Origin of the sequence: Thermoanaerobacter sp. YS13 (genome assembly GCF_000806225.2) — a bacterium.
Lineage (GTDB): Bacteria > Bacillota > Thermoanaerobacteria > Thermoanaerobacterales > Thermoanaerobacteraceae > Thermoanaerobacter > Thermoanaerobacter uzonensis.
This window is the reverse complement of the sequence record NZ_JOOI01000003.1, coordinates 1-115,343: the sequence shown is the minus strand read 5'-3', so window position 1 is coordinate 115,343 and position 115,343 is coordinate 1. Positions and strand designations below refer to the sequence as shown.

Genomic DNA, 115,343 nt, shown 5'->3' with positions numbered 1-115,343 from the left:
TTTTTGACTGACTCATCTTTTAACTCTCTTTTTTGTTCTTTTTCGCAAAATAGAGGCAAAAAAGAGAATAACATATATAAAATCCCAACAAATATAATAACCAAGCTGATAAATTTTATAACAATACCTTCCATGGTCATCACCTAAATAAAAAAATATATTACCGCCCTCGCGGTAATATATTTTATTCCCTTTTGTTTAAACTTGTTACTATACAGCTACTGTCTTTTTATTTAAGAAAAATTTATCTATTACATGAGCAACTCCATCTTCATCATTTGATAAAGTTGTATAATCCGCTTTTATCTTTACAATGTCAGGAGCGTTACCCATAGCTATTCCCAATCCTGCATATTCTATCATTGACAGGTCATTTAGATTATCCCCAATTGCCACTACCTGCTCTCTTTTTATACTGTACATATTGGCAAGAGTTTTTAAAGCATTTCCCTTGCTTACTCCTTTTGCATTAATCTCTAAATGCCCTCCTCCAGAACTAGAAATGGTCAATCTTTTTGAAATTTCGTCGTAAATTTCTGCATCAATAGAAATAGGATTTTTAATATCATTCAACGCATAGATCTTAGCCGTTACACTTCCCGTCTTTTTAAGAAATTCCTCCAGATTCCCCACCGAATTTACAGTAACATTGTTAAAAGAAAGGTACCACTCTACTCTATCAGTTATTTCTTCCACGTATAACTCATCATCAATATAGAGGTTAATATGGTATCCACTTTCTTTTAACAATCTTATTGCAAATATTGCATCTTCTGTCTGTATAGGACTGTAATAGTACACCTTTTTAGTATAAATATCTTTTATTAAAGCACCATTATAAGAAATCACTGGAGCATTAATATTAAGCTCATAAGCATAAGGTAGGATAGAAGAAAACATACGTCCAGTCGCAATAGTAAAAATGACTCCCCTTGAAATCACCTCTTTTATTGCTTCTTTATTTTTATCAGAGATTTCAGAATTGCTATTTAACAAGCTCCCATCAGCATCTGTGACAAAAAGTTTATACATATTCTTCAACCCCTATTTTTTATTTATCCCTCCTCTATATTATAACAGTTTGTAAATTTACATACTATATCATAAATTGTTATAAAACGTTACCATTGAAAATTTTACATTACAAAAAGTTTTTTAACAAAGTTTTATGAGAAATATTGAAATAAATGTAAATGAATATTTTCAAAACCCTCCAACAATACTAAATATGAAGACTTAGAAAGGGTGACATTATGTTAATACTGTTTTTCCGTACCTTAATTTTATACGTTCTGGTAGTAATATTTATGAGAATTTCAGGAAAACAGCAAATAGGACAACTTCAACCCTACGAGTTAGTTGTAGCAATCATGATAGCAGACTTAGTAGCCATCCCTATGCAAAATAAAGGGATTCCTCTTTTATCAGGCATTATACCTGTCTTAACACTTCTAGTTTCACAACTTTTTTTATCTTACTTATCAATGAAGAGTTTAAGGGCAAGAGCTATAATTTGTGGTACACCTACTATTTTAATTGAAAAAGGAAAAATTCTAACATCAGAGCTCCAAAAAGAACGCTACAATATAAATGACCTTTTGGAAGAATTGAGAGTAAAAGGTTACCCTAATATAGCCGATGTGGAATATGCAATACTTGAAACAAATGGTAATTTAAGTGTGATACCAAAAAGTGACAAGAAACCTGTTACTCCTCAAGACTTAAATTTAACTCCTCAATATGAGGGATTGCCACTTCCTATAATAATAGACGGAAGAATTATGCATCAAAATATGCAGAAAGCAAGTATTGACATGGAATGGTTAAATGAACAGCTCAAAATGTGGAAAATACAAAATGTCAAAGAAGTACTTTTTGCCTCTTTAGATACCAATAAAGTTTTGACTGTTTACAGAAAGGAAGGTTAAATGTGCGATATGTAGTTCCTTTGATGATATCTATTGTTATTTTCGTCCTATTTTTAGATATTATATCTTTTAAATACCTTGATAAAACCTCTGAAAATTTAAATAAAATGCTGACAGCAGTACAGCAAAACATAGAAAAAGAACATTGGGAAGAAGCAAAAAAAAACATTGAAAAGGCAGAAAAAGAATGGAAAAAGATAGATAAAAAATGGGCAATTCTAATAGAACATAGAGAGATTGATGAGATAGAAATAAACATGGAAAAGTTAAAAAGTTATGTAGAGACGAAAAACAAAGATTTAAGCATGGCACAGCTTAAAGCTATTAAAATGTTAATAAGGCATATACCTCAAAATGAAAAACCGATTCTTGAAAATATCCTTTAATCTATAACTTTATAAAACAATGTGTTATAATATAGGCATAAAAACCCTTTTAAAAGAAAGGGGGAACAAATTGTGGATTCAAAAATCACTACAAAACGAGTAATAATAGGGCCAGATAATTTTAAAAAAGTAGTCGATCTATCCTCTCCCTCTAAAATAGGACTACCAAAAGGTCAAATTGATACATATTTTTTGTCCCAAATAAAACCTGGCAATAGCTTTGAAGTACAAGGAATAAAATATCACGTGCTTAACTGCGATACTTTTGACTACATAATGCACTCCTTAAAGCGCCAAACACAAATTGTCTATCCAAAAGAGGGAGCTTACATAGCAATGCGCCTTGACATTTTTCCAGGCAAAAGAGTAGGTGAAGCAGGAACAGGTTCTGGAGCTTTCACTGTATACCTCTCTCGCGCAGTGGGACCGTATGGAAGAGTATATACATATGAACAAAGGGAAGAATTTTATAAGCTTGCACAAAAAAATCTCAGCGAATTTTTAGAATTTGACAATGTCATTATGTACAATAAATCTATAAATGATGGAATCAAAGAAAGAGATTTGGATGCATTTTTCTTAGATGTTAGAAAACCATGGGAAGTTTTAGAAGAAGTAAGAAAAGCACTAAAACTTGCAGGACACTTAGGAATATTAGTTCCCACTATAAATCAGGTATCTGAAAGTTTGACTTCACTTGAAAAAAATGGGTTTTATGTTTCAGAAGTCAGTGAAATTATGCTTAGAAAATATAAATTAATCCCTCAGCGGTTAAGGCCAGAAGACCTGATGGTAGGTCACACAGGTTATCTCATTTTTGCAAGGAAGCTAGAATAGTAATTGTCTTTATTGACTACAAAACCCCATTGTGCTATTTTAAAAGTGGTGGTATCTCTATAGAACCACACACTTCATAAAAACTTAATAGGGCTTATATGCCCCGCCAGGATCACAAGACCGGGACGGGAAATAAAGAAGATTTACCTTCCCATCGGTGGAAGGTTTTTTGTCTTAATTAAAAGGAGGGAAAACTATTGAAAATTGGATTTGTCGGGGCTGGCGTTGTAGGAACAAGCCTCGCTTTTTTGTTATCCCAAAATGGTATTAATATTTCAGGTTTTTTAAGCAGGAATTTAGAATCAGCCAAAAAATCAGCTGAATTTACACAATCCAGCGTCTTTTCTTCTTATCAAGAGGTCATCACAAATTCTGATGTAATTATAATAAGCACAAATGACAACAGCATACCAGAAGTAGTAAATAATTTAAGTCAGTACAAGGAAATGCTTAAAGAAAAAACTTTTGCTCATTTAAGTGGAGCTTTAAATTTAGAAGTTTTAAACCCTCTTAAAAAAGATGAAAATAATTTTATCATGGTATTACATCCTATACAAACGTGCCCCTCTGTATCATCATCTTTAGAACTTCTTCCAAAATCCTATTTCACTTTAGAAGGGGATGAAAAAGCAGTTGAAATTGGAAAAGAAATTGTAAATAAAATATCAGGTAAATACATAGTTTTAAACAATATAGTAAGACCCCTTTATCATGCTGCTTGTGTTGTAGCCTCAAATTACCTTGTAGCTCTTTCAAAATTTAGTTTGCTTCTTCTAAAAGAATCAGGTTTTCCTTTTGAAAATTATCCTGATGCCTTAATCCCTTTAATGGAGGGAACTTTAAAAAATATAAAAGAAAAAGGCACAACTGATGCTTTGACAGGTCCTATAGCAAGAGGGGATGTAAACACTATAAAACTTCATCTTGAAAATATAAAAGATCCAAGTCTTGAAGAGCTTTATAAAAGTTTGGGTAAATTAACTCTTGAGATTGCTTATGAAAAAGGAAGTTTTAACGATGAAAAATATTTTGAATTGGAGGGTATATTAAAATGGTGGAAAAAGTAACAACTCTCACACTAAGGAAATTTAAGAAAGAAGGAAGAAAGATTGTAGCTTTAACTGCTTATGACTTCCCCACAGCTAAAATCCTCGACAATTGCGGAATTGACATGATTTTAGTAGGAGATTCCCTTGGAATGGTGGTTTTAGGATACCAAAGCACAATACCTGTCACAATGGAGGACATGATACATCACACAAAAGCCGTCTCAAGGGCAGTAAATCGTGCTTTTGTAGTTGCCGACATGCCTTTCATGTCATATCACATATCAAAAGAACAGGCTATGACAAATGCTGCAAAGCTTATTGCAGAAGGTGGAGCTCACGCCGTAAAGTTGGAGGGTGGAGAAGAAATAGCTTCTATAGTCAAAGCCATAGTAGATGCAGGAATACCGGTGGTAGGCCATCTCGGACTTACTCCTCAATCAGTACATCAATTGGGAGGATATAAAGTTCAAGGCAAAGAAAAAGAGAAAGCCAAAAAAATTTTTAACGATGCAAAAATATTAGAACAAGCTGGCATATGTGCCCTGGTGCTTGAAAGCATCCCAATGGAGCTTGCAAAAGACATTGCAGAAAATATTTCAGTTCCAACTATTGGAATAGGAGCAGGTCCTTACTGCGATGGCCAAATCCTCGTCATCCATGACATGTTAGGTATAACACAAGGTCATAGGCCTAAATTTGTAAAACAATACGCTGATATTGAAAAAATAATGATAGAGGGCATAAATGCCTACATTAAAGAAGTACAACAAGGTTTATTTCCAGATGAAGAACATTCTTTTACTTTAGAAAAGAGGGAGAATAAATGATAGTAACAGAAAAAATTAGTGATGTAAGAAATATAATTAAAAAACAAAAACTATCAAGCAAAAAAGTTGGACTTGTACCTACAATGGGATATTTGCACGAAGGCCACTTGTCCCTCGTAAGAATTGCAAAAAATCATTCAGATTTTGTAGCTGTAAGCATATTTGTAAATCCAATTCAATTCGGACCTAATGAAGACTTTGATAGATATCCTCGAGACTTGGAAAGGGATTTAAAACTTCTTGAAAAAGAAGGATGTGACCTTGTTTTTGCTCCTTCTGTAGAGGAAATGTATCCTTCTGAACTTCTCACGACAGTAAATGTAGATAAAATCACTGATAAACTTTGTGGAGCTTTCAGGCCCGGGCATTTTAAAGGTGTCACAACAGTTGTGGCAAAATTATTTAACATTTTTACACCTGACATCGCAGTTTTCGGACAAAAAGACGCCCAACAAGTTGCAGTAATAAAGAAAATGGTGGAAGACTTAAATTTCCCTGTAGAAATAATTAAAGCGCCTATTGTAAGAGAAGTTGATGGTCTAGCAATGAGTTCGAGAAATGTCTATTTAAATTCTGAAGAAAGAAAAGCAGCTTTAATACTTTCGAAATCTTTAAAAGAAGCTGAAAAATTACTTCTAAATGGCGAAAGAAATGCTAATACTATAATAAAAAAAGTAAATGAAGTCTTAAACTCAGAGCCTTTATGCAAAGTGCAATATGTCTCCTGCGTTCATCCTGATACATTAGAAGACTTAACTTATATAAAAGATAAAGCACTTATTGCAATAGCTTGCTTTATTGGGACAACAAGGCTTATAGATAATATATTGTGGGAGGAAAAATATAATGCAAAGGTTTATGATGAAATCTAAAATACACAGAGCAATTGTAACAGATGCCAACTTAAATTACCAGGGTTCTATAACAATTGATAAAAATTTAATGGAACTTGCTGATATACTGCCAAATGAAAAAGTACAAGTTTTAAACATCAACAGCGGTGCACGATTTGACACTTACGCAATAGAAGGCGAAAGAGGCTCAGGTACAATATGCATAAACGGCGCAGCAGCAAGACTATGTCAGGTAGGCGATATAATCATTATAATATCTTATGCAATAATGGAGGATGAGGAAGCCAAAAATTACATGCCCAAGGTAATATTTGTAGAGGAAAATAATAAACCTGTAAATAAAATTTAATGGTAAATGTATATATTTAATGTACCTTTACCATTAAATATAAGCTCCCTGTTTTAATAAAATATTTCTCAAAGTCCCTATATCAACATTCCAAACTTTTATATCTTCTTTTGCTGCTATACTTGCTGCCGTACCTGCCGCCTGTCCCGTTGCCATAGCAATTGGTGAAACTCTTATTGCTGCATTTGCTTCATGAGTAGAAGATATGCATCTACCTGACACAAGTAAATTATCTACTTTTTTACTATACAAACATCTGTATGGTATGTCGTAATCACTTCCCTCTTTAAGTTTCATATAAACAACGCCCTCACCTTCCGGTGAATGTATATCAACAGGGTAACCGCCTTTTGCAATACAGTCATCAAAACGTTTATTTGAAATAAGGTCTTCAGCTGTTAATATATATTCACCAACTATCTTTCTAGTTTCTCTCACTCCAATTTGCGGGCCTGTTGAAATTAATATACTATTTTCAAAACCAGGTATTCTTTTTTTCATAAAGTTAAACAACTCAATGGCTTGGCTTCTGCCGATTATTTCACCTTTAGTTAAATCCTTTATATCTGTACCATTTAGCCTTTGTACCCTTGTCATGTTTACTATAACTTCACCTGGTGTATTTGTTTCAAAAAATAGCACCATGTCTCTTTCAAAACTTATTTCTCCTTTTTTTCTTGCTTCTTTTAATATATAATAAAAGCCGTTTACCGATAATCTTTTTGCTTTTATGATTTTTTCTTTATCTACCATTCTAAATTCAGCTGGATTATTTAGCATATATTCTTTTATTTTTTGTATATCTACATTGCCTATTCTGACATTCATTGTCATCGGTTGTGTCAAGTTATCCTGGGGTCTTCCTAATAAATAATTGACTCCACATCTTATAGCAAGGTCTGCATCTCCTGTTGAATCTATATAAATTTTGCTTTTTATAGTCATTTCCCTTGATTTGTTCACAATTTTAATTGATTTTATCTTGCTTCCATCCATTTCAACGTCCGACAAATAGCTGTGATATAATATTTCTACACCGCTATCTATTAGCATCTTCTCTAAAATGTATTTCATGAGTTCTACATCAAAGGGTGTTACAGTGTTTACAAATCCAGTTGTATCTATTACGTGCCCAGGACTTCCCCCTATTTTTACAAGATTATCTACTATCTCTTGTGGTATTCCTCTTACAACCTGTCTATCGCCCGCATGAAAAGTCATCATAGGACCAACGCCCATATTTGTAAGTGAACCGCCAGGAAATCCATATTGTTCAATTAATAGAGTTTGAGCTCCATTCCTTGCAGATGCTATTGCTGCAACTGTTCCTGATACGCCACCACCAATAACAACTACGTCATATAATTTCACTATCATCACCTACCATATATCATAAAATTCTTTTACAAAAGCATGAGCTGCTATTTCACTTAATGCTCTTAATCTTCTTTTTAATATAAATGGACCAATTTTTATTTGTATTTTTTTTATTTCACTTGTTAATCCAATATATTTGGCCTCTAAATGGTGAAAATATTCGTGAGTCAGAAATAAATCTACGATTTTTTCATTATCTTTCCAAAATAAATATTTCTCTGGTATAGAAGGGATAAATATGTTCTGTATATTTTTTTTGTAGAGGGTAATCTTTTTTTCTCTACTGTTATAATCGCTAAAAATAGTATAGGCAGGGTTATAACTTTTTTCATCTGTTTCTATAAGTATGTTTTCTTGAAATATTAGTTGTTTTATGTCTTTGTCTTTTATTTTTTCTGCCTCTTTTATCCCTCTATTCCATGCTATTTCTAATATATCATCAAGATTAAGGTCGGATATTCTATTGTAATATATATCAAATTTTAATTCCTGGTCAATTAATTGTTGTTTATTGAGAAATACAGAGGGTACCATTTCATCACCTTTTGCTTAATAATATGAGTATTCGGTCATTATCAGATAAGCCACTTATTTCTACTTTTGCCAGTGAAATTATTTGTTCCTTGTCAATAAGTCCTGATAGGTCTACTATTCTATTTGGCAGTATGATAAAGCAATCAGGAATTTCGGCTCCGCCATCACCATAAGAAATGTTTTGCTCTAATGCTTTGTTTAAGTCCTTTTCAAAGCTTTTTATGGTTGTTCTAGATACTTTGCCGTTATTTTTGTGAAGTCTTATAACCCCTTCTTTGTTTATTACTACTACTCTTTCCTGCTTTTGTGATAATAGCCCAAAGAATCTCTTTCTGCTTTCTATGCCTTTTATGATATACATTGAACCTGTTTTATCGATTATTTGAAGGTTTTTTGTCGATTCTAGCTTCATTGCTTGAGCTGCTATTTTCTTTATTTCTTCTTCTCCTAAGTTTTTGTTTAATATATCTTTGGAACGTAATTCTGTAGCTCCTGTAGCAATTGCTCTTACTATATTCTTTTGTGAGTCTATTTCTACATATATTTCTACTGTTTCTTCTAATGCCCCTGATTTTATTACTGCTTCTTTTGCTTCATTTCTTATTGACAATATGTCTTTTTCAGTAGGATTTTGTATGGTACGCTCTACTATTTCTCTTACCATTGCAAGGGCTACTCCTATTGTAGAAATTACCTGGGCGTTTTTGGCTATTCTATGGTGCATACCCATCATTTTTGCAACATAGGGAACTATTGAAGCGCTTCCTCCTCCTCCACCTACAAGTACCGTGGTAGATTTGTCAAGTTTGTAGTCAGTAATAAGCTGTTCAACAACTTTTATTACTTTCATGCTTGCAATGTCCATTATTTTTTTCGCTACTTCTTCAACTGTTTTATTAAGTTTTTTGGCAATTGGTTCTAATGCCTTTCTTGCAGCTTCTTGATTACCATAGGCGTAATCTTCTGGTTTTACATATCCTAATACGTTTGCCGCACAGGAGACAGTTATTGCAAATATTTTCCCATTCTTGCTTTTGATTGCAACATAATTATCAGGATCGTTCTTCTTTGGTTTTATATATACTATTTCAGGTTCTATTATTTCTTCAGGATCGCTGTAAACTGCATATGGTAAATCTGCAATATGAGCACTTCTGGGCCCAACGTCTTCTATGTCTTTCTCACCAAGCCTTACCATGCTCCCTCCTGCTATTCCCACCGTTCTTACGTCAAGGGAGTTAAGATAAGTCTTGTGCCCACCGATTTCTGCATAGTTTACCATTACTTTGCCTGTCTTTATTGCAGATATGTCTGTACTTGTTCCACCAACTTCAAGAAATATGCCGTCAGATATTTTTTCATACATCAAAGCTCCTGCTACACCTGCAGCAGGTCCTGAAAGAAGTGTTAGTATCGGTCTTTTCCTCACTTCCGCTATATTCATTACTCCCCCATCGCCTCTCATTATCATGAGAGGTGCTTTTATGCCAGATTTTTTTACGCTATCTTCTGTCATGTTTGCTGTTTCTATCATTTTGGGAAGTATACATGCGTTTATTGCTGCAGTTCTTGTCCTTATTTTTAATCCATATAGTTTTGTTATTTCATGCGTTGCCGTCGCTGGAAGTCCTTTTTGCTCTACAATGTCTACTATTTTATCCTCAATTGTTGGATCATCTACTGAAAAGGCTTGTGCTGCAACAATCGCTCCTATCTCTTGCTTTTTGAAGTCCTCAATTTTCATTTCTACCTTTTTTTCAAATTCCTCATCTAATTCAATATATTGACTTGCAATTTTTAATATCTTGCCTGGTGCAAGTTCTATATCTTGTATATTTGTATCACTTTTTACTTTAATACCTTCAAGACCTTCCCCTGCAGCTATAATACCAACAGGAACAACGTCACCTTCTAATAAGGCATTCGTTGCCTGTGTTGTACCATGGGCTATAAATAGGACATCTTCTGGATCTATACTGTGCTCTTCCATAAGTTTCATAAGGGCTTCTATAATGCCTTTTGCAACACCTTCTTTCGCAGTATGTGTCGTCGGTACCTTTATTGTCCCTATTAATTCATAAGTGTCATTATCTATAGCAACCGCATCTGTAAATGTTCCTCCAACATCTATCCCGATTCTTACTTTCAATACTATCTCCTCCTATACATTTGATGGTAAGGGCTAAGTTAATTTACTTAGCCCTTTTATAATTTTAAAAGAACATTATTGACGCTGTAACTACGCCAGCTATAGCAAGTATCCATATATATGGTAGTAGTTTTAATAAAAGTTTATTAACGTCAACACCAGCATAATTACTTAACCAAACATTTTGTGTATTTGTTGGATCTCCTATTACTTGAATCCTTTCTGTTGATAAAAGTGCACCCATTACTGCAGTCGGTGGCAAAAGTTTTAAACCAATGATAAGACCCGCTATACCACTTCCCAATCCCCATAAATTTAGAGGACCTCTGTAAAGAGCTAACGGTGCAAGTAAACTAAAAAATATAATGTACGATATTCGCGATGAAGGAATAATACTCTTTAAAATGGGTTCAAGGCTTTTTGCGACCATAGGATGCATAACGGCATTTAGCAACATGCCAATTCCTATCATTAAAAGTACAGCCGGTGCAGAATCTGCTATACCATCATAAGCAGTTTTGGTAAGGGTATTTAAAGCATTTTTAATTGATTTTTGTGTTGTAATTACGCCATAAACTATTCCAATCATAAAAGATGAAATAATTGACCATTTAAATATCAATACAAAAGTAATGGGTATAAGCGGTGTTAATAATGCTAAAAAATTCACCTTTTTTTCAGCATCTTCTTCATTAACTTGGGCCCAACTAAATTTTAAACCTTGGCGTTTAAATTCTATAATTATAAAAATCAGAGCTGTTATAGCAGTTAAAACCATAAGGACTAATGCAAAATTTTTAACTTGTTCTAATGTTACACCAGTAGCTGTTATATAAAAAGCCCAGTTACCCATGTTAAGTTCAAGTCCTATCGCCATGCCAAATAGAAATACTGCAATTGCCGTTATAGGAGCTACACCCACTGACATTAATATAGGCAGTGTTATACTACCAATCATTATTACAGCCCCAAGGCCGCCTACAGTTGTAAATAGTAAAGCTATCGCTGCTGCAACTAAAATTGTTATTATAAAAGGTCGATCTCCGCCTAATTCAGCTGCTGTTTTAACGATGGATTTCGATATCCCAGTTTGGTTCATTATTTGCCCAAGCCATGCACCAAACATTACCGCAACATATGCAGCTGCAAGTTTTATAGCTCCTCCATCTATCACATAAGCTAAAAGCCCGGTGTCTACTTTAGTCTTAGGATCTACCATTTTTAGAGGAACACCAGCAATTACTGCTATTCCTATCGCAAGTATTGGAAGTGCTATTAATGTAGGCAACTTCCTAGTTATCATAAGCACTGCAATTGCTAAAAAAAGAACCAATATCAATACTGCCTGCATGATAAAAACCCCCTTACAATTTATTTATCGCTTCTCTAAACAAACTAGTTGTTCTTTCAACTCCTTCTACAGTATTTCCTGTTACAATTGCACCTATCATTATCCCTTTTACTCCTAATTCATATAAGAATCTTACTTCTTCCGGTTCTATAATCCTTTGAGTAGGAACTACAACAGGTTTGTCAACATTTTCAACAAGCCTGCCATATCTCATTAAATCAAATACATAAATTTTTTCTCTTCTATCATCAGGAAGAACATCTGCTTCTATTACATCTACCTCTATTCTATTAACTGCCCTGATATGACCTAAATCATATGTTTCATTAACAGCAATCATCTTGTCAAGATTTGAATCAATCATATAAAGCGGCATATAATGGGCAAACATCGACAAAAAACTAAAACCAATTTCTTCTACAATTTTAATTTCATCTTTGCTTGCATATAACTGTGCACCAGGAACAAGACCCACAGGCACATTGGCATATTTAATTATCTCTTCAAACACCTCCTTTTGTTCCATTATACCTTTAAAATTATTGCCACTCGCCGAATGATAAACATTGGCATGGACCTTTAACGCATCTGCACCTCCTTTCACAGCAGCCTGTGCAAATTCTAATTTGTTTTCAGGTAAACTAACTATTAACGTCATTTTGTTTGAATTAAGCAAATCAAGAAATTTCATAAAGCTACGCCTCCTATATAATATTTATTATTTTTTTTAAAGTAAGCTTTGCTGCTTCTCTCATAACATCTTCATCTTTTGTAGATGAGTTTTTAATCACCATATTCTCGCAAGATCTTGCCAGAGAATTAATAATAGCTGATAATTTCAATATTTTACCATCAAATATAAAGACTGTTATATCCAGTAAATTTTTTAAATTGGTAATAGCCACTTTTAAATAGTTACTTACTTCATTTATAAGACGATTTTTTTTCTCATCATTTAATATTTCGCACAAATTATCAATATTTATTGAAGGTATATTATCAATTTGTTCCTTTTCATGCTCTTCGATTATCATTATTAATGCTCTTTTTATTATTGATTTTATTGATACTACCTCGTCTAAGGTTGGGCCATTTTTATCTACGATCATTTGTCCAATATTTATGCTAGTTTCCAAACGCTTCCCTTTTATAATTACTGAAGACTCTATATTTTCATCTATTTTAATGTAAGCAAGATTCTGTCTCGTATTTAGGTTTTGGTATTCGGCCATAGCCTTTAAATTCAATTCATCTTCCTGAACAACAGTAAGTCCCAGCTCCAAAGATAGTGACTGCTCTATTGTTATAAACTCTGAAGAAATAGAGGTATTTAAAATTCCTCTCGGTTTTAAAATTTTAACATCATTGTTCAAACAAATACCTATGCCAAATATTTTTCTATCCTCTTTAGATATTTCTTTTTCAAAAGAAAAATAGCATTCTTTTATTTTGTCCTCTAATTTAGATATTTCAAAATAATCAAATTTAATTTCTTTTTGTGATATCTTATTCATAGAAAAATCAAACAAAGAAGCTATTATTTTATTTTCATCAACCTTAACCACTAAAATATATCCACTTTCAGGATTAAACTGTAGCATAATGGGCCTTCTACCACCCGTAGATGTACCTATCCCGTTTTCTTTTATAATATTCTCCTCTATTAATTCGTCAATCAAATCTGAAACAGCTGTTAAGCTTAAACCAGTATATTGCGAAATTTCTGTTCTCGACAATGCACCTTTATTAATAAGTGTTTTTAAAATTAATTTTTTGTTTCTGTCTTTTAATTCTTTTAAGTTGTTTTTCCTCTTCAATTTACTTTACCCTCCCTAACTTATTAAGAAGTTCGTAATAAGTTTATAAAATAAAATTTGTATTATCTAGCTAGCAAAAAACAATTATGGCCTTTCTTAAATAATGCTACATATAACTTCCTATATTCTAAAGTAAATTTATGTTATTTCTAACTTCTTATTATCTTAATTTTATATATTCGACATTATTTTTAAAATTCCTTCTTAAAATATATAAAAATTATAAAAAATTTTACCATCAACCTCTCATCTTTTTGAATTTTTATCACACTTCACATTATTTTGTCTCTCTATCCTGACTACCATCCCATTCTTATATAAATTCGAACTAGCAAACACACTTCCTTATTACCCATTCTCTTTAAGTTCGGTACGAGTCTTTACCATTGCTAATATAACAGTTACAACTTCGGTACACTCCACATTAAAAAAACCGGGTTCATATCACCCGGTTTTTTTAGTATTTTTACTTTTTACATAATTTATCATGCCACCTGCTATGAGTACTTCTCTGTTTCTATCTGAAACCTCAAGATCTACTTCAAAGGTTGTACCTTTTGTTTGGTTTTTCACTGTTATCCTGCCGCCTCTTTTTACTTGTTCTACCGCATTTTCTATCTTTAAAACATCCCCAACCTCAATGTCTTCATAATCTTTTTCATCTACAAAAGTAAGAGGAAGAATTCCACTATTTATAAGGTTTGCTTTGTGTATTCTCGCAAATGACTTTGCTATGACAGCCTTTACTCCCAGTTGAAGTGGAGCCAATGCCGCATGTTCTCGGCTAGAGCCTTGTCCATAGTTGCTTCCACCGACAATTATGCCACCGCCCCATTCAATCGCTCTTTTAGAAAAGTTTTCATCTATTATTTCGAAACAGTGTTTAGCAAGTTCAGGGATATTAGACCTTAAGGGTAACAATTTAGCATTTGAAGGCATTATATGGTCTGTAGTTATATCGTCTCCTACTTTAATTAGCACCTTCTTTTCTATATCAGAAAGAGGTGTATTGAGAGGGAATGGCTTTATATTAGGTCCTTTTATTATCTCCACCTTTTCCCTATCCTCTGGCGGTTTTATAATCATATTATCATTAATTTCAAATTTCTCCACATAAGGTACTTCAGGTGCTTCCCCTAACTCTCTCGGATCTATTAAATACCCTGTCAAAGCTGCAGCAGCAGCAACTTCAGGGCTTACGAGATAAACTGACGCTGACTTGGTACCACTTCTGCCGTAAAAGTTTCTATTAAAGGTTCTAATCGAAATTGCATCTGTTGCGGGAGCTTGACCCATGCCAATACAAGGTCCACAAGCACTTTCGAGTATTCTTGCACCTGCCGATATCAGGTCTGAAAGTGCACCATTTTTTGCAAGCATGTTAAGAACTTGTCTTGAACCAGGAGCAATTACAAGGCTTACATGTTCTGGAATAACCTTGCCTCTCAATATGGAAGCAACTTTCATTAAATCAGCATAAGAGGAATTTGTGCAGGATCCTATAGCAACTTGGTCAACTTTTGGCCTGCCTGCGTCTTTAACTTTTACAACATTATCAGGACTATGAGGGAGTGCTACTAAAGGTTCAAGTTCATCAAGGTTTATTTCAATGACATCATCGTATTCTGCATCTTCATCGGCAGCCAAAGGCACAAATGCATCTTCTCTTCCTTGAGCTTTTAAAAATTCATATGTCCTATCATCTGATGGAAAAATTGATGTAGTAGCTCCTAATTCCGCCCCCATATTGGCAATTGTACCTCTTTCGGGTACTGATAAAGTTTTTACTCCATCCCCTGAATATTCAAATATCTTGCCAACTCCACCTTTTACAGTAAGTCTTCTTAAAAGCTCCAATATCACATCCTTTGCCGATACCCAAGGTCTAAGTTTCCCAGTAAGCCTTACATTGACAATGGAAGGCATAATAATCCTGTAAGGCTCTCCCGCCATAGCCAAAGCAACATCTAAGCCTCCTGCGCCTATAGCTAACATCCCTAAGCCTCCTGCTGTTGGCGTATGGCTATCAGAACCTAAAAGAGTTTTCCCTGGCCTTCCAAATCTTTCAAGATGCACTTGATGACAGATGCCATTTCCCGGTCTTGAAAAATATATGCCGTATTTTGCTGCAACAGTCTGAATGTATCTGTGGTCATCTGCGTTTTCAGGACCTTGCTGCAATGTATTGTGGTCAATGTAAGCAACAGAAAGTTCAGTTTTTACTCTATCTATACCAAGAGCTTCTAATTGTAGGTACGCCATTGTACCAGTGGAGTCTTGAGTCAAAGTTTGGTCAATTTTAATGGCTATCTCTTGACCTTTTATCATTTCTCCTTCGACAAGGTGAGAAGATAATATTTTCTGTGTGAGATTCATTGCTTTCACTCCTGTAACATAATTTTATATAGCCCTTTCTTTGTTTTTGATAACATCCTCATAAAGGTACATGAGCTCTTTATCAAAAAGCGGCCTCTTAAGCTGTATAGCTAATTTTCTGACATGAGGCAAAAGCTGATTTGCCTCTTCTTCTGTTAAAACTCTGCCGTATTCTTTAAATTTATTTATAAGAGCTGCAGTACCAGAATGCTTACCTATCACAATCTGCCTTTCAAGGCCTACTTCATCAGGGTTAAATATTTCATATGTGTGAGGATTTTTAAGGGCACCATCTACATGAATACCTGACTCATGGGCAAATACATTTGTTCCAACTATAGCTTTCCATGCTGGCAACTGTCTTCCCGAGGCTAAAGCAACGTATTCAGAAATTTCCCTAAATCTAGTTGTATCTATTCCTAAATCTATTTTGTAGACGTGCTTTAATGCCATTACAACCTCTTCTAATGCAGCATTCCCAGCTCTTTCTCCAAGACCATTTACTGTAACTCCTATAAAGTTAGCACCGGCTCTCATACCTGCAAGAGCATTTGCAGTAGCCATTCCAAAATCATTGTGGGTATGCATTTCAATATCAATATCAACAGCTTCTTTTATTGCTTTGACCATGTCGTAAGTTTTAAAAGGATCTAAAAACCCTACGGTATCGCAAAATCTCAAACGATCTGCTCCTGCTTGTTTTGCACACTTCGCAAATTCAATGAGAAAGTCCATATCCGTTCGAGAAGCATCTTCTGCGTTGACAGAAACATATACCCCTTCTTTTTTAGCAAATTTAACCGCTTCAGTCATATTGTCCAAAACCCATTGCCTTGACTTCTTAAGTTTATGCTCAATGTGAATATCAGAAGTAGACACAGAAATTGCAACTGCATCAACACCGCATTCTAAAGATTCTTGAACGTCTTTTACAACTGCTCTATTCCACGCCATTATGCTGGCATTCAATCCAAGCTTTGCAATTTTTGCAACTGTTTCTTTTTCGTCTCCTCCCATTGTCGGAATACCTACTTCTAATTGGTCTATTCCGATTTCATCCAACATTTGTGCAATTCTGATTTTTTCGTTATTTGCAAACACAACCCCTGCAGTTTGCTCTCCATCTCTTAAAGTTGTGTCAACAATGTAAACTTTCTTGCCCTTTTTAAGAGTCATTCCACTTCCCCCTTCAAAAACTCTTTATAAGATATTTTATATGTAACCACTTATAAAGTCAATAGTATTTTGCAATTTTGTATTATAAAAATTGCAAAACCCGAACTAAAATTAATTTTAGTTCGGGTTTGTTAAATAGTATTGATTAATCGTTGAATGTGTATTGCAATATATCCAATTTCTTCTTCAGGAACTTCTTTTTCTAACGTATTTTCTATTACTTTTGACACCTGCATTGCTATATTATAAGCTCTCTTAAATTTTTTCTTTATAGAGGCCAAAAGTTCATTTGCCACAGGAGCATTTTTTTCTAATCTATCAATAGCAAAACGCAGATGAGTTACAAGTCTTAGATAATCAATCGAATCTCTATCAATATGTTTCCCTAGGTGGTTTTCAATTGTTGCTACTAATTGAGATACCAATCTAGCATTTTTTAAAGTATTTGACAAACCAGCATTTTCTAAAGCAGCATGCAAGTGAAGTGCTATAAAACCTGCTTCATCTTCGGGTAGTAAAATATTAAGCCTTTGATTTATCAATTCTAACGCTTTTAATGCAATATTGTAATCATCTTTATATAAAGCTTTTATCTCTATATTAAAAGGATTTTTTATTTCTATTCCCATATTTATTCTTTCAATCGCAAAGGCAATGTGATCAGCAAGTGCAATGTGTATATGCTCATTAAGTTTTTTGCCTGTTATTTTTTCTGCCATCGCTATTATTTCTTCTGCAATACCTATTACATCTTCTCTTATCTTTTCCATCAACTCAGAAAACTTAATTTTATTAACATCTTCTTGTACATAAAATATTTTCTCCAACTTATCTTCTTCAATAATATCACCTGGTCTTTTGCCAAATCCTATACCTTTTCCAATAACTATGCATTCCATACCTTTATCGTCTTTTGCCATACACACATTATTGTTTAGAACTTTTAACACTTGATACATAATTAATACCTCACTTTTCACTTGAGGTATACTCTCATAATCTTTGTCTTTCCTGCTTTTACTTCTTCACCATCAGGTTCTTTTACAATTTTATCCACTATATCCATATTAGTAATAATAATTGGAGATGTCAATGGGTGTTCTTTTTTAACCAATTCCATGTCAAATTTTAGCAACTTATCTCCTATTTTCACTCTTCCACCTTCTGAAACAAAACTTTCAAATCCATTTCCTTTCATTTCTACTGTGTCCATCCCAATATGAATTAGTATTTCTAATCCTTCTTCTGTTTTTATTCCCAAAGCATGTTTTGTAGGGAATAATTGTATAATAGTGCCATTAACCGGTGAATATACTATACCTTCTTTAGGTTCTAATGCCACTCCATCTCCTACCATTTTTTGAGAAAACACAGGGTCTGGGACATCTTCAATTTTTAATAATATGCCATTAATAGGAGAATATATATCTACGTATTTTTTCTTTTTAAATATGTTAAACATGCAATCAGCCCTTTCTGTATTTTCTATAATATCTTGCTATACCCATATATTTCAAACTTTTTAAAATAATTTTGATGGCGGCCAGTTTACGGCCGCCTAAAACATTTTCACCTTAAATTTTACCTCCTGCTTTTTTCATGTGTTTTTTCATTTCTTGTGCAATCAAATCAGCTTTTGTACCAACAATTACTTGCAATGCATTTTTGCCCATTCTCATTACGCCTGTTGCCCCTAACTTTTTAAGTTTATCATCGTCTATTATTGTATCGTCTTTCACAGTCAAGCGCAACCTTGTTATACAAGCCTCCAAAGACTGGATATTTTCTGCTCCACCTAATACCTCTACGTATTGTGCAGCAATATCACCAAGTTCTGATTTTGACATGTCTGCATATTGGTCAACAGCTTCTTCTTCTAATCTGCCAGGAGTTGGCAGGTTGAATTTCACTATTATATAGTAGAAAATTACATAGTATATTGCACCATAAATTATACCTATTGCAAGGAGTAAAAGAGGTTTTGTAGCTATGCCATAGTTTAAGATATAGTCAATAAGACCAGCTGAAAAGCCAAAACCATCCTTTATACCAAGAACATAAGTTATAGCAAGAGATAAACCTGTCAAAAGGGCATGAATTACATAAAGTATAGGGGCCAAGAACATAAATGAAAATTCAATAGGCTCTGTAATACCTGTCAAAAACGATGTAAGAGCTGCACTAATGAATACACCGGATACTGCTTTCCTTTGATTTGGTTTAGCAGCCGCCCACATAGCCAAAGCTGCTGCGGGAAGGCCAAACATCATAATTGGATAAAATCCAGCCATAAATGTTCCCGCTGTTGGATCACCTGCAAAAAATCTATTTAAATCGCCAGTTACAACTTTGCCAGCTGCTGTTTTAAAGGTACCAAATACAAACCAGACGAGACTGTTTATAACGTGATGAAGTCCAAAAGGAAGCAAAAGCCTATTAAGTACACCATATACAAATACTCCAAGTGCTCCCGCGCCAATGATCCACTCGCCAAGCGCATATATACCATTCTGTATTGGAGGCCATACATAACCCATCACAAGTGCTAGTACAATTGCAGCGAAAGCCGTTACAATTGGTACAAATCTTTTTCCACCAAAGAAGCCTAAGAAATCAGGAAGTTTAATATCATGATACTTGTTATACAGATAACCGGCTATGATACCCATTAAAATACCACCTAAAACTCCCATGTTGATATCTTTGTTAATAGTTGTCGCACCTTTTGTCAGTACAAAATAGCCAACTGCTGCTGCAAGAGCTGCAACTCCATCCCCTTCTGCAAAACCTATTGCAATACCTATAGCAAAGATGAGAGGTAAATTGTCAAATACCGCTGCACCTGCCTGCATAATAAAAGGAATGTTGAAAACATCAGGTGCGCCAAGCCTTAAAAGCAACGCTGCTGCAGGTAAAACTGCAACTGGAAGCATTAAGGCTTTGCCAAGTTTCTGAAGATTTGCTAACCATTTCATATAAAACCCTCCTTAATTTTTATTTTTCAGGCATTTAATATAAAAAGAGCCGGCAAGGTAATAACACCTTCACCGGCTCATGCCTGCTTTTGCAGTAACACGCCGCAATTTAGTATTCGTTTACCAATATTATATAATCTATTTTGCAGTCTGTCAATAACTAATTATTGAAAAACAATTTCACACTGTTGACAAACTTTCGCAAAGGAGATATTTTGCATACAGAGTGACTTGTTACAAAGTTTTCTGATAATGCCATTGCCAAAAGAAGATAAAGTATATACTTATTACTTATTCAAAGAATATGCCATTCTCCTATAAGTATGCCTTACTCCTCTTATGGCAATAGACAGCGCCATTATGTTTTCAGGAAGTGCTACTCCTGCATATCCTGCATCTCCTATATGCTGTATGTCTGCCCCTGCCATTTTTGATTGAACCCCAATAAATTCTATTGTGCTTTTTTGTGAACCCTCTTGTGAGGTGCCAATTGTAGTCATTGCTAATGCACCTGATTCATGGATGGCTTCTATCTGTCTTTTTGCAAGATTCAAATCAACTCCTGGAACAGTACCAGGCGCTGGTATCAAAATACAATCAGCACCTGCTTTTACAAAATCTTTTAAAATTTCGTCTTCATATATGTTTCCTGAGCCAGCACCGTGCATTTTTCCAGCAATGACCATCATATTTTCACCAAAAATTTCTTTTGCTAATTCTATTCCTTTTATTATCGTGCTGACACTTACCCCTGTATTGGGATTACCAGTTATAACAACATAATCAAAACCGTATTCTTTAGCTTTTAAAAGATTTTCTTTATTTAATTTTCGTCCCTCTACATACTTTACTCCTTCAGGAACTGGCTCTATATTTACACCTATAAACCTTCCAACAATCTTTTTGAGTCTCTTAATATAGTCAAAATCTTCTGCGTTTTTGGAGGCTATTTCAACTATTTTTTGTAATTCAGAAGGCCCAGCCGAAAAGTTTATTCCTATATCGTCTATGCCAAAAATAAATGGTTTTTGAAAGTCAAAAAAATTCAACGTAATCATGTCACTCCCAAACGCAGCTGCCAGTTCCATATTTGATACTCCATAAACCAGCGGTGGAACTGTTACAATAGTCTCTGCCATTACCGTCCTTCCTTCAGAAGTCCTTATCGTTTCAATAAGCGTATTTTTGTCCATTCCTTCAATGTCTTTCATTGTAAGTTCAAATATTCTTTTCATAAAAATCCTCCCTTTCGAAAAATTAAAAGCCGGTAAGGTAATAGTTACCTTACCAGCTCATGCCGTAACCCGTCGCACGCTGTTTGAATAAATTATAAAACATATAAGGTATCTATGTCAAGATTATAGTTGTTTTACAATATTCGTAATTTTTTGCATATTAGCCTTTTGCTCTTCAGTATATTGAACCTGTTCTTTTATGTGATCAAGATTTTTTAAATTATTTTCATCTACTACATTTATCTCTGCCAAAAGTTGCTGCGAAGAAGCCAATAATTCTTCTACTTGTGCAGATATATTTTGTGATGCTGCCATTACATTTCTCATGGCTTGTAGTGTTTGACTAGAACTTACAGCTGTCTCTTCTGCCGCAACAGAAATTTCACTAATAATATCAGAAACTTTGTCAAATCCTTCTTTTGTCTGTTCAAATATATCCAATACTTTATTCACCTCGCTGGAAGCTTTTGTAGAAGTATCAATGTTTTTGATAACATTATCAACAGTATCTCTTGTAAATTGGGTAAGAGATTCTATTATCTCTCCTATTCTTTCTACACTTTCTGTCGATTGCGCTGCAAGTTTCCTTATTTCTTCTGCCACAACTGCAAATCCTCTTCCGTTTTCTCCAGCTCTTGCTGCTTCAATTGCCGCATTAAGTGCCAAAAGATTCGTCTGCTCAGCTATATCTGATATTGAATAAAGAATATCTTTTATACCACCCATTCTTTTCTCTAGTTCATTCAATTGTTTTGAAGTATTTTTGGAGTTTTCCAAGCTTTCTTGTAAAGACTCAATTAATGATTTAACTTCTTCACCTTGCCTGTTTGCATTTTCTTCTATTTCTTTGATTTTCATCATTGCTTCATTCATGTCTCTCATAAGTTTATCGGAAACTTGTGACAAATTTTCATTAGTCTCCGAAACTTTAGTAATAGACTCAGCAACTTCATTTATATTTTCTGAAATTATGTTAATCCCATTCACTAAATCCTCTAAACCTTGTTTTGAAGAAGTTATGTTCATAGTATTTTCTTCTGATTTATCTCTTATGTTTACCGCATAATTCATAACTTTCTCTGATTGTTTTACTGCAGCGTCAATTTCGGAATTGATAAGTTTTGCAAATTTTCTTAATTTTTTCACAATCATTATTACATAAATTAAAATTAGAATAGCAATTATAATGCTAACTCCTAATGAAACATAAAAAGTCTTTTGGTTCTCCTGTATCATATTATTAAAATATGGCAAGAAACCTTGAGAATATGTAGAACTAAAATCGTTTAAAGCACTTTGCAGATGGTTTAAATAATAAGTAATGTTAACTATTTTATCGCTATCTTCTACTGGATTATATTTTTCAGGTAAACTATTTACTGCTTTTTTTAAATTTTGTATATCTTCTTGTATAGCTGTTAAGTCTTTCTTGAGAGTATCATAACTTTTTGTGCTTTTGTAGTCTTCCAGTCTGTTTTGAATATTGTATATATATGTTTCCATTGAACGTATGGGAATTCCAACAGAAAAATTCGTTGTATTCCCGCTTATATAATCATTTAAAGTTTGCTGTATGTTGCCGCTTAACACTGCAATTTGAACTTGAGCACTTGATACATTGATTACCTGATTAACTACATATTTTCTCAGGTTTTCAATATTTTTAATAGTATTAATAATACCTAAATTAACTGTTAAAGATAAAATTGCAATGAGGACTCCTATTATTACAAATGAACGTATGAGTTGAGCACGGATAGTCTTTCCCATTCAACACTTCTCCCCTTCTAAAGTAGATTTGATAAAACCTTAATATATATTTATCGGCTTTAATTAATAGAACTTTAACATAAAAAAGCGATTCTTTTTAGGAAGAATCGCTCAGTTTGTTGACAAAGTTAAAAAAATATTCAAAGGAGATATTTTTCATCGTCGCTCCGATGTTCCAAAGCGACAAAACTAAAGCTCGGCCTTCGGGTTCCGGCAGGGTACCGGGCACAATCGGCATCCATGCCTTAAGGTGCCCGCCTCCGCCATCCATGGCTTCGGCCCTGCCTCCACCCTCGGTCTTGCTAAGTTTTGTTAGCGCTTTGTAACAAGTCGCACCGATTGAAAAATATCTCCTTTACGAAAGTTTGTCTACAGTCTAAGCGATTCTTTTTAGGAAGAATCGCTCAAAATGCTATTCAAATATTAATGTTGGTCTTTCTACAGGCTCATCTGAAAGAAGAATATATTTTTTGATTTCATCAAAAGCCCAACCTAATTTGCTTTCATCATTGGCATATATCGTCGCAATAGGTTCTCCTTTCTTAATTATATCTCCAACTTTCCCACCTAACATTATACCAACAGCTAAATCAATTGTATCTTCTTTTTTCTCTCTTCCCGCTCCTAATTTCATCGCTACAAGACCTAAATCTAAAGCCATCAGGTCTTTTATATATACATCTCTGTCGGCAATCCAAGGTCTTATATACTTAGCCTGTGGTAAAAGTGATAAATCATCAACTACTCTTTCATCTCCACCTTGAGCCTTTATAAATTCTTTAAATTTTTGTAGGGCTTTTCCGCTATCAAGTGCTTCTTTTAGTTTTGCCCTCGCCTCCGTATCGTCTTTTGCAACGCCTGCAATTTGAAGCATATCAGAACCAAGTAGCATACATACTTCCAACAAATCTTTAGAACCATGACCTTTTAATACTTGGACAGCTTCTACTATTTCAAGAGCATTTCCTATTGCAAGCCCTAACGGATAATCCATATTTGTAACGTGGGCTACAGTTTTTCTGCCTACAGAATTACCAATATCCACCATTAATTTAGCAAGGGCTTTGGCATTTTCTAAGTCTTTCATGAAAGCTCCTCTACCCACTTTTACATCTAATACTATGCCATCTGCCCCTGCGGCAATCTTTTTACTCATTATAGAGCTCGCTATAAGCGGAATAGAATCTACTGTTGCAGTAACATCTCTTAAAGCATATAATTTCTTATCAGCAGGTGTGAGATTTTTTGTCTGCCCAATAATAGCAATACCATATTTATTTACGTTATCAATAAACTCCTCTTCGCTGAGTTCTACTCTCATTCCTGGTATTGACTCCAGTTTATCTATCGTCCCACCGGTATGTCCTAAACCTCTTCCCGACATTTTGGCAACAGGCGCTCCACAGGCTGCTACCATCGGAGCAAGTACTAATGTAGTAGTGTCAGCTACACCACCAGTTGAGTGTTTATCCACTTTGATTCCTTTAATGGCTGATAAATCCATCACATCGCCAGAGTAAGCCATAGCCATAGTAAGATGTGCAGTCTCCTCTGGCGTCATTCCTCTAAAATATATAGCCATTGCTAAAGCACTCATCTGATAATCAGGAAGATAATCTTTGGTATAAGAAGAAATTATAAAATCAATCTCTTCTTTTGTAAGAATTCCACCATCTCTCTTTTTCATTATAAGGTCATACATCCGCATAAATTATACCTCCTGTCATAAAGGTAATTCCCTCAAGAAGGATGTGCCATGTTTTGTAGGACCAACTTTAAATATTTCAGCTATTGTAGCTGCAACGTCTGAATAAGTACTTCTCACTCCAAGATTTACTCCGTGTGTCATTAAAGGACTATAAACTAATAGTGGCACATATTCCCTTGAATGATCTGTGCTTGGGGTAGTGGGGTCACACCCATGGTCAGCAGTTATAATTAGCAAATCTTCTTTTGTGAGTTTTCCCATAATTTCTTGAAGCCTATTATCAAAATGTTTTAAAGCTTTTGCATATCCTTCAACATCATTTCTATGACCATACAGCATGTCAAAATCAACTAAATTTGTAAAAATTAACCCCTTTTTAATATCATCCATCGCTTTTATAGTAGCTGTAATGCCCTCGTCATTGTTTGTCGTATGGTTTTTTCTAGTAATTCCCTGTCCAGCGAAAATATCCTCAATTTTTCCTATAGCAAAAACTTCATATCCCTCTTCCCTTAACATATCTAATACTGTAGGTTCAAAAGGTTTGAGAGAAAAATCTCTTCTATTTCCTGTTCTTACAAAATTTCCAGGAGTGCCGGCAAAAGGTCTTGCAATTACTCTTCCTACCGCATGGTCATCTTTAAGTATTTCCCTGGCAATTTCACAAATTCTATAAAGCTCTTCAAGAGGTATGACATCCTCATGGGCTGCTACTTGAAATACGCTATCAGCAGAAGTATAAACTATCGGGAAACCTGTTTTTACATGTTCTTCTCCCAACTCTTTTATTATTTCTGTACCTGAAGCAGGTTTATTTCCCAAAACTTTTCTTCCAATCCTCTTTTCAAACTCTTTAATAATTTCCTCAGGAAAACCATGGGGATAAGTAGGAAAAGGTTTCTCAATAAAGAGTCCTGCTATCTCCCAATGGCCTGTAGTAGTATCTTTCCCTGCTGATTTCTCAGCCATTTTGCCATATCCACCAATAGCGTTAGGGTTTTCAGGAACACTTTTTAAAGGAATTATATTCCCCAGCCCTAAGCGTCCCATATTAGGAAGTTCAACACCTGTCTTTTCTGTCACATGACCTAAGGTGTTTGAACCTTCATCCCCAAACTTATATGCGTCTGGCAATTCTCCTACTCCTACGCTATCCAAAACTATTAGTATGACTCTTTTGAGCATTTTACCACCTCTTCTATGAATTTATGTCCGTATTATTTTTCTAAATCTTTTGAGGTAAAAGCACCTGGCAATAAGTCTTTAACTGTGACAACAGCATAATCACCTTTCATATTACTCAGTATCACAATCATGTTTTCTCCACCCAATTCCAGCATTACTTGTCTACATGCACCACAGGGAGAGACAGGACCTTCAGTATCTGCAACTACTGCAATTGCTTTTAGTTTTCTATCTCCATTTGCATAAGCACTAAAAAGCGCTGTCCTTTCTGCGCAATTGGTAAGGCCATAAGAAGCATTCTCAATATTGCAGCCTTGATAAGTTTTGCCATCATCAGTAAGCACACATGCACCTACTTTAAAGTGGGAGTAAGGCACATAAGCCTTCTCCCTTGCTTCCTTCGCTAATTCGATAAGCTTATCATAATCTTTATATTCCACTTTATGCACCTACTTTCACAGCGTTCTTTTGCGTATAATATAGAAGTCGAATTTAGAAGCATTAAAATAGTTAGAAGAATAAAGAATTGGCATATTGTTTTCATCGTAATGCACTTGTTCTAAAAGAAGTATTGAATCATTTTTGTCCATCATCAGTTTTTTCTCAACAATAGGGTCATGTTTTATAACTCTTATATTAGAAACTGCGTAGGTTATTATGATAGAGTGTTCATTTTCAAGGTAAGAAAACACAGATTGTTCAAATCCAGTAAAAGATTCGCCTACAATATTTTGAGGTAACCTATCTATGCAATACACCACTGGGACCTCATCTGCTGTTCTTACTCTTTCTACTTTATATATAATATCTCCTGGTTTCAATTTTAAGTGATTTGCCTCATTTTCTGTAGCAGGAAGTTTATATACAGTAAAATCTTTTGTACCAGGAACCATTCCTTGTCTTTCAATTAAAGTTGTAACACTAAATAACTCTTCCAAGCCACTCTTTATAAGTGGTTTTCTCCTTACAAAAGTTCCTACCCCTTGCTGTTTCACTATAAGTCCTTCATCTTCTAAAATTCTCATTGCTTCCCTTAAAGTAGCTCGACTAATGCCAAATTGTTTGGCAAGCTGTGATTCAGAAGGGAGCTTGCTCCCTTCTTTCCACTGCCCTGTCTTTATCAATTCTTCCATTTTCCTTAAGGCGAGCTCATACAGCGGTTTTTTTTCAGGTAACAACATCGACATAAAAATCCCTTATTTCTTTGGTGTATAAGGTACTCCATCTGCAGCAGGTGGCACGCTCTTGCCGCCGACACCCACAAGTGCAAGGATAGTCAATATATAAGGCAACATCATGATTATATTCTTTGAAAATGCCGTATTTTGAAGCTGCATACTGAGAGCCGTTGCAAATCCAAAGAGAAGTGCAGCGCCAAAAGACCCAAAAGGTGTCCATTTACCAAAAATCATTGCTGCCAACGCAATATAACCTCTACCACTCGTCATATCAGGGTTAAAACTATTTAACGCACCTATCGACAGATAAGCGCCACCCATCGCAGAAAGAATACCACTCAAAGCTACTCCAAGATATCTTAATTTTATAACATCTATACCCGCTGTTTCAGCCGCCTCAGGATTTTCACCAACTGCTCGAAGTCTTAGTCCCAAATTTGTGTGAAACAGAAAATAATCTGATATGAATAAAATTATTATCATCAAATATACTACAACACTGTGACCACTTAAAACTTGGCCTAAAAATGGTATATTCTTAATGCCTGGAATATCTATAGTGGGAAGCATAGGAGTATCAGTAGGAGTACCTGTAAAACCATACATCGTGTTTAAAAGGTATGCTGTAATACCCGATGCAAAAATATTAATAGCCATACCTAAAATTATTTGATTAGCTGTTAAGCTTACAGCCGCCCACGCAAAAATCAAAGCTACTATAAGCCCAACTATCATAGCACCTAAAAGTCCTAACCAAGCACTACCAGTAGCATGAGCAAACACAACTGCAAAAAATGCTGCAATAAGCATAATGCCTTCCATTGCTATATTTACAACACCAGACCTTTCAGAGAAGGTACCCCCTAGCGCAGGCAATGCCAATGGTGTGGCCATTGCCAAAGTAGCTGCCCAAAGTTGAGGGTTCAAAAATACTTCTTTCATGCTTCTGCCTCCTTCTTTTGCTTTTTAGCAAACATGTCTTTTATAACTTCTGCTACTCTATGAGCTGCAACAAAGAATACTATAAGCCCTGTAATAACGTCTGCCATTTGACCCGGTACCTGCGCATTAAGCTGCATATATTGAGAACCTGTACCTAAAGCAGCAAACAAAATTGCTGCAAATATAACTCCTATTGGATTATTGTTTGCAAGTAAGGCTACAACTATTGCTGTATAGCCATATCCAGAAGTAAAACTATCATAAAGTCTATGCTGTACTCCTAACATCTGGACAGCACCAGCAAGCCCTGCAAATACACCGCTTAATCCTAATGAAAGCACCATATTCAAAGGTACATTCATTCCTGCGTACCTTGCTGCTCTTTGATTATATCCTACTGCTCTCATTTCAAATCCCCAGGTTGTTTTAAACATAAGCCAATATACAAAAACTGCGGCAACAAGAGCAATAAAAATTCCGTAAGAAAGCTGAGTGTTTTGAATCAAAAATGGTATTACTGCACTTTCCTTAATTATAGGAGATTGAGGAATTGTTCCCTTTTCCATCATAGGACCAAACTCAAGTAAAAAGTGACTAAAATATATCGCGATATAGCTCATCATCATGGTAGTAATAACCTCATTCGCACCGGTATATGCTTTTGCAAGTCCTGGAATGAGTCCTGCCCAAAGTCCTCCTGCTATCATCGCAGCTATAAGTGCAAAAGGTATATGAATATACCAAGGAAGCCCACTGAAACTGTAACCAATCCAAACACCTACAATTGCTCCTATCCAATATTGACCTTCTGCACCTATATTGAAAAGTCCAGCTTTAAAGGAAATGGCTACGCCTAGTCCTGTTAAAATAAGTGGTACAGCATTTGCAAGAGTATTTGCAATATTATTGACTGAACCAAAAGCTCCAATAAATAATGAAGCATACGCATTAATAGGATTAAAACCAGTAATAATCATTATGATAGAACCTATTACAATGGCTATAAGCACCGCTACCACTGGTATATAAAGTTCTTTTAAAATATTCTTCATTATCTCGCCTCCAATGTCGTCTTATCAAATCGTGAACCAGCCATAAGCATTCCTATTTGCTCTTTTGTTGCAGTCTTGCCATCCAAAATATCCATAAGCTGGCCATTGTATATGACTCCAATTCTATCTGATAATGACATTATCTCTTCTAATTCTAATGAAACGAGAAATACAGCAGCACCTCTGTCTCTTAATTCAAGTATTCTCTTGTGAATATATTCTATAGCACCAACATCCATTCCCCTTGTAGGCTGAACCGCAATTAAAAGCTTAGGATTGTATCCTACCTCTCTTGCCAAAATAACTTTTTGCTGATTTCCTCCTGATAAACCCCGAGCCTTAAGCATGTACTCAGGAGGCCTTACGTCAAACTCTTTGACTTTCCTCTCGGCGTTTTCATAAACTTTTTTATATTGAATTACACCATAACGAGAATAGGTAGGATCTCTATATTCTCTCAAAATCAAATTTTCTGCAATTGTAAAATCCAAAACAAGTCCATCTGCTTGCCTATCTTGTGGAATATATGATATTCCCTCTCTATAAAGTTGTTTTGTAGAGAAATTTGTAACATCTTTTCCATAAAATAAAATATTGCCTGATTTCTTAGGCCTTAATCCCATTATAGCTTCCACCAATTCTAATTGCCCATTTCCATCTATACCTGCCAGTCCGAAAATTTCTCCTTCGTGTATATCAAAGCTTACATCTTTAACCTTAGGAACATTCTGCTGGTCAACTACGCTTAAATTCTTAACACTTAAAGCGACATTACCTGGTTTGTACTCAGTCTTTTCTATTCGGAGCACTACTTCTCTACCTACCATCAAATTAGCAAGTTCTTGCTCATTTGTTTCTTTTGTGTTCAAAGTACCAACAGTTTTACCTCGCCTCATAACAGTAACTCTATCAGAAATTTCCAAGACTTCTTCTAACTTGTGGCTTATAAATATTATAGACATACCTTGTTTTACAAGACCCCTCATTATTTCAAATAATTTTTCTGTTTCCTGAGGAGTAAGCATAGCTGTCGGCTCATCTAAAATTAAAAGTTTCGCTTTTCTATAGAAAGCTTTTAAAATCTCAACTCTCTGCTGAAGGCCAACAGATAAATCTTTTACTTTCGCTTCAGGGTCTATTTCAAGATGATATTTTTGTGAAATTTCTTTTATCAGTTCATTTGCTTTTTTTCTATCATAAGTTATACCTTTAGGCTCTGCTCCTAATACAATATTTTCTGCAACTGTTAAAACAGGAATAAGCATAAAATGCTGGTGCACCATTCCTATACCTTTTTCAATTGCTTCATGAGGACCACTTAGATTGAGTTCTTCCCCATCAAAAATAAGTTTACCTGAATCTGGTTTATACAACCCATATATAATATTCATTAAAGTAGATTTACCAGCGCCATTTTCTCCAAGTATAGCGTGAATTTCCCCTTTTTCAACTGTGAGATTGACATTGTCATTTGCTACAACTTTAGGAAATACTTTCGTAATATTTTTTACTTCCAATATAGCACTCATACTCCTACCTCCAAAAAGGGGCTCAAAGCATGAGCCCCGTTTTTTTTGATTTTAGTTTATTTTGAAACTTTATCGGATATTGTTATTTTGCCGTCTTTTATATCTTGAGCTAATTGATTAACTTTATCTACGATAGATTGCGGAACATCTTTGTTCACTTTTCCTATTCCAACACCATCATTTTTCAAATCAAAGTATACAATACCACTCTTGAAGTTACCATTTAAAGTATCCTTTATAATGTCGAAGGTGGCAACATCAACCCTCTTCATAGCAGAAGTTAAAACATTATCAGGTGCTAGATAACTCTGGTCTGCATCAACACCAATAGCATATACGTTTTTCTCTTGTGCCGCTTTTATTACTCCGTCACCAGTACCACCAGCAACTTGGAAAATGATTTCTGCACCCTGGCTTATCTCCGTCAAAGCCATTTGTTTACCTGCAGCAGGGTCATTGAAATTATTTGTATAGTTCACAATAACTTTGACATCTGGATTAACAGCCTTTGCTCCTTGTTGATAACCTGCAATGTAGCTATCAACTGGTGGTATCTGCATCCCACCAACAACACCTATTATGTTTGTACCTTTTACTTTTCCAGCCTTTTCTTTTTCCATTAATCCAGCCATTGCACCTACAAGATAGCCACATTGTTCTGTCTTAAACATAGCCGATGAAACATTAGGTCTGTCTGTAACTTCTGAGTCAATTATCATAAATTTTGTATCTGGGAATTTTTGTGATACTTCTTCAACAGCATCATGCATCATAAAACCTACTGCAATTATTAAGTTATAACCTTGTTGTGCAAAATTTGTTAAGTTTGGAACGTAGTCAGTCATTTGTTTTGATTGTATTACGTTAACTGTAACACCCAATTCTTTAGCAGCTCTTTGTAAGCCTTCATAAGCCATTTGGTTAAAGCTGTGATCATTAATACCACCAACATCTGTAACTAAACCTACTTTAAAGTTTTTGTTTTTAGCCTCTTGTGTAGTAGTTTGAGGTTGTGTGCTTTCTTGCTTTGTCTTTGAAGAACATCCTGATAAGAATACTGATACTGACAGCAGCAAGATCAACACAGATACTAAAACAACACGCCACTTCTTCATCATATAACCTCCTATAAAAATTTTTGTTACCGTTTACTACTTATACAAGTAGTAAACATATAGACTTGTCTGACATCTAACCTTATTATAACTTTATTAATCTCTTGTTACAAATTCTAAAATAAGTTATTTTAATAAGCTCTTTTATAGATATCTTTCAAAATCTTCTCTTTTCTTTATATTTCTGCACCAACAATTTTTTATGCAAAATTTAAAGCTTATTTTTTAGGCAATATTTTCATAAAAAAGCATAAAATTAAGAGTGCTAATCGCACTCTATCCAGAAATTTTACTTAAAACTTTATTTACAATTTCATCCCTTATATTTTTGTATTTTGCCAAAATCTCATCACACTCTTTATTTGCACTTTCAGTAATTTCTCTATCTTTAATGTATGGAATATTCACTTTTACATTTAAAACAGCTCCTTCTATTGCCGCATATAGTAGAATAGCCCCGACTGCCGCGTCAGATATGGCATTAGGATTCCCGTATTCCGCAATCAACATCGTCGGGGTAAATGCCTCTCCACATAATCTCGCAAGTTTTAGAGGAACATTCATAGCGTTAATATAAGCTTTTTGAAGTGCTTCGTTTCTTATTTTTTTATTTTCTTCAGTATCTTTTGGCATTTTAAGGGCCTTCATCACTTCGTCATAAGCTACAGTGTCTTCATCAATAAGCTTTACATATTCTGCAAGAAGTCGATTACATATACTAAGCCCTTGTTGAATCTCTTCTTTAATATCATCAGTATATTCCTCATAAAATTTTCGCCCTATTGTAAGATTGTAAACCATAGAAGAAAGGGCAATCCCAAGGCTTGCTGATACCGCCGATACACTTCCTCCTCCCGGTGTTGGTGATTTTGAGGCCACTTTTTCAATATACTCCTTTAATGAATCATCAATTAGCATAAAATCATCTCCTTTTCTGTGTATATATTTTCCCCCACTACCTATTATACCAATGATATATAATTTCCGTAATACAACTGCCAAAAAAATTGTTACAATATTTTTTCTCTATACTCTTTTGGAGTAAAACCCGTTATGTTTTTAAAAACTTTGCTAAAATAATGTTGATCAGTATATCCAACAGCTTCAGCTACTTCGTATATTTTTACCTTTACATCTTTTAAAAGCTCTTTCGCTTTTTCAATCCTGTAAGCTGTTAAATAATCTGAAAATGTGACACCCATTTCATTTTTAAATAAAGTACTTAAATAGTTTGGGGTTATATATAATTTTTCAGCAATGCTGTTTAAAGAAATATTTAAATCACTATAATTTTCTTGTATTAGTTTGACAGCCTCATCAACTAATTTTTTGTTTTTAGAGTTTTTAGTAAGAGAAACATATTCACATACTACCTCTATTATGTTTCTCATCCATTCGCGAAGTTTTTCTTTAGTAGACACATCTGAAATTTGTCTCCAAGGGTCCGTTTCTTTAAATAAAATATCTGCATTTTCTCCAATTTCTATAAGTGACCGCGTAATAACTGCAACAAGTTCCAACCCCCATCTTTTTATAAAGTCTTCTGTATAATCTTTCTCCTGAAATTCATTCCAAATATTGTTAAAAATGTTAAGAGCCAAATCTTTATCTCCCCGTTTTATCGCTTTTGACAATTCCTCTTCCAATTTTAAAGGATATTTATAATATTCCGCTTTAAAAAATTTCAAATCTTTTTTGTTCAATGATGGCAATGGTTCCTTTTCTTTGTCCAATAACTCTTTTCTTTTTAAAACCGCTCGTCTTATAGTTTCTTTTAAAGTGTCAATGTCTATAGGTTTTAAAATATAATCAAAGGCTCCTAACCTTATAGCTTGTTGAGCATATTTAAAATCATCATATGCGCTTAACAAAATCACCACAACTAAAGGGTCTAGCTTTTTGACTTCTCTTGTAAGTTCGAGTCCATCCATAAAAGGCATGCGGATATCCGTTAAAATTATATCAGGTTGTTCTCTGTTAAACACATCAAGAGCACTTTTCCCATTGGCTTCGCACCCTACCACACGTAAATCTAGTTCCTGCCAACTAACATTACTTTTAAGCCCTTCTCTTACAATCGGTTCATCATCTACAATTAAAATTTTCATAAAATCCACCTCACAAAACAGCAGGAATTACAATTCGGGCAACCGTATTGCTATCTATTGCTTGGTAATAAAGTCCATACTCTTCTCCATAATATAACTTAATCCTTTCATTAACATTTTGTATTCCATAGCTATCTTTATCACCTGCTGGCGAATCCAATAGTTTATTTACTAAATCTAAATCTATAGGATTACCATTGTTTATGACCTCAAATACAATTTTTTCACCATCTAAATAACCGTTAATCAAAATTTTCCCTTTTCCTTCAAAAGTCTCTATCCCATGAATTATTGCATTTTCAACAAGAGGTTGCAAAATTAACTTTATCGTCTTGTAGTGTAAAACTCTTTTATCTATATTAAAACTCACTTCAAACTTATCTTTAAATCTGATTTTTTGAATTGTAATATAGCTTTCAACATGCTTCAATTCATTTTCAACAGTAGTTACATCATTCCCTTTATTGATGCTGTATCTCAAAATTGATGCTAAAGAATTTACAATCTTACTTATTTCAGGTACATTATGTTTTACTGCCAACCAATTTACAGTATCAAGTGTGTTGTATAAAAAATGTGGATTTATCTGTGCCTGCAAAGCTTTTAATTCCGCGTCTTTTTCCTTTATTTTTGATAAATACACTTCATGTATAAGTTCATTTATCCTTTTTATCATGTAGTTAAAACTTGAATACAATACTCCTATTTCTCCACCCCAGTTTTCTTCAACACTTATGTTAAAATTACCTTTTTCAACTTTTTTCATTTCAGCAGCGAGTTTTATTATTGGCTGTGAAATACTGTATGAAAAATAAAGAGAAATTAAGGCTGCAATTACAAGACTCAAAAGCGCAGTAAGATAGATAAAGTTTCTTATCATCTCAGCTTTTTCATTAAGTTCAGCCATAGATACCATGCCAACAAGTTTCCACTCATTTTGAGGTAGAGTATTGTATATAACCATTATTTTATTACCATTTATAGTAACAAAATCAGTTCCAGCACTCCTATTGTATAATTTAGTGGTATAACGATATAAAAAGCTTTTGTCCTCGGAATATATGAGTCCTCCCTTATCATCAACTAGATATACCTTACCTGTTTTCCCCAGGTGTATATCAGATAACACTGAAGCAATTTTGGATATGTCCATATCTACACAAATAACTGCTATAGGTTTGGCAAAATTTTTTATATCGAAAACCAACCTTGAAACAGAAATCATTTGTCTTCCAAAATCGTCGTTTATATACCAGTACAACCTGCCATTTTGCTGTATAGTCTTTTTGTACCATACTTTATTTTCTACTACTTTTGAAGACATCACATCATTTTGTTCTAATCTCATTGGATATTGATTTTTATGCAAAGCAAAAATTTCTACAGAAGAATAATTTTCATTAAATATTCCGGGATATAATATACTGTTTCTTATAGCTGTAACTTCTCTGTTTATTTGAAAAGGAGTTTCTCCCCCATTGCGTGATAAATTATACTGAAGTTCTTTATTCATTGAAATATATAATATAGCATTTTTCATATTTTCTAGCATTTTTGATATATTTTTATTTGCCTGATTTAGGGTCTGAAAAGTAGTCTTTTTTACCTCTTCATTTATATATCTTGATGTAATATTGCCTGTTGTCGCCGCTACCATTATGAGCGGTATAACTATTATTAAAATGTATGAAAGTAAAATTTTTTTGTATAACATAAAAATCACCTTTTATATAAATATTTCAACATAAATATAGCAACTACCTTCTTTATTTTAAAAGTTTATAAAAAAATACACAAAATATTAAAAATGTCACATTATTTTTGCAACCGATTTCTTATATAATTATTATACAACACCAATACTATTTAAGGGGGAATTTAGATGGGTAAAAAAAATAAAATCCTAGCATCAATAGTTTCACTGGCATTAATAGGAACTCTAATTGCCGGTTGTGGTTCTAACACAACCTCATCTACTTCAAGTAATACTTCTAAGAATGAACCAGTCACAATTACCTATTCTACAGGTAAAGACTCTACACCAGCAACCCAAAAATTAGTCGAAGCTTTTGAAAAAAAATATCCAAACATTAAAGTCAAAGTTCAAGAACTACCTAATTCCACAGATGACCAGCACAATTCTTATGTTACAGCATTATCCGCAGGTGATTCAAGTATTGATGTTTTAGCAATGGACATTATCTGGACACCTGAATTTGCTGCTGCTAATTGGTTACTCCCGTTAGATGATAAATTTACAAAAGAAATGAGAGATAAGTTTTTACCGGGACCCGTTGAAGCAGTAACATATAATGGCCATGTGTGGGCAGTGCCAAGATTTACAGACGCAGGAGTCCTTTATTATAGAAAAGATATTATAAACACTCCTCCCAAAACTTGGGATGAATTAATTCAAATGGCAAAAGAAAACGTTGGTAAAGGCGGGACAAAATACGGCATAGTATTTCAAGGCAATCAATATGAAGGTTTAGTATGTGATGCTCTAGAATTAATTGGAAGTAATGGTGGTAATGTATTAGATGGAGACAAAGTTGTTATTGACACTCCACAAGCTATTGGTGGTTTACAATATTTAGTTGATTTAGTTAAAATAGCACCTCCTGGTGTTACAACATATCAAGAAGAAGATGCAAGAAATGTGTTCCAGCAAGGAGAAGCAATCTTTATGAGAAACTGGCCTTATGCTTGGTCATTGCTTAATTCTGATGATTCGCCTGTAAAAGGTAAAGTTGGTATAGCACCTATTCCAAGAGGAAAAGACGGCAAAGTTGGCACTCCAGTTTTAGGTGGATGGAATCTCGGTATAAACAAATATTCAAAGCATCCTGAAGAAGCATGGAAATTCATTGAATTCGTAACAAGTGAAGAAGGGCAAAAAATTACAGCTTTAGAAGGCGGCAATCTCCCAACAATAAAATCTTTATATCAGGACAAAGAAGTTTTAGCAAAAAATCCCTATTGGGCAGATTTTTATGATGTATTCATAACAGCTAAACCAAGACCAGTATCCCCATTTTATCCACAAATGTCTGATTCAATGCAAATTAATTTCCATAAAGCTTTAACAGGAGAAATTTCACCTGAACAAGCTGTTAAAAATGTAGCAAAAGACCTTGATGAAATAATAAAGAATAACGGTAAATAGTACTTCTTCATACAAATCCGAAGTGGCAGCTTTTTGCTGCCACTTAATATAAAGAGGTGGTAACGTGATAGAGCAAAAAAATTTAACGTCTCCAACTAAACAATCTAAGTTCCAACTAAGTGAAGCCACATTGGGATATATATTAGTTGCTCCAGCCTTACTTTGTATTATTGCAATAGCTTTATATCCTGTATTAAATACTTTTAAGTTAAGTCTTTATTACATGAAATTGCAGCTTCCTGGGCTCACACACTTTGTTGGTCTTCAGAATTACGGCACACTATTCTCTGATTCTAGATTTTGGTCTGCAACCTTAAACACAGTATTCTTTACAGTTGTATCTGTAGCGCTGGAATTAGTACTTGGAATGGTAATGGCACTTTTGATGAATAAAAAATTTAAAGGGACAGGATTGGTAAGAGCTGCTGTGTTAATTCCGTGGGCAATTCCAACTGTAATATCAGCTCTTATGTGGAAATTCATTTATAATGATCAGTTTGGCGTATTAAATGATATTTTAATGAAAATAGGTTTAATAAGCAGTTATAAAGCATGGCTTGGAAACCCTTCTTCAGCAATGTCGGCAGCTATATTTGCAGATGTATGGAAAACTGCACCTTTCATGGCATTGTTGTTGCTTGCCGGGCTACAGAATATATCCCACGACCTTTATGAAGCAGCAAAAGTAGATGGAGCAGGAAGTATAAGGCAATTTTTTAGTATCACTTTACCATTATTAAAACCTATAATCTTAGTTGCTCTCATATTCAGAACATTAGACGCTTTTAGAGTATTTGACCTCATTTTTGTAATGACAGGAGGAGGACCTGGTAATTCAACAGAGACTCTTTCTATATATGCATATAAAACCCTCTTTAGAAATCTTGACTTTGGAATTGGTTCAGCAATAGCTGTTATAATATTCATCTTTGTTTTCATTTTTGCAATATTCTATATAAAGCTTTTGGATAAAAGCATTTTGAAATGAGGTGATTTAAAAATGAAACTTAAAAATACCATAAACCAAATTATCTTCTATATTTTTTTAACAATATTCCTTGTATATATAATTTTCCCTTTCCTATGGCAAACACTTACCTCCTTTAAAACTCCACAAGAACTATTTAGTATTCCTCCAACATGGATTCCAAGTAAGATTTATACGGGATATTATGTAAATGTATTTACTAAACGTCCTTTTTTAACCTATTTGAAAAATAGTTTTATTGTTGCTTCATCTACCACTCTTTTTAGTCTTTTTGTATCTTCTTTTGCAGCATATGCTTTAGCAAGACTTAAATTTAAAGGGAAATCAATAATACTATCTTTAGTTTTGTCTGTATCAATGTTTCCTGGAATAGCTATTGTAAGCCCCCTGTTTATTTTTCTAAAAAATGTAAACTTATTAAATAGCTATCTAGGTCTTATACTGACATACACTACTTTTGCAATTCCTGTTTCTTTATGGATTTTAACCTCATTTTTTAGAGAAATTCCTTTTGAACTTGAAGAATCCGCAAAAGTAGATGGTGCTACTCCTATGCAAGCATTTTTAAAGATAATAATGCCTCTTGCTACTCCTGGCATGTTCACAACTGCCATTCTGACGTTTATAGCAGCATGGAATGAATTTCTCTTCGCCCTTGTATTTAACACACAAGACTCAATGAGAACAGTACCCGTCGGTATAGCCATGTTTCCTGGAGAACATGACCTTCCTTGGGGAGATATTGCAGCGGCTTCTGTTGTCGTAACAGTACCTCTTATCATAATGGTACTCATATTCCAAAAGAGGATAATATCTGGATTAACCGCCGGTGCAGTAAAGGGATAGAACAAAACATTACTCTGCTATATGAGGACGATGAAAAAATCTTTGCATATACAAGAAGTTACGAAAGTCATATGAATCTTAAAAAATCCACAGTATGTGCTGTGGATTTTTTGTACAATTATTTTACTTCTAACACTTTATTTTTTATGTCAGATATGAACTCTTCAATATCAGTAAGTTCCGAAGTAATAATATCATACAGTTCTTCATCTGTTACCAGATTATACAAATGAACCATACGATTTCTATATCCAGCCATTTGTACTAACTTATCACTTAATTCTGGACTTACATATCCATACTCACCTAATCCTCTTGCAATTGATTTATATTCGGTTGATAAATCAATATTCCCTGTTTTAGCTAAAATGTGCCTGCCTATATCAAATATTGCTTCGAGAGTCCGTCTTAAAAAACTTTCACCTGCTGCTGCATTTCTTTTATCACTTAAAAAAGAATTCTTATCAATAGAAGCTAAGGCTTTTAATTCTTTTAAATAGCCATCCATAAGCGTAAGTCTTTCTATTATTAGTTGGCGATTTATCATAATTTTCACCACACTTTTAATACTTTTCTAAAACTTCTTCATTGTATTTATCATAGACATATTTAAAATCTGCTGCACGCCTCAAAATTCGCATTTCATACGTATCTTTAAATTCTTCTGAATAGTAATAAATACAAATTCCCTTTAGAGCTTCACATTGAAAAATGGAATGCCTTTCTTGTAAAAATACGAGGTCTAATTTATATGGCTTAAATACCTCTTCCATTTCATTGTAAACATTGGCATAAATTTTATATCGATCTTTCATAAATTCTATATTTTCCAAAAAAACTATTCCAACATCAATATCAGTCAGCGGATCGTAAATAACTACTTTTTCCCCTTTCAACAATTTTAGTGCATTTTCTTTTTGTGAACCAAATAAATACACCAATGCGATATTATATTTTTGGCATATATTAGTTAATTTTTCCGAAACGCTATACATAATAATCACCATATATTATTATATCACAAATTTTAACATTATGCCTTATCCCTATTCTACTCCAATCACAACTGCTTTGTCCCCTTTTGACTTTATAACTGTATTTACATGGTTAATCCCAAAATGATACATTATATAGTCAAGATTGGGCGCATCAATTAAGAGTATGTCTGCCTTTTTACCCTTTTCTATTGTGCCTATTTCTTTTCCCCTATCAATAGCACAAGCTGCATTTAAAGTTACACCAGTTAAAATCTCTTTAGCAGACATTTTCATTTTTATATACGCAAAAGACATTATAAGCTGTAAATTTTCTGTAGGACTTGTCCCCGGGTTGTAATCCGTACCAAGAGCCACAGCAAGACCTTTTTCAATTAATTTTCTTGCATTGGCATAAGGTCTATCTAAAAAGTAAGAAACTCCAGGAAGAAGTACCCCTACAGTACCTGCTTTTTTCATAAGTTCAATTCCTTTTTCAGATACCTCTTCAAGATGGTCTGCACTTACAGCACCTAATATTCCCGCCAATTCTCCACCACCGCTTTGTGTCAACTCATCAGCGTGAATTTTAAGTTTCATTCCCTGCTTTTTAGCCTCTTCTAATATCTTTTTAGACTGTTCATAGTCAAAAGCTCCATCTTCGCAAAAAACATCACAAAAGTCTGCAAGATTTTCCTCTTTTACTTTGGGAATCATTTCGTTTACAACTTTATCAACATATCCCCAAGAATTCTCCTTAAACTCCGTGGGTATTGAATGAGCCCCTAAAAAAGTAGGAACAATATCCAAAAGAGAGATTGAATTAAGCTTATTTATAAGTCTTAAAAGCCTTATCTCTTCTTCTGTGCTAAGTCCATATCCACTTTTTACTTCTACAGTAGTAGTGCCATGAGATAGCATTATATCAAGGCTTTTCATAGCTTTTTCTATCAAGTGGTCATCAGAAGCATTTCTGGTTACATTAACAGTAGAAAGTATTCCTCCACCTTGCTTTAATATGTCTACATAACAATACCCTTTTAATTTAAGTGCCACTTCATTTTCTCTTGAGCCATAATGTATAAGATGAGTATGAGGGTCTACAAATCCAGGAATTGCAATCATGCCTTTTGCGTCAATTTTTTCTTTTGCAGAAATTGCGGCAGGTGATTTTCCTGCCGCTAAAATTTCCCCATCTTTTATTGCAATATAAGCATCTTCAATTTCTTCTATATTTTCCATGTCACTTCCACATAGTGGGCAATTGCCAAGAGGTGTATAAATTTTCTTAATGTTGTATATTAACAAATCTGCCTTCATTTTAACACCTCATTCGTATATTCTGTTTTCTAAAACCATATTTTCAGAAAAGTTCTCTATTCTTAAATAATAATCTGCCACATCAAACAAAGCCTTTGCTGGCACAAGCCCTATTATTTCACTACCTATAACATTTACCCCATACCTTAAAGCTTCTGCTTTAATTGTTTCAAAAACTCTGTAAATAGGCGTTTTATTAAAATCAGTAAGGTTCATTGACACCTGCACAATTCCTCTTTCTTTTAATTTCACCCCCATCGCCTTTACATACCGGTAACCGCCGCTTGAAAATCGGATAGCTTTAGCAATTTTATTAGCTATATCAATATTGTCTGTAGCAAGATTGACATTGTAGGCAATGAGAAAATTTCTTGCGCCAATCACTGTCGCACCGCTTTTTGGGTTCATCTCCTGCGGACCAAAGTCTGGCTTCCATTCCGGCTGTTTTATCTTCTCAAAAAAGCCTTCATATTCTCCCCGCCTTATATTTTCTAAATTTTTTCTTTCAAGAGTTGTAGCAGCTTCTTCATATAAATACACAGGTATATTAAGTTCTCTTCCAACCCTTTCTCCTACTTCTATCGCAATCTGTACACATTCTTCCATTGTAGCATTTTTTACAGGTATAAAGGGTACAACATCTGTTGCCCCAATCCTCGGATGCTCCCCTTTATGGTACCTCATATCAATTATCTCTGAAGCTTTTTTAATGAGCTTAAAAGCCGCCTCTTTTACTCCCTTTGCATCTCCACAAAAGGTTATAACTGTCCTGTTGTGGTCTTTATCGGAAGAGTAATCCAAAAGCTTTACTCCTTCCGTCGACACAACTTCTTTGACAAGCTGTGCTATTTTTTCTTGGTCTCTTCCTTCACTAAAATTAGGTACACATTCAATTATCTGATCCATTTATTTCCTCATCCTTTCCAACGTTATTTTAGCATAGGCATTTTTATTCCTTTTTCTTTCGCAGTTCTTATTGCAATTTCATATCCAGCATCTGCATGTCTCATAACACCAGAACCAGGGTCAGAAGTCAAAACTCGCTCTATTCTCAAGTCAGACTCTTTTGTTCCATCGGCACACACTACTACTCCTGCGTGTATTGAATATCCTATTCCAACTCCCCCGCCGTGATGTACTGATACCCATGTAGCTCCTGAAGCAGTATTTAACAAGGCGTTAAGTATTGGCCAATCTGCAATAGCATCACTGCCGTCTTTCATTGCCTCCGTTTCTCTGTAAGGGGATGCGACAGAACCCGTATCATGGTGGTCACGGCCTATTACAATAGGAGCTTTCAGTTCGCCTTTTCTCACCATTTCATTTATTGCAAGGCCAAATTCCGCTCTCTGCCCATATCCTAACCAGCAAATCCTCGCAGGCAATCCTTGGAATTTAATCTTTTCTCTCGCTAACCTAATCCATCTTTCAAGCAGTGTATCTTCAGGGAAAAGTTCTAAAACTTTTTCGTCAGTCTTGTAAATATCCTCAGGGTCACCTGATAATGCAATCCAGCGGAAAGGTCCTTTCCCTTCAGAGAATAAATCTCTTATATACTCAGGAACATAACCTGGGATATTAAAAGCCTTTTTTACCCCTTCATCATAAGCCATTCTCCTTATGTTGTTGCCATAATCAAAAGCTATTGCTCCTCTTTTTTGCATCTCAAGCATTGCTGAAACGTGCTCTGCCATAGCTTTTTTAGCTCTCTTTATATATTCCTCTGGATTTGATTTTCTAAGAGCAAATGCCTCTTCTAGTGTCATTCCATTTGGCACATACCCATTTAATGGGTCATGGGCTGATGTCTGGTCTGTTACAACCTCTGGAATTATTCCCCTTCTTACAAGCTCAGGATGCACATCTGCGGCATTTCCGACAAGTCCAACTGATAAAGGCTTTCCTTCTTCTTTTGCTTTCAAAACCATTTCTAAAGCTTTGTCAAGATTGTCTGTCATTACATCAAGGTATTTAGTATCTAATCTTCTCTGTATTCTATTTCTGTCCACTTCTACTATAAGACAAGCGCCATCCAACATGGTAATAGCCAAAGGCTGAGCTCCACTCATACCTCCAAGTCCTGCAGTTAGTACAAACTTTCCCTTCAATGTTCCATCAAAATGTTTTTTAGCAAGAGCTGCAAAAGTCTCAAAAGTTCCTTCTATTATCCCTTGTGTCCCTATATATATCCAACTTCCTGCTGTCATTTGCCCATACATGGTAAGCCCTTTTGCCTCAAGGTCCCAGAAATTTTCCCAATTAGCCCATGCAGGTACTAACATTGCATTGGATATGAGCACTCTTGGTGCCATTGTATGAGTTTTAAAAATTCCTACAGGTTTCCCAGACTGGATGAGAAGTGTTTCATCTTCTTCTAAATTTTCCAAACTCTCTACTATTTTATCAAAAGCTTCCCAATTCCTTGCGGCTTTACCTGCTCCTCCATACACTATCAAATTCGACGGGTCCTCTGCTACCTCCGGATCTAGATTGTTCATCAAAGTTCTATAAGGCGCCTCTATTTGCCAATTCTTGCAATGTAATGTGGCCCCCCTTGGCGCTTTTATAACCCTCGACATATTTAAATCCCCCCATAAATTTTTTAATTTGGTGATATAGTATATTTCTATTTATCACTTCAAAAATCCTGCTAATATTTATACATTTTTAAATTTAAAAAGCGGGAGTTCTCCCGCTTACTCTACTTTGAACTGTTTAATTGCTTCCATAAGCGTATTGGCATAATTCTTAAGTTCATTTGCTGTTGATGCCATCTCTTCCACAATTGCCGACTGTTCCTGTGATGTTGCGGATACTTCTTCCGCTGATGCCGCGGATTCTTCTGATACAGCCGCTATGTTCTGTATTGAATCAACTATTTTGTTCTTATGAGATTCTATCTCCTTTAAAGATTTATTAAGATTATCAATTTTTTCTACTATAAAATTCACTGCATGAATTATTCCTTCAAACACATCTTTTGTGGTATTGACTACATTGCTTTGCTTTTCTATCGATTTTGTTGAGTCTTCTACTGTCTTGTAAGTATCATTAATCGTGCTTTGTATCTCAGATATTAAGTTTGCTATGTTTCTCGCTGCCTGTGAGGACTGTTCTGCCAATTTCCTCACTTCATCTGCTACAACTGCAAAGCCTCTTCCTGCTTCTCCTGCTCTCGCTGCCTCTATTGCCGCGTTTAGTGATAAAAGATTTGTCTGGTCTGCTATGCCTGTTATCGTCTCTACAATTTTGCTTATCTCTGCAGATTTTTCAAGGAGATAGTTTGTAGATTCTTTTACATTGTTATTCGCTTCTATTGTCAGTTTTGTCTTTTCTATTAAGTCATCTATAGTGACAAGTCCTTCATTGGATACCATGCTGACATTCTCTACTTCTTGGTTTATCTCATCAGCGTTTTTAAGGGATTGGTCTATCAATTGCCCAAGTAACACAGTGGCATTAGCGCTCTCTTCTGCCTCTTTTGCTTGACTTGAAGCTCCTTGTGCGATTTCTTCAATGGCTTTCGCGACATCCTGTGTAGCTTGTGCTGCTTGTTCAGAAGCAACTGCCATGTTTTCCGCTGCGTGATTTACAGACTCTGATACGCTTTTTATGTCAAAGACGAGTCTTCTTATTCCTTCCACCATGGTATTAAAACTGTTTGCCAATATTCCCACTTCATCTTTTGCTTTTACGTTAGCTTTAACCGTAATATCTCCTTTAGCTGCTGCAGACATAGCAGTTACCACTCTTTTGATTCCTGAAGATATTGAATTTGCGAAAAAGTAAGCTATTAAAAATCCAATGAGTAATACTATTACACTTACAGTGATTACAAAATCTCGTATTTTTGTGACATCTTTTGTTAATTCGCTATTTTCCATTGTAACTACTGCTTTCCACCCAAAGCTGTCAAGATTTCTCACACTGGCAAACTTGTACACATTGTTTGAAGTGTATTGTATAGTAGCATTATTAAGACTTAACAATTTTTCCCCAAAGTCATATTTTTTTATAGAAGTAAACAACTTAGTAGTATCCGGATGAGTAATAGTCATACCATCTTTTGTAACTATGTATATGTACCCCGTCTTTCCAAGTTTAACACTAGAGATATTTTTAGAAAGTTGTTCTAGACTTATATCAATTCCTAAAACGCCTAATAACTTTCCATTTGAATCCATAACTGCTTTAGTTACAGTTATTTCAGGAATCTTACTTGCAAAATCTTCATAAGGATCTGTCCAGACAATATTGCCTCCTGCTTTTTCAGCATCTTTATACCACGGCCTTTCTGTTGGATCATAATTTTCTAGTTTTTGAGGTGGGTACAAAATCATCTTTTTATCAGGTGTCGCAAAATACACATTCATAGCGTCTGGCATAGATTTTTTTACTTCTTCTAATTTTTTAAGTACTGCTTCATCTAAAGCACTGCTTCCATCATAATTCATTATAGCATTTGATTCAGCTAACATTTCAATCATTGATTCTGTGTCTTGTTTAAAAGAATTTATGTACTTATTTAAAACAGATAAAGCTGCTTGATTGGAATCGTTTATCTTGTTCTTAAGAACACTCTCTGCAATATTTGTTGAAAAATATCCTGTTATGACAAGGGGAATTAAAATAACCAAAAATATAAACACCAACAGTTTTGTTTTGATACTTTTCATTTGTTACCCTCCTATTATATCGAAATAAAGTGTTGTAGATTCCCCTTTTTCTCCCACAAAGCCTCTTCTAATGCTTCTACGATTTTGTAATTATATTTTTTGGGTTGGGTTTTTAATTCAAATATTGCCTCGTGTATACTTTTTAACCTCTTTTCATTATAAGGCCTTTTTGTAGTCATTGCATCAAAAGAATCACAAATTCCTATTATTTGAGCACTTAAAGGAATAATACTGACACCAAAAGGATAGCCAGAACCATCTAATCTTTCATGATGGTAAAGTACCCCTGGGACCAAATCCTTCAATGAAGGAAAAATTTTTAACATCTCCGAGCCATAAGTTGGATGTATCTTCACAAACTCGTATTCTAATTCTGTAAGCGGTCCTGGCTTGTCAAGAATGGAAACAGGTACTAATACTTTACCAATATCGTGTAATAATCCCCCCTTACAGTTATAAATTTGCTCTTCTTTGGGTAATTCTAATTTTTTAGAAACTAAATAAGTAAGTTTTGCAACTCTTATACTGTGTAAGTAAGTTATATAGTGATAATGTTTCAAACTCGTCATTAAATGCTTTATAAGATAATGCTCGCTGTAATTGTATACTTCCACAGTTTTCCCTTCTTTTCGACATAATTTGACAAAAAAATTATACCATTTGTTTCTTGTAATGTCAATTTTAAAAAAGTTTCAAAAAAAAAAAAAAAAAAAAAAAAAAAAAAAAAAAAAAAAAAAAAAAAAAAAAAAAAAAAAAACAGTTTTTTCTTGTCAAATTTTTTTGACAGTTATCTCTATGTTTTAATGATGTATTATTAAATAATCTGGATAAACTGTAAAAGAGAAACTATTGACAAAATGCCAAAGTAAGTTATATAATATGCTTTGAAATATTTTTGTATATACTAAAAAAATTTAGTAGTTAAAAAATTTTTGTAAGAAGGAGGTTTTTTATGACATCAAATGTAAACGATACAAAAAAATTGGCTTTGATTCCTCTCATTTTGATGATCTTTACCTCAGTGTTTGGCTTCACAAATATTCCTCGTTCTTTCTATTTAATGGGATATGGAGCTATTCCATGGTATATTTTATCGGGTATAACTTTCTTTATACCCTACGCTTTTATGATGGCGGAATATGGTTCAGCATTTAAAGATGAAAAAGGCGGCATCTATTCTTGGATGGAAAAATCAGTAAATCCAAAGTACGCTTTTATCGGAACCTTTATGTGGTATGCTTCTTATATCATATGGATGGTTAACGTTAGTTCTTCTATATGGATACCTCTTTCCAATGCTTTATTTGGAAAAGATACAACTTCTACCTGGAGCCTTTTGGGTTTAAAAGCCACTCAAACTTTAGGACTTTTAGGAGTAGTATGGGTAATCACAGTAACCTATGTGGCTTCTAAAGGATTAAAAAGCATTTCAAAAGTAACCTCTGTGGGTGGAACCGCTGTTGCTTTATTAAACATAGTTTTACTTTTAGGAGGTATGTTTGTCCTAATCGCTAACGGTGGAAAAGTTGCTCAACCAATTGTTTCATCTCACTCTTTTGTTGTTTCACCAAACCCTGCTTATCAATCAACTATTGCTATGTTTGCGTTTCTAGTTTTTGCCATATTTGCATATGGCGGACTGGAAGTAGTAGGAGGACTTGTAGACCAAACAGAAAATCCAGAAAAAAACTTCCCAAAAGGACTATTAATCTCCGCCCTGCTTATCTCTATTGGATATTCACTAGGAATCTTTATGGTAGGAGTATTCACTAATTGGAAAGAAGTATTAGGTTCACAAAATGTAAATATGGCAAACGTGGCATATGTAGTAATGCAAAATTTAGGCTATAAAATAGGTCAAAGTTTAGGTTTTAGTGAAGTTACTTCTCTTGCAATTGGTGCATGGTTCGCAAGATATGTGGGATTATCAATGTTTTTAGCATTAACCGGTGCTTTCTTTACACTATCTTATGCGCCTTTAAAGCAAATAATAGAAGGAACTCCTTCAGAGTTATGGCCAAATAAAATCGGAAAAATAGAAAACGGAATACCTAAAAATGCCATGTGGGTACAATGCACAATAGCAGTCATAATGATTATTCTTGTTTCTTTTGGTGGAGAAGCTGCAGCTAAATTTTTTGCCAAACTCATTTTGATGACCAATGTAGCTATGACATTGCCTTATGTATTTTTATCAGGAGCCTTCTTCTCTTTTAAGAAAAACAAGCTCATTAAAAAGCCTTTTGAAATATTTAAAACAGAGTCAAGTGCTCTTATTGCTACAATAATAGTCACAGCAACCGTAGCCTTTGCTAACTTCTTTACTATAATTCAACCAGCAATCGAAGGAGATTTAAGTTCTACTATCTGGATGATTATAGGGCCTGTGTTTTTCACCCTCGTCGCCTTCTTAATGTACAGACGATATGAAACAAGAAAAGAAAGTATAAAAAATAATGTTTTACAAACAAAAATAAAACCTCAGCATAGATAAAACAAATTTAAGGATGCAATCAAATGCATCCTTAAATTTTACACTAAATAAATATATAGCTGGCATTTGAATAAGTAAATCCCTTTTTTGTCGCAAAAAAGTTTTAATTTTTTTGTTGGTGTGGTATAATTAATTATGTACCTGTTATATAGCTTTAATAAAAGCAAAATTCTAAATTAATGCGGCCTGTTATACACTCTATAAATACCTGTTATATAATAAAATGAAATATTGTATACTGTGCTATATCAGGTACATCCTTCTTTGATTGGTGATTTTTCGATTCTTTTATTTAATTATTAAATAAGGAGAGGAGTAAAGAAATGGCTAAAGTAATGAAGACCATGGATGGTAACACAGCTGCTGCCCATGTGGCTTATGCTTTTACGGAAGTAGCTGCGATTTACCCCATAACTCCATCGTCTCCAATGGCAGAAGTTGTAGATGAGTGGAGTGCACATGGAAGGAAGAACATATTTGGTCAGCCGGTAAAAGTTATTGAAATGCAGTCAGAAGCAGGTGCTGCAGGGGCTGTTCACGGATCACTGGCAGCAGGAGCTCTAACAACGACATTCACTGCATCCCAAGGACTTCTTTTAATGATTCCTAACATGTACAAAATTGCAGGGGAGCTTTTACCTGGAGTATTCCATGTAAGTGCACGTGCCGTTGCAACACATGCTCTTTCAATTTTCGGTGACCATTCTGACGTTATGGCATGCCGTCAGACAGGTTTTGCTATGCTTGCTTCTGGCAGTGTGCAGGAAGTAATGGATTTAGCAAGCGTTGCACACCTTTCTGCAATTAAAGGAAGAGTACCCTTCTTGCATTTCTTTGACGGATTTAGAACATCTCACGAAGTGCAAAAAATCGAAGTTTTAGATTATGAAGACCTCAAAAAACTTGTAGACTATGATGCTTTAAAAGCATTCAGACAAAGAGCACTAAATCCAGAACATCCTGTAACAAGAGGTACAGCTCAAAACCCAGATATATTCTTCCAAGGAAGAGAAGCTGCCAATAGATTCTACAATGCTATACCTGAAATCGTAGAATATTACATGAATGAAATGAAGAAATTAACAGGAAGAGAATATAAGCTGTTCAACTATTATGGCGCACCAGATGCAGAAAGAATAATAATTGCAATGGGTTCTGTGACAGAAACCATTGAAGAAACAGTAGATTACTTGTTGAAAAAAGGAGAAAAAGTAGGTGTCGTAAAAGTACATCTTTATAGGCCTTTCTCTATAAAACATTTCTTAGATGTAATACCAAAGACTGTTAAGAAGATAGCTGTACTCGATAGAACAAAAGAACCAGGTTCAATTGGTGAACCTTTGTATGAAGATGTAAAAACAGCTTTCTTTGACAGCGAATTGCGTCCAGTAATTGTTGGTGGTCGTTATGGTCTTGGTTCAAAAGATACTACACCTGCACAAATCATTGCTGTATTTGACAACCTCAAAGCTGATGAACCAAAAGACCACTTCACAATAGGAATAATTGATGACGTGACCTTTACATCACTTTCTGTAGGAGAAGAAGTCGATACAACACCAGAAGGGACAACCAGCTGCAAATTCTGGGGATTTGGTTCTGATGGTACAGTTGGTGCAAATAAGAGCGCTATAAAGATCATAGGTGACAACACAGATTTATACGTGCAAGCATATTTCTCTTATGACTCAAAGAAATCAGGCGGTGTAACAGTATCTCATTTAAGATTCGGCAAAAAACCAATAAGGTCAACATATTTGATAAACAAAGCAGACTTTATCGCTTGTCATAAGCAATCTTACGTTTACAATTATGACATATTGGCAGGATTAAAAGATGGTGGTACTTTCCTTCTAAACTGCAATTGGAAAGTTGAAGAATTAGACAAGAAATTGCCTGCTTCAATTAAAAGATATTTAGCTAAACATAACATTAACTTCTACATCATCAACGCTGTAGACATCGCAAAAGAAATAGGGTTAGGCGGAAGAATTAACATGATAATGCAATCCGCTTTCTTCAAGCTTACAAACATAATACCAATTGAAGAGGCAGTAAAACACTTAAAAGAAGCTATCGTAAAAGAATACGGACATAAAGGCGAAAAGATAGTACAGATGAACTACGAAGCTGTAGATAGAGGTATAAATTCTTTAGTCAAAGTAGAAGTACCTGCTTCTTGGGCAGACGCTGAAGATGAGCCAAAAGAAGAAAGACAAGCACCTGATTTTGTTAAAAATGTTGCCGATGTAATGAATAGATTGGAAGGAGACAAGCTTCCTGTAAGTGCCTTCCTTGGGAGAGAAGATGGTACCTTCCCACCAGGTACTGCAGCTTATGAAAAACGCGGAATTGCTGTTGACGTACCTGAGTGGCAAATAGATAACTGTATACAATGTAACCAATGCGCTTTTGTATGTCCACATGCTGCAATAAGGCCCTTCTTGCTCACAGAAGAGGAAGTTAAGAACGCACCAGAAGGATTTAAAGTTAAAAAAGCTATTGGAAAAGGCTTTGAAGGACTATACTACAGAATTCAAGTCAGTGTCCTTGACTGTACAGGTTGCGGCGTTTGCGTAAATGAGTGTCCTGCGAAAGAAAAAGCACTTGTAATGAAGCCTTTAGAAACACAAATTGAAGAAGCAAAGAACTGGGAATACGCAATGACTTTATCACCAAAAGAAAACCCAATGAACAAAGAAACAGTAAAAGGAAGCCAGTTCGAAAAGCCTCTGCTTGAATTCTCAGGTGCTTGCGCAGGATGTGGTGAAACACCTTACGCGAAACTTGTCACACAGCTTTTTGGCGATAGAATGATGATAGCGAATGCTACAGGTTGTTCTTCAATTTGGGGAGCAAGTGCACCATCTACACCATATTGTACAAACCATGAAGGAAAAGGACCAGCTTGGGCAAATTCCCTTTTTGAAGACAACGCAGAATTTGGTCTTGGCATGGCATTAGCTGTAAAACAACAAAGAGCAAAATTAGCTGATATAGTAAAAGAACTGTTGGAGCTTAACATCACAGCAGAGCTAAAAGAAGCATTGCAATTCTGGCTTGACAACATGATGGACGGCAAAAAATCAAAAGAAGCTACCATAAAATTGTTACCAATCATTCAAAACTATAAAGCAGAAGACGCAAAAGTAAAAGAGCTTATTAATGAAGTACTTGAAAGAAAAGATTACCTCATCAAGAAGTCTCAATGGATATTTGGTGGCGACGGTTGGGCATACGATATAGGTTATGGCGGATTAGATCATGTACTTGCTTCGGGAGAAGATATAAACGTCTTGGTATTCGATACAGAAGTTTATTCAAATACAGGTGGACAATCTTCAAAGGCAACACCAGTAGGTGCAGTAGCACAATTTGCAGCAGCAGGTAAACCAATTGGCAAGAAAGACTTGGGAAGAATGGCAATGACATACGGGTATGTATATGTAGCACAAGTTGCGATGGGAGCAAGCCAAACTCAATTAGTAAAGGCATTAGTAGAAGCTGAAAGTTATCCAGGGCCATCTCTCATCATTGCCTATGCTCCATGTATTGCTCACGGCATAAAACAAGGTATGAGCTGCAGCCAATTAGAAGAAAAGAAAGCTGTAGAAGCAGGATATTGGGTTCTCTATAGATACAATCCGCTTCTCAAGAAAGAAGGAAAGAATCCATTCATCCTCGATTCTAAGCCACCAAAACTATCAGTACAAGACTTCTTAAAAGGAGAAGTAAGATTCTCAGCATTAGAAAAGACCTTCCCAGAAAGAGCACAAAAGCTCTTTGAAGAAGCTGAAAAACAAGCTCAAGAAAGGTACAAAATCTACGAAAAATTAGCAAAAGATGAATAAAAAATGGAGGGAGCATTCCCTCCATTTTTTATCTCTGCAAAAGGCAAGTGGCCATTAGCTTTAATTCTAATGTGGTATAATATATACGAGTGTTTGTCACTTTGTAAATATTTCATATGTAAAATTATATGCACTAATATAGCATTCCATTTATTTTTTGTTATTCTTGCTCATTTAAAATTTCACTCAGAAAGGACGGTATGACAAATGAATCCTATAGATCAAGCTATCAGTTTTTACAAAGAAGAAGTTGAAGCTGCCGACCTTTATACATACCTTGCAAAAGTGGAGAAAAATCCAGAAACTAAAAGTAATTTTGAAGCACTTGCAAAAATAGAAAAAGCTCACGCAAAATTTTGGCATCAATTTTTAAAAGACAGAAATATAGAAATTCCAAAAGAAAAATCTCGTAAATTTAGGCTTTTTACTTATAAAATGTTGAGAACTTTATTAGGAAGCAAATTATTCGTCACAATACTTGAAATGAATGAAACAACAAGTACCGAATCCTATTATCGCTATTTTAACGAAGCTTCTCTTACAGAAGAAGAAAAATTAATTCTCTCAAAAATCATAGAAGATGAACTGGAACATGAAAAAATATTTAGCAGACAAAAAGATAAATTCAGCATAGAAAACATAAGAGACTTTATACTTGGAATGAACGATGGCCTTGTAGAAATCTTAGGAACTGTAACAGGACTCTCAGCTGTTTATCCAAAAAGTCCCATCACCGTGGGCACTGCTGGTTTGGTAGTAGGAGTAGCTGGTGCTCTTTCTATGGCAATAGGTGCATACACCTCTGTAAGGTCTCAAAGACAAGTAAATGAGGGTATAAAAAAGAAAATGGAACTTTTATTTAAGGTCTCAAAAGACAGGGCAAAAGAGGAATTTTTAAATAAACTATCAGAATCTGGTATACCAGAAGATGTTGGAGCAGAAATTGTAGACAAACTTAGTAACAATGAAGATGCCATGACAAACCTCTTAACTGAGGATGTTTCAGAAAATGAGATAAAATCTGCTTTGTATACAGGTATTGCATACCTTGTAGGACTCGTATTCCCCGTTTTGCCTTACTTTATAATCACCTCATCCTCTTTAGTAGCTCTTGCATTTTCCGTAGTATTTGCAGCTATAGCCCTCTCTATAGTAGGAATTGTAGTATCTGTCGCGTCAGAAAGTCTGTCTATAAAAGGAAAGGTTTTAGAAATGGTAGCAACAGGACTTGGAGCAGCAGTCTTATCATATCTTTTTGGAACTCTAGTGCAAAAACTATTCGGCATAACCGCCTAATCAGACAAAGGGGACAAAGAGGACGGTTCCTCTCATCTGAATAACTTAGAATATTCAGACAAAAGGAACCGTCTTTTTTCTCTACTTACCTATTGTTTGATTGTAATTTTCTATAGCCTTGTTTATACTCTTTACAGCCTCATCTAAAGCCTGCTTTGTAGTGGCTTGATTTTGTAAAACTTTTTCTATTGCCTTTTCCACTGTCTGCCTCGCTTCCGGAAATACCCCTATTAAAGCCCCTTGTGTAGCTCTATTTATTGGCGTTGAATGAAGCTGCTCTATAGCAGTTTTAAATTGAGGATATTTTTCAAGATGCGATTTCATCTCCGGCATATCATAGACTGCCTTAGTTACAGGAAAATATCCTGTATTTTGGTGCCAGAAAAGCTGCTGTTCAGGTGATACCATGTATTTAATAAACTCCCACGCTGCTTTTTGGTATTCTTCAGATCTGGTATTCAAAATCCACAGAGAAGCTCCCCCAATTATAACTCCTCCGTCTTTACTGTCATTTAATGCAGGCAAAAACCCTGTCCCCACCTCAAATTTATTCCCTACTCCATCTAAAACCTGCTTTAAGCTGGCAGTTGAAGCTATGAACATTGCAGTGCGACCTGCAGTAAAGGCATTTAAAGTATCGTCATAACTTCTTCCAAAATTTCCCGCTAATCCTTGGTCAACTAACTTCTTCCACCAATTTACAATATTCTGTCCTGCCTCATCATTAAACACAACTGCTGTAGCCCTTGCATCTCTGCCATTCCCATTATTTGCATAAAGCGCTCCCTGCTTAGCCATAAACTGCTCAAAAAACCAGCCATAGATAGCCATAGAGTATCCATACTGAGTGACCTTTCCAGAGGCATCTTTTTTGAGAAGTTTCTTACTGTACTGTTCAATCTCTTCAAAATTTTTCGGAGGAGCATCTGGATCAAGCCCAGCCTCTTTGAAAGCTGTTTTATTATAATAAAGGATAGGTGTGGAAGAATTGAAAGGCATAGAATACAGCTGGTTGTCAACAGTGTAATAAGCTAACAGATTTGGCTCTAATTTTGATATGTCATACTTTTCCTCATCAATGAACTTTTGAACCGGTACAGCCCACCCACTGTCCACCATGAATCTTGTACCAATGTCATAAACTTGGACAATATCAGGACCGGATTTTGACTGCTGTGCAGTCCTTAACTTATTTAACTCTTCGTCATAATTCCCTTGGAACTGCGCTATCACTTTAATATTAGGATGAGTTTTGTTAAAATTCTCCACCATCTTATTAAGCGCTGCTCCCAAATTACCACCCATAGCATGCCAGAAAGTAATCTCTATTATTTTGTCCTGTGATGAGGTAGGAGTTGACTGTGTAGAAGCAGTGGCAGTTTGTTTTTGTGAATTTGAACAACCAATTGCTGCAATAAGTAACCCTAAAATCAGCATCAAACTTATTGCTCTCTTAAAAATGATCATATACCTTTCCTCCTTAAATAATATAGAATGTTTATATTTTACCCTTTCAAGGCTCCGGCACTTAATCCTTCAATCAGCTGTTTTTGACCCACAATAAAAGCTACAAGAGACGGTATTACTATCATTATTACACCTGCCATTATGAGGCCAAAAGATTGCGATTCCGCCATCTGCAGCATACTTATGCCTATTTGAACTGTTCTCATTTCGTCTCTGTTGGTAACCAGCAAGGGCCACATATACTGATTCCATGTCATAAGAAAACTGTAAATCGCTAAAGACCCTATCGCCGGCCTTGAAAGTGGTAAAAGCACCTTTACAAAAAACTGAAACTTAGTCGCTCCATCTATAGCAGCTGCTTCATAGTAGTCTTTAGGAATCGTTAAGAAAAACTGCCTCATCAAAAATATCCCTAGTGCAGTACTTAAATTTGGGATTATTAGAGCCTTATACGTATCAAGCCAATTTAGCGACCGTATTGTAAGATAATTCGCAATAATTGTAGCTTCCCCCGGGATCATCATGGTCGAAAGGAACATCAAAAATATCAAATTTTTCCCTTTAAAATCATAGTAAGTAAAAGCATAGGCCGCCAAACTCGCAGTAACTATTTGCCCTACAGTCACTGCAGAAGACACAATGAAGCTATTTAAAATAAATCTCAAGATAGGTACTGACTTCAAAGCCTCAATATAATTCCCCAAATACAGGTTTGTAGGAATAATCTTTGGTGGGTACTGAAAAATATCCTCTGGTCTCATAAAACTTATCATTAGCGCATAAATTAGTGGAAAAAGAATTATTCCTGCAAGAATTACATTCACAATATATACAATCAAAATCCTTATACTCTTCCTCACTTGTAAAATACCCTCCTCTCACCTGTTTTGAATTCCAAAATTGTGAGTATTAAAAGTATTACAAAAAGTATTATAGACTCTGCACTTGCAACTCCAAACCTGAAGTTAAAAAAGGCATCCCTGTATATGGAATAGACTACAACATTAGTAGAATCCACAGGCCCCCCTTGCGTCATGATATTTATCACACCAAACTGCTGAAAAGCGTTTATAATATCAACAACCGTCACAAAAAACAATGTGGGTGAAAGCATGGGAATAGTAATTTTAACATGCTGTAAAAAGACATTTGCTCCATCGATCTGAGCACTCTCGTAAAGGTCTTTTGGAATATTCTGAAGTCCACCTAAGAGGAAAATAAAGTTCATCCCTAGATTTAGCCAAATTGTTACGATAGACACTGCCACTATACCCCATTTAACATCAGTAAGCCATCCAATTGCCGGAATTCCAAAAAAACTTAAAAGGTAATTTATAAATCCAATAGAAGGATTAAATAAAAGAGTCCATATAACCGCGGCTGAAGCCGAAGAGATTGAGATAGGCAGTGCGTAAAAAGTTCTAAAAACACTCCTTCCTTTTATGTTTAAATTAGCAAATATTGCAAGAAACAATGAAATGACTATAGAAAAAGGCACTGTAAGCAAAACAAACTTAAAAGTCACATAGAGGCTATTTAAAAAATCTGGTGACGCTAATAAGTCAAAATAATTTCTAAGACCTATAAATTTACTTAATCCTCCCTGAGGTCCAGTCATAAAAAGGCTTATGTAGATAGTTTTAAAGAAAGGGTAGAAAGTAAAAGCCATGAATATAGAAGCTGCTGGCAAAAGATATAAGTAAGGCTCAATCTCCGCTTTAAAATTTTTCAAAGGCATCCCCAACGTATGCCTTTTTACCTTATAGCTTTCTTTTGAATGTATAGTTTCAATTCTGTACATTCTAAATTACCCCCAAACTTAAAGTTTTACATTCCACAACTCAGGATTTCCCGTAGATACCGCAATAGCACCACTTGCGAGCGCCCTTATCATTTGTTCCTTGTTTTGCAAAAGCCCCCCTGTAATTATAGGTAAATTTGTCTCTTTCCTAAATTTTTCAATCATTTCTGGAATCAGTGCAGGCATCAGCTCTACAAAATCAGGTTGGATTTCTTTTGTAATCTCTACCGCATTTTTAAAAGCATCAGAATCAATCAAAAAGCATCTTTGGACAGTTATCAAGTTTAGCTTTTTGGCGATTTTAATCAAATTGGCCTTCGTAGTAATTATCCCATCAGGCTTTACATAGTGCGCAATAAACTGCAAACCCTCTTGGTCAAAACTTATACCCCCTATCTTTTCAATGTGAACAAATACCAGAAAACCATTTTCTCTATAAAAATCTACAAATCTTTTAATTACTCCAATATTCCCTGTAAGCAAAAAAATTCCACTCAACGATTTATTTAGAGCTTTCTCAAGATGTTTCTCTTCCTTCACAGCTGCAACCAATTTGTATTTCTTTAACCTTTCTATAAAAATGTCTTTTTTCATTACTTTCCCCCTCACAAAAAAGAGAGAAACCTCCAAAAAGACTAATAGTTCTCATCTATTAGTCCGTTTAAAGGTTTCTCTCTATTCTCTAACCAAAGCTATCTACTTGTCTGGCTTTATTATAAAACTTTTGTGTTATGTCTATATTAAGAATATGTTAAATCTTTGTTATCTTACAAAAACCCAAACAAAAGGAAAAGTTACTTTGTCTGAATATTTCTAGGCTATTCAGATGAGAGTAACCGTACCATGTGCCCGTTTTTTAGAGAATTTTAAAAAGTGTTGATATTATCCTAAATATCTTGTACAATGAAGATAAGAACAATAAATTTTAACCTCTTCCCGAGGAGGGAGAAAAAATGTTTAAATTCAACATAAAAAATCTCATCTGGGCCATAGCAGGGCTTGTCTTTCTGATAGTGGCTGTATTTTTTATAGTCAACTGGCTTGTAAATTCAAAAAATAACACCTCTAGTGAAAGTGCATAAGCCTATAAATAAAAAGACCCCGCAATAAGCAGGGTCTTTTATCTTATCTTTCCAGTATTTTTATGAGAAGATTGATACTAGCCTCCACATCATTTTTATCCACCATTTCTGATATGCTGTGAGTATATCTTGTAGGAATTGATATGACACCTGATGGTATGCCACCTTTTGTTAAATGTATAGTTCCTGCATCAGTCCCACCAAACTCCAATATTTCTAACTGATAAGGAATATTATACTCCTTAGCTGTTTCAATCATCATTTCTCTCACATAGGGGCTCACTATTATTGACCTGTCCATTACCTTTATAGCTGCACCTTTACCAAGAGATACTGACATCTTTTTAGCTTTAGGAGTATCACCTGTTAACGTCACATCAACTGCTATAGCAAAATCTGGATGTATGTTATAAGCAGCTGTAGTAGCTCCTCTTAAGCCAACTTCTTCTTGCACTGTAAAAACAAAGTACACCTCGTTTTCTGTTTTAAGATTTTTCAGTGCCTCAATAGCTACATAGCAGCCTATTCTATCATCAAAAGCCTTTGATATAAGTCTATCACCTGCTTCAATAAATTCGCCTGCAAAAGATGCACTATCTCCAATATTGACATATTTTTGAGCTTCTTCCTTATTCTTTACTCCAATATCTATATACAATTTTTCAATTCTAAAATCTTTTTTATCCTCTAAATATTCTACTCCTATGACTCCTTGAACTCCATTTTTAAAAACCACTCTTCTCCCTACTATCTGTTCTACAAAAACTCCTCCAATAGTTGTAAATCTCAAGAAGCCTTCATCCTCTATATGTGTAATCATAAGTCCTATTTCATCTGTATGAGCAGCCACCATTATTTTTTTACCTTTTCCTGCATTTTTGCATATCATATTCCCCAATGCATCATATGTAATCTCATCGCAAAAATCCTTTACTTCTTCTTTTATGATTTCTAAAACTTTTTCCTCACTTCCAGAAGGTCCATAAGTCTGTGTAAGTTTTTTTATCAACTCTATATTTAAACTCATATTAAAGCCTCCTTCTCAATATTTTTAATTATCAAATCAACCAATTTAACTGTGTTATGAAAATCCTCTAAAAAGGCTACAGAATTAAAAGAGTGAATATACCTGCAGGGGACAGATACAGCAATTGTTTTTATGCCACCTTTTGTAAGATGGATTTTCCCTGCATCATTGCCGCCGCTGGCTATTCTCCTAAATTGATAAGGTACCTTATTCTCATCGGCTATTTTCGCAATTTTATCAATAAGTTTTTTATCATAAAGAGTTGTCCTGTCCATCAAAGAAATTGCAGGTCCCTTGCCCAATTCCGTAGAAACTAAATGGGGTGCTGAATCAGTAACATCCGCTGCAACTGTCCCTTCCACAATTATGGCAAAGTCGGGTTCCACATTATATGCTGCAACACCTGCTCCCCTTAAACCTACTTCTTCCTGCACTGTAAAAGCTGCACAAACAGTATATTCACACTCGTTTTTCAGAATTTCTATCAGCACATTACAGCCTATTCTGTCATCCAAAGCCTTCGCTTTCACATAGCCATTTCCTAATATCTCAAAATTTGAGTCAAAATAAACATAATCACCAGGGGAAACATGTTTTAAAGCTTCTTCTTTTGAAGTCGCACCAATGTCTATATAAAGAGAATCGAAGTCAAGAGGCTTTTGCTGTTCGTCCCTCTTTTGAAGGTGTATTGGCTTTGCTCCTATTACTCCATTTATTCCCTTTTCACCTACTTTTACTGTTTTTGCAACGAGTATTCTATTATCTACACCACCTACAGGAAAAAAACTCAAAGTCCCATCTTCATTAACTGATTTTACCATAAGTCCTACTTCATCCATATGGGCGGCTAACATTATTTTAGGTTTGTCTTTTTTGCCTTTTTTGCAGGCTATCAAATTCCCTATTTTATCTACATAAACATTGTCCACATATGGTTCAACAATACTTTTTATCTTATTCCTTATCTCCTTCTCATCTCCTGAAGCCCCCATTATCTCTGTCAATTCCTTTAATAACATAAGTGTCCCTCCAATTCTTCTGGAAGATTAGCTATATAATAAGCTAAAAGTTTACCGCTACTTATTACATCTTTCATATTTGCAGTTTCTACTGAAGTATGCATATATCTTAGAGGTATTGATACTAATCCTGTTGGCACGCCCTCTCTTGAAACCTGTATCGCCCAAGCGTCTGTTCCTGATGGACCTGGTAATGGTTCCACCTGATAATTTATATTATAATTTTTAGCTGTTTCAACTAAACCCTTGTATACTGCTGGGTGCATATTAGGACCTTTACCAATTGCAGGTCCTTTACCTAACTCTATCTCCAGACTAACCCCTCTTGCTTTTCCATGGGTAACGTCAATAGCAATTGCAATGTCTGGCTCTACGTTATAAGCGGAAGTCGTAGCTCCTCTTACTCCTACTTCTTCCTGAAGTGTAGCTACTGCATATACATCATGATAATGATATAATTTTTTCAGTTCATCAAGACATACTGCCATCACAACAATCCCGGCTCTATCATCTAAGGCCTTTCCAGAAACATAATCATTTAAAAGCTCTCTGAAGTCTCTTTTTATCGTTATAATGTCACCAATTTTGACTAATTCCTCTACTTCTTTTTTAGGAAGTCCCACATCCACATACATATCTTCAATCTTTATAGCTTTTTCCATGTCCTCTGAAGACAAAAGATGTGGTGGCTTACTTCCTATAACTCCCAACAAATCCTTTTTACCGTGAACTATAACTTCTTGGGAAGGAAGAGTCCTCTGATCAACCCCTCCTACTGTTGTAAATTTTATAAATCCCTTCTCATCAATATCTTTCACCATAAGGCCTATTTCATCTAAATGAGCTGATAACATCACCTTGTACTTGCCTTTTGTGCCCTTCTTTTTAAAAATAAGATTGCCAAAATTGTCTTCTTTAACTTCATCTGAAATTGGTTCAAACTCTTTTTTTAAGAGGTCATAAATTCCTCTCTCATGTCCAGAAACCCCGTAGCTTTCACTAAGCTTTTTTAACAACTCCTTATAATCCATTTTCTACCCCTTCCCGTCTAGTTTTATTAAACCATTCTTAAATTTTAATGATTAACCCCTACAAGTTTATTATTTCTACATAGAGCTTTAAATTCCTTCTTATTTTTTTGCTAGTTTAAAAATTGTTTTAATAATTTTTTAAAACTCATTGACAAAAAAGTTTTATAGCGTTATATAAATCCCGAATAGTTCTAATTATGACTTACGCCCTCATGAAAATTTTCTGCCGGATAAATCAATTTCAGTAAAAGACATAGATAGCATATCTATTAAAGTCTCCTCAGAAATTGAGTTGGAACTTGTTGAGGGCGATACTTTGTCTTATTCTTCTCGATTGATAGAAACCGGAGATAATAAAGTTTTACATTTAGAAGAATTTTCCCCTATAAAAAATTCTACTTATATTATAAAATTAGGTACATCACTTGAAAAAAACCTTGATATTGATTGTACATCAGTCAAGATAATTGGTAGTGGAAACATTAAAGACATTCATATAAACTCTGTTGGAACTACAATAAATGCTGATATTGTATCAGAAAATAACATTTATATAAACACTGTTGGTTTTGACTTGAATGGCAAATTAAAAGGTAAAAACTTAAATCTCAATACTACAGGGAGTAACATAAAAGGAGAATTAGATTTTGATAAAATCATATTAGACGCCACTGGTGTAAATATTGATATAAAATCAAAATTTAATAATTTTAATATAAATGCCACTTCTTTAAATGGAACACTTGAAATTTTAAATACTCCTGATGAAACTGGTGAATTTTATATAGATGCAACAGGCGGTTCTTTAAAAATTATAAACAAAAGCAAAGCTCCTATCGACATAAAAAATTCAGGCATTATAAAATTAATCAGAGAGTGATGGTGCAAAATGCTAAGAAAAATAGATAAACACAGTGGAGTACCTGCATATTTACAAATAGTAAACATGATAAAATCAGAAATTTTATTAGGTAACCTTCAAAAAGGCAGTCAACTTCCATCTATCATAGATTTACAGGTGATATTTGACGTAAATATAAATACAGTTATAAAAGCTTTAGAAAAATTAAAAAACGAAGGATATATAGAGTCAGAGCAAGGCATAGGATATTTTATAAAGAAAGACATTGATGTAGAAGAAGGTGTAATAAAAATTATAAGAGAATGTGTCACAAAATTGAAAAACAGTCGTATAGACTATTATACTTCTATGTTAATTTTTGAGGAGGTCTGGAAAAATGAATGAAGTGATAGATAAAATGGATATTTATATACAAAAAGAATTAAAGGAGAAAACTGTAAGAATACTTTTTCTTACTCTTCTACTATTCATACCAGTATTATTAATCAAAACAATTGCACTTTTGTTTTTGTCTGCCACTTTTATAGTGTATGATATAAGACATCAAAATGCAGAACTTTTATACTTCCTACCTTTTTCTAAAAAAGAATTGTTCCTTTACAATCTCATTTTCTTAAGCCTTGTTGTGATTATAACTTCTGCTATTGGAGAAATATTTTTAGGAGTCTCTTTTATAAATAAATTTGAGCCTATTTTGAGAAGTTTAATACTTTTATTTGCAATCTTTGGACTTCAAATGACTTTTTCAGGCTTTGAAATGGATGGATTAGGCTGGAGTGCTTTTGTGGTTATTTTAGATGCAATTTTCGGTAATATAGGCACAACAGATATTAATAGCTTTGCTTTCAATCCTTACAGCCTGATAAGTTTTACTCGGCAGGGAAATTTACCTCTGTCCTTAATATTCTCCTCCCTTCTTTGTCTCTTAGGCTATTGGTCATACGTTATAAAAGGCGGTGAAAATTAATGTACGCACTGGAAATAAAAAATTTAAGCAAACAAATAGATGGAAAACAAATACTCTCAAGTGTCAGCTTTAAAGTACAGGAAGGCGAAATAATGGCACTTGTGGGTCCAAATGGTGCAGGAAAAACCACAACATTAAAGTGCATAATGAACGCAGTAAAAAAGGATTCAGGCGAAATATTCATATTCGAAAAGCCTTTTCACCCTTCTATAAAAAAAGATATAGCGTTTGTTACAGAACACAGAAAAGTCTTTAACAACTTACAACTGGGAGACTATTACAAACTGTACAAAACTCTGTATCCATCATGGGATGATATGTTTTTTAAAAACTTTCTCTCCCGATATGGCTTTAACTTAAACGAAGAGATGCAAAAATTCTCAAGGGGCCAAAAAACCCTTATATTAGCGATATTAGCTTTTTCAACAAATGCAAAACTCATAATCTTAGATGAGCCTACTCAGCATCTTGACCCGGCTGCTAGGTTTGAACTTATAGAAATAATAAAGCAATACGTCAATGAAAAGAAGGGCACTATACTTCTTTCTTCTCATGAAATATTTGAATTAGAAGAATACGCCACAAGTTTTGCCATAATAAAAGATGGAAAAATACTATATACAGATTCCATTGATGAAGCGAAACAAAAACACAGAATAGTTAGTCTTAATGAAAACATAAAGGGGGCAAAAGTAATCGCAGTAATGAATAACGAAGTTTTAGTACAAACTGAAGAAGATATAGGTGAATACCCTCGCTTAAACCAAATAATTGTAGGCTACCTAAAAAGTACCTAATAAACAAGGTAACAATAAGAAATTTAAATTGATTTTCCTATAAAACATCTATTTGATTCTCCCCCTCTGAGATGTAAATCTAGCTCAGAGGGGTATTTTCACAGTTGGTGTACCAATTTATTTTTAAAGCTATTTCTTACTTCTTGCTGACTATAAAAATCAATGAATATCCTGCTACCACAGATAGTGCATTAATAACATGTCCTAGTACATAAGAAAAGTCCAATAAGATGGGATAAAAATACAAAAAAACTACTGCAAATAAGGGTAAAATAAAAGCCAATAGACATTTATAATTTATCATCCAATTCCCTTCTTTCTTTGTTTCACTTAAAAAGAAAGGAATTGTTAATAATATTCCTAAAACGAAATAAAAAATTAGATTACCCCACACAAGTATTATTTGGTTGTATGTAGCTTCTGAAATACGGATTATCTTTTGTAACAATATGTTACCTACGATTAAATAAATATATATTAACAATATAAAAAACATCTTAAACTCTAGATTTTCTTCTTTCATTAACACTCTCCCTTTCTTTTATTTTTATAAAAAAGAATACCTCTGTGTTATTGTAATACTTTTCAATTCTTTTAATTTAATATCAATTTACATATCCATTATTTAACATCAACACTCATTCACTACTAGTCTCCCTATGAAGTGTTACCCATGAAGTAGAAACATATCCATGCAAAATATCCGTTCTTACAGGTAGCCAACCATAACTTGAAAGATCATATTAATAATAGTTTGATGTCGGATAAAAATATTTTGTAGAAGTTAAGGTTATGTGTTCGTATCCAAAGGACATCTGGTTTAAAAGGCGTTCTAGTAAAAGGTAAAGGTTTTATATTTTTTCTCATTGCTACTATTATCAATTGATATTTTTTAATATTTTGTAAAATTTATACATTTTTAAATCTTAGTGTAAAACCTCTTAAGTATTCTTTACGGTTATTATAATATATATTTTTTCCAACGTCTATAGAGCAATAGTATTATAAAAAATTTTTTCATTCCCCTCTCCTACCTCTACAAAATCAATCTACTCTGAAGCCTCTAAACATATCTTTATATTTTTCATCAATCGATATTTTAGCCTGTTTTACATATTGATCTATTATATTGTCAAAATACTTTTTATACTCATTTTGCACCTCTATGGTCATTTTATCCGTTTTCTTCAATTCCCCATTTTTAATTCCTTCATTGATTATCGCATTGTACAGCTTATCAAAAAGCAACATTCTTTTTACATTGTATCTCTCATAATCGTTCCAGTATTCCTCATATGTCATACCACTTGCAGAAATTAACTCTTTCAATTTTCCCTCCGCTTCAGGAAATTCTTTAAATTGTTGTTTCTCTTTTTCAATATATGAATTTATTTCATCTTCAGATACCTTTAGATTGTATTTCATAGCAAGATATTCTTTTACTTTCTCTCTCACCAATTTATTTAAAACAAAATTATTTATATCGTTTACCTGTCCTTCCGATGCCAATGTCAATCCCTTACGCAATTCAAATTCGTTTTTATATATCGGTATACCGTTAGCCTCTGCAATCACATCCCCTTCATTGACTTTCAATTTGTCTTTATTACCCTTTAAAAAACTGCCTACTTTTTCAATAATTTTATCAAACTGTGATTGATTTGGCCCATCCCCTACACTAACTCTCGAGACTGACAATCCAAGGGCAATTATACTCAATGATAAAACAATGGCAAAAGCGATTAATAAAAAAGTTTTTGTTTTCCTCATTGCACCTACCTCCAAACAAATATTAATCCTTCCATTCCTAATTTATTTTATTTTTTACTTCGCCTTATCTGATAGATTCCCAAAAAGACTGTAAATAATCCTGTACAATAGAGTTATCGAAAACCTCGTATGTATACCCATTTACTATAATTATTTTTTATTATCTTTATCAAAAGCTATAAAGCCGTTCTCTACATGAGAATAAAAATTTATTACATAATAAGAAAAATCTATTTTTCCTTTTACCGTGCTGCTCATTTTATATTTGTATCCTCTTAACCATTCGGTTAATTCTTTAATTTTTTCTTTATCTTCTGTTATTTTTGGTTGCTCATTTCTTAATATCTCTACTTTATAAACATTATCAAGATTAAATCCAATGGCTTCATCAATGGTCTTTACTCTATATTCATACAGATTTTTAGCCAAAATAGCGATAAAATAAATTATTACAATTAATACAATAACTCTTATTTTTCTATACATTCTGTTCTCATCCTCCTCATTTTCTCCTTATACACCAATTGAAATTTTAAAACTTCTTATCCCACGTATAACCGCCATTTTCACTGTAAAATAAATTTGTCCCACCCGATGTTGAAGCTAAAGCCCACACTGTTTTATTATCTATAAATTGAATTTGAAATGTACCTTGAGGAATATTTAGCTTTTCCCATGTATTTCCTCCGTTATTTGTTTTAAATAATTCATCTTCAAATAAAACATACCAGTTTTCTTCATCTACTATATAAACCTCTCTGGGGGAATTCTTGGATACAAAAGAAGCCTTCTCTTTCCAACTATTCCCATTATCCTTGCTTACTAAAAACACTTCCTCAAAATCCCCTCTCACATCATCAAATGCAAATATTGGCCAAATGATTTCACTATCAACAAGTTTAAGAGAATATTAAGAGAATATACAGAAATATATTCTTCATCAAATCTTGAAAGCAATGGAATAATTTTTTTATTCCATGTATATCTTCCATCAGTGGTCATGTATAAACTAGATTTTCCTGGTTCACACCTTTCCACTGTAATAAAACCCGTTTTTACATCAGTCAAAAAAACAAAGCTCTTTTTCTCCCCTTCATATGGAAGTGGATTAGGAGATGCTGAAGTACTGTTAGGCAATTCTCCTTCGTGAATGAGAGTCCATTTATTGTTTATTAATTTATAAACATCCACAGGCACATTCCCAGACGCAGGCCCATATTCCTTAAGGGCCCAACCTTGATATTCTCCACCGGAATTTATAAAAAATAATTTACCCATACCAAAAGGCACTTCATCAGCATCCCAGTTTTTACCTCTATCTTCCGTCTTATAGAGAGTCTCATTAGAATAAAGTATCCAAGCATGATCAGAATCCATAAAAAACCATTCACGAATGTCACCTATGGCAGAAGTCAAAGCAGTCACCCATGTAGTGCCTCCATCATTTGTAATAAATACTTTATTTTCTCCCATATTTTCTCCAATAGCCCATCCATTATTTCTATCTATCATTTGGAAATATTGAAAATTAGGAATTAGTTTGTGAAACGTATTACTCTCCTTAACCTCTCTTTTTGTTTGGCATCCGCCAAATAACAAAGTTAAAATTATCAAAATTACAAGAGCTTTTTTCATTCCTCACCAAAACCTCCCATAAATTCTTCTACCAACATTATACCATTATTTCGTTTGTCAGATATTACAAATTGGTTACAAATTATTAAATTTTTATTAATTCCCCTTAATAATTTGCTTAGAAAATAGCCTTAAAGCTCCATATTTCACAGCAGGCAGTAAATAAGACAAAGAAAAGAGCATTGAAAAAAATGAGAGAATTTTTAGGAAAGGATTTTTTAGATAGGTTGTAAATTAGCATATAAAACTCTCTTTAATAGGTAGAAGGGTAAATCGGCCGATTTGCTTCTAAAAAAAAATAATATCATGGAGGAATGCAAAATGTGGAAAATAACAATTGACCTATATAAAGATAGGTACAAAGAAGGAGTTTTAAGACTATGGACATATTCTACAATTTCTGGGAAATATATAGAAAGATACAGATGTCCTTGTCTGGGTAGGGGAACAACATATCCTGATTCTCCAGATAGTTGGAAATATATTAACGGTAACACTCCAACAGGAACTTGGGATGCTATAGTTGATGGTATCGGTGATTCTGAGATTTATGGACCTAATCCAAGAATAGCTCTAACTTCCATAAGTGGAAATGCATATATTGCAGAACATACTTACGGCAGAAGTGGATTTATGATACATGGAGGAAGAGCTGATTACGAACCACCATTGTATCCAACAAATGGATGTATAAGAGTATATGATAATGACCAAGCTGCGTTAGTAAATATCCTAAATACAGATGGTGAAAGTCATGGTACTGTGATAATTAGTGAAAACCTTGGATAAATATGTTCAAATATAATTGGCCTAAAGAAAAATAATTAGTCTATCTTTATTTAGGCCCTTTTTTCTTTACTTTTATCTGACTGTGAAACTAAACAGATGTTTCCCATCAGCTGTTACAACAAATATTTTATCCCCATCCCATTTTATTAAAGCTTTGCTCATAGAAATTTTCTCTTCTTTTATCTCTCCAATTGTTTTTATTAAGTCATTGTTTAAATTATAGATTTTTAATGTATGAGTCCCATCTGGTCCTTTTATATCTGCAGAAGGCAAAAAAGCGAATTCATCTTCATTATTGGGGTTAAAAGAAATACTCATCATACTCTCATGCTTTGCCTCATTATACCAAAGTATTTTACTATTGTTTGTATCTGTATCTACAATAATACTTATAGGTAAATCTGAGGAAAATTGCACAACAATGTATTTGCCTTTTGAAGAAGCTGTAATATACTCCACACCGTTAAATAAATTATAGTGCAAAGCATGTTCTGTCAAATCTACTGTTTTTATCACACCGTCTTTTAAATAACTAAGTTTTACATATGTCCTATCCCCATAAGGAGATTGTTCTTTTATTTTCCCATCGCCAGTAAAAATAAACTGATTTACCCAGGCAGTTATATTGTTTCCGTTATACGAAATGAATTGAGGAACATTAGGATTGATGTGAGAAGAAACTTGCCTTTCCTCACTAACCTTTGATACATTCTCTGAACCCGAACTATCATTTTTTCCATAATCACTAAAGCTATTTTTGCAACCAGTTAAAAGTATAGAAAATACCAGCAAAAAAAGAAAACTTTTCTTCAACAGCACTCAACTCCTTTTAATATTTTCTTTTCAAAATATTTCTATCCCCATTATAGCACTATTTCATCTGCCTGATATTACAAATTGGTTACAAATTATTAAATTTTTATTAATTTCCCTTAATAAATTCTTTAGAAAATCTTGCTATAATAGTTAGTATCAAGTATTCAGCTGCTTTAGATATTTACTCTTTACTTATAAAAAATTCTTTATTATAGGTTGTTTTTTATACTAAAAATGGCTCTTTAATATATAGAAGGTGATTTTTCCCATATGAAGGTGATTAAATTGAAAAATAAATCTCTTCCCAGTATAAAATCAAAAGAAAAAGAGCAAGAAAAGTTATTAGAAGTTATCGATAAATTTAAACCCCTACTCAATAAATACAAGAAAAAACTCGAATATGATGGTGCTGAAGAAGACCTAATACTCTGGCTTTTGAAAACAATTACTAAATTTAAAGGATGATACTTATGCTCAATATAAATGATGAAAAACTAATCTCGTACATCGCAAAAGGCATGAAAAATGAATACATATTTTATCTATAAAAAGAAAAAACGCTTATTTTTCACTTAATATCTTCCACGTTTTTCCTCCATCTGTTGTTTGGTAAACTAAAATATATTTTTCATATTTATTCTCTTTATTTTGTTTATAAATCTCTAAAATTAATTTCCCATGTTTACTATCAGTAAATACAGGTACATTTGCAGAAGACAGGTAACAATTTCTATAACTCTCGGGTATAGATAATTTTATCTGTAACCAGTTTTTCCCTCCATCTGTTGTTCTAAAAAGCAAGGGATCAGGACCAATATTATTTGAAATACTTATCCACCCATTATTTTTATCATAAAATTTCATATTTGAACAATTTGCCGCACTATAAATTCCATCATAATTCTTTTTGCCTGTTATATTTACATTTTCCCACCTTTTACCTCCGTCACTAGTTTTCAATAAATAATTTATCTGCATTCCTGCACCATTCATTGTTGTCAAAATCCAACCTTCTTCAGAAGTAACAAATTGAAGAACCGATATATTTTCTCCACATTTACCAATATCAGATTTTAATATATCCCATTTTGCACCTCCATCTGTCGTTTTAAGTATATATAATGTAGATGGAACAATCCATCCTATCCAACCATTATTATCCATAAAATAAGGTACTATATTCTCAGCATCTTTATAAGCACTCTCAGGAATTTTATCAATCGGAATATAAACTTGTGTCCATGTTTTACCACCATCATTACTTTTATATAATTGCAAGTCTTTCAAAGATGAAATCTTATTATCTTTAAAACTCCATTTCCACTTTTCACTTTGAATATCATTATTAGTAACATTTTTACTTACATTTTGAATAGGTGTCTTTGCTAAATTATCATGATTTTTAACATTATTTTGACATCCACTAAAAAACAAAGTCAAAATTAACAATCCAAAAAATATTTTTTTCACATTTAACACCTCCAAAACATTTATATTTTCATTATACCATTTTTTGTTTATATTCTATCATAAATTGGTTACATTTATCTAATATAGTCTAATTTTAAATTAGAAAAATTTACCAGCCTAAATAAAAATCCCATTATATAAGACAAAAGATAAGACTTACTCAATAATACTGATATTAACATTGCAAATATAAAAACTTTTATATATTGAGATTTGTTTTTTGGTAAAATAAAAAATAGTATAATTGCTGCAAAAAGATTAAATCCTGAATATGGAGAAAATGTGTATAAAAAGCTATATCCTTCTGAAGCTAAAATCCCAATGGGAAGAGCAGCAGATAAAGAAGCGACCCACCCCTCTTTTCTGCTAAACCAGACGATATAAGAAAAAGGCAAAGATGCTATTGCAACCAATCCCCAACCTATAAAATAGTGTATGGGGAAAAAATTAAATATTTTAATAGAAAAGATGTAGTAAGATATAAGCATACCTACAAAATAAACAAAAACATGAATTGCTCCAGCCATAGGTGTCCTACTCCACGCCGCAATAATTGTAGCGATAAATATCCATATTCCAATTTCTGAAAAAATATTGCCAACTATATTGGCTAAATTACCAATTATACCATCAGCAGGAACAATATCAAGATATTTTGCCATAAAGCCAGAAAATACGCCTAAAACAAAAAATAATATTATTTGTACCGCTTTTTTCTTTATATCTGCCACAGCATCTTTCTCCTTTTCAATATTATTTAAAAACTGTACTTAATTATACATGAAATTTTTAAAAATTTAAAACAATTTCCTGTAACTTTTTAGTTTGTAAGTCTGCAGTTTTATTATCTAAAAAGTTGTGCCATTAATGGGATAATCTCTAAATTAAGCAAAAAGCATATTTTTGCTTAATTTAGACAATAAAAACTATATTTTTTTCTCTTATTTGAAATTTATACTTCTTTGTGTTATTTTAAATAAGTAAACTTTATCTACACTCTTAAGAGGTGGCTTTTTAATGGAAGTCTTTTTTTCATCAGTTCAAGGTGTTTTGATAATTGTATTTATACTGGCACTGGGGTATTATTTATCTAAGATAGGCTGGTTTAATGGCTCAACAGCAGACCTTTTTGCAAAGCTTGTAATTAACGTATCTTTACCTCTTAATATGATTATAAATATCTCTACAACTTTTTCTAAAGAGCAGTTAGAACACTCAGTAAGAGGACTTTTGATTCCATTTTTATCTATTCTTTTGTCGTATATGATCGGATACATATTTGCCAGCATTTTTAAAATAAAAAAAGGAAGAAAAGGGGTTTTTGTCCTTATATTCTCCCTTTCAAACACTATTTTTGTTGGGCTTCCTATGGTTCAAGCTCTTTTTGGAGATATATCAACACCTTATGCCCTTTTATATTACATGGCAAATACAACAATACTTTGGACTCTGGGCGTCTACGGTGTAATACGGGATGTAAATGAAAAAGAAAAAAACATAATAAACTGGGATACTGTAAAGAGAATATTCAATCCTCCTCTTTTAGGTTTTATAATAGGAGTAATTTTTGTGCTTATAAACCTTTCTCTACCAAAATTTCTCTTTGAAAGCTTTAAAATGATCGGAAACCTCACTACTCCTTTGTCAATATTTTACATTGGAATAGTCATCCATGAAATGGGCTTTGATAAATTCAAACTTGACAAAGACGCTATTCTGGTCTTTATTGGAAGATTTTTAATAACTCCTGCTCTTGTGCTTCTTCTAAACATATTCATCCCTGTGCCAAAGCTTATGAGGGATGTATTTGTCATAATGTCAGCAATGCCTGTACTTGTAAATTCTTCAATAATAGCGAGGATATATGGAGCAGATTATGAATTTGCCACAAGTATGATTACATATACGACAATATTGAGCGTTATCATAATGCCATTTTACATGGTGTTACTGAGAATAATTTAATATTTCCTCTTCAATCCATGCGAAAATATCTTTATAAACCTCCTCTTTCCCAACTTCATTGAGAAGTTCATGCCTTTTTCCTGGATAAAGCTTCATGTCAACCCGTTTTAGCCCCATCCCTCTGTATAGGTCATATAGCCTTTTTACTAATTTTCCATACTCACCTACAGGGTCTTCCTCTCCTGAAATTATAAGTAAAGGTAAATCTTTTGGTATTTTCATAAGCCTCTGAGGCTTAAATATATTTAAAAGCCCTCTAAAGAAATAGTAGAAAAATCCAGCTGTAAAAATACCCCCGCAGTAAGGATCTTCTTCATATTTTCTAATTTCCTCTTTATCTGTTGAAAGCCATTCAAACTTGCTTAATTTATCTCCTTTTATCCTTTTATTGTAACTTCCAAACGTTAATTTATCTAAAATTTTGCTCCTCTTTTTTTCGCCAAAAAGGCTTTTTCCAATAAATGCTAAAGCATAACCAAATCTAAGAGGCAATTCCTTAACTGCAGAAGAACCGCTCAATATAACTCCATTAACTTCTTTGCCATACCTTATCATAAACTCCTGAGCCACAAAAGATCCGAAACTATGGCCAAATATAACAATGGGAATATTTCCGTATTTTTCTTTCAAAAAGTTCATTATCAGGTATTCATCTTCTACTATCTTATTAAAGCCATCTTTTCCTATGTAACCTACATTGTCCAAGCTTCCTGCTGTTTTACCGTGACCTCTATGGTCATTGGCACATACTACAAAGCCTTTTTCATTCATATAGTAAGCAAAATTTTGGTATCTTCCCCCGTGTTCAGCCATTCCATGAAATACCTGAATAATACCCCTGGGAATTTCCTCTGGCACCCAAAGATGAAGGTATATATCTACCCCATCCTCCCCTTTTATAAAAAAACCGCCAAAACTCTCTGCCATTTTGCTCCCCCTTTTTAAACTTCTTTTATAAATATTTATTCTATAAAAACATCATTTAACCTTCTTATTTTTACAAAGAGAATTTCCATTGGCAGCCCTAAAAGGTCTTTAATTTCCTCGCCTCTTCATCACAGCTTCTATATCTTTTTTCCGAATAAGGAAGACCAATGGGAATATCAATAAGAACAAGTTCTAATTTATCCCTGTAAAAATACCATACATCCTCAATTTTTTTAAAAAATTGCACAAAAGCCTTCCCATTTTTACAAGTAGCTACTACCCATCCGCCATAAGCTCCGTCTATACCTAAAACTCTTTCCTCAATATTCACTGCTATCCCTTCTTTTTATCCTAACTCTACTTCTTGTACTTTTCTATATCTCTCAAAATAATAGTATAGTATTTCATCTGCCCATTTTTATTTACAAATATTTTCTTCAAGGCAATCCCCACAATATTTTATTGAGCTTTTTAATGATAGAAAAAAACAACCTATTACCATATTATACAAACTCAAACTAAAACTCAAGCAAAAATCCATCAAATAGATGGAATCATTCTTTTTATCTGTATCCAAGCTGCAATGTCAACTAATGCTGTCTGTTGAAAAAGGTATTCATTATGTGATCGCTTAAGTATATCTACTATAACTTCAAGGAGCATTTCTTCCGTCGTAAAAGCTTTTTCTTTCTCTTCCCTTGTAGCTATTTCACTTACATAGCCCCACATATGCTCTAAAGCATTCCGTATACCTCCGAGAGCGGGTGGTATTCTTAACAAATTAGTAAGTATTTCTGCAAATTCGATAAAACCATTTCCATCAACAGCTTGAACAGCCCGTTTGCCAAGCATACTATAAAGATTAGGATCTCTTGCTAAAACAGAATATTTATGCTGTGCCCACAGCATCTGCGCATGTTTTGGCAGTGAAATGCGTCCTTTTTCTTTTTTATACTTATATTTTTCTTTTAAAATGTCAAACTGACGAGCAGGCGAATCTAAATAAGGTGGCCAATTTATAGTAAAAATTTCTTCCTTATCAAATTGTGCAGTTTTTTGCACTATTTCTTCCTTAAATAAAGACACAGGAAGTGGGGATTCATGTCTATAGCCTCTCAACCTCATTTCTTCAACAAGCAAAATGTGGCGCATATATAACGCAGGCAAACATTCCTTCCATCTCTTTGTCTCTGGATGAGAGGCATAACCCTTTTTGTTATTTATGTAAATAGATACAATCCCATGTAATTCGCGGTGTTCCCCAAGGAGATTCTCACGATTGAGATAGCCAGGTGAAATATCCCATATTCGCATCTCATATTTACCTCCACTTTTATTTACTCTTCCTTTATCAAAAGTGCACCCAAAATCAAACCTATAAACATTAAAATTGCAGAGGAAGCAAGCAAAAAGTTATAACTTGTCATATGGGCTATAATACCTCCAATAAGAGAACCAACAGACAAGGCTAAAGCATTATTCGCACTAAAAAGCCCCATTGCAGCTCCTTTGGGAAGGTTTGATTGTGATGCTAAGGCTGTTCCCGTGACAGAAATTATTGGCCATGAAAATATCATTAATGTAAAGAATAATATTACAAAAACTGTCTTTGCAGTAACCGCTAAATAACCCAAAATAGTCAAACCCAAAACAGATATCGCTCTTAAAGAAATTCCTAACAATAATATTTTTCTGTTGCCCTTTTTCTCCGCGATGTCGCCAGCCCAAGAATATAAAAAGATGCTGAGACCAACTGCCATAGAGAAAATTATGGAAGAAACAGATGGATTTATTTTGTACACGTATTTCATTATAATTGGGTAGAAAGAAAAAAAGAAAGATGAAGCAGAAACAACAATGAACCACAAAATGTTAAATATTATAATGGACAGGGTAGTTTTTGATAAATGTCCCAATAAATTTTTAAAATGCAGTAAATGGTATGCCTGGCTTATCGATACCAAAAACGGCTGTATTTTGGGATGTAATTTCTCCAATGCAGGACGGCGAGGCTTTATTACCTCTCTTCCTGCTGTTATAGGCATAATCTTATAAAATAATACTGATGAAAATGCCATTAAAGCGGTAACTACAAGAGCTATTTTTATGTGAGTAGCACTAAGAAGGCTTGCTATTGCCAAACCAAATACTTGGCCTATTCCATAAGTTCTTTGAAGTGCACCTACTCTCTCGCTTACTTCAGTATATGAAAAACGTTCAACAATCCACAAATTAGCAAGCGTATTCGTCAAAGAAAAACCTAAACCTGCCATTAAACTCAAAACTCCTAAAATAACTGGTGTAGGAACAAAAGTAATACCTAAAATGGATAATCCTATCACAAGCAATCCCATTAAAAATAAAATCCTATTTAATTTCAACATATCCGCTATTTCTCCCCATATAGGAGCGCTTAATTGTCCTAATCCAAATAATGACATAACAATTCCTACATTTGCGGCACTACTGTGTTGCTGCGTCCAAAGGGGAAGCAAAATGGGTATTAGTCCAGAAGCTATGGCACCTAAAATTGCATAAGACCCATACCAGGTTTCAAAAAATCTACTTTTATGAAAGAAAGCCATTTATACATCACCTCTTTAATGTATCTATCTTCTTTACTACATGTACGTTATACTTCTTTCACGGTTTTTTACTTATTTTTTATTATATAATACATTACATTTATAATAAAGTCTGCCATCACAGGTTGATATAACAAAACAGATTTACATGGAAGACTGGTTAGTTGTATAAGTAGCTAAAGCAGAAGATTTCTTGAAATATGCTGAAAATAAAATATTAAATGAAAAATGGTCACCAGATGCAGTTGTAGGCTATTGTAAAAAAGACCCAAGCTGGAATAATAAACACTGTACAACTATATAGATAGAGGATTATTAAAAATTAAGAACATTGATTTATCTTTAAAACTACGTTTAAAACCAAGGAAGAAACAAAACCGTAAAAATAAACGTTTTATGGGTAAAAGTATTGGTTTTAGACCTAAAGAAGTTGAAAGCCGTGAAGTTTTTGGGCATAGGGAAATAGATACGTTAATTGGCAAGAAGTCTAATGACAAGGCCCTTTTAACATTAATAGAGCGTAAGACTCCCCATGAAATAATATTCTTATTAGATGCAAAAGACAATAAATCTGTTAAAGATGCATTATCAAAATTAAAAAGATATGTTTGGTGGCAATTTAAACAAAGTATTTAAAACAATAACATCTGATAATGGTACAGAGTTTAGTGATTTAGAAAGTGCTCTTTTAGAATATGGCGTAGAAGTATATTATACACATCCATATTCATCTTGGGAAAGAGCTACAAATGAACGACATAACGGTCTTTAAAAGAAAAAATACAGGTTTCCTCCTGTATCTTTAAACAAATTTACATTCTATGGCGATGAATCTATTGAACTTATACACCATCCATTATATAAAGGCGATTTTTCAACTGTTATAAATCTTGTAAATTTCCCTGAGAACACAGCAAATTCATTTGAATCAATTGCGTCTTGAATATAGTAAACACAGTATAACTTGCCCTCTTTATGTCCCATATTTCCTGCCTCAGCTGGCGGATTATATTCTTCTATTGATTTTAGCTCGATTTTCTTTATTCTCTTTAGATAATTCAAATGTTCTTTACATGCTTCGTCAACGGGGATTGCCGACTTTATGGCTGAATTATTCAAAAAGCAGGAAGCACAGACAATTGCAAGGTCATATTTCTTGTCATTTATAGAGTCATAATATATCTTTATTATATCCTCTGGTGAGGCTTCTTGAAGTTTTTTCTTGTCTTCTTTTGAAAGCTTATTAAGGTAGTTTTGTATAGTCTGATTTTGCTTTTCTGCTTGCGTAACTTTATTGTTATTTTTTAATGAACATGCAGTCATTGTTATAACAATTATTAAAAAAAAATAACACAACCTTCCTATAAATTTGCATCATAACACCTCCTCAAATGAAAAATCTTTCTTAAAATTCTTTATGTTCTTTCCAAAATACCTCCCATGATATATAAAAGCGGTCTATATCCGATTAAGTAAATTTTATTATTTCTTCCTGTAAGGAAAGATATCTTTATTGTAATTTAGACATACATACTAATTGCTATTTAACACCAAATTCTTTGTCTATTTGTTCTTTTATTTGTTCATAGTCAGGTTCAGGCAATTTTTTATCAGTATAAAGCTCATATGCCTTTAAATCCCACTCATTATAAATATGTCTGGTTATTTTCCATCTTCCTTCCTGTTTTTCCAATTCAAAAATATTTTCACCATAAGAAATAAACGGCGGGTATGCCTCTTTTACTTTTATCTCTAAATCAATCACCGCTCTCGCTTTATCTCCATCAATTTCTATATCTTTATAGTGAATTTCATAAGGAAAACGCCTTTTTTCAATATAACAGTATTTTTTCTCATCCATATACTTCCTTCTAAATACCAATGTCTTTAGTGCAACAACTTTATTATGATTCTGTATTTTGGATATATCTAAGTAGGGTGTTATGTCTATATATTCCATTTGCAGATATGCTCTGTATTGTGTGTCATAAAATCCTTCTATAGTAGATTTAATTGCTCTTAGTTCATTGTTATTAGGGCTCAAAAAATCTTTTGCCTAAATTTGAAAAAATACACTAATAATGATTATTGCTCCTACTAATACCACTATAAACATCTTACGTTTTTTAATCATTTCCCTACCCTCCAAAACTCATAATTATCTCCCCCTTCTTTTATTCCCGGGGAATACTTTTCATAAACATTTTCACCTCACACTTTTTTATTTCCCCCTATCTATATAAAAGCTAAAATTTCTAAAAAATATTCCATAACCCAAAATTTTATTTTTATTTTATTTCAAAATTCTTTACTGCTCTTATTATAATCTCGATTAAATCCTGCCTTAACTCTTCTTTTATTTCTTCATCCAGGGGTTGAACCATTTTCCCCACCCGTGGTTAGAATAGAAACAAACCCAAAAATCTAACCGTAGTTCCAAACGCATTTTATGTTTGAAAAATATCAACTGCACGTAAAACTGTAAGGTTAGTCTTCTCTCTAGTGCGCAAAGACTAACCTTATAAATTCTCAATTAAGACTACTTTGTATATATTTTTATAACTGAAAAAATATATAACATTCGAGTTTGTGGCATCAAAAATCAAATTTGGGAGAATACTGTCTCTACTTTTAATATTAGTTATTTTGACAAAAGAATTATTTTTAAGGTAATATAAAACTGTATCATACAGAGAACCATTTTTATCTTGCCATATTACTATAACATATATATTACCTGTGCTATTTTGATAAGCAATCCCAATATTGTAGATTAACTCCCCTACGGTTGGAATGCTAATTTTTTTTATTTTCCCATTATTTAATTCATATATACATCTTTCAGTAACAGATTCTCTAGTTATGAAGTACACACTATCATTTCTAGAAGGAGCAAAAATAGCTGCCAAAGACTCTGAGGTGGTTATCTGTTTCCACGAAATACCTCCATCAATGCTCTCCCAAAGACCATTTGAAGCGGAAACTAAAAAATGCTTAGAATTATTAGGATCAATAACAAGATGATAAGCCATAGTAATATCTTTTATATAATTCCCCTTGCTCCAATGAATCCCCGAATCATGGCTTTTTATTATTTCAATGCCAAGTTTTTTATCATTTTTAATTAAGAATATTACATTTCTACTGGAAGGACTAAATGTCATATCAGCTATCATCATGTTATTCGCTGAATCATAATAAACTTGCTCCCAACTTTTCCCACCATCGTTGCTTTTGAAAATAATTTGCTCTGTACCTTCTTTCCCTTCAGTAGACATAAAAAATATTTCTTTTGAATTATATGGTGATACATAAAATTGCCCAAAATGACCTTCAAATATGGCTATTCTATCATATTTGTTAAAATCTTTACTGGAATACAAAGCCATATTTGTTAAATCCCTTGGTGTATCTTGCCCCTGCTGCGCTAAAATCTCTTTCCCTTGAAAAAAAATCGGACAGAAATATCCTAAATTTGGAACGGAATATTTGATTACTTTAACTTGATTTTTATCAAAAATATGATATTGACATCCATATAAAAAAAATAAAAATAAAACCAATATCATTAATTTTTTTATTTGCATTAATAATACCTCCTAAACTTTAAAACTGAGCAGGAAAACATTAATTATTCCTACTCAATTAAATAATTTCTAATAGTAAAAGAAATGTATTGGCTGAGTTGCCGACCTGTCCCAATAATAATGACACATATAAGTATAGCCTTTACCTTGCTTTGCCCAATATAACGTTCCATATTGCCACATCGTACCACTATATTGTCCGCCTGGCCCTTCATACCCTGCTACGTAATGCACTTCAAATAGAACATAAGACAAACCACTGAGTATATCAACACCAATCCCTCCAACATCATTAACTGCTTTCTTAAAATTAGTTGTCTCTGAATTGTATTTATATACTTGGTCATTTGTATTATCTTGTACATCGGCATAGTAAGGACTAAAGTTCCATTTTGGATGATACACATGATACCAACCATACATTTTTACAGCTATAGCTCCAGCTTGAACTGCTGTTTTTGCCGTCTCGTACCAATCACCCCATTCATTCGGCAATACATTATACACATACTCTCCAAAATCAACAGGGTAAGTTCCAGAACCATAATGAGTTACATTTACTGGATTTGTCATATAAACCATAATGTTGGAAGGTCTCGTATGTTCCTCAGCGACTGTACTATCAATAACTATTTCAGGTTCAATAGCTCTAGGATTTAATCTTTCATTTTTTTAACTGTTTTTCACTTGCAGCAATATTATCAATAACCACGCCATTCATATTCATTACTTGTCCTTTTTTATCAAGAGTGCTTTCGATTTTAACAGCAATATTTTCATCCTCTGAATTAAATCCATTGCCGGTATCTTTTAAGTATTCTATGGATGGGACTGATAGCCTTACTATTTTCCAGCTTCCATCTTCTTTTGTAACAACAATAACACGATGGTTTGTACCATTATATAGCCATTTATCTTCTTTATCCACTTTAAAGTTAATTTCGGCATAAAAGATACGTGTATCATCTAAATTTAAGTTTTCTCCAGGTGATATGCCTGCAGCTACTACACCTACTTCTTTTGGAAGCTCTTTAATTTGAATCAACTTAGCTTCTTTCTCTTTAAAGAATAATTCTGATTTATTATTTGAAAGAAATTGTGTCATGGCTGTGCGATTAGAATTGGTAAAATAGCTCATATACTCATAAGGATCCTGAACATTAATTGCCTGAATCATACCTTTAATTATTGAAATAGGGTCATTAAAATTTGCTGTATTAATTGAACTAACTGATTCTTTTGTGCTCGCTTCCGGTGTTGAATTAAATCCTGTGGTCATTATACCTATTAAAAATATTGTAATGAACAGTACTGTCGTTAATCTTCTTTGATGTTTCATAAAAGATACCTTCCTTCCTTTTTTATTTCAGGGGAACGTTTTACAAACATTTTCACCTCCCACTTTTTTATTTCCCCCTCTATCTATATAAAAGCCAAAATTTATAAAAAATATTCCATAATTCAAAATTTATTTTTCATTTTATCTCAAAATTCTTTACTGCTATTATTATAATCTCGATTAAATCCTGCCTTATCTCTTCTTTTATTTCTTCATCTGCACCTTTTACACTATTCATTATCAAGGGCTCAAAGTACTTTATTATTTCTTCTATAGCCTCTCTATCCCCCTGTTTTGCTTTCAAAATAATTTCAAAAAGCCTTTCACGTTCCTCCATAGTTTCAAACTTCCTTTATAAATTCTTCCAATTTTCTAAGAGCCCTTTTCTTCATTTTGCTTATACAAGACTGCGTTTTGTGGAACATTGCTGCAATTTCTTTTTGAGATACGCCTTTTACAACATTTAGTATTAATACCTCAAATTCTTTTGGTTCAAGTAATTCTTTATATTTTAAAAGCATACATTTATCTATTACCTCATCCTCAAGTAAGATATAATTGCCTGTTATGCTATCAACTACCTCTTCTTTACTATCGCTGCTTACATTATTTCTCGGTGCATCTAATATTAAAAGTTCTCTATACTTACTTCTTGATATTTCTTTTTAAGCTTTATAGATTCAAACTTGATATATCTAGCTAAATACCTAATAAAAGTAAATTCCACCTCATTTTCTTTCATTTTTTCCCTCCTTACCCCTCCCTTTTCTTCCATTATACCTCTTTAAATGTTAAAATTTATTAATAAATTCTTAAATTTTGGTTACAAAATAGTTACAGACAAAGGGGACGGTTCTTTTTATATGAATTTAAATTGTTCAGATAATAGTCGAGTAGAGAGCCACTTTACAGCGGCTCCCCCTCACAGAACCGGACGTGCGCTATTAACGCATCCGGCTCTTCATATCATCTTTTACTTTTATCGTAGCTATGAGTATATACTTACATAGATTTTTGGTGTTGCTAATGGAAATTTCATCAGAAGTTTTTCGTATTTATCCCAGTTTAATCGATGCTTTTGTGACCTTCTTTTTAGCGTCTTGAATAATTGTCTCCTGGTCAAATAGAAGAAACTACCTATACTTTTACTGTTATCTGTGATTCCATAGTATCTGTAGTGTCCAAGCAATTTTATGTTAAGTCGCTTTATTAATTGATTTACTGGCTCATGCATATTTTCTTTGAGCCACTTTTTCATCTTGGCGACTTTATTTATAAATTTCTTTTTGCTTGTCTTCCTTTTGACTCTGAATTTGCCGTTTTGACTTTTGCTACAATAGTGTGTAAATCCTAAAAAGGTAAAGGTCTCTGGTTTCCCCAGCCCTCTTCTTTTTCTACTCTCTTCGGCAAATCTTCCAAATTCAATTATTCTTGTCTTCTCTTCTGCTAATTCAAGTCCAAATTCTTTTAGCCTCTTCTTAAGACTTTTATAAAATTTCTCTGCATCATCTTTATACTGGAAGCAGCATACGAAATCATCTGCATACCTTATTTCATAGCTTTCTCCTCTACATGCTTTCTTTATTCTTTTCTCGAACCATAAGTCTAGTACATAGTGAAGATATATGTTCGCAAGTATTGGGGATATGTGTCCTCCTTGGGGTGTTCCTATATCGCTTTCATAGTATTTACCTTCTTCCATTACTCCTGCTATTAGGAATCTTTTTATTATCCTTAGAAAGTTCTTGTCTCCTATCCTATGCTCTAAAAATTTCATCATCCATTCGTGGTCTACATTGTCAAAGAATCCTTTTATGTCGGCATCTACTATGTAGCTTACTTTCTTTTCCTGTATTATGTTGTTTAGCTGTCTTAGGGCATCATGTCCGCTTTTATTGGGCCTAAATCCATATGATATGTCTAGAAACTCTGGTTCGTATATTATGTTTAGTATATCTGCCATTATTCCTTGCACAAGTTTGTCTTCATATGCTGGTATCCCTAATGGCCTTAATTTGTCGCTCCCTTCTTTGGGTATATATACTCTCCTAACTGGCTGTGGCTTATATGTGTCATTTCTCAAATTAATTTAGCCCAAAACCGATAAAATTTTTCAGATTAAATAATCTTGTGATAAAATTAATGCTAAAGGAATTTAAAAAAATTTTTTCAGATTCCTTTAGCATTAATTTTAATTGGAGAGGTTACTTATGCAAATAATTTTCCATGTTGATAACATTGAAGAATATTTACATAAAGGTAAAGATTACAATTTTCCTGACCCACCAGATAGATGTCCTTATCCCGATTGCAAGTGTAGAGTAAAACTAAAAAAGCACGGGTTTTATTACCGTTACTATTTAGATGGACCTAACTGTATAAAAATAGCCATAAGAAGATATATATGTCCTGTGTGTAAAAGAACTCTTTCCTACCTTCCTGATTTCTGTCTTCCCCATTTTCAGTATTCTTTCAATATGATTGTAAAGTCTTTAAAAGAGACACTTACAAGAGAAAAAACTCTCAGTTCTTTCATAAGTGACTTAAAAAGAAACTTTCCCACCATACTATTTTCAAGACAGCATATATATTTTTACACCAAAAGGATAATGAATAATTTAAGTTTTATCATATACGGATTAAGGCAAATAGACCCTTACATAAAGTTATCTGAGACTGACTCACAAATAGAGAGGGCCAGAGAGATTTTGGACATAATAAGCATTGTACCACTCTTCTCCCAACGGTTTTATGCTCATTGCCAAAAATCATTTCTGGCCTCTCTCACATAATTTTAGCATTAAATCCGAAAGATTTAAATAAAAATTTTGATTTTTTCTTAGCAACATAACTTTTTCCTTTAATGTCCCCCAGGTATGAGCTAAAATTACGATTAAGAAATCAAAAAAGTGAAGTGGGAACATATAAATGCTTGATGAAAAAGCGAGAGAAGCTATAGCATTAAAGAGATTTTCACTGATAAGTCCGGTGCTAAACGGACAGGTAAAAAATCAGAAAGAATATTTTGATGCTCTTTCCGATAAACCTATTGAGATACCTTATCTTGGAATGAGAAGATATACTCCCAAGACACTTAGAGGGTGGCTATATCAGTATTTAAGAGGCGGTATAGAAGCGTTAAAGCCGGGTTATCGAAGCGACAGAGGCAAATACAGAAAGATAGACTTTGAACTTTCAGAGAAAATAAAGCAAAAGAAGCTTGAACATCCTGAAATGCCAAACAAACTTCTTTATGAGACATTGATAGGAGAGGGAATAATATCACCGGATAAAGTATCCCTTTCGACATTCTATAGGTTTTTGAAAAACATTCCTGTAAAATCTTTAGATAAAGAAAAAGAGGGTAAAACAAAGAGGTTTTCCCATGAATACATCAATGAACTGTGGCAAACTGATGTCATGTATGGGTCATATATTAAAGAAGGTAAAACAAAAAGGCAAACGTACCTTATTGCATATATAGATGATGCTTCCAGGCTGTGTACCTATGCTCGCTTTTACTATACCCAGAATTTTTTAGCTTTAAGAGACTCATTTAAAGAAGCAGTGCTAAGAAGGGGAATACCCAAAATGCTCTACACTGACAATGGAAAGATATATAGAAGCACTCAATTGGATTATATCTGTGCTTCACTAGGTACATCTCTTATTCATGCTGAGCCCTTTTCACCTCATTCAAAAGGGAAAGTAGAAAGATTCTTTCATACGGTGAGAATGAGATTTTTAAGCACAATAGATCCTACATCCATAAAGAGTATAGATGAGCTTAATATGATGTTTTTTAAATGGTTGGAGGAGGATTACAACCGAAAAGAACACAGCAGTATTGGCATGAGTCCTTTAGATTTTTTCATGTCTCAAATATCAAGGGTAAATATGTGTGGTGACATAGATATGTTGAATGAATGTTTTCTCATAAGAGTAAATCGTAAAGTAAACAAAGATGCTACACTTAAAGTGGAAAATATACTTTATGAAACAGAAGAAAAGTTTAAAGGTATGCGCTTAGAAGTCAGATATGATCCGCAGTGGCTTAAGGATAATACACCCCTTTTACTTTTTCATGAAGGCAAAAAAGTAGGGGAAGCGTATAAGGTAAATTTTCATGATAATGCTAAAATTCCTGTAGAATATATCGAAGACAGAAAGGTTGTAAGCGAAAATGAAGATACTGTGGATTTTGCGGCAAAACCTAATTCCCCAGTAATATCCTTTAATGATATCATTGATTAAAAAAAGAGGTGTTTACAATGTTTACCCAATATTTTGGAATGAAATTTAATCCATTTTCTAAAGAGATAAGTGTAAACGACCTTTACATAAGTGAAGACATTGCTGAATTAAATGCCAGGCTAAAATATTTACAAGAAACAAGGGGTATAGGACTTGTCGTTGGGGAGGCCGGTTCAGGCAAATCTACCGCATTAAGAAAATATGCTGAAAGCCTCAATCGTTCTACATTTAAACCATGTTACTTTGCCCTTTCTACACTCACAGTGAGAGAATTCTATCAAGCATTGGCTATGATTTTAGGCGAAACACCCTCATACAAAAAAGTAACGCTCTTTCACCAGATACAAAGAGCGATAACAGAACTTTATTACAGCCAGAAGATAACTCCTGTCATAATATTAGATGAAATACAACTGGTTTCTAATGATGTTCTTGAAGATTTGAGAATAATATTTAACTTTAATATGGATTCTCAAAACCCGTATATATTGATACTTTCAGGACAACCACACATAAGAAACAAACTAGCCTTGAATGTAAACAGTGCACTAAGGCAAAGAATTTCTATAAAGTATGTAATGCAAGGGCTAAAAAAAGAAGAAATTCAAGATTATATAAAAACAAGAATGAAAATAGCTGGAGTGATGGATGATATATTTACACCATCAGCATATGAGGCAATATATTCTCTAACAAAAGGGCTCCCAAGGATAATAAATAACCTGGTAACAGCTTCTTTACTCTATGCGTATTCTAAAAGGCTAAGAGAAATAGATGAAGAAGTAATATACCAGGCACAAAATGAAATCAGTTTATGAGAGTAGTAGCTTTCGCTACTCTCATTTTTTATTATACTTCAATTAACCCAAATTGCCAATAACAGATATTAACATATTTTGGCGGTTATGCTCTTAAAAAGTGGAAAAAATTTTTAATCAGGCTGTAATAATTTGAGAAAAAATACTTTTATGCACTTAAAAAATGCCATTATAATTTGAAAATCTTTGGAGATTTAATTTGAGAATTGACATATATGCCTGTCTTTTCATCCTTGCCATTAGGTTCTCTATGTTCTCTGTTAAGTTCTCTCCGTATTCTTCCTTTGTTATTTTGTCTATGCCAGGTGCTTTGTTTCCTGTCATTTTCTTGTGCTGTTGTTTTAGTGTCTCTTCATTTATGAAGTGCACTAGTGTCTGTAGTTTGTCTCTTGGATGTTTTGCTACGACTTCCGCTATCCTCGTTAGTTCTGTTTCCATCTCTTGTTACACCTCCAGTGTGTTTGATGTTTCCCTTATGAGGTCGATGATATGTTACAGCCTTCCCTCCCCTGTCATTACTCAGTTTCATCAGTACTATGCTGTAATCCGACTTCCTGCTAACCTTCCGATATCCTTGTATTTTACACTTGTTTATCGTACCCTTTCTGGGAGTTGCAGGACCTCCTGAGTTCCCTATGCGTTAATATTGTATAACATGCCAAGGCCTATGACCCCGAGGAAGCATTGCTATTCTCGCCATCCCAAATATCAATGTTTTGCCTTCTGCCGGTTCCACAGCATCGGCCTTCCTGTCTAGGGATTTCGGGGCTCAACACCTTCAATCTTTCGATTTTCGGCCTGCTATCTCCTTTGCCTACGCTTAGCTATATATGTCACCATATATACCCCAAGGCTAAGTACCGGTTGCTGGCTAGGCTTTACCGGGCAGGATTCGCACCTGCTTTAACGCATGAGCTCTTCTCAGCGCACGGAACCGTCCCCGACGTCTCAAGTCGAGAATCTGGCATTCGTCTAATAGGAGCATTGTTAATGGAACAAGATAAAAAATGGGTTTCAGGGAGAAAGTATTTAGATATGACTGAGTATTTCGAATGGCAAAAAGAAATTTCAAAAAAATCGAAAGATAAGGTTATTTAATAAAATGAACTCTATCACCACCGTTAGTTTTTAATAACTGCTGGAGCTCCATGGTGTCAAGGACGGGCAAAAGCCCGGCGTAGCGTATCCTTGACACCATGGGGCGGAAGCAGTACAATGAATTGAACGGTGGTGATAAAGAACGTTCATATTCTAACAACTAACCAGGGGGATTTTACACAAAAATTTGGACTTGACCTTTCTATCAAATTTCATTTTTATTAAGTAGCAAATTTTATTCATCTATTTTCAATATATCTTCACTTCAGCATTTTCTAAAAGCAAATATTCTTCTCCAGCCCTCCACTTAATTATGAGTTTTATAGGCTTTCTAATAGCTTCCAAAATTTTTTCCCTATCTTTTACATCAATTTGATTTATATTTGGCAACCAGGTAAGCCGATCAATTTCTGTCATATAATCCATCTTCTCATTATTCTTCACATTTAAATCTATCTTTTGATTCTTTAGAGTACCAAAATATAATATCCCAGACATTATATATGGCTCCAATCCTTCGTCAACAAATGCTTGTGCTTTAAAGTCTTTGATAACTTTATCACTAATATTTTCTATTATTATCTTATACTGTAAAGAAGTATATTTATTGGATTCTTGAGCTTCTTTTGCATTTTTAGCCCATTCAGAAGTTTCATTGCCAGAAAATTGGTATTTCTTTCCCACCTCAATTAGAGTATAAATTTTAAAATTATTACTCTGCGTAGAATAATTCAAATCAGGAGCTTTATTAGTATTGTATAAAAATAGATGACTTCTATTGTAGTTATAATAATCGTAACCCACAAAAGCCCCTAATATAACAGCAATCAATAGTACATAAAATATTATTCGTTTGATGTTCATACTATTACCTCCATCCATATTCCTCAGTAACTCCTCTGTTAAAATAGTAATTATACTGAGCCATATCTCTAATCCAGTTATCGTCATAATAATGAGGTGCTACATCCACATGAATCGGTGGATATCCCTTATCAGCAGTAAAATCTACTGAGGCTGTCGCTGCATATCCATTAGTTTGTGCAAAAGAAGCAAACTCATGCCTATACCACTCTCTATTCCCCTCTATTACATAAGTTTTCCATGTCCTGGTACTTTTGTTATAAACTTTTGCAACTTTGTTTCTGTATGTATAAGAATGATATAAATGAACCGAGGCTCCTTTATTTTTATTGATATGAGTTTCTGTTAAGTTAAATGCCATTGTAGCCACATCTAAAATAATATTTCCAGCAGTTCTAAAAAAATAACTTCCTATTCTTAGCCCAATATCCCATATGGCACTTGCAGTTCCACTTCTCGAATCATCGGGAATAGTATTACCATCTGTAATTGGCGGTTCAATTTGAATATCCACAGTCCCATCTGGATAGTCAACATAATCAGGATTAACTATTCCATTTAGCAAACTTATTTCATTATTTTTTGAAAACAGCGTTTCATTCTCCATTCCAAATGCGAAACCTAAATTGATCAACATCATGAAAATTACAACCATGCTAATTATTTTCTTCAATTTTATATAATCCTCCTCTCTAATTTTTTAACTTAAAACATCTTTCACTTACAGATATTTTTAAATGTCTTTTTGAAATACCGCTTTTCTATTATATACTTTAGATTTATGCAAAATTCAAAAGCCTTCATTTAAGCCATTCTGCAGACATACTTTTTTCTACCACTCTTGAATTTTATATCTTTTATGTGGGATTTTCCCTATAATCTCCTCCCTTTTTTATTTCAGGGGAACGTTTTACAAACATTTTCACCTCCCACTTTTTTATTTCCCCCTCTATCTATATAAAAGCTAAAATTTCTAAAAAATATTCCATAATTCAAAATTTATTTTTCAATTTGTCTTGAAATTCTTTACTGCTTTTATTATAATCTCGATTAAATCCTGTCTTAACTCTTCTTTTATTTCTTCGTCTACATCTTTTATACTACCCATTATTAAGGACTCAAAGCGCTTTATTATTTCCTCTATAGCCTCTTTATCCCCCTGTTTTGCTTTCAAAATAATTCCAAAAAGCCTTCCACGCTCCTCCATAATTTTAAACTTCCTTTATGAATTTTTCCAATTTTCTAAGAACCCTTTTCTTCATTTTGCTTATACAAGACTGCGTTTTATTGAGTATTGATGCAATTTCTTTTTGAGGTATTCCTTCTATAATGTTTAGCAGTAGTATTTTAAATTCTTCTGGTTCAAGTAATTCTTTATATTTTAAAAGCATACATTTATCTATTACCTCATCCTCAATGGAGATATAATTGCCTGTTATGCTATCAACTACCTCTTCTTTACTATCGCTGCTTACATTATTTCTCGGTGCATCTAATATTAAAAGTTCTCTATATTTTACTTCTTGATATTTCTTTTTAAGCTTTATAGATTCAAACTTGATATATCTAGCTAAATACCCAATAAAAGTAAATTCTACCTCATTTTCTTTCATTTTTTTCCTCCTTACCCCTCCCTTTTCTTCCATTATACCTCTTTAATTGTTAAAATTTATTAATAACTTCTTAAATTTTGTTACAAAACGGTTACAATTTAAAACATAGAAGACGGTTTACTTCATCTGAAAAAACAGATGAAGTAAACCGTCCTCAGTGTTTGTTTTACTTACCTTTGCTACTTATAAAAGTTTTTACACCCTAAATAATGCCCATTCTTGTTTAAACATTAGTGCTGCTATATATATACTAATAACCACATATACTATTGATGAAAATACAAATATCCCTATGTGTGTCATATTAACAATTCCATAAAGTAATTCTTTAAATATTGAAATAGTCCCAAATACAGGTATTGAAAAATAAGATATAGGTATTTCATTTGGCATTTTATACATAACCAAATATGCCGGAATTATTGCAATAAACATTAAAGGTGAAATATATGTCTGCCCTTCTTTAAAAGATTTTGCATATGCACTTAAAGCAAGCTCCAGTGCTGCAAATATTGATGCTGTGAAAAAGGCAGCCACGAACATGACAACTATTGCGCCTATATTCAACCTAAAATCGGCATTTAAAGATGCCATATCTTTATTTAAAGAAAAGGAAGCAAAAAGTCCCAAAAGTGAAGCAATAGCACTTATAAGTGCCATGGTTGTTACAGCTAAGTATTTGCCCGCCATTATAGAAAGTCTTGATGCAGAAGTCGTAAGTAAAGGTTCTAACGTACCTCTTTCTTTCTCACCTGCTGCCAAATCAACAGCTGCTCCCATACCTCCTGTTGCCGTCCATAAAGTCAAAAGCATTGGCACAATGAATGCTAAAAAAGACCCTGCCATTTTACTCTGTGAGGCAATATTTTCTGTCTTTATTGTAATTGGATCTAATATTTTAGGATCTATGCCTTTAGCTATAAGTCTTTCTTTTACAATATTATTCGCATATTCTTTTATAAGACCTCTTATCATATTCTCTGCATTTGAAGATTTCATATTTGACATGTCTACCTGAATTGTTAAATCAGTATTTCTACCTTCTTCTATATTTTTGTCAAAATCAGAAGGTATAACTACAATTGCCCTTATATCGCCTTTTTCAAGACTTTCTTTGGGATTTTGCAAACCCGTTACTATACTTATTCCTGTCGATTTTAAATAATTTATAAATTTTGCATTATTTCCTTCATCCAAAACTACTATTTTTGTATCGCTTATTTTTTGCTCTGATATGCTTTCTGCTCCACCTATTACTATGTACATCATTATAGGAATAAAAAGAGCAGGAAGTAAAATTGTAACAATCCATGTCTTTTTATCTCTAAAAATGTCCTTTAGCTCTTTTTTCAAAACTATGTATACATGCTTAAACTTCAATTTTCTCACCTACCAATTCCATAAATAACTCTTCAAGATTGTCTGTTTTGTATTTCTCCTTTAAATCTTTTATAGTCCCTTCCTCTATACGTTTTCCTTTGTGTATTATACCTATCTTGTCGCAAAGTTTTTCTACCTCTGACATGCTGTGGCTTGAGAAAATAATTGTCTTTCCTTCTTCTTTACAAAACCTTATAAAGTCGTGCACTTCTCTTACTGAACCTACATCGAGTCCTGACGTTGGCTCATCAAAAAGCATCACCTTAGGGTCATGTATTATTGATCTTAAAATTGCCACCTTTTGCTTCATTCCTTTTGAAAGCTTGCCTGCTGGTCTATCAATAAATTCAGTCATATCAAATTTACGGGCTAATATATCAATTTTTTTATTTGCCTCCTTTTTATCCATATCATAAAGCTCTGCAAAATAAAGTATATTTTCTCTTGCAGTAAGCCTGTCGTATAAACCACTTTCTCCTCCAAAAAGTATCCCAACTTCTTTTCTTATATCTTCTGGTTCTTTTATCAAGTCTTTTCTATTTATAATGGCTGTTCCATTCGTAGGCTTTAACATTGTAGCAAGCATTCTTAAAGTTGTGGTTTTGCCTGCGCCATTTTCACCCAAAAGACCATATATTTCTCCTTCTTCTACCTTAAAACTTAAATTGTCTACTGCTTTAATGTTTTTAAACACTTTAGTAAGCCCAATAACTTCTACCAAAATTACCCCTCACCTTCAATTTTTATTATTTTTTAGGTCTAGTACCAATTTAGATAATGCTTTTTGAATCGGCAGACTGACTTCTTCAAGAAAATCTCTTAAAATTCCCTCTGATTTAATTTCCGGTTCTGGAATAGGTTCAAACCAATTAAGAAAGAGTTTTTCCATAAATTCTTTAGCAAAATTCTCCGTCACAATGCGATCATCAAAATCTGAAACTGATAGAAGTTTTCCTCCATCCCTAAAAAGTATAAAATCCCAAAGCCTTATTCTTCTGGTTTCTATAATTTGTAAGAATAATTCTCTTGCCTCTTTTGTCATCTCCCCTTTTATAGCAATAGCTCCCTTCATACCACTCCATGGCTCCACAGAAATTTTAGGTAGCCCAAGAAATTCTTCTCTTCCTTCAGAAAGTGTCATTGTTGGATCATCAGGAAATCGAACTTCAAAATGAGATGCTGAAAGTACACCATATTTAAGCATAACTTCCCATATATCAGTATCTCTTCTCTTTCCTATGAAATAATATTCTCTTTCTTTTGACATAGCTCTCACTCCCATCAAATCCTTAAAGTAGTACTTTTCCCTGCACCATTTGGACCTATAAGCCCTACAACTTCACCTGGATACATATCGAAAGAAATTTCATCACCTGTTTTTACCTTGCGATAATACTTTTTTAGATTTTTTACAGAAAGTATACTATCCATTTTCATCCTCCGTTTATGTAAAATTTATACAAATTATAATCCCTCAAACTAAAATAAAAAAACAATTAATGGAATACAATACTATAAATTCTACAAAATCCCCTAAAATCCTTCTTCTATTTCCAATCTACAGTAAAATTTAACATAAACTTAACATAATTATACCTTATTACACTTTTATGTTTCTAACAGTTAAAGCGTAATCCAAATCATAAAAATATTGCAGCAGGTAGTGGAGTAATTTCTTTTCATCTCCCATAGGTTAATTATGTACCAATTGATAATTCTGTTATAGAATGATAAAACAAAGGTCTGAGTTTTTTAATTTTGCGATTATATTCAATATTATTACTAACAATTTGAAGTAAAATCTGTATCGGATATTTATTTAAAATAGAAATCCTGTCTTCATTTAATAACATTCCATTCGTGATGAGAAAGAAATCAAATTTATATTTAGAAGCAATGCTTATAAATTTTAACAACTTATCAAATCTTACTAATGGGTCTCCTCCTGTAATAAAAATCTGATCACAACCATGTTCAGTTAATTCAAAAAGAAACTTGTTGATTATATTTTCATTCAGTAGGTAATCTTGAATACTTGAAGATGCCAATTTTGTACAACTTATACATGGAAATAATCTGGGCTTTTCATATATCTCACATTCGAGGGAACAACTGGAAACAAAATTTATATATACTGCTTTTATCTCTGAAATATTGTCAAAATCAATTGGTACAGAAGTACCTGCAAGCCATTCATCATGAAAATATTTAATATGAGGTTTTTCTGTAAATCTTATAAGTCTATTGGATATAAGGAAATTTAAGATTTTCCCCCATTTGTCTTTATATATCTTTTCCATTTCGTTACATTCAAAACCTTCTAAAGCTTTTTTTAAAATCTCTATATTTTCCTTTTCTACAATAAAAATTTTAGAATTTAAGAAATCCAGAATTAAACCCATATCTTTGTTATGAATAAATCTCACTCCGTATCCCAAACTAATATATCGTTTCATACGCTTACCTCCCATGGAAAATTATAATCACTATAAAACAAAATGTTTTTTAAAACAATAAAATATTAATCAGATTACAGTACAAATACTTTTCCTGTAATTATTTATATTATCTTACTTTAAAAATAAATTTTGCTTGAAAATATGTTAAATATTAGAAATAATTTGGTGATATATGGTGCCTAATTGGCATCTAAAGATTTTTCTCTTTAAAATATGCATAAAATATTTTCGTATTGCATTTTGATTTTATTATCACTTTAAAATCTTGAGGGATGCAACAATAATCTTTAACCTTATATTAACACTACTGCCACATTATAAGCCCAATGAAGCAATACACAAGGATGGATACTTTTCACTCGTGTTGCTATTAATGCTAAAATTAATCCAAGCGGAAAACGAATAAATAAATTAATCTTTATATCTTCATTAGCATGAAATACAAATGCAAAAATTAAAGCATCAATGACTATAGAAGAATAAACATTAAAAATTTTCTTGAGTTCTGTTAATATCACACCCCTTACAAGAATTTCTTCTGACAGTGCTACAGCAAAGTTATGTAAAACCAAAATAAAAAAAAGAGTTTGTTCAATATGGTAAATAGTTAATATTGAAGCAAGTAAAATTGCAAACGAAACTAATATCCAAAAAATATAAATTCTATTTCTTCCATACACCAAACCAATGCTATAAAAGGACTCCTTTTCATACACTCTCTCATATAAAACTGGTAGTACCCCCAAGAAAAATATTACTGGAATAGAGAAAAAAATTATTACATCTTTTAGAGAAGTAACTTTATTTATATCTAATATAATTGGTCTATTTAAAAATATAGAAGTTATAAATAAAAATGCAATAAGAAGAGCAATAGGAATTACTATTAGAGCAGATATTTTTACGCTTTGCACAATTAATAAATCCCAAAACTCATTAGGCAACATTCGAGGGTTTATTAAAGTTTTCTTTATTTTCCCTTTAATCATTATATATAACCTACCTTTTTAGTTCTTAATTTCCATTTTTGAAAAATAACACAATGTCACAATTAAAACTATTGCGATATATATACTAAGAAATCCAATATTTTGCATGACTTTTATTAAAAGCTCGTGTTCTGTTTTATATATATTCCCCCATGCATTTATATCAGCCAAGTAAGTTGGAATAAATACTTTTATCTTATCTACTTTTTCTAGAACTTTCATTAAAATTATTAAACCTATGGACAGAAGATTGGTTTTATAAACACCAAAAAATAACGACAGCAACATAGTAATCATGATTAACAAAGCAATTTCAAATATTGAAAGAAGAGGCATATACAAAAATCTTAAATACTCTTTTCCTAAAAACTCATTGGTTGCAAATTTTATATTATAAAGGAAAATATAATAACTGATTATACCGGAAAAAATAACGAAAAAGATAAAAACCATCAGAACAGTGAGGAGAGCAAGCACCTTTGACAATATTATTTTTACCCTGTTTTCTGACCTAACAAGCAGCAAACTTAAGTTACCCTTTTCCAATTCACCTGCAAATGTTGAAGATGTAAATATAATAAATATAAAACAAAAGAAAAACAGGGTTTTTAAGAACCCAAACATCATAATAGCATATTGGATGGCAGAAAATTTCTCTCCCCTTATCGTTAATATATCACTTCCCGTTTTTGCAAGTAATCCAAAAAGCAGAAGCAAAAAAACAGATATCAATAACGACCAAAAAACATCTTTTCTCTTGAATAATTTATATACTTCTATATAATAAAATCTCTCCATTGCTTTCACTGCCCCTCTATGTAAAATAATTCTAATAAACCTGCTTTTTTGATATCAATGTCTAAAATATCAATATTTTGATCATAAAGTTTTTTTAATATGTTATTTAAAATTTCCTGTTTTCTTACAATTAGAACATTGTCTCTTAAATCAAGATAATTATTCATAATTTCATGTTCAAAAGTATTTTTATCAAACTTTTTATTAGATAAAATTATATAGTATTCTTTTTGTTTTACAGCTTCTTTAGGAACACCATCATACAATACAACTCCTTCTCTTAGCAAAATTACTTTATCACATATTTCCTCTACATGTGGCAATTGATGGCTTGAAAACAAAATACTTACTCCCTTATTTTTACTTAAATAAACAAGTTTTTCTTTAAGTTCATTAACACCAATTGGATCAAGTCCTATCGTTGGCTCATCGAGAATTAAAAATTGAGGGTCACTCATTAATGCTTGTGCCAAGCCCAATCTTTGTTTCATTCCAAAGGAAAACGTAGTTACATATTTATTTCTTACTTCCCACAAACCCACAAATTCCATTACCTCTTGAATTTTTTTGAGATTATAGTTATTACTTGCTATCATTAAAATTTTTAAATTTTCTAAGGCAGTCAAATAATCGTAAAAGGCAGGTTCTAAAAGTAGACCAATATCCTTTATCACTCTACCATAATTTTGAAATAGATCATAGCCAAACAGCTTTATACTACCTTCTTCAGGCCTTAATAATCCAGTGATGCATTTAATAAATGTTGTCTTTCCTGCACCGTTTGGTCCTACTAATCCTACAATTTCACCTTTTGAAACTTTTATACTAACATTACACAGTACAACTTTTTTACCATACTTTTTTGTTAAATTTTCTACACTGAGTATCTCCATCCTGTATTGCCTCCTAAATCAATATCTACCCAATTTACCGCTTTTTCTTGCGTAATTATACATACTTTTATATAAAATGTACCCTAAAAAACTCCAAAATAAAGTGTTAAAGATAGCAATGAAAAGAGTTGTAAAGGTAATATTTGTACTCATACCCATTAGTATCACACTGCTAAACGGAATAAGGGCTTCAAAAATACACCTACCCGAAGAAATATATTTAGATGGAATAACAAATTCAATCAAACTTAATAAATATACTAAATTCAACAAAGATCCTACCTTTCTATACATCATTGTTAACCCAACAAGTATCATCCCTATACTTATTCCATTAAGTAAGGTAAGTAAGATAGTGAAAGGTGATAAAAAAGTATTAGTATTTATAAAAATCCTCACCAAAATTAAAATAATAGTCATTGGGAAAAAAGAAGTTATAAAGCTTATTAACGATCTGCAAATTAAAATTTCAGCAATGGTATAATTACTATTAAACACCTGCTCAAAAGTTCCAATTTCTATATCCTCTCTCAATGAGCTACTAGGTGTTCCTATTAAGGCCAATAATAAGGGATATATAATTAAATTTTCAACATTATCAACATTACTAAATTTATAAACCCCAAAAATAATTGCTGTAATTGCTATTATAAATGAAACAGTATTTCCTATAATATCTAATGGATAATTTTTTAATAAATTTGTTAATTTTTTTATTTCAGCAATAAAAAGAACACTCATTTTATTTATGTATGACACTATTTATCCTCCTTAGGAACTATAGATAAGATTTCTACTTTTTTATTCTTTACAGCTTCCGCAGCCAGATACAAGAAATCATAATCATTCATTTTAATTTGTATTGAGTAAATACCTTTTTCATTATCAATAACCTCATAACAGTATTTTTTTAATGATTCTCCTATGGTATAGTCTAGTATTTTAAAATATACTCTTAATTCCTTGCTAACAAAATTAGTAGAAGACGCGATTACAAGTTTTTTATCTTTAATTATATATTTAATATCACAAATTTCCTCTAAAAAATATTTATCATGACTTGAAATTATAACACTTAACCCTTTTTTAACAAATTTTAAAATAATATCTTTTATAAGCAAACTATTTTCAAAATCTAATCCATTTAATGGCTCATCTAATAAAAGCAACTTAGGATTACCCAATAACGCTATTAAAAACATCAATCTTTGTTTCATACCTTTTGAATATGATTCCACTTTCTTAAATACAAAACTTTCCATATTCAATTCTGATATAAGTTCTTCTATAATTTTATTCCTTTCTCTTTTATTATAAAGACCTTTTAGGATAGCAAAATACTCTATGTTTTTATAGCCAGATAAATTCCAATACAGACTTCTATTTGTATCAGGCATAATACTTATTATTCTTTTTACTGCCAAAAATTCTTTTTGAACATTCAATCCGTCTACTAGTATTTCACCACTATCTGGAAGAATCATCCCTGAGAGCAATTTTATAAAGGTAGTTTTTCCGGAACCATTTGATCCAATCAACCCTATTATTTTATTCTTTGGAATTTCTATGCTCAAATTTTCAAAAATTATTACATTTTTGGCAAAACCTTTACACAAATTTTTAACTGAAACTATATTATCTGTCACTGCCTTTTCCCCTCTATACTATTTTATTCTTTTCCCTCTTTAAACTTTTAAGTATATTCACCACATATTTATAATATTCTGTATACATGCTGCAATAACTATCCTTTCCAAAAAGAGTATAAAAAGAATAAAATGCATTTGCCCTACATCCACCACCACATAAATATCTATACTTACAATTTTTACATTCTTTAAAATCATCAACATGCAAATTTCTAAATTTTCTGGCGTTAGAAGAATTCAATATTTCTTCTAGGGATGTATTTACAATGTTACCAAAGGAAAATTCTCTCACATGCAACATATGACAAGGATAAACATCTCCATTTGCAGCAATACTGATTAATTTTTTCCCTGCCTCACATGATCTCTTTACTTCTACGCTTATATTTTCCACCGAAATATCATTCTTCCCAATTTTATCTGACAAATATTCACCAAGATATATTAATTCACTCGTAGAAGGAACAAAATCTTCACATTCTTTTAAATTATTAAAATTACACGTTAAAAGACTAAAACTTACAGACACATTGAGACTTTTTGCCAGTTTAATATATTCCTCAATATGATAAATATTTTTCTTATGCAAGGTCGGCAAAATATTCACTGATATTCCTGATGATTTTATGAGTTTAATTGTCTGTATCACCTTGTTAAAAATACCGGAATCTCTTAAATAAGTAGCATTTTCTTCATTGAAACCATCAATTGAAACGGCGATATAATCAACATATGGTTTGATATTGTATAATACGCTTTCTTTTATAATAGTACCATTTGTAATAATAACAACTTTTTCTACCATTATTTCTTCTTTTGCATATTTAACAATTTCATCTAAGTCATTTCTTAAAAATGGCTCTCCACCAGAGATAATTAAATTTTTTAACGAATACTTTTTTAATTCTTCAATTATATGATTTATTGTCTCTAGTGAAAGGTCTTCCTCTCTATTCCTCGCATTATCTCTTGAGTAACAACCTATACAATGTAAATTACACTTGTTAGTAATATGTAAATACGCACTATCTATTTCATTTTTGTCTTCTATATGAATTGAATCATCATGAACTATTTCATATTTAAGCAAAGCCTTCAATAACTCAATATCATCCGCATCAAGATCTTCTATGAGAATAGACTCGCCATTTAATGCTTCTCTTATAAAACGAAACCCTTTATCACTAAGTCCAACCATAGAACCAGTTTTGTAATTACCAATAATATCTATCCCTTCAATATTAAAAAGAATCGTAGTTGGATAAGGTACTACCTTAATTCTCATATTTATTTCCTCCTATTCTAACATTAGCCAAATCAAAATGGCAAAAATCTTTTAAAACTTCTTTTGAATTTATAAGCAGCCTCTCTATCTAAGAAATATTTCCCGTTTGGACACCTATTTAAAACTCCATATTTTAATAACTTTCTAATAACAAAGGGAACAAAAGGCTTTAGCAAAAGTTTAACAATAGCATTTTGGGTGTATTCAATTTCATTTAATGCTAAAGCTTTTTCGCAAGAATCAGCACCTTTTTCTTCAAAAAATTTTATACATCTGTTCTGTAAAAAAATAATAACTTCTACACCACCAGAAGAAGACATCATTACTCTCCTTTTTTTTCATAAGATTTTTTAATAAAATTACCAATTTTGCTGCCAATAAAACTAAACAAAGCAGCAATTATTATAAATACAAACAGTCCAGTTATTACATTACCGGTTTGACTAATATGTATCTGAACTACCGAATTCTGAGACATTGAATTTAATCTATCAATAAACTCTTTTGAAGAAAAAGCTGGAGTAAAAATCAACATAATTATTTCTATTGCCAAAACAATAATAATATTAAATCCTACCACCTTGATTAATCTTGTCGGATTTAATAATCCATTAATAAATGATATTATAGCAACTGTCACTAAAGGGCCAACAATAGTTAATAATATGAAAGCTAAAAGAGTTAAAGAGTTTTTCATTAACGCACCTATTGTTAAAAGAAGTGTTATAATTAGTATAGCTACTATTCCTATAGCATAATTACTTCTTTGCATTTTCTAAAACCTCCATTTTTATTTATGGACGCACGCTCCCCTTTTTGGGGAGCATGCCAATGAGGTAATTTAATATTTATTTTCTGACTACCACCTAAACAATTAAATGCTCCAGTTGTTATAGTTATAACCTATGTTTACACAAAAAACTACACCTACACTTATGCAGCCAGCCTTTTTATTTCCTCCAGCAAATACAAATAACATTACTCCTTACACCTCCTTTTCCTTTAAATTTACTCCTTGGCATACCTTTAAATTCAAACCCTACTTTAATTCGAAGAAAGTTTTTTAATGCCTTAAGTACGTGTGCTTTTTCCTTCATTTTTAATTTTACAATCCATTTTTTCCAATGTCTACTATATCTTTGTATAGTTTTGGCGAAAAAATAAAAAAACTATACAAAAGTATAGTCCAAATTTAATCTATTAAATTAAGCTTAATAGCTTTTGCAATCGCCTGTTGAAAGTTTTTTACTCGCAATTTTTTAATAATTTCTTTTTTATGATACTTTACCGTAGCCGGTTTTAGTCCGAGTTCCATCGATATGGCTAATTCTGTGTATCCTTCTGCACACTTTTTTATTATTTCAATCTGTTTATCTGTCAATTTTTCAAGGTCTTCTTGTGATTCTAAATCCATTTCTCTTTTATATTCGTTGACAATTTTATATACTAATAAATCTATAAATCCTATCATTTCATCTGCCATATTATGTTTTACTGTTGATATGTCTAAATAGCCCACTATATCATTATCAATACAAAGAGGCGTGGCTATACAATACCATTGTTTGAAAATATCACAATAATGCTCTTCCGGTTTTAAGTAAATTGGTTGCTTTAATTTCATAGCCAATGAAATGGCATTTGTCCCACAGCTTTCCTCCTTAAAAGAGGTTCCTCTCTTAATACCCAAGCCAATAATATCCTTGTATATTTTTTTGTTGTATAAAATATCTAAAAGATATCCTTCGCTATCCACCAGCAAAAAAATATATTTTTTATTCAATTTTGTATGTGCTCTATTAACACATTTTTTAAAAACCTCTATAAATTTTTTATTCTCTTGTAATTTCCTTTTCATTTCCTTTTCTTTTAAAGATATTAGTGGAGCATCTATCGATTTTGTAAGCCCTATTTCCAAACACTTTTTATAAGAAAAAAGTATTTCATTAGACTTTATATCTTCTGCCAACATCTCACCTCACTTCAACTCCAACCTCTCAAATATAAAGTTTGTAAAAAGTAAAAACACTCCCGATTCCAAAAACATCATTAAAGCCGCTGTTAAAACTCCTATTGACATATTCTTTGTTATAACACCTAAGGGAATCGCTAGTGCTACTACTGGCATAAGTATAAACAAAAAACCAAAAATCTTAAATAAAGGCATTGCTGCTTTAAGGTCTTGTTTTGAAGGAAGTAAAAGCTGCATAAATGCAGCAGAAAAACTGTCCAAAGTTGAAAAACTTATAATAAAAACTATTGCAGTAATAGTATTTAAAATTCCAGCTTCTATAAATATTGATGCAGGAACAATAATAAGTATTGCCGCTATAAAAGCCTTAAGTAAAGGAATAAGATTAACAGCTATTAATTTTTCAATGCCCTCTCCCGGAATTATGTATATATACATTTTATTTAATTCTGTACTAACTGTAGAAGCAAAACTTAAAATCCATGTTATATATGCATAAAAGAAGGACATTGCAAATATAATAGTAGGGTCATCCTTGGGCAAAAAATATCCAAAGGCAATTGATGCTAATAATAAAAATAGATTATACCAGTTAAAATATATAGAACCCAAACTTCTTTTATTTTCAACCATTTTCAGCCATATAAAAGCCCATGGACCTTTCGGCTGCAAATTAATTACCACATCTTTTTTCTTTTTTATTTTTTTTGCAGATTCCTCACTAGAGCTTACAAATCCTTCTTTTTTAACTTTATTTCTTATTTCTCTAACTCTTTCACTGTACGTAATAACCTCTTCATAATAGTCTGTTGCAAAGTATAAAGCTAGTAATGTAAAAATAATTATTGTTAATAACTGTATGATAATAAGCTCTAAACAATGAGCAGACTCTCCAGTAAAATATGTAAGAATAAGAAGTTTTGTTGGACCTACTATAGGTACATAATTCCATATATTCGATGCTAAATAACTAGCAACACCAAAAAAACTTGCTTCTTTGTATATAAAGTAAAACATAAAACCTATAAACAAAATCAGGATACCTGATAAAATATGATTTATCAATTTTTTTGCCTTAAATTTCATTGAAATTGAATAGATAAAAAAATTTAGCGGCACTAAAGTAAATATATTTGTAAAAATACCTATATAGGCGTATATCAAATTTGATGGATATTTAATAACTGACATTATATTTGCTATAAAAGGAAAATATATAACAAAAAATATAGAAATGAATAAAGTCTTAAAAATTCCTTTTGTCATATACAGCAAAAAGATTTTTCTTTCATCTATAGGCGATGAAAAAAGAAAAGTCATATCTCCTTCTTCGAGTATTATTCCAGGCTGTTTTAAAGAACTGTATATTGAAAGTATTATCTCAAAAAGTATTATTCCAACTAAACCTGCTTCTAAATAGGATAACTTGAGCTCACTTACTTGAGAAAGTTTTGCCTTATTATCCATATTCCCAAGAATAATAGAAACAAGCATCAAAAAATATCCTAAAAACATAAAAAGATAAACAAATATTCTTTTTGGATTTCTAATAATATCCTTTATTGAATTTTTTAACTTCATCAATTCAAATATAAAAAGTGCATTTATCTCACTCATTTTGTTACCTCCAAAAACAAATCTTCCAATGAGCCTTCCGGTCCTGCTTTCTCCATTACTTCTTCAAGTGTGCCCTCATATATGAGTTTCCCTGTTTTTAAGATAAGCACCCTGTCTCCAAGGTTTTGCACAGAATCTAACATATGTGTACTTAAAAGTATTGACTTACCTTCTTTTTTAAGGTCTTTTATAGTATCTTTAAGTTCTCTTATAGCTTTTGGATCAAGTCCCACAAAAGGCTCATCAAAAAGCATAACCTCTGGTTTGTGTAAAAGTCCGCATATTACCATAACCTTTTGCCTCATGCCCTTTGACAAATTAGCTCCCAATTCATTCTTTTTATCTATAAGGTCATAGGCATCAAGATATTTTAAAGCTTCTTCTTCCCAATTTTCAAGCTTATAAGCAAGAGCTATAAATTTCATATGTTCCCATACTGTAAGCATTGGGTATATATCCGGAGTTTCAGGTATATAAGCAAGTTTGAATTTTGCCTCATTATCTTTATAGTCATAGCCGCATATTTTTATTTCTCCTTCTGTCTTTCTCAAAAGCCCCATTATAGTCTTTAAAGTAGTACTTTTCCCTGCACCATTTGGACCTATAAGCCCTACAACTTCACCAGGATACATATCGAAAGAGATCCCATCAATGGCTTTTACTCTGCCATAATACTTTTTTAGATTTTTTACAGAAAGTATACTATCCATTTTCATCCTCCGTTTATGTAAAATTTATACAAATTATAATCCCTCAAACTAAAATAAAAAACAATTAATGGAATACAATACTATAAATTCTACAAAATCCCCTAAAATCCTTCTTCTATTTCCAATCTACAGTAAAATTTAACATAAACTTAACATAATTATACCTTATTACACTTTTATGTTTCTAACAGTTAAAGCGTAATCCAAATCATAAAATATTGCAGCAGGTAGTAGAGTAATTTCTTTTTATCTCCCATAGGTTAATTATGTACCAATTGATAATTCTGTTATAGGCTGATAAAACAGAGGTCTGAGTTTTATTTTTGATTACTTCCTGTGTATTTATAAAGTAGATAGGAATCTATAATAGAAATTAAAGCAAAAATAATGCAAAACATAGCTTTAAAAATTTCATAACTTACGTTAAATATCAGCATTATTAGCATGAATGATAAGAAAAAACTTGTCACAACAAAACTCACTGTATGCGCTTCTGCCATTTTGTTTTGAAGTTGTTTATCTTGTGGGATGTTAATATATCGACTAGTAAAAAAGTTTGAGAAAAAAGCAAAAAATGCAAAATACATATAAGATCTAAAAAATCCTAAAAAGCCAAGAAAACCAAGAAAGCCTAACAACCAAAAGAATTTTTTCATACAAGAATTCCTCCTAATATGCATAATTATGACCTTATGTTAAAATTATACCAAATTACTAATATTTTTCACAATAAGAAAGACAGTATTCTCTTTAATACCGTGTCATATTTTACCATATCTAAAATATTATTTTCATTAACGTTTTCCCTGTCCTTGAGATAGTTTACAAAATCCTCATAAGACTCTTCCACGTAAATATCAGGCTGTGTACCTACTTCTTCATTTGCCGTACCATCAGGGTTTAACGCCATATTGTTTGGATATCTCACTATAAGCCCACTATTTGGAAGTATAAGAGGGTCTGGATTGAAACCAAGTCCACCTGAGGTAGGCGTACCAACGACAGTCGCCCACTTAGTAGCCTTTGCAAATGAAGCAAAGCCTTCTGCCGCCGAATAAACCCCTGCATCAGTGAGTAAATATATCTTCCCTTTAAATCCCACATAATTTTTTGGAGTCACTGTGTATGAAATCTCAGCAAAATAGCCAAAATCGTCTTTCAGTTCAGGTGGGTAGTTTTTACCTTTGGGTAATTTATCTAGTGTTTTTGTATACTTAATGTCGTAATTTTTCACTACCGTATATGTTCTATAAGTAATTTTTTTATATACCAAGGGTTCGACTATATTTTCAATCCAGTATGCTATGTTCCCTCCCCCATTTCCTCTTATGTCAATTATTAAATAAGGATAGTCTTTAATTTCTTTAAAAAAGCTATATATTTCTTTCCCATCTTCTTCAATATCGTTTTGTGACATTTTCATTTCTGGTATTTTTAAATATGCTACTTTGTCTTTTACCAATATACCCTTTACCAAAGGCATTTTATTATCAAGCACACTTTGATTTATCCTCACTTCAATTGGCTTTAAAGTTTTTTCTATCTCTTCCCCTTTAGGGCTTAAAAAAGAAAGTTTTATTGTATCGCCTAAAGTATCAGCGAATACGTAAAGTTTATACTTTACTATTTTATTTCTCTTGAAATCATAGTTTAAAAAGGTTTTATCCATCAGAGATTTTACATATTCATCAGTCTGTAGCTCATTTACTTTTAAAAGAATTGAACCTTCAGGTATACCATACTCCTTCAGTGATTCATTCTTGTTGTACGGTATAGCAACGTACTTTCCTTCTATATATGAAAAAGCTATTGGCAAAATATAGGTTGTTTCTTTAATAGTTTGTTTCCAGTATTCATAATCTTTTATAATTATAGGATTCGATAAAGGATTTAATTGCTTTTCTTCACTTTTAACAACTTCGTTAAATGCTTTCTGGAATCTTTCAAAAAGCTCCGGACTTACTAAACGAGCATGAGCAACCTGTAAAAGCGTTACCATTCTTTTTATCTCATTGTAAAATTCAACATTGTTTTTTGTTTCTCTAATCTTCTTTTCAAACTCCTCTTTATGAGACAGCCAGTCAAATCCTGTCTTTCTTTTTCCCATCTCAAAGAATGGATAATTTTTCTGCAATGTATTATATAGATACTCAAAATCTTCCAATTTTTGCTCAGCAGTCAGACCTTTGTCTAAATTGATATCTTTTAAGTTTTTGTAATATTTATTGTATACCTCTGAGTATGAATATGATGGATTGTAAAATAGCATATAGCTTAGAAAAAAAGCAGCTCCTATGACCATTATTACTGCTAATACAATTTTTATATTTTTTTTAGACATGGACACTGCCTCCTATATATTTTTAACCAATTTTAACTCAATTTTAATATTGGAACCTTAAATATCAATACAAAGAAAAGGAAAGAGAAAATCAATATTAAATCAGAAATAAATCCGTCAACAGAAGCATTAATAAACCCCAAATTCTCACTGGCGTATTTCCTAAGAGGATAATAGACAACACCTGCAAAAACAGGAAAAGACCAAAGCGCAAGTAATATTCCATACACGAAATTATATTCCATTTTCAATGTATTAAAACCTAATAACAGAAAACACACTAGTCCTGCTTCGGCGATGAGAAAATAAATCGTTTTTAACGTCCCTTTTATGGTTCTATTATCTTTATATTCCATTACTTTATTCCTCCTAATTATAAAATCTTTATTTTTATGATTTTTTATATTTATAATGAATAAATCTTTCTATTTTGCTCATTTTGATAAAACAGAACCTTCTGTAAAATCTGACAATTTTCTTCTGAAGCTTTTAACTCTGCTAATTTTAATAACACATTCTCTAGTATTTCTTTCATCATTATGCACATTATCTCAGCTCCATATGACCTATCTTTATTTTTAATATCCCCAAAACTCCCTAAACAAAAAGGACATATATATTTAGCCCAACAGGCTACACATAAATCATCTAAAAATTTGTCATTATTTCATCAGATGAAATATTTATATTTCCAACAGATAGGTCGGTGCCTATAAACATAAAACAAGGATATATTATTCCATCTTGAGTAACTGCAAGATTATTAACTCCTGCTGGACAAATATACTGTATAGGTATTTTTCTTATTAATCGTTGTATTACTTCTATAATAATTGCACACGAATTAATAATTTTTTCTTTTAGCATAGTATCAAAGGTATATTCTACTGCTTCTTTAATATATTTTTTAATTATTTCTTTATCTTTATTTAACGATAAAAAATGGTCCTACTCAATACAAACAGGTGTAATATGGGTTATTAAGCAATCAAACTCATTTTTGAAAAATTTAAACAAATCCACCAAGCTTATATTATTTTCAATATGCTTATGAGTATAAGTACATTCAAATGCAATCCTGTTTTTATTTATTCCATTATTAATCAATTTAAAATAATTTTCTTTAATAATATCAAATGTACCTTTCCCATTTTTTTGACTATTAGATTGTCATGTATTATTTTTTCTCCGTAAATACTAAAAGTAATATTAAAGTTAAATTGCTTTATCAAACTAATTGATTCTTATTGATTCTTCAGGAAAATGACCCCCATTAGTGACCATTCCAAACCTCGGCATATAACTTATAATATTATTTCTTTTTAAATCGTTAAAATATTTACATATAAAATTTATTATACTATAATTCAACATCAGCTCTCCACCAAATATTTGAATAGTGTGAATTAAATCAAAATTCCTTATAAAATAGTCAATAATTTCTTTCGCATCTTCAATGCTCATATCTTCAATCTTAAGCCTATAACTTCCACCTTTTGCATAACAATATTTGCGTCTATAATTATAATTATTGGTAACAATTAAAACTCCAAGCCAAACACATATCAATCCAAAACAATTAGCTCCGCAAATTGCTCCAAAACACCCATTTCCATGGATAGGAGGCTGATTTGGTATACAGTTACCTATAGCAACTCCAGGTGTTTCTTCTGGGATTATTTTTAAATTATTTTCACTTATTTGAATCTTTTCCATTTAAAAAACTCTTTTGCCTTTTTAATAAAATGTATGCGTTTTGAACAAATCTTTCCTAAATTAATATTAACATTTCGATGAATTCATACGCACCACATTCCTCCCCCAGTACAAATAAAATCAAATCCAAGACATATTACTCCTGGTCCTACACAGATAATGCCACCTAAAGCATCTAGCTGAACTTGAGATTCACTATTTATTATGCCGTTACTTACTGCAATATCTTGCTTTAGTCCTTCATTCTTCAATACTATAAGTTCCATAAATATATCCCTCCTACATCAATTGATAATTAAATTTTTACTTTTACCACCTCCTTCAGTAAACTTTTATTTTTAACTATTTATATAAACTATATTAAATTGCTTTTCTGCTTTTTTAAAATTATGTGCTTCTGCTTCGTATAAGCGTATATAAACCTTATTACTATTCAACAGCATTTCATGTGTTCCTACTCCACATACTTCACCATTATCAATTACTATAATTTTATCCATATCTATAATTTTAGAAAGCCTGTGTGCTACAATAACAACTTTATGATCTATAGATATTTTAGCTATTGATTTCTTAATATATTCTTGTGATTCATTGTCAAGTTCCGACGTTGCTTCATCAAATAAGATTACATCTTTCAATAGTGCCTTGCAATAGCAAGCCCTTGTTTTTGACCGCCTGATAAATTTATTCTATTTTCCCCAATAATAGAATCATATTTTTACAGGTAAACTCATAATGTAATCATGTATATAAGCAGCTTTATATACTCTTTTTATATCTTCATCGGAAGCATTTCGATTTACTATTAATATCTATAAAGTGTAACGATAAGAGCTACTTTTATTGTTAGATGTGTACCGTATATACTCGAGCTGTATAAATCCCTGCCAAGTATATCTGAACCGAGCGGATAATTTTTGTCATGAGTAGATATTCAAATGTATATTTGCCTGATGAAGTTTGACGATATCCTCCTATGTCAACCGAAAATGGATCTTTGGCAGCAAACATTTGAGGATAAAAATATGCTAAGGCAAGTACTATAATCAATAATAAACCGATAATTAACGTATCATTAATTCTTTTCAATTTCTGCGCCTCATGATACAGCAATTTTCTTTATACCGTTTCCAACTAAGATTAAAAAATGCATTAATAAAAATAATAATAAAAAACCGATGATAACTCCATTTATATCCCTAATCCTCATTGATGACAAGAACAATCCATAATAGTTGAATATAAATTCTATCACTGCCTGGCTTGTAAACATAAGTGCAATATATGTCGATGAATAGCTTAAAATATCTGGTAATGCATTTTTCAAAGCATGCTTTATAATTTTTGTATTGCCGTATCCCCTGCCTTCCAGTGATAAAATAAAATCATTTTTGTATACACTATTTAAAGATATTCAAATAACCTTCGCAAGATAAACTGCAAGAATTGTTGTTAATGTTATCACATGCAATAATGCAAAATTTTCTGAAACAGAATATCTTAATAATAGATGCTTTTGTATAAGATATACTACAGCAAATTGAATTATCATTACATAAACAACATCTGGTATGGAAAATAGAATATTTATTATAAGTAATTTAAATGCATTTATTTTTCCATTTCTATCACTTATTAATATTCCAGAAATTACGCCGGTAGATATTGATAATATCATGGATGGTATCATAACTTTAAAACTTAATAATAAACTTATAAAAGATAATGGCAGAACAGGTCTTTTGTATAAATCAGTGCCAAAGTTACCTTGCAAATACCTTTTTATTGTCTGCCACGTCATATTAAGCACATTATCTGTAATTTTAAAGCCACTATGGCTGTATCCATTATAAATTAATTAAGTTGAATAAAAATATAATAGCAAATATGATCATAATAATAAATATTAGCTCTTTTAAAATATTCTTTATTAATGGTATATAATGACCTCAAATCTTTTCAGGATAAATCATAGTCGATTTCCCTATTTTTAAAGACAATATACGCTAAGTAAAAAAATATAATTATATACAATAGCGATAATGCAAATACTCCAAAATCATAAGCCGTAATAAATCTGCTGTAGCTTATCTTTATAAGCTGCTGAATTGGTGGTAAAATATATTCTAATATGTCATATGGCTGATATAAACCTAATATTATAGGAATAAATCCAATCATAAAAGCTGATTTATTTGTATTGATTGGCGATAAAAAAAGAATAATCGCTTCAACCTGAAAGTAAATCAATAATATCGGTGTCATAGTAATAATAGCCATAGAAAATGGGTATTCTTTACTTACTCTTGTATAAAAATATGTCACAACAAATACTATCATTAAAAACACAAAATCTATCACAAATGCCGCTATCGCCTTACCAGTGATATAATCAAATCTGCTTAAAGCTTTTGTCATGATAATATGTATGCGCCTGTTTCTTTCCCTGTTGGTAATCCTGTAAGTTGTAACAATTGCCAGTATACATGATATAAGTCCCATAATAAAATACGCTTCATCAACTGGCATCGTTTTATTATAAAATGTATTGCCATAACCAAAATATAAAAATGCGCCAACGATAAGTAATTCGGCATAAAACCCTGTTGCTCTGAAATATTCACAGATAGTAAAAATTGATAAGTTTATCTTTTTCATCTTTCATCTGCCTTTACCAATGGAATAAAATATTCTTCAAGTGATATTTTGTATTTGACCCATTCATCTATTAAAACGCCATTTTCTAAAATAAATTTAAGAAACTCTTCTTTTTCGCCATTTTTTTGTTCTTCAAATATGTAGTTATCATTGTCAATAGTAATAATTTTATATGTATTTTTTAGATTATTTAAAAGAGTTGAATTAATGCCGTGCGCTGTCAATTTAAATCTTTTATTAACTGTAAGGATTTTGTCCAAAGAACCTTCTTTTATAATTTTTCCTTCATTAATTATCGCTATATCTGTACACATTTTTTCTATTTCATCAAGATTATGGGAAGACAGTAGAATTGTTTTATTTTTACTTCTCAAATCAATTATTATATCCCGGATTTCTTTTCTTCCAACAGGATCCAATCCCGATAGCGGTTCATCAAGAATAAGAAGTTCGGGATCCTGTAATAATGCCTGTGCAAACCCGATTCTCTGAAGCATACCTTTAGAATATTTGCTCATACGTTTTTTACTATGACTTTCCATCCCAACAAGCAATAAAACTTCATCAACTCTTTGCTTCGCATTTTTAATACTTAACATCTTAGCAAGATATGTTAAATATTCTCTACCAGTAAAAAGGAGATGGTAATCAGGCTTTTCTGGAAGATATCCTAATCTCCCACATACATTTACAGGATTATCGCCAAATACTTTTACCTCTCCATGGGTTGGCTTTATAAATCCGAGAATTAATTTGATAAGTGTAGTCTTTCCAGCCCCATTTTTCCCTATGAGCCCCAGTACATGATTTTTGCTTAGAGAAAGATTTATGTCATTTAAAACATTTTTACCATAAGTCTTTACAAGATGCTTTATTTCAATAATATTCTCCAACAAAATCTCTCCATTCCCATAAACTTAGGTAAACAAATTTGCTAAAAATGATTAACTGCTGTAATTAATCATTCATAATTAAAAATACTTCATTTGTATCAAAATTCACCATCCATTTACCATTTTCATGAAATTTAAAATTATATTTAGTTTTCATTTCTCTCCACTCCTAATGCCTAAGTCAGTAATATCCTTGTATATTTTTTTGTTGTATAAAATATCTAAAAGATATCCTTCACTATCCACCAGCAAAAAAATATATTTTTTCTTCAATTTTGTATGTTGTATGTGCTCTATTAACACATTTTCTAAAAACCTCTATAAATTTTTTATTCTCTTGTAATTTCCTTTTCATTTCCTTTTCTTCTAAAGATATTAGTGGAGCATCTATCGATTTTGTAAGCCCTATTTCCAAACACTTTTTATAAGAAAAAAGTATTTCATTAGACTTTATATCTTCTACCAACATCTCCCCTCACTTTAACTCACCCTCTCAAATATATAGTTTGCAAAAAGTAAAAACATACCGAATCCAAAACCATTTATAAAGAATCTGTTCAAAAAGATTTTATTTGTTATTTTCAACCTTTTTAAGCTTATACACAAGTTTCCCGTTGTCATATTGATACAAAAGCCTCTTTTCATCATCTGAATACCAGATATACTGCTTAGCTGCTCCTGCCTTTAATTCAACTTTAAAGCATTCTGCTTCTCCATACGGAACTGTCACTTTCTCTTTAGATACAACTTTATTTGTAATAGGCACTATCTGAGCAGTTGAAGCTATAGCATCATATATAGTAAACTCTGCTCCTATTTTAAATGGATATGCCCTCATAATCATAAGAAGAGAGTCATTGTCATAATAATATTTAGGAAGTTTAACAGTTAGATTCTGCTCCCCTTTGGGAGTTTTAGCCTTAATATTCCACTTATCCTTGTAGGTAGTCTCTATCTTTATATCCCCTTGTGGTGACATTACACTATAATAAGAACTTACGGGCATTAAAGTATCAGATTTAACTGTAGTACCGCTATTCAGTTGTGTTGAGTCAATCTTTGTGATAGACGACATCTCATAAGTATTTGTGTTTTGAGACTTTTCAATTGCAAATTCTGCTGTACCTACCAGTTTGTCATTTTCAAAAATATCATAAGTAAGCTTTTGATAATTTCCCCAAGGTATTTGACCTATTTCCATAGGCTTTGCATTCTGTGAACAGCCTGCAAGAATAAACAATGTAAAAATTATAACTGGCAGTAAAAATTTTTTTAACATAGTTAGACTCTCCTTTCCCTTTTAATAGCATTTTTATAAAGAAAATAAAGCAAAACATAGCCTAATAAAATACTCAACATTAAAAACGACATTGAATTAAAAAACGAATAAAATTGAGGATAATATTGGCATAGAATCACAAAACCATCAATAAACATATGATAAAAGATCGCAACAATAAAATATATCAAGAGGATACTGAATTTTTTATTAAAAACATAACTGCTAAAGCCTATTCCTATTATACCTCCCATAATTCCATGTCCCTGAATAGCAAAGAACCTTTCTAAAACATAACCAAAGCCTAAAGTTAAACCTACGGGAATCTGTAGCCCAAAAATTTGACCGTACTGAGGGTAATAATATAAAAACATTAAAGACATTGCTTCACCTATACCATAAGCAAGCCCCGTATATGTAAAAATCGCTGTAGAATATTTTAAATCTTTAAATTGTACCATCATATTCTTATCAAGAAAGTATACTACAACCAAAACAGCTAATAATTTGGCCAATTCTTCCCAAAAAGCATTATCTGCCTGCACAACAGTAAGCACATACCACAATGAAGTGTTTAAACTTAAAAGATAAACTTCCCAGTGCTTTCTCAATAAAAATACTATTTGAAATAAAAAACCAGAAATGAAAAAATACACCCACATCCTGTTTTTTATATGTATATTACTTTTCCTCAGTGCTATAAACAAGAACAAAAATACTATAATTACATCAACAAGCACCATTACAAAAAACATTTAAAGCACCCCTTTTAGATTATAAAATCATTTCCATTTTTATACTTTGAGGCTTGAAAGACAGGGATTCATAAAATTTTATTGCTTCTTCATTAAAAGCCCATACAGTCAATTCAATTGAAGAAGCATTAATTTCTTTCCCATATTCAATAGCACTTTCTAAAAGTTTCTTTCCAATACCTTTTCTTTTAAATCTTCCTGCTACGCATAAATCTTCTATATATACTACTACTCTGTCAACAAGAAGCGGATGCTCTTCAATCTTTTTTATTTTATAAATTATATACCCTGCTATCTCATCGTTTTCATTTTCTGCAACCATAATTTTATACTCTGGGTGAGACAACTTATTTATATAATCTTCTTTGTCCAGTGGAATATCGGTATCTTTGTAATAATCTGGCCTAGCTTTATAATGAATCTCATGCACTTCCTTGGAAGTTATTAGACAAGAAATTTTTTACACAATACTATAAATTCTACAAAATTCCTTAAAATCCTTCTTTTATTTCCAAAGCGTAGCAAAATTTAACATAGTTTTAACATATCTCTATCAGGTTGCCTTCTAACAGTTCTAACTATTTATAATCAGAAAGGGTACTATTTTCGTATAAAAACATACAATAGAAAAATGTCAAAAAGTAAAAGTATAACCCCTGCTGCAATATCATATATCCCATGAGAAATTTTCCTTTTCCCTTTTGCTTGAGGATATTTTATTGCAATATAAGAAAACAACTGCAATACAGGTATAAAAAATATAAATTCCAACTTAGATACAGCATAATTTATATTTCCAAAAGCATCCCTTTGAAGTGGTATACTTTCAGGTAGATACTTATATGCAAAAATATTTATAATAAAGGTTATAACTGGAAAAATATAGCCACATTTATAAAAATATTTTATTACTCTTCTTGACATTTTAGTACTATCCTCCTTTATTTACTTATTTTTACTATAAAATGTTTTCAAAAAGTTAAACTTACAATTACCTTTTCAAAACGCTTTTTAAATTTATTATAAGAATTATTACATCTACACTTAGCATAAGCAGATTAACAAAAATAGTGTATAAATACGTATAAAGTGTTTCCCCTATACTTTTTGTCTTGAGTTTCACATATCCATAAAATAATAATTGTATTAAAGGAAGTATAAAAATAAATGTCATTTTAGAGACAGTATTTGAAATACTACCATCAAAATGCCACTGAATAGCAACATTCTCAGGCAATGCCTTATAAAAAATGATGTTTATGATAAATGTGAAAACAGCAAATAACCAGTTATTTTTGCCTAAAAAACTTATTGCTCGCATAAAATTTTTCTCCTTTCTTATATTACGTTTTCCTCTTCATTTAGCTATTTCTTTTCATACATCAAGCCAAATATAAGAGCTAAAAATATCAACCAAAGAGTCGTTATAATTATAACACTCGCTTCCTATAAAATCCATTATCCTTTCGTATAGTATTTTAAACTATAATGCCTTGTAACTCATCTTTTAATAGTTTATAATGGAAAAAAAGAGTATACGTAAGGAGGAGATATTTTTGATTTTTACACTGACACTAAACCCATGCTTAGATAGATACTTATATATCGATGACCTTATACTTGAAGATACAATAAGAGTATATAGAATTGAAGATTATGCTGCAGGAAAAGGAATCAATGTCTCAAGGGTTATAAAAGAAATTGGTGGAAATTCCATTGCCATATGCCCTCTAGGAGGCAATAATGGAAATCAGATACAATTCCTTCTGGAGAAAGAAAGAGTACTGTATTCAGCAATAAGAATAGAGAAAGAAACACGCATGAATATTATAATACAAACTTTAAAAGGCCAGTATAGAATGAGCCTACCCGGTGCTCCCCTTACAAGCTTAGAATACGACCTTATCATAGATATGATAAAAGCAATAACAAGAAGAGGAGATACTCTTATAGCTTCCGGAAGTTTGCCTGAAGGTTTACCCTCATCAGTTTATTTTGATATTGTAAAACTATGTAATGATATGGGCCTTAGGGTATATGTTGATACTGATGGGGATAACCTTAAAGAAGCAGTAAAAGCACATCCTTTTGGCATAAAGCCCAATCTGTTTGAGCTGTCAAGATTGTTAGGAAAAGATTTAAAAAAGGAGGAAGTACCTTCTGCAGCAAAAGAAATAAGTGAAAAATATGGCATAAATGATGTTCTTGTAACACTTGGGAAAGATGGTGCTATTGCTTATGTGGATAAAAAGACATATAAAATAGACCCAATAGAAGTAAAAGTAAAAAGCGCAGTAGGAGCTGGGGACTCTTTTCTTGCAGGATTTGTTTATAAAAGAGATGAATCAGTAGAAGAGGCATTAAAATGGGCAGTAGCCAGCAGTTCTGCTTCAGTTATGAATGAAGGAACAACTCTTTGTAAGATAAAGGATGTGGTAAATCTTCTTGATAAAGCTAATGTAAAAACGATATAAATTAAATGGGCGTAAGCCTGGCATTAAAATAAAAAATGGCATCATATATATAAATGCCACAAAGTCTTTTAAGGGCTACGCCCATCCATATTACATTATCACGTAGTTATCTCCACTTAATCTATCTTATCACAGATACTGGCTATTTTTTTCTTTAAATATGGTTAAAACACCGGAACAATAGGAAAGTTTTTCAAAACTTATTTTTAAATCTGGCAACAACTTTATTATTTTATCAGCTATAATATAGTGTTCTTCATCATCCCATATGTCCTTGTCTTTTTCCTTTGCCTTAAGCATTTCTTCAGTATTTCTAAATGCTACATCTCCAAATATTATCGCACCATTATCTTTTAAATTTTTTAATAATTTAGTTATTAATTCTACTTTCTCATCATCTGTCAAATGGTGAATTGCATAAGAACTTATAATATAATCAAAAATTATATTGTTAAACTCTTCAGAAAGTCC

General features: G+C 32.8%; 125 protein-coding genes and 3 pseudogenes. 27 read left to right on the top strand and 101 right to left on the bottom strand.

Features of this window, described 5'->3' with window-relative positions; genetic code table 11:
- Positions 1–210: 210 nt before the first annotated feature.
- Complete coding sequence (locus tag THYS13_RS12725) at positions 211–1,032, bottom strand: Cof-type HAD-IIB family hydrolase (protein ID WP_042834909.1); 822 nt, start codon at positions 1,030–1,032, stop codon at positions 211–213.
- Between the two features lie 221 nt (positions 1,033–1,253).
- Here THYS13_RS12725 and THYS13_RS12720 point away from each other — a divergent pair, with 221 nt between their 5' ends.
- The 7 genes and pseudogenes from THYS13_RS12720 to panD all read left to right on the top strand — a co-directional run bounded on the left by THYS13_RS12720 (position 1,254) and on the right by panD (position 6,230).
- Complete coding sequence (locus THYS13_RS12720; RefSeq protein ID WP_042834908.1) at positions 1,254–1,928, top strand: DUF421 domain-containing protein; 675 nt, start codon at positions 1,254–1,256, stop codon at positions 1,926–1,928.
- 2 nt (positions 1,929–1,930) lie between these two features.
- Positions 1,931–2,314 (top strand): DUF4363 family protein, encoded by a 384-nt coding sequence (locus tag THYS13_RS12715; RefSeq protein WP_042834907.1) that lies wholly within the window; start codon positions 1,931–1,933, stop codon positions 2,312–2,314.
- 72 nt (positions 2,315–2,386) lie between these two features.
- Positions 2,387–3,151: a tRNA (adenine-N1)-methyltransferase gene (locus tag THYS13_RS12710; protein ID WP_042834906.1), complete on the top strand. Its 765-nt coding sequence runs from the start codon at positions 2,387–2,389 to the stop codon at positions 3,149–3,151.
- A 197-nt stretch (positions 3,152–3,348) separates the two neighbouring features.
- Positions 3,349–4,243, top strand: a pseudogene (locus THYS13_RS12705) (Rossmann-like and DUF2520 domain-containing protein).
- Positions 4,203–5,027 (top strand): 3-methyl-2-oxobutanoate hydroxymethyltransferase, encoded by an 825-nt coding sequence (gene panB, locus THYS13_RS12700; RefSeq protein WP_042834905.1) that lies wholly within the window; start codon positions 4,203–4,205, stop codon positions 5,025–5,027. Before THYS13_RS12705 ends, panB begins: the two are co-directional and overlap by 41 nt.
- Positions 5,024–5,899 carry a pantoate--beta-alanine ligase gene (gene panC / locus THYS13_RS12695; protein WP_042834904.1) on the top strand — a complete coding sequence of 292 codons (876 nt, stop codon included), beginning with the start codon at positions 5,024–5,026 and terminating at the stop codon, positions 5,897–5,899. The genes panB and panC overlap by 4 nt, the downstream gene beginning before the upstream one ends.
- Positions 5,874–6,230: an aspartate 1-decarboxylase gene (gene panD, locus THYS13_RS12690; RefSeq protein WP_042834903.1), complete on the top strand. Its 357-nt coding sequence runs from the start codon at positions 5,874–5,876 to the stop codon at positions 6,228–6,230. The genes panC and panD overlap by 26 nt, the downstream gene beginning before the upstream one ends.
- Before the next feature lie 33 nt (positions 6,231–6,263).
- Here the strand turns inward: panD and THYS13_RS12685 are convergent, their stop codons facing one another.
- The 25 genes from THYS13_RS12685 to THYS13_RS12570 all read right to left on the bottom strand — a co-directional run bounded on the left by THYS13_RS12685 (position 6,264) and on the right by THYS13_RS12570 (position 35,521).
- On the bottom strand, positions 6,264–7,601 hold the full coding sequence (locus THYS13_RS12685) for an FAD-dependent oxidoreductase (RefSeq protein WP_042834902.1): 1,338 nt from the start codon (positions 7,599–7,601) through the stop codon (positions 6,264–6,266).
- Between the two features lie 9 nt (positions 7,602–7,610).
- A complete protein-coding gene (locus THYS13_RS12680; RefSeq protein ID WP_042834901.1) occupies positions 7,611–8,141 on the bottom strand; it encodes a hypothetical protein in 531 nt (176 codons plus the stop codon).
- Between the two features lie 4 nt (positions 8,142–8,145).
- A complete protein-coding gene (locus THYS13_RS12675) occupies positions 8,146–10,290 on the bottom strand; it encodes a hydantoinase/oxoprolinase family protein (protein WP_042834900.1) in 2,145 nt (714 codons plus the stop codon).
- Between the two features lie 64 nt (positions 10,291–10,354).
- Entirely contained in the window at positions 10,355–11,641 is a 1,287-nt protein-coding gene (locus THYS13_RS12670) for a C4-dicarboxylate ABC transporter (RefSeq protein WP_042834898.1), read from the bottom strand.
- A 13-nt stretch (positions 11,642–11,654) separates the two neighbouring features.
- The gene (locus THYS13_RS12665; protein WP_042834897.1) at positions 11,655–12,332 is read right to left on the bottom strand and encodes a hypothetical protein; all 678 of its coding nucleotides are present in this window, start codon (positions 12,330–12,332) and stop codon (positions 11,655–11,657) included.
- Between the two features lie 13 nt (positions 12,333–12,345).
- Positions 12,346–13,458, bottom strand: a complete 1,113-nt coding sequence (locus THYS13_RS12660) for an ROK family transcriptional regulator (RefSeq protein WP_042834896.1) — start codon at positions 13,456–13,458, stop codon at positions 12,346–12,348.
- Positions 13,459–13,902: 444 nt separating this feature from the next.
- Entirely contained in the window at positions 13,903–15,834 is a 1,932-nt protein-coding gene (locus THYS13_RS12655) for an aconitate hydratase (protein WP_042834895.1), read from the bottom strand.
- Between the two features lie 24 nt (positions 15,835–15,858).
- Positions 15,859–17,010 carry a homocitrate synthase gene (gene nifV, locus THYS13_RS12650; RefSeq protein ID WP_042834894.1) on the bottom strand — a complete coding sequence of 384 codons (1,152 nt, stop codon included), beginning with the start codon at positions 17,008–17,010 and terminating at the stop codon, positions 15,859–15,861.
- A 131-nt stretch (positions 17,011–17,141) separates the two neighbouring features.
- Positions 17,142–17,969: a glucose PTS transporter transcription antiterminator GlcT gene (gene glcT / locus THYS13_RS12645; RefSeq protein ID WP_042834893.1), complete on the bottom strand. Its 828-nt coding sequence runs from the start codon at positions 17,967–17,969 to the stop codon at positions 17,142–17,144.
- Between the two features lie 17 nt (positions 17,970–17,986).
- The gene (locus THYS13_RS12640; protein ID WP_042834890.1) at positions 17,987–18,472 is read right to left on the bottom strand and encodes a PTS glucose transporter subunit IIA; all 486 of its coding nucleotides are present in this window, start codon (positions 18,470–18,472) and stop codon (positions 17,987–17,989) included.
- Positions 18,473–18,584: 112 nt separating this feature from the next.
- The gene (gene nagE, locus THYS13_RS12635) at positions 18,585–19,985 is read right to left on the bottom strand and encodes an N-acetylglucosamine-specific PTS transporter subunit IIBC (protein ID WP_042834889.1); all 1,401 of its coding nucleotides are present in this window, start codon (positions 19,983–19,985) and stop codon (positions 18,585–18,587) included.
- Positions 19,986–20,272: 287 nt separating this feature from the next.
- On the bottom strand, positions 20,273–21,220 hold the full coding sequence (locus THYS13_RS12630) for a hypothetical protein (RefSeq protein WP_042834888.1): 948 nt from the start codon (positions 21,218–21,220) through the stop codon (positions 20,273–20,275).
- Between the two features lie 123 nt (positions 21,221–21,343).
- Positions 21,344–22,990 carry a methyl-accepting chemotaxis protein gene (locus THYS13_RS12625; RefSeq protein WP_042834887.1) on the bottom strand — a complete coding sequence of 549 codons (1,647 nt, stop codon included), beginning with the start codon at positions 22,988–22,990 and terminating at the stop codon, positions 21,344–21,346.
- 97 nt (positions 22,991–23,087) lie between these two features.
- A complete protein-coding gene (locus tag THYS13_RS14450) occupies positions 23,088–23,261 on the bottom strand; it encodes a hypothetical protein (protein WP_200773841.1) in 174 nt (57 codons plus the stop codon).
- Positions 23,262–23,402: 141 nt separating this feature from the next.
- Positions 23,403–24,698 (bottom strand): pyrimidine-nucleoside phosphorylase, encoded by a 1,296-nt coding sequence (locus THYS13_RS12620; RefSeq protein ID WP_042834886.1) that lies wholly within the window; start codon positions 24,696–24,698, stop codon positions 23,403–23,405.
- A 15-nt stretch (positions 24,699–24,713) separates the two neighbouring features.
- Positions 24,714–25,883 (bottom strand): phosphopentomutase, encoded by a 1,170-nt coding sequence (locus THYS13_RS12615; protein WP_042834885.1) that lies wholly within the window; start codon positions 25,881–25,883, stop codon positions 24,714–24,716.
- A gap of 32 nt (positions 25,884–25,915) precedes the next feature.
- A complete protein-coding gene (locus THYS13_RS12610) occupies positions 25,916–26,323 on the bottom strand; it encodes a cytidine deaminase (RefSeq protein ID WP_042834884.1) in 408 nt (135 codons plus the stop codon).
- A gap of 15 nt (positions 26,324–26,338) precedes the next feature.
- Complete coding sequence (locus THYS13_RS12605) at positions 26,339–27,064, bottom strand: GntR family transcriptional regulator (RefSeq protein ID WP_042834882.1); 726 nt, start codon at positions 27,062–27,064, stop codon at positions 26,339–26,341.
- Positions 27,065–27,079: 15 nt separating this feature from the next.
- Positions 27,080–28,003 carry an ABC transporter permease gene (locus THYS13_RS12600; RefSeq protein WP_042834881.1) on the bottom strand — a complete coding sequence of 308 codons (924 nt, stop codon included), beginning with the start codon at positions 28,001–28,003 and terminating at the stop codon, positions 27,080–27,082.
- Positions 28,000–29,055 (bottom strand): ABC transporter permease, encoded by a 1,056-nt coding sequence (locus THYS13_RS12595; RefSeq protein WP_042834880.1) that lies wholly within the window; start codon positions 29,053–29,055, stop codon positions 28,000–28,002. The genes THYS13_RS12600 and THYS13_RS12595 overlap by 4 nt, the downstream gene beginning before the upstream one ends.
- Positions 29,055–30,584, bottom strand: a complete 1,530-nt coding sequence (locus tag THYS13_RS12590) for an ABC transporter ATP-binding protein (RefSeq protein WP_042834879.1) — start codon at positions 30,582–30,584, stop codon at positions 29,055–29,057. The genes THYS13_RS12595 and THYS13_RS12590 overlap by 1 nt, the downstream gene beginning before the upstream one ends.
- Before the next feature lie 56 nt (positions 30,585–30,640).
- Positions 30,641–31,699: a BMP family protein gene (locus THYS13_RS12585; RefSeq protein WP_042834878.1), complete on the bottom strand. Its 1,059-nt coding sequence runs from the start codon at positions 31,697–31,699 to the stop codon at positions 30,641–30,643.
- Positions 31,700–31,975: 276 nt separating this feature from the next.
- Entirely contained in the window at positions 31,976–32,617 is a 642-nt protein-coding gene (locus THYS13_RS12580; protein ID WP_042834877.1) for a cyclodeaminase/cyclohydrolase family protein, read from the bottom strand.
- Positions 32,618–32,709: 92 nt separating this feature from the next.
- Positions 32,710–33,807, bottom strand: coding sequence for a response regulator (locus THYS13_RS12575; protein ID WP_042834876.1), 1,098 nt, complete (start codon positions 33,805–33,807; stop codon positions 32,710–32,712).
- A gap of 10 nt (positions 33,808–33,817) precedes the next feature.
- Positions 33,818–35,521 carry a sensor histidine kinase gene (locus THYS13_RS12570; protein WP_042834875.1) on the bottom strand — a complete coding sequence of 568 codons (1,704 nt, stop codon included), beginning with the start codon at positions 35,519–35,521 and terminating at the stop codon, positions 33,818–33,820.
- Positions 35,522–35,689: 168 nt separating this feature from the next.
- Here THYS13_RS12570 and THYS13_RS12565 point away from each other — a divergent pair, with 168 nt between their 5' ends.
- From THYS13_RS12565 to THYS13_RS12555, 3 genes are all read left to right on the top strand, one after another.
- Positions 35,690–36,973, top strand: coding sequence for an ABC transporter substrate-binding protein (locus tag THYS13_RS12565; RefSeq protein WP_042834874.1), 1,284 nt, complete (start codon positions 35,690–35,692; stop codon positions 36,971–36,973).
- Positions 36,974–37,037: 64 nt separating this feature from the next.
- Positions 37,038–37,961 carry a carbohydrate ABC transporter permease gene (locus THYS13_RS12560; protein ID WP_042834873.1) on the top strand — a complete coding sequence of 308 codons (924 nt, stop codon included), beginning with the start codon at positions 37,038–37,040 and terminating at the stop codon, positions 37,959–37,961.
- Positions 37,962–37,973: 12 nt separating this feature from the next.
- The gene (locus tag THYS13_RS12555) at positions 37,974–38,807 is read left to right on the top strand and encodes a carbohydrate ABC transporter permease (RefSeq protein WP_042834872.1); all 834 of its coding nucleotides are present in this window, start codon (positions 37,974–37,976) and stop codon (positions 38,805–38,807) included.
- 118 nt (positions 38,808–38,925) lie between these two features.
- On the opposite strand, the gene THYS13_RS12550 is transcribed toward THYS13_RS12555, so the two are convergent.
- From THYS13_RS12550 to THYS13_RS12520, 7 genes are all read right to left on the bottom strand, one after another.
- Entirely contained in the window at positions 38,926–39,354 is a 429-nt protein-coding gene (locus THYS13_RS12550) for a DUF86 domain-containing protein (protein ID WP_042834871.1), read from the bottom strand.
- A 16-nt stretch (positions 39,355–39,370) separates the two neighbouring features.
- Entirely contained in the window at positions 39,371–39,802 is a 432-nt protein-coding gene (locus THYS13_RS12545; protein ID WP_029688969.1) for a nucleotidyltransferase domain-containing protein, read from the bottom strand.
- A 51-nt stretch (positions 39,803–39,853) separates the two neighbouring features.
- Positions 39,854–41,101, bottom strand: coding sequence for an imidazolonepropionase (gene hutI, locus THYS13_RS12540; RefSeq protein WP_042834870.1), 1,248 nt, complete (start codon positions 41,099–41,101; stop codon positions 39,854–39,856).
- Between the two features lie 9 nt (positions 41,102–41,110).
- Positions 41,111–42,007, bottom strand: a complete 897-nt coding sequence (ftcD, locus tag THYS13_RS12535) for a glutamate formimidoyltransferase (RefSeq protein ID WP_042834869.1) — start codon at positions 42,005–42,007, stop codon at positions 41,111–41,113.
- A gap of 23 nt (positions 42,008–42,030) precedes the next feature.
- A complete protein-coding gene (gene hutU / locus THYS13_RS12530; protein ID WP_042834868.1) occupies positions 42,031–43,680 on the bottom strand; it encodes a urocanate hydratase in 1,650 nt (549 codons plus the stop codon).
- A gap of 117 nt (positions 43,681–43,797) precedes the next feature.
- Positions 43,798–45,777, bottom strand: coding sequence for a methyl-accepting chemotaxis protein (locus tag THYS13_RS12525; protein ID WP_042834867.1), 1,980 nt, complete (start codon positions 45,775–45,777; stop codon positions 43,798–43,800).
- A 14-nt stretch (positions 45,778–45,791) separates the two neighbouring features.
- Positions 45,792–46,391, bottom strand: coding sequence for an HD-GYP domain-containing protein (locus THYS13_RS12520; protein WP_029688965.1), 600 nt, complete (start codon positions 46,389–46,391; stop codon positions 45,792–45,794).
- Positions 46,392–46,729: 338 nt separating this feature from the next.
- Between THYS13_RS12520 and yjeM the strand changes: the two genes are divergently transcribed.
- From yjeM to THYS13_RS12505, 3 genes are all read left to right on the top strand, one after another.
- Positions 46,730–48,271: a glutamate/gamma-aminobutyrate family transporter YjeM gene (yjeM, locus tag THYS13_RS12515; RefSeq protein WP_042834866.1), complete on the top strand. Its 1,542-nt coding sequence runs from the start codon at positions 46,730–46,732 to the stop codon at positions 48,269–48,271.
- A gap of 323 nt (positions 48,272–48,594) precedes the next feature.
- On the top strand, positions 48,595–52,122 hold the full coding sequence (nifJ, locus tag THYS13_RS12510) for a pyruvate:ferredoxin (flavodoxin) oxidoreductase (RefSeq protein ID WP_042834865.1): 3,528 nt from the start codon (positions 48,595–48,597) through the stop codon (positions 52,120–52,122).
- A 207-nt stretch (positions 52,123–52,329) separates the two neighbouring features.
- Positions 52,330–53,418, top strand: a complete 1,089-nt coding sequence (locus THYS13_RS12505) for a VIT1/CCC1 transporter family protein (RefSeq protein ID WP_042834864.1) — start codon at positions 52,330–52,332, stop codon at positions 53,416–53,418.
- A gap of 81 nt (positions 53,419–53,499) precedes the next feature.
- Here THYS13_RS12505 and THYS13_RS12500 read toward each other — a convergent pair whose 3' ends face one another.
- The 4 genes from THYS13_RS12500 to THYS13_RS12485 are packed head-to-tail and all read right to left on the bottom strand — an operon-like array spanning position 53,500 to position 57,280.
- Positions 53,500–54,885 (bottom strand): ABC transporter substrate-binding protein, encoded by a 1,386-nt coding sequence (locus tag THYS13_RS12500; protein ID WP_153039617.1) that lies wholly within the window; start codon positions 54,883–54,885, stop codon positions 53,500–53,502.
- Between the two features lie 38 nt (positions 54,886–54,923).
- Entirely contained in the window at positions 54,924–55,745 is an 822-nt protein-coding gene (locus THYS13_RS12495) for a carbohydrate ABC transporter permease (RefSeq protein WP_042834863.1), read from the bottom strand.
- A complete protein-coding gene (locus tag THYS13_RS12490; protein ID WP_042834861.1) occupies positions 55,742–56,686 on the bottom strand; it encodes a carbohydrate ABC transporter permease in 945 nt (314 codons plus the stop codon). Before THYS13_RS12490 ends, THYS13_RS12495 begins: the two co-directional genes overlap by 4 nt.
- Positions 56,687–56,704: 18 nt before the next feature.
- Complete coding sequence (locus tag THYS13_RS12485; protein WP_042834860.1) at positions 56,705–57,280, bottom strand: glycerol-3-phosphate responsive antiterminator; 576 nt, start codon at positions 57,278–57,280, stop codon at positions 56,705–56,707.
- A gap of 359 nt (positions 57,281–57,639) precedes the next feature.
- Between THYS13_RS12485 and THYS13_RS14835 the strand changes: the two genes are divergently transcribed.
- Complete coding sequence (locus THYS13_RS14835; protein WP_255356326.1) at positions 57,640–57,768, top strand: hypothetical protein; 129 nt, start codon at positions 57,640–57,642, stop codon at positions 57,766–57,768.
- 43 nt (positions 57,769–57,811) lie between these two features.
- On the opposite strand, the gene THYS13_RS12480 is transcribed toward THYS13_RS14835, so the two are convergent.
- The 3 genes from THYS13_RS12480 to THYS13_RS12470 are packed head-to-tail and all read right to left on the bottom strand — an operon-like array spanning position 57,812 to position 60,845.
- Positions 57,812–58,795, bottom strand: coding sequence for a M42 family metallopeptidase (locus THYS13_RS12480; RefSeq protein WP_042834859.1), 984 nt, complete (start codon positions 58,793–58,795; stop codon positions 57,812–57,814).
- Positions 58,792–59,814, bottom strand: coding sequence for a M42 family metallopeptidase (locus THYS13_RS12475; RefSeq protein ID WP_042834858.1), 1,023 nt, complete (start codon positions 59,812–59,814; stop codon positions 58,792–58,794). The genes THYS13_RS12480 and THYS13_RS12475 overlap by 4 nt, the downstream gene beginning before the upstream one ends.
- Complete coding sequence (locus tag THYS13_RS12470) at positions 59,805–60,845, bottom strand: M42 family metallopeptidase (RefSeq protein ID WP_042834857.1); 1,041 nt, start codon at positions 60,843–60,845, stop codon at positions 59,805–59,807. Before THYS13_RS12470 ends, THYS13_RS12475 begins: the two co-directional genes overlap by 10 nt.
- Positions 60,846–61,137: 292 nt before the next feature.
- Between THYS13_RS12470 and THYS13_RS12465 the strand changes: the two genes are divergently transcribed.
- The 4 genes from THYS13_RS12465 to THYS13_RS12450 are packed head-to-tail and all read left to right on the top strand — an operon-like array spanning position 61,138 to position 63,471.
- Positions 61,138–61,725 carry a hypothetical protein gene (locus tag THYS13_RS12465; protein ID WP_235603418.1) on the top strand — a complete coding sequence of 196 codons (588 nt, stop codon included), beginning with the start codon at positions 61,138–61,140 and terminating at the stop codon, positions 61,723–61,725.
- A gap of 9 nt (positions 61,726–61,734) precedes the next feature.
- Positions 61,735–62,091, top strand: a complete 357-nt coding sequence (locus tag THYS13_RS12460; RefSeq protein ID WP_042834856.1) for a GntR family transcriptional regulator — start codon at positions 61,735–61,737, stop codon at positions 62,089–62,091.
- Positions 62,084–62,674 carry a hypothetical protein gene (locus THYS13_RS12455; RefSeq protein WP_042834855.1) on the top strand — a complete coding sequence of 197 codons (591 nt, stop codon included), beginning with the start codon at positions 62,084–62,086 and terminating at the stop codon, positions 62,672–62,674. Before THYS13_RS12460 ends, THYS13_RS12455 begins: the two co-directional genes overlap by 8 nt.
- Entirely contained in the window at positions 62,674–63,471 is a 798-nt protein-coding gene (locus THYS13_RS12450; RefSeq protein WP_042834854.1) for an ABC transporter ATP-binding protein, read from the top strand. Before THYS13_RS12455 ends, THYS13_RS12450 begins: the two co-directional genes overlap by 1 nt.
- A 136-nt stretch (positions 63,472–63,607) precedes the next feature.
- Here THYS13_RS12450 and THYS13_RS12445 read toward each other — a convergent pair whose 3' ends face one another.
- The 5 genes from THYS13_RS12445 to THYS13_RS12430 form a co-directional block, all read right to left on the bottom strand.
- Positions 63,608–63,994: a hypothetical protein gene (locus THYS13_RS12445; protein WP_042834853.1), complete on the bottom strand. Its 387-nt coding sequence runs from the start codon at positions 63,992–63,994 to the stop codon at positions 63,608–63,610.
- A gap of 521 nt (positions 63,995–64,515) precedes the next feature.
- Positions 64,516–65,241 (bottom strand): hypothetical protein, encoded by a 726-nt coding sequence (locus THYS13_RS12440; protein ID WP_042834852.1) that lies wholly within the window; start codon positions 65,239–65,241, stop codon positions 64,516–64,518.
- A gap of 150 nt (positions 65,242–65,391) precedes the next feature.
- Entirely contained in the window at positions 65,392–65,727 is a 336-nt protein-coding gene (locus tag THYS13_RS12435; RefSeq protein ID WP_235603416.1) for a hypothetical protein, read from the bottom strand.
- Positions 65,728–65,773: 46 nt separating this feature from the next.
- Positions 65,774–66,073: a hypothetical protein gene (locus THYS13_RS14725; RefSeq protein ID WP_235603414.1), complete on the bottom strand. Its 300-nt coding sequence runs from the start codon at positions 66,071–66,073 to the stop codon at positions 65,774–65,776.
- Positions 66,074–66,090: 17 nt separating this feature from the next.
- Positions 66,091–66,876, bottom strand: a complete 786-nt coding sequence (locus THYS13_RS12430) for a hypothetical protein (RefSeq protein WP_235603412.1) — start codon at positions 66,874–66,876, stop codon at positions 66,091–66,093.
- Positions 66,877–67,197: 321 nt separating this feature from the next.
- Here THYS13_RS12430 and THYS13_RS12425 point away from each other — a divergent pair, with 321 nt between their 5' ends.
- Positions 67,198–67,665: a L,D-transpeptidase gene (locus tag THYS13_RS12425; protein ID WP_052210538.1), complete on the top strand. Its 468-nt coding sequence runs from the start codon at positions 67,198–67,200 to the stop codon at positions 67,663–67,665.
- Positions 67,666–67,737: 72 nt separating this feature from the next.
- Here THYS13_RS12425 and THYS13_RS12420 read toward each other — a convergent pair whose 3' ends face one another.
- Positions 67,738–68,484, bottom strand: a complete 747-nt coding sequence (locus THYS13_RS12420) for a hypothetical protein (RefSeq protein ID WP_235603410.1) — start codon at positions 68,482–68,484, stop codon at positions 67,738–67,740.
- Between the two features lie 273 nt (positions 68,485–68,757).
- Between THYS13_RS12420 and THYS13_RS12415 the strand changes: the two genes are divergently transcribed.
- Positions 68,758–68,946, top strand: a complete 189-nt coding sequence (locus THYS13_RS12415) for a hypothetical protein (RefSeq protein WP_235603431.1) — start codon at positions 68,758–68,760, stop codon at positions 68,944–68,946.
- 96 nt (positions 68,947–69,042) lie between these two features.
- Here the strand turns inward: THYS13_RS12415 and THYS13_RS12410 are convergent, their stop codons facing one another.
- Both THYS13_RS12410 and THYS13_RS12405 read right to left on the bottom strand, forming a co-directional pair.
- Positions 69,043–69,951, bottom strand: coding sequence for a YCF48-related protein (locus THYS13_RS12410; protein WP_042834848.1), 909 nt, complete (start codon positions 69,949–69,951; stop codon positions 69,043–69,045).
- A 74-nt stretch (positions 69,952–70,025) separates the two neighbouring features.
- Positions 70,026–70,682 carry a DUF6518 family protein gene (locus THYS13_RS12405; protein WP_052210536.1) on the bottom strand — a complete coding sequence of 219 codons (657 nt, stop codon included), beginning with the start codon at positions 70,680–70,682 and terminating at the stop codon, positions 70,026–70,028.
- 286 nt (positions 70,683–70,968) lie between these two features.
- Between THYS13_RS12405 and THYS13_RS12400 the strand changes: the two genes are divergently transcribed.
- The gene (locus tag THYS13_RS12400) at positions 70,969–71,916 is read left to right on the top strand and encodes an AEC family transporter (protein ID WP_042834847.1); all 948 of its coding nucleotides are present in this window, start codon (positions 70,969–70,971) and stop codon (positions 71,914–71,916) included.
- Here THYS13_RS12400 and THYS13_RS12395 read toward each other — a convergent pair.
- The 4 genes from THYS13_RS12395 to THYS13_RS12380 all read right to left on the bottom strand — a co-directional run bounded on the left by THYS13_RS12395 (position 71,899) and on the right by THYS13_RS12380 (position 75,428).
- Complete coding sequence (locus THYS13_RS12395; protein ID WP_042834846.1) at positions 71,899–72,843, bottom strand: alpha/beta hydrolase; 945 nt, start codon at positions 72,841–72,843, stop codon at positions 71,899–71,901. The genes THYS13_RS12400 and THYS13_RS12395 overlap by 18 nt on opposite strands.
- A 97-nt stretch (positions 72,844–72,940) precedes the next feature.
- Positions 72,941–73,174 (bottom strand): DUF429 domain-containing protein, encoded by a 234-nt coding sequence (locus THYS13_RS12390; protein ID WP_042834845.1) that lies wholly within the window; start codon positions 73,172–73,174, stop codon positions 72,941–72,943.
- A gap of 209 nt (positions 73,175–73,383) precedes the next feature.
- Positions 73,384–74,157, bottom strand: coding sequence for a DUF1722 domain-containing protein (locus tag THYS13_RS12385; protein ID WP_042834844.1), 774 nt, complete (start codon positions 74,155–74,157; stop codon positions 73,384–73,386).
- 23 nt (positions 74,158–74,180) lie between these two features.
- The gene (locus THYS13_RS12380; protein WP_042834843.1) at positions 74,181–75,428 is read right to left on the bottom strand and encodes an MFS transporter; all 1,248 of its coding nucleotides are present in this window, start codon (positions 75,426–75,428) and stop codon (positions 74,181–74,183) included.
- 172 nt (positions 75,429–75,600) lie between these two features.
- On the opposite strand from THYS13_RS12380, the pseudogene THYS13_RS12375 reads away from it, so the two are divergent.
- Positions 75,601–76,197, top strand: a pseudogene (locus tag THYS13_RS12375) (IS30 family transposase); the annotation flags it as partial.
- Between the two features lie 50 nt (positions 76,198–76,247).
- Here the strand turns inward: THYS13_RS12375 and THYS13_RS12370 are convergent.
- The 8 genes from THYS13_RS12370 to ltrA all read right to left on the bottom strand — a co-directional run bounded on the left by THYS13_RS12370 (position 76,248) and on the right by ltrA (position 82,437).
- A complete protein-coding gene (locus THYS13_RS12370) occupies positions 76,248–76,784 on the bottom strand; it encodes a hypothetical protein (RefSeq protein ID WP_052210535.1) in 537 nt (178 codons plus the stop codon).
- 184 nt (positions 76,785–76,968) lie between these two features.
- Positions 76,969–77,472 (bottom strand): nuclear transport factor 2 family protein, encoded by a 504-nt coding sequence (locus THYS13_RS12365; protein WP_235603409.1) that lies wholly within the window; start codon positions 77,470–77,472, stop codon positions 76,969–76,971.
- Positions 77,473–77,947: 475 nt separating this feature from the next.
- Positions 77,948–79,015 (bottom strand): hypothetical protein, encoded by a 1,068-nt coding sequence (locus THYS13_RS12360; protein WP_042834842.1) that lies wholly within the window; start codon positions 79,013–79,015, stop codon positions 77,948–77,950.
- A 69-nt stretch (positions 79,016–79,084) separates the two neighbouring features.
- The gene (locus THYS13_RS12355) at positions 79,085–79,597 is read right to left on the bottom strand and encodes a SpoIID/LytB domain-containing protein (protein WP_042834841.1); all 513 of its coding nucleotides are present in this window, start codon (positions 79,595–79,597) and stop codon (positions 79,085–79,087) included.
- Between the two features lie 82 nt (positions 79,598–79,679).
- Positions 79,680–80,354, bottom strand: coding sequence for a hypothetical protein (locus THYS13_RS12350; RefSeq protein WP_042834840.1), 675 nt, complete (start codon positions 80,352–80,354; stop codon positions 79,680–79,682).
- Between the two features lie 136 nt (positions 80,355–80,490).
- Positions 80,491–80,691, bottom strand: coding sequence for a helix-turn-helix domain-containing protein (locus tag THYS13_RS12345; protein ID WP_042834839.1), 201 nt, complete (start codon positions 80,689–80,691; stop codon positions 80,491–80,493).
- 4 nt (positions 80,692–80,695) lie between these two features.
- Entirely contained in the window at positions 80,696–80,875 is a 180-nt protein-coding gene (locus THYS13_RS14720; RefSeq protein WP_235603403.1) for a sigma factor-like helix-turn-helix DNA-binding protein, read from the bottom strand.
- Positions 80,876–81,342: 467 nt separating this feature from the next.
- Positions 81,343–82,437 carry a group II intron reverse transcriptase/maturase gene (gene ltrA / locus THYS13_RS12335; RefSeq protein WP_052210534.1) on the bottom strand — a complete coding sequence of 365 codons (1,095 nt, stop codon included), beginning with the start codon at positions 82,435–82,437 and terminating at the stop codon, positions 81,343–81,345.
- Positions 82,438–82,564: 127 nt separating this feature from the next.
- On the opposite strand from ltrA, the gene THYS13_RS12330 reads away from it, so the two are divergent.
- The 3 genes from THYS13_RS12330 to THYS13_RS12320 all read left to right on the top strand — a co-directional run bounded on the left by THYS13_RS12330 (position 82,565) and on the right by THYS13_RS12320 (position 85,426).
- Entirely contained in the window at positions 82,565–83,146 is a 582-nt protein-coding gene (locus THYS13_RS12330) for a DUF6431 domain-containing protein (protein WP_042834837.1), read from the top strand.
- A gap of 136 nt (positions 83,147–83,282) precedes the next feature.
- On the top strand, positions 83,283–84,608 hold the full coding sequence (locus tag THYS13_RS12325; protein ID WP_042834836.1) for an IS481 family transposase: 1,326 nt from the start codon (positions 83,283–83,285) through the stop codon (positions 84,606–84,608).
- Positions 84,609–84,625: 17 nt separating this feature from the next.
- Positions 84,626–85,426: an ExeA family protein gene (locus THYS13_RS12320; protein ID WP_009051793.1), complete on the top strand. Its 801-nt coding sequence runs from the start codon at positions 84,626–84,628 to the stop codon at positions 85,424–85,426.
- 156 nt (positions 85,427–85,582) lie between these two features.
- Here THYS13_RS12320 and THYS13_RS12315 read toward each other — a convergent pair whose 3' ends face one another.
- Positions 85,583–85,864, bottom strand: a complete 282-nt coding sequence (locus THYS13_RS12315) for a hypothetical protein (RefSeq protein WP_042834835.1) — start codon at positions 85,862–85,864, stop codon at positions 85,583–85,585.
- A gap of 513 nt (positions 85,865–86,377) precedes the next feature.
- Here THYS13_RS12315 and THYS13_RS14215 point away from each other — a divergent pair.
- A pseudogene (locus THYS13_RS14215) lies at positions 86,378–86,524 on the top strand (IS256 family transposase); the annotation flags it as partial.
- Positions 86,525–86,773: 249 nt separating this feature from the next.
- Here THYS13_RS14215 and THYS13_RS12310 read toward each other — a convergent pair.
- The 39 genes from THYS13_RS12310 to THYS13_RS12135 all read right to left on the bottom strand — a co-directional run bounded on the left by THYS13_RS12310 (position 86,774) and on the right by THYS13_RS12135 (position 113,719).
- Positions 86,774–87,388, bottom strand: a complete 615-nt coding sequence (locus tag THYS13_RS12310; protein WP_201035691.1) for a hypothetical protein — start codon at positions 87,386–87,388, stop codon at positions 86,774–86,776.
- A gap of 4 nt (positions 87,389–87,392) precedes the next feature.
- Complete coding sequence (locus THYS13_RS12305) at positions 87,393–88,061, bottom strand: hypothetical protein (protein WP_042834833.1); 669 nt, start codon at positions 88,059–88,061, stop codon at positions 87,393–87,395.
- 333 nt (positions 88,062–88,394) lie between these two features.
- Positions 88,395–88,595, bottom strand: a complete 201-nt coding sequence (locus THYS13_RS12300; protein WP_042834832.1) for a helix-turn-helix domain-containing protein — start codon at positions 88,593–88,595, stop codon at positions 88,395–88,397.
- A gap of 4 nt (positions 88,596–88,599) precedes the next feature.
- The gene (locus tag THYS13_RS12295) at positions 88,600–89,001 is read right to left on the bottom strand and encodes a sigma factor-like helix-turn-helix DNA-binding protein (protein ID WP_042835083.1); all 402 of its coding nucleotides are present in this window, start codon (positions 88,999–89,001) and stop codon (positions 88,600–88,602) included.
- A 195-nt stretch (positions 89,002–89,196) separates the two neighbouring features.
- Positions 89,197–90,390, bottom strand: coding sequence for an ABC transporter permease (locus THYS13_RS12290; RefSeq protein WP_201035690.1), 1,194 nt, complete (start codon positions 90,388–90,390; stop codon positions 89,197–89,199).
- Positions 90,371–91,102 carry an ATP-binding cassette domain-containing protein gene (locus THYS13_RS12285; RefSeq protein WP_042834830.1) on the bottom strand — a complete coding sequence of 244 codons (732 nt, stop codon included), beginning with the start codon at positions 91,100–91,102 and terminating at the stop codon, positions 90,371–90,373. The genes THYS13_RS12290 and THYS13_RS12285 overlap by 20 nt, the downstream gene beginning before the upstream one ends.
- Before the next feature lie 15 nt (positions 91,103–91,117).
- Positions 91,118–91,648 carry a hypothetical protein gene (locus THYS13_RS12280; RefSeq protein WP_042834829.1) on the bottom strand — a complete coding sequence of 177 codons (531 nt, stop codon included), beginning with the start codon at positions 91,646–91,648 and terminating at the stop codon, positions 91,118–91,120.
- A 14-nt stretch (positions 91,649–91,662) separates the two neighbouring features.
- Positions 91,663–91,812 (bottom strand): ATP-binding cassette domain-containing protein, encoded by a 150-nt coding sequence (locus THYS13_RS14010; RefSeq protein WP_082990422.1) that lies wholly within the window; start codon positions 91,810–91,812, stop codon positions 91,663–91,665.
- 266 nt (positions 91,813–92,078) lie between these two features.
- Positions 92,079–92,837: a radical SAM protein gene (locus THYS13_RS12275; RefSeq protein ID WP_235603400.1), complete on the bottom strand. Its 759-nt coding sequence runs from the start codon at positions 92,835–92,837 to the stop codon at positions 92,079–92,081.
- Positions 92,838–93,133: 296 nt separating this feature from the next.
- Positions 93,134–93,829, bottom strand: coding sequence for a CPBP family intramembrane glutamic endopeptidase (locus THYS13_RS12270; RefSeq protein ID WP_029687979.1), 696 nt, complete (start codon positions 93,827–93,829; stop codon positions 93,134–93,136).
- A gap of 18 nt (positions 93,830–93,847) precedes the next feature.
- Entirely contained in the window at positions 93,848–94,627 is a 780-nt protein-coding gene (locus THYS13_RS12265) for an ABC transporter permease subunit (protein ID WP_153039616.1), read from the bottom strand.
- A 5-nt stretch (positions 94,628–94,632) separates the two neighbouring features.
- Entirely contained in the window at positions 94,633–95,520 is an 888-nt protein-coding gene (locus THYS13_RS12260; RefSeq protein WP_042834827.1) for an ABC transporter ATP-binding protein, read from the bottom strand.
- An 18-nt stretch (positions 95,521–95,538) separates the two neighbouring features.
- Positions 95,539–96,279: an ABC transporter permease gene (locus THYS13_RS12255; RefSeq protein WP_042834826.1), complete on the bottom strand. Its 741-nt coding sequence runs from the start codon at positions 96,277–96,279 to the stop codon at positions 95,539–95,541.
- Positions 96,279–97,166: an ABC transporter ATP-binding protein gene (locus tag THYS13_RS12250; protein ID WP_052210533.1), complete on the bottom strand. Its 888-nt coding sequence runs from the start codon at positions 97,164–97,166 to the stop codon at positions 96,279–96,281. Before THYS13_RS12250 ends, THYS13_RS12255 begins: the two co-directional genes overlap by 1 nt.
- Before the next feature lie 13 nt (positions 97,167–97,179).
- On the bottom strand, positions 97,180–98,454 hold the full coding sequence (locus THYS13_RS12245; protein ID WP_042834825.1) for a radical SAM protein: 1,275 nt from the start codon (positions 98,452–98,454) through the stop codon (positions 97,180–97,182).
- A gap of 32 nt (positions 98,455–98,486) precedes the next feature.
- Complete coding sequence (locus THYS13_RS12240; protein WP_042834824.1) at positions 98,487–98,774, bottom strand: hypothetical protein; 288 nt, start codon at positions 98,772–98,774, stop codon at positions 98,487–98,489.
- 2 nt (positions 98,775–98,776) lie between these two features.
- Positions 98,777–99,226 (bottom strand): hypothetical protein, encoded by a 450-nt coding sequence (locus THYS13_RS12235; RefSeq protein ID WP_042834823.1) that lies wholly within the window; start codon positions 99,224–99,226, stop codon positions 98,777–98,779.
- A gap of 420 nt (positions 99,227–99,646) precedes the next feature.
- Entirely contained in the window at positions 99,647–100,426 is a 780-nt protein-coding gene (locus THYS13_RS12230; RefSeq protein WP_042834821.1) for a helix-turn-helix transcriptional regulator, read from the bottom strand.
- A 6-nt stretch (positions 100,427–100,432) separates the two neighbouring features.
- Positions 100,433–102,043, bottom strand: a complete 1,611-nt coding sequence (locus THYS13_RS12225) for a putative ABC exporter domain-containing protein (RefSeq protein WP_042834820.1) — start codon at positions 102,041–102,043, stop codon at positions 100,433–100,435.
- Complete coding sequence (locus tag THYS13_RS12220) at positions 102,040–102,753, bottom strand: ABC transporter ATP-binding protein (RefSeq protein WP_042834819.1); 714 nt, start codon at positions 102,751–102,753, stop codon at positions 102,040–102,042. Before THYS13_RS12220 ends, THYS13_RS12225 begins: the two co-directional genes overlap by 4 nt.
- Positions 102,754–103,070: 317 nt before the next feature.
- Entirely contained in the window at positions 103,071–103,409 is a 339-nt protein-coding gene (locus THYS13_RS12215) for a DUF3796 domain-containing protein (protein ID WP_042834818.1), read from the bottom strand.
- Positions 103,410–103,477: 68 nt separating this feature from the next.
- Positions 103,478–105,094 carry a S41 family peptidase gene (locus THYS13_RS12210; RefSeq protein WP_052210532.1) on the bottom strand — a complete coding sequence of 539 codons (1,617 nt, stop codon included), beginning with the start codon at positions 105,092–105,094 and terminating at the stop codon, positions 103,478–103,480.
- A gap of 32 nt (positions 105,095–105,126) precedes the next feature.
- Positions 105,127–105,450 carry a hypothetical protein gene (locus THYS13_RS12205; RefSeq protein WP_052210531.1) on the bottom strand — a complete coding sequence of 108 codons (324 nt, stop codon included), beginning with the start codon at positions 105,448–105,450 and terminating at the stop codon, positions 105,127–105,129.
- Between the two features lie 50 nt (positions 105,451–105,500).
- A complete protein-coding gene (locus THYS13_RS14340) occupies positions 105,501–105,641 on the bottom strand; it encodes a hypothetical protein (protein ID WP_161485942.1) in 141 nt (46 codons plus the stop codon).
- 101 nt (positions 105,642–105,742) lie between these two features.
- Positions 105,743–105,961, bottom strand: coding sequence for an SPASM domain-containing protein (locus tag THYS13_RS14990; RefSeq protein WP_042834814.1), 219 nt, complete (start codon positions 105,959–105,961; stop codon positions 105,743–105,745).
- Positions 105,962–106,327: 366 nt separating this feature from the next.
- Positions 106,328–106,810, bottom strand: a complete 483-nt coding sequence (locus tag THYS13_RS12195) for a hypothetical protein (RefSeq protein WP_042834813.1) — start codon at positions 106,808–106,810, stop codon at positions 106,328–106,330.
- Between the two features lie 83 nt (positions 106,811–106,893).
- Entirely contained in the window at positions 106,894–107,076 is a 183-nt protein-coding gene (locus THYS13_RS12190; protein ID WP_042834812.1) for a hypothetical protein, read from the bottom strand.
- Positions 107,077–107,148: 72 nt separating this feature from the next.
- On the bottom strand, positions 107,149–107,451 hold the full coding sequence (locus THYS13_RS12185) for a hypothetical protein (protein ID WP_042834811.1): 303 nt from the start codon (positions 107,449–107,451) through the stop codon (positions 107,149–107,151).
- A gap of 208 nt (positions 107,452–107,659) precedes the next feature.
- Positions 107,660–107,902 (bottom strand): hypothetical protein, encoded by a 243-nt coding sequence (locus THYS13_RS12180; protein ID WP_042834810.1) that lies wholly within the window; start codon positions 107,900–107,902, stop codon positions 107,660–107,662.
- Positions 107,903–107,912: 10 nt separating this feature from the next.
- Positions 107,913–108,194 carry an ABC transporter permease subunit gene (locus tag THYS13_RS14985; RefSeq protein ID WP_369819231.1) on the bottom strand — a complete coding sequence of 94 codons (282 nt, stop codon included), beginning with the start codon at positions 108,192–108,194 and terminating at the stop codon, positions 107,913–107,915.
- 33 nt (positions 108,195–108,227) lie between these two features.
- The gene (locus tag THYS13_RS12175) at positions 108,228–108,614 is read right to left on the bottom strand and encodes a hypothetical protein (protein ID WP_042834809.1); all 387 of its coding nucleotides are present in this window, start codon (positions 108,612–108,614) and stop codon (positions 108,228–108,230) included.
- A gap of 158 nt (positions 108,615–108,772) precedes the next feature.
- Positions 108,773–109,471, bottom strand: a complete 699-nt coding sequence (locus THYS13_RS12170) for an ABC transporter permease subunit (RefSeq protein ID WP_042834808.1) — start codon at positions 109,469–109,471, stop codon at positions 108,773–108,775.
- A complete protein-coding gene (locus tag THYS13_RS12165; protein WP_052210530.1) occupies positions 109,468–110,364 on the bottom strand; it encodes an ABC transporter ATP-binding protein in 897 nt (298 codons plus the stop codon). The genes THYS13_RS12170 and THYS13_RS12165 overlap by 4 nt, the downstream gene beginning before the upstream one ends.
- 238 nt (positions 110,365–110,602) lie before the next feature.
- Positions 110,603–110,830 carry a hypothetical protein gene (locus THYS13_RS12160; protein WP_235603398.1) on the bottom strand — a complete coding sequence of 76 codons (228 nt, stop codon included), beginning with the start codon at positions 110,828–110,830 and terminating at the stop codon, positions 110,603–110,605.
- Between the two features lie 102 nt (positions 110,831–110,932).
- Positions 110,933–111,643 (bottom strand): DUF3108 domain-containing protein, encoded by a 711-nt coding sequence (locus tag THYS13_RS12155; protein WP_042834807.1) that lies wholly within the window; start codon positions 111,641–111,643, stop codon positions 110,933–110,935.
- 2 nt (positions 111,644–111,645) lie between these two features.
- Positions 111,646–112,398, bottom strand: coding sequence for a PrsW family glutamic-type intramembrane protease (locus tag THYS13_RS12150; protein ID WP_042834806.1), 753 nt, complete (start codon positions 112,396–112,398; stop codon positions 111,646–111,648).
- 19 nt (positions 112,399–112,417) lie between these two features.
- A complete protein-coding gene (locus tag THYS13_RS12145) occupies positions 112,418–112,828 on the bottom strand; it encodes an N-acetyltransferase (RefSeq protein WP_235603396.1) in 411 nt (136 codons plus the stop codon).
- A gap of 170 nt (positions 112,829–112,998) precedes the next feature.
- Positions 112,999–113,322 (bottom strand): DUF1648 domain-containing protein, encoded by a 324-nt coding sequence (locus THYS13_RS12140; protein ID WP_003870916.1) that lies wholly within the window; start codon positions 113,320–113,322, stop codon positions 112,999–113,001.
- A gap of 67 nt (positions 113,323–113,389) precedes the next feature.
- Complete coding sequence (locus THYS13_RS12135; RefSeq protein ID WP_003870915.1) at positions 113,390–113,719, bottom strand: DUF1648 domain-containing protein; 330 nt, start codon at positions 113,717–113,719, stop codon at positions 113,390–113,392.
- 235 nt (positions 113,720–113,954) lie between these two features.
- Between THYS13_RS12135 and THYS13_RS12130 the strand changes: the two genes are divergently transcribed.
- Positions 113,955–114,872: a 1-phosphofructokinase family hexose kinase gene (locus tag THYS13_RS12130; RefSeq protein WP_042834805.1), complete on the top strand. Its 918-nt coding sequence runs from the start codon at positions 113,955–113,957 to the stop codon at positions 114,870–114,872.
- 129 nt (positions 114,873–115,001) lie between these two features.
- Here THYS13_RS12130 and THYS13_RS12125 read toward each other — a convergent pair.
- The coding region (locus THYS13_RS12125; RefSeq protein ID WP_042834804.1) for a class I SAM-dependent methyltransferase at positions 115,002–115,343 on the bottom strand (342 nt) is incomplete at its 5' end.

Coding starts and splice junctions, on each gene's coding strand:
- THYS13_RS12270 (WP_029687979.1), bottom strand. CDS start 93,829: ATGATTAAAGGGAAAATAAAGAAAACTTTAATAAACCCTCGAATGTTG.
- THYS13_RS12600 (WP_042834881.1), bottom strand. CDS start 28,003: ATGAAAGAAGTATTTTTGAACCCTCAACTTTGGGCAGCTACTTTGGCA.
- nifV (WP_042834894.1), bottom strand. CDS start 17,010: ATGACTCTTAAAAAGGGCAAGAAAGTTTACATTGTTGACACAACTTTA.
- nagE (WP_042834889.1), bottom strand. CDS start 19,985: ATGAAATGGTTAGCAAATCTTCAGAAACTTGGCAAAGCCTTAATGCTT.
- THYS13_RS12435 (WP_235603416.1), bottom strand. CDS start 65,727: ATGTATAGAAAAATAAGAGTTATTGTATTAATTGTAATAATTTATTTT.
- THYS13_RS14835 (WP_255356326.1), top strand. CDS start 57,640: ATGTTTAAATTCAACATAAAAAATCTCATCTGGGCCATAGCAGGGCTT.
- THYS13_RS12220 (WP_042834819.1), bottom strand. CDS start 102,753: ATGGATAGTATACTTTCTGTAAAAAATCTAAAAAAGTATTATGGCAGA.
- THYS13_RS12295 (WP_042835083.1), bottom strand. CDS start 89,001: ATGAAAGAAAATGAGGTAGAATTTACTTTTATTGGGTATTTAGCTAGA.
- glcT (WP_042834893.1), bottom strand. CDS start 17,969: ATGTATCAAGTGTTAAAAGTTCTAAACAATAATGTGTGTATGGCAAAA.
- THYS13_RS12240 (WP_042834824.1), bottom strand. CDS start 98,774: ATGTCTTCTTCTGGTGGTGTAGAAGTTATTATTTTTTTACAGAACAGA.
- THYS13_RS12490 (WP_042834861.1), bottom strand. CDS start 56,686: ATGTACAGAATTGAAACTATACATTCAAAAGAAAGCTATAAGGTAAAA.
- THYS13_RS12225 (WP_042834820.1), bottom strand. CDS start 102,043: ATGAGTGAGATAAATGCACTTTTTATATTTGAATTGATGAAGTTAAAA.
- THYS13_RS14720 (WP_235603403.1), bottom strand. CDS start 80,875: ATGCTTTTAAAATATAAAGAATTACTTGAACCAAAAGAATTTGAGGTA.
- THYS13_RS12665 (WP_042834897.1), bottom strand. CDS start 12,332: ATGAAATTTCTTGATTTGCTTAATTCAAACAAAATGACGTTAATAGTT.
- THYS13_RS12140 (WP_003870916.1), bottom strand. CDS start 113,322: ATGTCAAGAAGAGTAATAAAATATTTTTATAAATGTGGCTATATTTTT.
- THYS13_RS12525 (WP_042834867.1), bottom strand. CDS start 45,777: ATGAAAAGTATCAAAACAAAACTGTTGGTGTTTATATTTTTGGTTATT.
- THYS13_RS12585 (WP_042834878.1), bottom strand. CDS start 31,699: ATGAAGAAGTGGCGTGTTGTTTTAGTATCTGTGTTGATCTTGCTGCTG.
- THYS13_RS12450 (WP_042834854.1), top strand. CDS start 62,674: ATGTACGCACTGGAAATAAAAAATTTAAGCAAACAAATAGATGGAAAA.
- THYS13_RS12400 (WP_042834847.1), top strand. CDS start 70,969: ATGGAAGTCTTTTTTTCATCAGTTCAAGGTGTTTTGATAATTGTATTT.
- THYS13_RS12385 (WP_042834844.1), bottom strand. CDS start 74,157: ATGCGAATATGGGATATTTCACCTGGCTATCTCAATCGTGAGAATCTC.
- THYS13_RS12325 (WP_042834836.1), top strand. CDS start 83,283: ATGCTTGATGAAAAAGCGAGAGAAGCTATAGCATTAAAGAGATTTTCA.
- THYS13_RS12275 (WP_235603400.1), bottom strand. CDS start 92,837: ATGAAACGATATATTAGTTTGGGATACGGAGTGAGATTTATTCATAAC.
- THYS13_RS12605 (WP_042834882.1), bottom strand. CDS start 27,064: ATGTTGTTACCTGAAAAAAAACCGCTGTATGAGCTCGCCTTAAGGAAA.
- THYS13_RS12615 (WP_042834885.1), bottom strand. CDS start 25,883: ATGCTCAAAAGAGTCATACTAATAGTTTTGGATAGCGTAGGAGTAGGA.
- THYS13_RS12230 (WP_042834821.1), bottom strand. CDS start 100,426: ATGTTGGCAGAAGATATAAAGTCTAATGAAATACTTTTTTCTTATAAA.
- THYS13_RS12640 (WP_042834890.1), bottom strand. CDS start 18,472: ATGTTTAACATATTTAAAAAGAAAAAATACGTAGATATATATTCTCCT.
- THYS13_RS12210 (WP_052210532.1), bottom strand. CDS start 105,094: ATGTCTAAAAAAAATATAAAAATTGTATTAGCAGTAATAATGGTCATA.
- THYS13_RS12545 (WP_029688969.1), bottom strand. CDS start 39,802: ATGTATAGCGTTTCGGAAAAATTAACTAATATATGCCAAAAATATAAT.
- yjeM (WP_042834866.1), top strand. CDS start 46,730: ATGACATCAAATGTAAACGATACAAAAAAATTGGCTTTGATTCCTCTC.
- THYS13_RS12680 (WP_042834901.1), bottom strand. CDS start 8,141: ATGGTACCCTCTGTATTTCTCAATAAACAACAATTAATTGACCAGGAA.
- THYS13_RS12720 (WP_042834908.1), top strand. CDS start 1,254: ATGTTAATACTGTTTTTCCGTACCTTAATTTTATACGTTCTGGTAGTA.
- THYS13_RS12500 (WP_153039617.1), bottom strand. CDS start 54,885: ATGATCATTTTTAAGAGAGCAATAAGTTTGATGCTGATTTTAGGGTTA.
- THYS13_RS12380 (WP_042834843.1), bottom strand. CDS start 75,428: ATGGCTTTCTTTCATAAAAGTAGATTTTTTGAAACCTGGTATGGGTCT.
- THYS13_RS12155 (WP_042834807.1), bottom strand. CDS start 111,643: ATGTTAAAAAAATTTTTACTGCCAGTTATAATTTTTACATTGTTTATT.
- THYS13_RS12455 (WP_042834855.1), top strand. CDS start 62,084: ATGAATGAAGTGATAGATAAAATGGATATTTATATACAAAAAGAATTA.
- THYS13_RS12190 (WP_042834812.1), bottom strand. CDS start 107,076: ATGGAACTTATAGTATTGAAGAATGAAGGACTAAAGCAAGATATTGCA.
- THYS13_RS12480 (WP_042834859.1), bottom strand. CDS start 58,795: ATGAGTTTAAATATAGAGTTGATAAAAAAACTTACACAGACTTATGGA.
- THYS13_RS12205 (WP_052210531.1), bottom strand. CDS start 105,450: ATGGAATATAAAGATAATAGAACCATAAAAGGGACGTTAAAAACGATT.
- THYS13_RS14450 (WP_200773841.1), bottom strand. CDS start 23,261: ATGGATGGCGGAGGCGGGCACCTTAAGGCATGGATGCCGATTGTGCCC.
- THYS13_RS12395 (WP_042834846.1), bottom strand. CDS start 72,843: ATGGCAGAGAGTTTTGGCGGTTTTTTTATAAAAGGGGAGGATGGGGTA.
- THYS13_RS12310 (WP_201035691.1), bottom strand. CDS start 87,388: ATGAACATCAAACGAATAATATTTTATGTACTATTGATTGCTGTTATA.
- THYS13_RS12670 (WP_042834898.1), bottom strand. CDS start 11,641: ATGCAGGCAGTATTGATATTGGTTCTTTTTTTAGCAATTGCAGTGCTT.
- THYS13_RS12260 (WP_042834827.1), bottom strand. CDS start 95,520: ATGGAGATACTCAGTGTAGAAAATTTAACAAAAAAGTATGGTAAAAAA.
- THYS13_RS12280 (WP_042834829.1), bottom strand. CDS start 91,648: ATGTCAAAAGAAAGAGAATATTATTTCATAGGAAAGAGAAGAGATACT.
- THYS13_RS12445 (WP_042834853.1), bottom strand. CDS start 63,994: ATGAAAGAAGAAAATCTAGAGTTTAAGATGTTTTTTATATTGTTAATA.
- THYS13_RS12590 (WP_042834879.1), bottom strand. CDS start 30,584: ATGAGTGCTATATTGGAAGTAAAAAATATTACGAAAGTATTTCCTAAA.
- THYS13_RS12300 (WP_042834832.1), bottom strand. CDS start 88,595: ATGGAGGAGCGTGGAAGGCTTTTTGGAATTATTTTGAAAGCAAAACAG.
- panD (WP_042834903.1), top strand. CDS start 5,874: ATGCAAAGGTTTATGATGAAATCTAAAATACACAGAGCAATTGTAACA.
- nifJ (WP_042834865.1), top strand. CDS start 48,595: ATGGCTAAAGTAATGAAGACCATGGATGGTAACACAGCTGCTGCCCAT.
- THYS13_RS12235 (WP_042834823.1), bottom strand. CDS start 99,226: ATGCAAAGAAGTAATTATGCTATAGGAATAGTAGCTATACTAATTATA.
- THYS13_RS12150 (WP_042834806.1), bottom strand. CDS start 112,398: ATGTTTTTTGTAATGGTGCTTGTTGATGTAATTATAGTATTTTTGTTC.
- THYS13_RS12355 (WP_042834841.1), bottom strand. CDS start 79,597: ATGGTTTATATGACAAATCCAGTAAATGTAACTCATTATGGTTCTGGA.
- THYS13_RS12555 (WP_042834872.1), top strand. CDS start 37,974: ATGAAACTTAAAAATACCATAAACCAAATTATCTTCTATATTTTTTTA.
- THYS13_RS12265 (WP_153039616.1), bottom strand. CDS start 94,627: ATGGAGAGATTTTATTATATAGAAGTATATAAATTATTCAAGAGAAAA.
- THYS13_RS12550 (WP_042834871.1), bottom strand. CDS start 39,354: ATGATAAATCGCCAACTAATAATAGAAAGACTTACGCTTATGGATGGC.
- THYS13_RS12330 (WP_042834837.1), top strand. CDS start 82,565: ATGCAAATAATTTTCCATGTTGATAACATTGAAGAATATTTACATAAA.
- THYS13_RS12485 (WP_042834860.1), bottom strand. CDS start 57,280: ATGAAAAAAGACATTTTTATAGAAAGGTTAAAGAAATACAAATTGGTT.
- ftcD (WP_042834869.1), bottom strand. CDS start 42,007: ATGGATCAGATAATTGAATGTGTACCTAATTTTAGTGAAGGAAGAGAC.
- THYS13_RS12195 (WP_042834813.1), bottom strand. CDS start 106,810: ATGGAAAAGATTCAAATAAGTGAAAATAATTTAAAAATAATCCCAGAA.
- panB (WP_042834905.1), top strand. CDS start 4,203: ATGGTGGAAAAAGTAACAACTCTCACACTAAGGAAATTTAAGAAAGAA.
- THYS13_RS14990 (WP_042834814.1), bottom strand. CDS start 105,961: ATGCTAAAAGAAAAAATTATTAATTCGTGTGCAATTATTATAGAAGTA.
- THYS13_RS12475 (WP_042834858.1), bottom strand. CDS start 59,814: ATGTTATTAAAGGAATTGACAGAGATAATGGGGGCTTCAGGAGATGAG.
- THYS13_RS12320 (WP_009051793.1), top strand. CDS start 84,626: ATGTTTACCCAATATTTTGGAATGAAATTTAATCCATTTTCTAAAGAG.
- THYS13_RS12170 (WP_042834808.1), bottom strand. CDS start 109,471: ATGAAAAAGATAAACTTATCAATTTTTACTATCTGTGAATATTTCAGA.
- THYS13_RS12360 (WP_042834842.1), bottom strand. CDS start 79,015: ATGCAAATAAAAAAATTAATGATATTGGTTTTATTTTTATTTTTTTTA.
- panC (WP_042834904.1), top strand. CDS start 5,024: ATGATAGTAACAGAAAAAATTAGTGATGTAAGAAATATAATTAAAAAA.
- THYS13_RS12215 (WP_042834818.1), bottom strand. CDS start 103,409: ATGAAAAAATTCTTTTGGTTGTTAGGCTTTCTTGGTTTTCTTGGCTTT.
- THYS13_RS12580 (WP_042834877.1), bottom strand. CDS start 32,617: ATGCTAATTGATGATTCATTAAAGGAGTATATTGAAAAAGTGGCCTCA.
- THYS13_RS12630 (WP_042834888.1), bottom strand. CDS start 21,220: ATGAAAAGAATATTTGAACTTACAATGAAAGACATTGAAGGAATGGAC.
- THYS13_RS12135 (WP_003870915.1), bottom strand. CDS start 113,719: ATGCGAGCAATAAGTTTTTTAGGCAAAAATAACTGGTTATTTGCTGTT.
- THYS13_RS12175 (WP_042834809.1), bottom strand. CDS start 108,614: ATGACGTGGCAGACAATAAAAAGGTATTTGCAAGGTAACTTTGGCACT.
- THYS13_RS12505 (WP_042834864.1), top strand. CDS start 52,330: ATGAATCCTATAGATCAAGCTATCAGTTTTTACAAAGAAGAAGTTGAA.
- THYS13_RS12575 (WP_042834876.1), bottom strand. CDS start 33,807: ATGAAAATTTTAATTGTAGATGATGAACCGATTGTAAGAGAAGGGCTT.
- THYS13_RS12625 (WP_042834887.1), bottom strand. CDS start 22,990: ATGGGAAAGACTATCCGTGCTCAACTCATACGTTCATTTGTAATAATA.
- THYS13_RS12655 (WP_042834895.1), bottom strand. CDS start 15,834: ATGAATCTCACACAGAAAATATTATCTTCTCACCTTGTCGAAGGAGAA.
- THYS13_RS12565 (WP_042834874.1), top strand. CDS start 35,690: ATGGGTAAAAAAAATAAAATCCTAGCATCAATAGTTTCACTGGCATTA.
- THYS13_RS12620 (WP_042834886.1), bottom strand. CDS start 24,698: ATGCGGATGTATGACCTTATAATGAAAAAGAGAGATGGTGGAATTCTT.
- THYS13_RS12245 (WP_042834825.1), bottom strand. CDS start 98,454: ATGAGAATTAAGGTAGTACCTTATCCAACTACGATTCTTTTTAATATT.
- THYS13_RS12430 (WP_235603412.1), bottom strand. CDS start 66,876: ATGAAAAAAGCTCTTGTAATTTTGATAATTTTAACTTTGTTATTTGGC.
- THYS13_RS12570 (WP_042834875.1), bottom strand. CDS start 35,521: ATGTTATACAAAAAAATTTTACTTTCATACATTTTAATAATAGTTATA.
- THYS13_RS12460 (WP_042834856.1), top strand. CDS start 61,735: ATGCTAAGAAAAATAGATAAACACAGTGGAGTACCTGCATATTTACAA.
- THYS13_RS12345 (WP_042834839.1), bottom strand. CDS start 80,691: ATGGAGGAACGTGAAAGGCTTTTTGAAATTATTTTGAAAGCAAAACAG.
- hutU (WP_042834868.1), bottom strand. CDS start 43,680: ATGTCGAGGGTTATAAAAGCGCCAAGGGGGGCCACATTACATTGCAAG.
- THYS13_RS12350 (WP_042834840.1), bottom strand. CDS start 80,354: ATGAAACATCAAAGAAGATTAACGACAGTACTGTTCATTACAATATTT.
- THYS13_RS12470 (WP_042834857.1), bottom strand. CDS start 60,845: ATGGATTATAAGGAGTTGTTAAAAAAGCTTAGTGAAAGCTACGGGGTT.
- THYS13_RS12595 (WP_042834880.1), bottom strand. CDS start 29,055: ATGAAGAATATTTTAAAAGAACTTTATATACCAGTGGTAGCGGTGCTT.
- hutI (WP_042834870.1), bottom strand. CDS start 41,101: ATGAAGGCAGATTTGTTAATATACAACATTAAGAAAATTTATACACCT.
- THYS13_RS12725 (WP_042834909.1), bottom strand. CDS start 1,032: ATGTATAAACTTTTTGTCACAGATGCTGATGGGAGCTTGTTAAATAGC.
- THYS13_RS14010 (WP_082990422.1), bottom strand. CDS start 91,812: ATGGATAGTATACTTTCTGTAAAAAATCTAAAAAAGTATTATCGCAAG.
- THYS13_RS12315 (WP_042834835.1), bottom strand. CDS start 85,864: ATGGAAACAGAACTAACGAGGATAGCGGAAGTCGTAGCAAAACATCCA.
- THYS13_RS14340 (WP_161485942.1), bottom strand. CDS start 105,641: ATGTGCATAATGATGAAAGAAATACTAGAGAATGTGTTATTAAAATTA.
- THYS13_RS12425 (WP_052210538.1), top strand. CDS start 67,198: ATGTGGAAAATAACAATTGACCTATATAAAGATAGGTACAAAGAAGGA.
- THYS13_RS12440 (WP_042834852.1), bottom strand. CDS start 65,241: ATGAGGAAAACAAAAACTTTTTTATTAATCGCTTTTGCCATTGTTTTA.